The organism is Virgisporangium ochraceum (assembly GCF_016863655.1).
Classification (GTDB): Bacteria; Actinomycetota; Actinomycetes; order Mycobacteriales; family Micromonosporaceae; genus Virgisporangium; species Virgisporangium ochraceum.
Genome location: NZ_BOPH01000053.1, coordinates 1 through 114,684 on the forward strand (window position 1 = coordinate 1; position 114,684 = coordinate 114,684).

At 72.1% G+C, this 114,684-nt stretch carries 105 protein-coding genes and 6 tRNA genes (1 of these 111 only partly in view); 46 read left to right on the plus strand and 65 right to left on the minus strand.

Annotated elements, in window-relative coordinates:
* Positions 1–426: 426 nt before the first annotated feature.
* Complete coding sequence (locus tag Voc01_RS19190) at positions 427–1,977, minus strand: acetolactate synthase large subunit (RefSeq protein ID WP_239160316.1); 1,551 nt, start codon at positions 1,975–1,977, stop codon at positions 427–429.
* A 1-nt stretch (position 1,978) separates the two neighbouring features.
* Positions 1,979–2,908 (minus strand): anti-sigma factor RsbA family regulatory protein, encoded by a 930-nt coding sequence (locus Voc01_RS19195; RefSeq protein WP_239160317.1) that lies wholly within the window; start codon positions 2,906–2,908, stop codon positions 1,979–1,981.
* Positions 2,909–3,064: 156 nt separating this feature from the next.
* Here Voc01_RS19195 and Voc01_RS19200 point away from each other — a divergent pair, with 156 nt between their 5' ends.
* Positions 3,065–4,675, plus strand: a complete 1,611-nt coding sequence (locus Voc01_RS19200; protein ID WP_203928846.1) for an amidase — start codon at positions 3,065–3,067, stop codon at positions 4,673–4,675.
* Here the strand turns inward: Voc01_RS19200 and Voc01_RS19205 are convergent.
* Together Voc01_RS19205 and Voc01_RS19210 are read right to left on the minus strand one after the other, a co-directional pair.
* Positions 4,665–7,814, minus strand: coding sequence for an AfsR/SARP family transcriptional regulator (locus Voc01_RS19205; protein ID WP_203928847.1), 3,150 nt, complete (start codon positions 7,812–7,814; stop codon positions 4,665–4,667). The two genes, Voc01_RS19200 and Voc01_RS19205, sit on opposite strands and share 11 nt — an antisense overlap.
* A 66-nt stretch (positions 7,815–7,880) precedes the next feature.
* Positions 7,881–8,963 (minus strand): serine hydrolase, encoded by a 1,083-nt coding sequence (locus tag Voc01_RS19210; protein WP_203928848.1) that lies wholly within the window; start codon positions 8,961–8,963, stop codon positions 7,881–7,883.
* Positions 8,964–9,058: 95 nt separating this feature from the next.
* Here Voc01_RS19210 and Voc01_RS19215 point away from each other — a divergent pair, with 95 nt between their 5' ends.
* On the plus strand, positions 9,059–9,526 hold the full coding sequence (locus Voc01_RS19215; protein ID WP_203928849.1) for a PPOX class F420-dependent oxidoreductase: 468 nt from the start codon (positions 9,059–9,061) through the stop codon (positions 9,524–9,526).
* Here Voc01_RS19215 and Voc01_RS19220 read toward each other — a convergent pair.
* On the minus strand, positions 9,483–10,457 hold the full coding sequence (locus Voc01_RS19220; protein WP_203928850.1) for a cation diffusion facilitator family transporter: 975 nt from the start codon (positions 10,455–10,457) through the stop codon (positions 9,483–9,485). The two genes, Voc01_RS19215 and Voc01_RS19220, sit on opposite strands and share 44 nt — an antisense overlap.
* Positions 10,454–11,134 carry a substrate-binding periplasmic protein gene (locus Voc01_RS19225; RefSeq protein WP_203928851.1) on the minus strand — a complete coding sequence of 227 codons (681 nt, stop codon included), beginning with the start codon at positions 11,132–11,134 and terminating at the stop codon, positions 10,454–10,456. Before Voc01_RS19225 ends, Voc01_RS19220 begins: the two co-directional genes overlap by 4 nt.
* Positions 11,135–11,231: 97 nt before the next feature.
* Between Voc01_RS19225 and arfB the strand changes: the two genes are divergently transcribed.
* A complete protein-coding gene (gene arfB, locus Voc01_RS19230) occupies positions 11,232–11,657 on the plus strand; it encodes an alternative ribosome rescue aminoacyl-tRNA hydrolase ArfB (protein ID WP_203928852.1) in 426 nt (141 codons plus the stop codon).
* Here the strand turns inward: arfB and Voc01_RS19235 are convergent.
* The gene (locus Voc01_RS19235; RefSeq protein ID WP_203928853.1) at positions 11,623–12,336 is read right to left on the minus strand and encodes a CmcI family methyltransferase; all 714 of its coding nucleotides are present in this window, start codon (positions 12,334–12,336) and stop codon (positions 11,623–11,625) included. The two genes, arfB and Voc01_RS19235, sit on opposite strands and share 35 nt — an antisense overlap.
* A complete protein-coding gene (locus Voc01_RS19240) occupies positions 12,284–13,279 on the minus strand; it encodes a hypothetical protein (RefSeq protein ID WP_203928854.1) in 996 nt (331 codons plus the stop codon). Before Voc01_RS19240 ends, Voc01_RS19235 begins: the two co-directional genes overlap by 53 nt.
* A gap of 3 nt (positions 13,280–13,282) precedes the next feature.
* Here Voc01_RS19240 and Voc01_RS19245 point away from each other — a divergent pair, with 3 nt between their 5' ends.
* A complete protein-coding gene (locus Voc01_RS19245; protein WP_203928855.1) occupies positions 13,283–13,621 on the plus strand; it encodes a hypothetical protein in 339 nt (112 codons plus the stop codon).
* On the opposite strand, the gene Voc01_RS19250 is transcribed toward Voc01_RS19245, so the two are convergent.
* From Voc01_RS19250 to Voc01_RS19280, 7 genes are all read right to left on the minus strand, one after another.
* Positions 13,593–13,748: a hypothetical protein gene (locus Voc01_RS19250; protein ID WP_203928856.1), complete on the minus strand. Its 156-nt coding sequence runs from the start codon at positions 13,746–13,748 to the stop codon at positions 13,593–13,595. The two genes, Voc01_RS19245 and Voc01_RS19250, sit on opposite strands and share 29 nt — an antisense overlap.
* 61 nt (positions 13,749–13,809) lie before the next feature.
* Positions 13,810–14,742 carry an endonuclease domain-containing protein gene (locus Voc01_RS19255; protein ID WP_203928857.1) on the minus strand — a complete coding sequence of 311 codons (933 nt, stop codon included), beginning with the start codon at positions 14,740–14,742 and terminating at the stop codon, positions 13,810–13,812.
* A 71-nt stretch (positions 14,743–14,813) separates the two neighbouring features.
* Entirely contained in the window at positions 14,814–15,704 is an 891-nt protein-coding gene (locus Voc01_RS19260) for an endo alpha-1,4 polygalactosaminidase (RefSeq protein WP_203928858.1), read from the minus strand.
* Entirely contained in the window at positions 15,701–16,333 is a 633-nt protein-coding gene (locus Voc01_RS19265) for a spherulation-specific family 4 protein (protein WP_203928859.1), read from the minus strand. The genes Voc01_RS19260 and Voc01_RS19265 overlap by 4 nt, the downstream gene beginning before the upstream one ends.
* On the minus strand, positions 16,330–17,667 hold the full coding sequence (locus Voc01_RS19270; RefSeq protein WP_203928860.1) for a hypothetical protein: 1,338 nt from the start codon (positions 17,665–17,667) through the stop codon (positions 16,330–16,332). The genes Voc01_RS19265 and Voc01_RS19270 overlap by 4 nt, the downstream gene beginning before the upstream one ends.
* Complete coding sequence (pelF, locus tag Voc01_RS19275; protein WP_203928861.1) at positions 17,664–19,067, minus strand: GT4 family glycosyltransferase PelF; 1,404 nt, start codon at positions 19,065–19,067, stop codon at positions 17,664–17,666. The genes Voc01_RS19270 and pelF overlap by 4 nt, the downstream gene beginning before the upstream one ends.
* A complete protein-coding gene (locus Voc01_RS19280) occupies positions 19,064–21,070 on the minus strand; it encodes a hypothetical protein (protein ID WP_203929035.1) in 2,007 nt (668 codons plus the stop codon). Before Voc01_RS19280 ends, pelF begins: the two co-directional genes overlap by 4 nt.
* Positions 21,071–21,134: 64 nt before the next feature.
* Here Voc01_RS19280 and Voc01_RS19285 point away from each other — a divergent pair, with 64 nt between their 5' ends.
* Positions 21,135–21,956: a DUF1206 domain-containing protein gene (locus tag Voc01_RS19285; protein ID WP_239160318.1), complete on the plus strand. Its 822-nt coding sequence runs from the start codon at positions 21,135–21,137 to the stop codon at positions 21,954–21,956.
* Between the two features lie 52 nt (positions 21,957–22,008).
* Here Voc01_RS19285 and Voc01_RS19290 read toward each other — a convergent pair whose 3' ends face one another.
* Positions 22,009–22,440 carry an SsgA family sporulation/cell division regulator gene (locus Voc01_RS19290; RefSeq protein ID WP_203928863.1) on the minus strand — a complete coding sequence of 144 codons (432 nt, stop codon included), beginning with the start codon at positions 22,438–22,440 and terminating at the stop codon, positions 22,009–22,011.
* 564 nt (positions 22,441–23,004) lie between these two features.
* On the opposite strand from Voc01_RS19290, the gene Voc01_RS19295 reads away from it, so the two are divergent.
* The 5 genes from Voc01_RS19295 (at position 23,005) to Voc01_RS19315 (ending at position 26,173) form a co-directional block, all read left to right on the plus strand.
* Positions 23,005–23,427: a TIGR02611 family protein gene (locus tag Voc01_RS19295; RefSeq protein WP_239160319.1), complete on the plus strand. Its 423-nt coding sequence runs from the start codon at positions 23,005–23,007 to the stop codon at positions 23,425–23,427.
* Positions 23,428–23,493: 66 nt separating this feature from the next.
* A tRNA-Val gene (locus Voc01_RS19300) sits at positions 23,494–23,565 on the plus strand.
* 335 nt (positions 23,566–23,900) lie between these two features.
* Positions 23,901–24,515: a hypothetical protein gene (locus Voc01_RS19305; protein ID WP_203928864.1), complete on the plus strand. Its 615-nt coding sequence runs from the start codon at positions 23,901–23,903 to the stop codon at positions 24,513–24,515.
* A gap of 117 nt (positions 24,516–24,632) precedes the next feature.
* Positions 24,633–25,187, plus strand: a complete 555-nt coding sequence (locus Voc01_RS19310) for an RNA polymerase sigma factor (protein ID WP_203928865.1) — start codon at positions 24,633–24,635, stop codon at positions 25,185–25,187.
* Positions 25,184–26,173 carry a hypothetical protein gene (locus Voc01_RS19315; RefSeq protein WP_203928866.1) on the plus strand — a complete coding sequence of 330 codons (990 nt, stop codon included), beginning with the start codon at positions 25,184–25,186 and terminating at the stop codon, positions 26,171–26,173. Before Voc01_RS19310 ends, Voc01_RS19315 begins: the two co-directional genes overlap by 4 nt.
* A 371-nt stretch (positions 26,174–26,544) precedes the next feature.
* Here Voc01_RS19315 and Voc01_RS19320 read toward each other — a convergent pair whose 3' ends face one another.
* Positions 26,545–26,904 carry a hypothetical protein gene (locus tag Voc01_RS19320; protein ID WP_203928867.1) on the minus strand — a complete coding sequence of 120 codons (360 nt, stop codon included), beginning with the start codon at positions 26,902–26,904 and terminating at the stop codon, positions 26,545–26,547.
* A 110-nt stretch (positions 26,905–27,014) separates the two neighbouring features.
* On the minus strand, positions 27,015–27,491 hold the full coding sequence (locus Voc01_RS19325) for an SRPBCC family protein (RefSeq protein ID WP_203928868.1): 477 nt from the start codon (positions 27,489–27,491) through the stop codon (positions 27,015–27,017).
* A 24-nt stretch (positions 27,492–27,515) separates the two neighbouring features.
* Between Voc01_RS19325 and Voc01_RS19330 the strand changes: the two genes are divergently transcribed.
* Both Voc01_RS19330 and Voc01_RS19335 read left to right on the plus strand, forming a co-directional pair.
* Positions 27,516–28,079 (plus strand): TetR/AcrR family transcriptional regulator, encoded by a 564-nt coding sequence (locus tag Voc01_RS19330; protein ID WP_203928869.1) that lies wholly within the window; start codon positions 27,516–27,518, stop codon positions 28,077–28,079.
* Between the two features lie 183 nt (positions 28,080–28,262).
* Positions 28,263–29,804, plus strand: a complete 1,542-nt coding sequence (locus Voc01_RS19335; protein WP_203928870.1) for a hypothetical protein — start codon at positions 28,263–28,265, stop codon at positions 29,802–29,804.
* Between the two features lie 22 nt (positions 29,805–29,826).
* Here the strand turns inward: Voc01_RS19335 and Voc01_RS19340 are convergent, their stop codons facing one another.
* Complete coding sequence (locus Voc01_RS19340; RefSeq protein WP_203928871.1) at positions 29,827–32,187, minus strand: acylase; 2,361 nt, start codon at positions 32,185–32,187, stop codon at positions 29,827–29,829.
* 121 nt (positions 32,188–32,308) lie between these two features.
* Between Voc01_RS19340 and Voc01_RS19345 the strand changes: the two genes are divergently transcribed.
* The 6 genes from Voc01_RS19345 (at position 32,309) to Voc01_RS19370 (ending at position 36,876) form a co-directional block, all read left to right on the plus strand.
* Complete coding sequence (locus Voc01_RS19345; RefSeq protein WP_203928872.1) at positions 32,309–32,845, plus strand: M48 family metalloprotease; 537 nt, start codon at positions 32,309–32,311, stop codon at positions 32,843–32,845.
* Positions 32,842–33,831, plus strand: a complete 990-nt coding sequence (locus tag Voc01_RS19350; protein ID WP_203928873.1) for a TrmH family RNA methyltransferase — start codon at positions 32,842–32,844, stop codon at positions 33,829–33,831. The genes Voc01_RS19345 and Voc01_RS19350 overlap by 4 nt, the downstream gene beginning before the upstream one ends.
* 4 nt (positions 33,832–33,835) lie before the next feature.
* A complete protein-coding gene (locus Voc01_RS19355) occupies positions 33,836–34,792 on the plus strand; it encodes a DUF1152 domain-containing protein (protein ID WP_203928874.1) in 957 nt (318 codons plus the stop codon).
* An 80-nt stretch (positions 34,793–34,872) separates the two neighbouring features.
* Entirely contained in the window at positions 34,873–35,295 is a 423-nt protein-coding gene (locus Voc01_RS19360) for a hypothetical protein (RefSeq protein ID WP_203928875.1), read from the plus strand.
* 13 nt (positions 35,296–35,308) lie between these two features.
* Positions 35,309–35,674, plus strand: coding sequence for a YciI family protein (locus Voc01_RS19365; RefSeq protein WP_203928876.1), 366 nt, complete (start codon positions 35,309–35,311; stop codon positions 35,672–35,674).
* Positions 35,671–36,876: an RNA polymerase sigma factor gene (locus Voc01_RS19370; RefSeq protein WP_203928877.1), complete on the plus strand. Its 1,206-nt coding sequence runs from the start codon at positions 35,671–35,673 to the stop codon at positions 36,874–36,876. Before Voc01_RS19365 ends, Voc01_RS19370 begins: the two co-directional genes overlap by 4 nt.
* Here Voc01_RS19370 and Voc01_RS19375 read toward each other — a convergent pair.
* The 11 genes from Voc01_RS19375 to Voc01_RS19425 all read right to left on the minus strand — a co-directional run bounded on the left by Voc01_RS19375 (position 36,848) and on the right by Voc01_RS19425 (position 46,528).
* Positions 36,848–37,318 (minus strand): alpha/beta fold hydrolase, encoded by a 471-nt coding sequence (locus Voc01_RS19375; RefSeq protein ID WP_203928878.1) that lies wholly within the window; start codon positions 37,316–37,318, stop codon positions 36,848–36,850. The genes Voc01_RS19370 and Voc01_RS19375 overlap by 29 nt on opposite strands.
* Positions 37,302–38,378, minus strand: coding sequence for a VWA domain-containing protein (locus Voc01_RS19380; RefSeq protein ID WP_203928879.1), 1,077 nt, complete (start codon positions 38,376–38,378; stop codon positions 37,302–37,304). The genes Voc01_RS19375 and Voc01_RS19380 overlap by 17 nt, the downstream gene beginning before the upstream one ends.
* Complete coding sequence (locus Voc01_RS19385) at positions 38,378–39,331, minus strand: VWA domain-containing protein (protein ID WP_203928880.1); 954 nt, start codon at positions 39,329–39,331, stop codon at positions 38,378–38,380. Before Voc01_RS19385 ends, Voc01_RS19380 begins: the two co-directional genes overlap by 1 nt.
* Positions 39,328–40,275: a DUF58 domain-containing protein gene (locus Voc01_RS19390; protein ID WP_203928881.1), complete on the minus strand. Its 948-nt coding sequence runs from the start codon at positions 40,273–40,275 to the stop codon at positions 39,328–39,330. The genes Voc01_RS19385 and Voc01_RS19390 overlap by 4 nt, the downstream gene beginning before the upstream one ends.
* The gene (locus tag Voc01_RS19395; RefSeq protein ID WP_203928882.1) at positions 40,275–41,276 is read right to left on the minus strand and encodes an AAA family ATPase; all 1,002 of its coding nucleotides are present in this window, start codon (positions 41,274–41,276) and stop codon (positions 40,275–40,277) included. The genes Voc01_RS19390 and Voc01_RS19395 overlap by 1 nt, the downstream gene beginning before the upstream one ends.
* 39 nt (positions 41,277–41,315) lie before the next feature.
* Complete coding sequence (locus Voc01_RS19400; RefSeq protein WP_203928883.1) at positions 41,316–42,119, minus strand: S1C family serine protease; 804 nt, start codon at positions 42,117–42,119, stop codon at positions 41,316–41,318.
* Positions 42,120–42,173: 54 nt separating this feature from the next.
* Entirely contained in the window at positions 42,174–42,959 is a 786-nt protein-coding gene (locus Voc01_RS19405) for an ABC transporter permease (protein WP_203928884.1), read from the minus strand.
* A 10-nt stretch (positions 42,960–42,969) separates the two neighbouring features.
* Positions 42,970–43,782, minus strand: coding sequence for an ABC transporter permease (locus Voc01_RS19410; protein WP_203928885.1), 813 nt, complete (start codon positions 43,780–43,782; stop codon positions 42,970–42,972).
* On the minus strand, positions 43,779–44,759 hold the full coding sequence (locus tag Voc01_RS19415; protein WP_203928886.1) for an ABC transporter ATP-binding protein: 981 nt from the start codon (positions 44,757–44,759) through the stop codon (positions 43,779–43,781). The genes Voc01_RS19410 and Voc01_RS19415 overlap by 4 nt, the downstream gene beginning before the upstream one ends.
* A gap of 134 nt (positions 44,760–44,893) precedes the next feature.
* Complete coding sequence (locus tag Voc01_RS19420) at positions 44,894–45,709, minus strand: class I SAM-dependent methyltransferase (RefSeq protein ID WP_203928887.1); 816 nt, start codon at positions 45,707–45,709, stop codon at positions 44,894–44,896.
* A 57-nt stretch (positions 45,710–45,766) separates the two neighbouring features.
* Positions 45,767–46,528, minus strand: coding sequence for an ABC transporter ATP-binding protein (locus tag Voc01_RS19425; protein ID WP_203928888.1), 762 nt, complete (start codon positions 46,526–46,528; stop codon positions 45,767–45,769).
* A gap of 84 nt (positions 46,529–46,612) precedes the next feature.
* Between Voc01_RS19425 and asnB the strand changes: the two genes are divergently transcribed.
* Complete coding sequence (gene asnB, locus Voc01_RS19430) at positions 46,613–48,475, plus strand: asparagine synthase (glutamine-hydrolyzing) (RefSeq protein ID WP_203928889.1); 1,863 nt, start codon at positions 46,613–46,615, stop codon at positions 48,473–48,475.
* A gap of 78 nt (positions 48,476–48,553) precedes the next feature.
* On the opposite strand, the gene Voc01_RS19435 is transcribed toward asnB, so the two are convergent.
* The 3 genes from Voc01_RS19435 to Voc01_RS19445 all read right to left on the minus strand — a co-directional run bounded on the left by Voc01_RS19435 (position 48,554) and on the right by Voc01_RS19445 (position 51,756).
* A complete protein-coding gene (locus tag Voc01_RS19435) occupies positions 48,554–49,378 on the minus strand; it encodes an ABC transporter permease (protein ID WP_203928890.1) in 825 nt (274 codons plus the stop codon).
* A 3-nt stretch (positions 49,379–49,381) separates the two neighbouring features.
* Positions 49,382–50,428 carry an ABC transporter substrate-binding protein gene (locus tag Voc01_RS19440; RefSeq protein WP_203928891.1) on the minus strand — a complete coding sequence of 349 codons (1,047 nt, stop codon included), beginning with the start codon at positions 50,426–50,428 and terminating at the stop codon, positions 49,382–49,384.
* A 125-nt stretch (positions 50,429–50,553) separates the two neighbouring features.
* The gene (locus Voc01_RS19445) at positions 50,554–51,756 is read right to left on the minus strand and encodes an ABC transporter substrate-binding protein (protein WP_203928892.1); all 1,203 of its coding nucleotides are present in this window, start codon (positions 51,754–51,756) and stop codon (positions 50,554–50,556) included.
* 589 nt (positions 51,757–52,345) lie between these two features.
* On the opposite strand from Voc01_RS19445, the gene Voc01_RS19450 reads away from it, so the two are divergent.
* From Voc01_RS19450 to Voc01_RS19465, 4 genes are read left to right on the plus strand one after another with little or no spacing between them, the layout of a single operon-like run.
* Positions 52,346–55,573 (plus strand): sensor histidine kinase, encoded by a 3,228-nt coding sequence (locus Voc01_RS19450; protein ID WP_203928893.1) that lies wholly within the window; start codon positions 52,346–52,348, stop codon positions 55,571–55,573.
* A gap of 14 nt (positions 55,574–55,587) precedes the next feature.
* Positions 55,588–55,989 carry a roadblock/LC7 domain-containing protein gene (locus Voc01_RS19455; RefSeq protein WP_203929024.1) on the plus strand — a complete coding sequence of 134 codons (402 nt, stop codon included), beginning with the start codon at positions 55,588–55,590 and terminating at the stop codon, positions 55,987–55,989.
* A 43-nt stretch (positions 55,990–56,032) separates the two neighbouring features.
* Positions 56,033–56,398: a DUF742 domain-containing protein gene (locus tag Voc01_RS19460; protein ID WP_203928894.1), complete on the plus strand. Its 366-nt coding sequence runs from the start codon at positions 56,033–56,035 to the stop codon at positions 56,396–56,398.
* On the plus strand, positions 56,379–56,990 hold the full coding sequence (locus tag Voc01_RS19465) for a GTP-binding protein (protein WP_203928895.1): 612 nt from the start codon (positions 56,379–56,381) through the stop codon (positions 56,988–56,990). Before Voc01_RS19460 ends, Voc01_RS19465 begins: the two co-directional genes overlap by 20 nt.
* A 49-nt stretch (positions 56,991–57,039) precedes the next feature.
* On the opposite strand, the gene Voc01_RS19470 is transcribed toward Voc01_RS19465, so the two are convergent.
* A complete protein-coding gene (locus Voc01_RS19470) occupies positions 57,040–58,143 on the minus strand; it encodes an acetate/propionate family kinase (protein WP_239160320.1) in 1,104 nt (367 codons plus the stop codon).
* Positions 58,144–58,163: 20 nt separating this feature from the next.
* Between Voc01_RS19470 and Voc01_RS19475 the strand changes: the two genes are divergently transcribed.
* From Voc01_RS19475 to Voc01_RS19485, 3 genes are all read left to right on the plus strand, one after another.
* Positions 58,164–58,979, plus strand: a complete 816-nt coding sequence (locus Voc01_RS19475) for a patatin-like phospholipase family protein (RefSeq protein WP_203928897.1) — start codon at positions 58,164–58,166, stop codon at positions 58,977–58,979.
* A 116-nt stretch (positions 58,980–59,095) separates the two neighbouring features.
* Complete coding sequence (locus tag Voc01_RS19480; protein ID WP_239160321.1) at positions 59,096–60,721, plus strand: methyl-accepting chemotaxis protein; 1,626 nt, start codon at positions 59,096–59,098, stop codon at positions 60,719–60,721.
* Between the two features lie 14 nt (positions 60,722–60,735).
* Positions 60,736–62,772 carry a methyl-accepting chemotaxis protein gene (locus Voc01_RS19485; protein ID WP_203928899.1) on the plus strand — a complete coding sequence of 679 codons (2,037 nt, stop codon included), beginning with the start codon at positions 60,736–60,738 and terminating at the stop codon, positions 62,770–62,772.
* Here the strand turns inward: Voc01_RS19485 and Voc01_RS19490 are convergent.
* A complete protein-coding gene (locus Voc01_RS19490; RefSeq protein ID WP_203928900.1) occupies positions 62,747–65,638 on the minus strand; it encodes a putative bifunctional diguanylate cyclase/phosphodiesterase in 2,892 nt (963 codons plus the stop codon). The genes Voc01_RS19485 and Voc01_RS19490 overlap by 26 nt on opposite strands.
* Positions 65,639–65,701: 63 nt before the next feature.
* Here Voc01_RS19490 and Voc01_RS19495 point away from each other — a divergent pair, with 63 nt between their 5' ends.
* Positions 65,702–66,067: an Mth938-like domain-containing protein gene (locus Voc01_RS19495; protein WP_203928901.1), complete on the plus strand. Its 366-nt coding sequence runs from the start codon at positions 65,702–65,704 to the stop codon at positions 66,065–66,067.
* A gap of 16 nt (positions 66,068–66,083) precedes the next feature.
* Positions 66,084–66,617, plus strand: coding sequence for a DinB family protein (locus tag Voc01_RS19500; RefSeq protein ID WP_239160322.1), 534 nt, complete (start codon positions 66,084–66,086; stop codon positions 66,615–66,617).
* On the opposite strand, the gene Voc01_RS19505 is transcribed toward Voc01_RS19500, so the two are convergent.
* Entirely contained in the window at positions 66,611–67,921 is a 1,311-nt protein-coding gene (locus Voc01_RS19505) for an FAD-binding oxidoreductase (protein WP_203928902.1), read from the minus strand. The genes Voc01_RS19500 and Voc01_RS19505 overlap by 7 nt on opposite strands.
* 119 nt (positions 67,922–68,040) lie before the next feature.
* On the opposite strand from Voc01_RS19505, the gene Voc01_RS19510 reads away from it, so the two are divergent.
* Entirely contained in the window at positions 68,041–69,150 is a 1,110-nt protein-coding gene (locus Voc01_RS19510; RefSeq protein WP_239160336.1) for a helix-turn-helix transcriptional regulator, read from the plus strand.
* A gap of 154 nt (positions 69,151–69,304) precedes the next feature.
* Here the strand turns inward: Voc01_RS19510 and Voc01_RS19515 are convergent, their stop codons facing one another.
* From Voc01_RS19515 to Voc01_RS19565, 11 genes are all read right to left on the minus strand, one after another.
* Positions 69,305–70,888 (minus strand): TROVE domain-containing protein, encoded by a 1,584-nt coding sequence (locus Voc01_RS19515; RefSeq protein WP_203928904.1) that lies wholly within the window; start codon positions 70,886–70,888, stop codon positions 69,305–69,307.
* Positions 70,889–71,336: 448 nt separating this feature from the next.
* Positions 71,337–71,410, minus strand: a tRNA-Arg gene (locus Voc01_RS19520).
* Between the two features lie 20 nt (positions 71,411–71,430).
* Positions 71,431–71,499: transfer RNA gene (locus tag Voc01_RS19525), tRNA-OTHER, on the minus strand.
* A gap of 20 nt (positions 71,500–71,519) precedes the next feature.
* Positions 71,520–71,593, minus strand: a tRNA-Gly gene (locus tag Voc01_RS19530).
* 4 nt (positions 71,594–71,597) lie between these two features.
* Positions 71,598–71,668: transfer RNA gene (locus Voc01_RS19535), tRNA-Glu, on the minus strand.
* A 44-nt stretch (positions 71,669–71,712) separates the two neighbouring features.
* Positions 71,713–71,785 (minus strand) — tRNA-Pro (locus tag Voc01_RS19540).
* Positions 71,786–72,131: 346 nt separating this feature from the next.
* Complete coding sequence (locus Voc01_RS19545; RefSeq protein WP_203928905.1) at positions 72,132–73,430, minus strand: adenylosuccinate synthetase; 1,299 nt, start codon at positions 73,428–73,430, stop codon at positions 72,132–72,134.
* On the minus strand, positions 73,430–74,383 hold the full coding sequence (locus Voc01_RS19550; protein ID WP_203928906.1) for a hypothetical protein: 954 nt from the start codon (positions 74,381–74,383) through the stop codon (positions 73,430–73,432). The genes Voc01_RS19545 and Voc01_RS19550 overlap by 1 nt, the downstream gene beginning before the upstream one ends.
* 13 nt (positions 74,384–74,396) lie before the next feature.
* Entirely contained in the window at positions 74,397–75,371 is a 975-nt protein-coding gene (locus Voc01_RS19555) for a protein kinase family protein (RefSeq protein ID WP_203928907.1), read from the minus strand.
* Positions 75,368–76,177, minus strand: coding sequence for an NUDIX hydrolase (locus Voc01_RS19560; protein ID WP_203928908.1), 810 nt, complete (start codon positions 76,175–76,177; stop codon positions 75,368–75,370). Before Voc01_RS19560 ends, Voc01_RS19555 begins: the two co-directional genes overlap by 4 nt.
* A gap of 254 nt (positions 76,178–76,431) precedes the next feature.
* Positions 76,432–78,288 carry a type VII secretion protein EccE gene (locus Voc01_RS19565; RefSeq protein WP_203928909.1) on the minus strand — a complete coding sequence of 619 codons (1,857 nt, stop codon included), beginning with the start codon at positions 78,286–78,288 and terminating at the stop codon, positions 76,432–76,434.
* Between the two features lie 7 nt (positions 78,289–78,295).
* On the opposite strand from Voc01_RS19565, the gene Voc01_RS19570 reads away from it, so the two are divergent.
* Positions 78,296–78,664: a hypothetical protein gene (locus tag Voc01_RS19570; RefSeq protein ID WP_203928910.1), complete on the plus strand. Its 369-nt coding sequence runs from the start codon at positions 78,296–78,298 to the stop codon at positions 78,662–78,664.
* Between the two features lie 683 nt (positions 78,665–79,347).
* On the opposite strand, the gene Voc01_RS19575 is transcribed toward Voc01_RS19570, so the two are convergent.
* Positions 79,348–80,769, minus strand: coding sequence for a rhamnulokinase (locus Voc01_RS19575; RefSeq protein WP_203928911.1), 1,422 nt, complete (start codon positions 80,767–80,769; stop codon positions 79,348–79,350).
* Complete coding sequence (locus Voc01_RS19580; RefSeq protein ID WP_203928912.1) at positions 80,766–82,808, minus strand: bifunctional aldolase/short-chain dehydrogenase; 2,043 nt, start codon at positions 82,806–82,808, stop codon at positions 80,766–80,768. Before Voc01_RS19580 ends, Voc01_RS19575 begins: the two co-directional genes overlap by 4 nt.
* 56 nt (positions 82,809–82,864) lie before the next feature.
* Between Voc01_RS19580 and Voc01_RS19585 the strand changes: the two genes are divergently transcribed.
* The 4 genes from Voc01_RS19585 (at position 82,865) to Voc01_RS19595 (ending at position 87,106) form a co-directional block, all read left to right on the plus strand.
* Positions 82,865–83,875 carry a LacI family DNA-binding transcriptional regulator gene (locus Voc01_RS19585; protein ID WP_203928913.1) on the plus strand — a complete coding sequence of 337 codons (1,011 nt, stop codon included), beginning with the start codon at positions 82,865–82,867 and terminating at the stop codon, positions 83,873–83,875.
* A 165-nt stretch (positions 83,876–84,040) separates the two neighbouring features.
* Positions 84,041–85,180, plus strand: a complete 1,140-nt coding sequence (locus Voc01_RS19590) for a sensor histidine kinase (protein ID WP_203928914.1) — start codon at positions 84,041–84,043, stop codon at positions 85,178–85,180.
* Positions 85,181–85,256: 76 nt separating this feature from the next.
* The gene (locus tag Voc01_RS53150) at positions 85,257–86,531 is read left to right on the plus strand and encodes a hypothetical protein (protein ID WP_239160323.1); all 1,275 of its coding nucleotides are present in this window, start codon (positions 85,257–85,259) and stop codon (positions 86,529–86,531) included.
* Positions 86,471–87,106: a response regulator transcription factor gene (locus Voc01_RS19595; RefSeq protein WP_239160337.1), complete on the plus strand. Its 636-nt coding sequence runs from the start codon at positions 86,471–86,473 to the stop codon at positions 87,104–87,106. Before Voc01_RS53150 ends, Voc01_RS19595 begins: the two co-directional genes overlap by 61 nt.
* Here Voc01_RS19595 and Voc01_RS19600 read toward each other — a convergent pair.
* Both Voc01_RS19600 and Voc01_RS19605 read right to left on the minus strand, forming a co-directional pair.
* On the minus strand, positions 87,057–87,575 hold the full coding sequence (locus tag Voc01_RS19600) for a hypothetical protein (RefSeq protein WP_203928916.1): 519 nt from the start codon (positions 87,573–87,575) through the stop codon (positions 87,057–87,059). The genes Voc01_RS19595 and Voc01_RS19600 overlap by 50 nt on opposite strands.
* A 109-nt stretch (positions 87,576–87,684) precedes the next feature.
* Positions 87,685–88,413 carry a M15 family metallopeptidase gene (locus Voc01_RS19605; protein ID WP_203928917.1) on the minus strand — a complete coding sequence of 243 codons (729 nt, stop codon included), beginning with the start codon at positions 88,411–88,413 and terminating at the stop codon, positions 87,685–87,687.
* 51 nt (positions 88,414–88,464) lie between these two features.
* Here Voc01_RS19605 and Voc01_RS19610 point away from each other — a divergent pair, with 51 nt between their 5' ends.
* The 5 genes from Voc01_RS19610 to Voc01_RS19630 all read left to right on the plus strand — a co-directional run bounded on the left by Voc01_RS19610 (position 88,465) and on the right by Voc01_RS19630 (position 93,160).
* On the plus strand, positions 88,465–89,370 hold the full coding sequence (locus Voc01_RS19610; protein WP_203928918.1) for a L,D-transpeptidase family protein: 906 nt from the start codon (positions 88,465–88,467) through the stop codon (positions 89,368–89,370).
* Between the two features lie 63 nt (positions 89,371–89,433).
* On the plus strand, positions 89,434–90,021 hold the full coding sequence (locus Voc01_RS19615; protein ID WP_203928919.1) for a hypothetical protein: 588 nt from the start codon (positions 89,434–89,436) through the stop codon (positions 90,019–90,021).
* The gene (locus Voc01_RS19620; RefSeq protein WP_203928920.1) at positions 90,021–91,025 is read left to right on the plus strand and encodes a hypothetical protein; all 1,005 of its coding nucleotides are present in this window, start codon (positions 90,021–90,023) and stop codon (positions 91,023–91,025) included. The genes Voc01_RS19615 and Voc01_RS19620 overlap by 1 nt, the downstream gene beginning before the upstream one ends.
* Before the next feature lie 181 nt (positions 91,026–91,206).
* Positions 91,207–91,755 (plus strand): QsdR family transcriptional regulator, encoded by a 549-nt coding sequence (locus Voc01_RS19625; protein WP_239160324.1) that lies wholly within the window; start codon positions 91,207–91,209, stop codon positions 91,753–91,755.
* A 61-nt stretch (positions 91,756–91,816) separates the two neighbouring features.
* Complete coding sequence (locus Voc01_RS19630) at positions 91,817–93,160, plus strand: alpha/beta hydrolase domain-containing protein (protein WP_203928921.1); 1,344 nt, start codon at positions 91,817–91,819, stop codon at positions 93,158–93,160.
* Positions 93,161–93,395: 235 nt separating this feature from the next.
* On the opposite strand, the gene Voc01_RS19635 is transcribed toward Voc01_RS19630, so the two are convergent.
* Positions 93,396–95,735 (minus strand): putative bifunctional diguanylate cyclase/phosphodiesterase, encoded by a 2,340-nt coding sequence (locus Voc01_RS19635; RefSeq protein ID WP_203928922.1) that lies wholly within the window; start codon positions 95,733–95,735, stop codon positions 93,396–93,398.
* A 148-nt stretch (positions 95,736–95,883) separates the two neighbouring features.
* Positions 95,884–96,954: a type III PLP-dependent enzyme gene (locus Voc01_RS19640; protein WP_307781581.1), complete on the minus strand. Its 1,071-nt coding sequence runs from the start codon at positions 96,952–96,954 to the stop codon at positions 95,884–95,886.
* Between the two features lie 795 nt (positions 96,955–97,749).
* Here Voc01_RS19640 and Voc01_RS19645 point away from each other — a divergent pair.
* Complete coding sequence (locus tag Voc01_RS19645; protein ID WP_203928924.1) at positions 97,750–98,121, plus strand: VOC family protein; 372 nt, start codon at positions 97,750–97,752, stop codon at positions 98,119–98,121.
* Positions 98,122–98,176: 55 nt separating this feature from the next.
* Here Voc01_RS19645 and Voc01_RS19650 read toward each other — a convergent pair whose 3' ends face one another.
* The 4 genes from Voc01_RS19650 to Voc01_RS19665 all read right to left on the minus strand — a co-directional run bounded on the left by Voc01_RS19650 (position 98,177) and on the right by Voc01_RS19665 (position 102,232).
* On the minus strand, positions 98,177–98,806 hold the full coding sequence (locus Voc01_RS19650; RefSeq protein ID WP_203928925.1) for a hypothetical protein: 630 nt from the start codon (positions 98,804–98,806) through the stop codon (positions 98,177–98,179).
* Positions 98,807–98,848: 42 nt separating this feature from the next.
* Positions 98,849–100,084, minus strand: a complete 1,236-nt coding sequence (locus Voc01_RS19655) for an MFS transporter (RefSeq protein WP_203928926.1) — start codon at positions 100,082–100,084, stop codon at positions 98,849–98,851.
* On the minus strand, positions 100,072–100,569 hold the full coding sequence (locus Voc01_RS19660; protein WP_203928927.1) for an NUDIX domain-containing protein: 498 nt from the start codon (positions 100,567–100,569) through the stop codon (positions 100,072–100,074). The genes Voc01_RS19655 and Voc01_RS19660 overlap by 13 nt, the downstream gene beginning before the upstream one ends.
* Positions 100,570–100,648: 79 nt before the next feature.
* Positions 100,649–102,232, minus strand: a complete 1,584-nt coding sequence (locus Voc01_RS19665; protein WP_239160338.1) for a phytoene desaturase family protein — start codon at positions 102,230–102,232, stop codon at positions 100,649–100,651.
* 73 nt (positions 102,233–102,305) lie between these two features.
* Here Voc01_RS19665 and Voc01_RS19670 point away from each other — a divergent pair, with 73 nt between their 5' ends.
* The 6 genes from Voc01_RS19670 (at position 102,306) to Voc01_RS19695 (ending at position 108,017) form a co-directional block, all read left to right on the plus strand.
* On the plus strand, positions 102,306–103,010 hold the full coding sequence (locus Voc01_RS19670) for a hypothetical protein (protein WP_203929036.1): 705 nt from the start codon (positions 102,306–102,308) through the stop codon (positions 103,008–103,010).
* A 12-nt stretch (positions 103,011–103,022) separates the two neighbouring features.
* Positions 103,023–104,645: an Hsp70 family protein gene (locus Voc01_RS19675; protein ID WP_203928929.1), complete on the plus strand. Its 1,623-nt coding sequence runs from the start codon at positions 103,023–103,025 to the stop codon at positions 104,643–104,645.
* A gap of 13 nt (positions 104,646–104,658) precedes the next feature.
* The gene (locus tag Voc01_RS19680; RefSeq protein ID WP_203928930.1) at positions 104,659–105,720 is read left to right on the plus strand and encodes a sensor histidine kinase; all 1,062 of its coding nucleotides are present in this window, start codon (positions 104,659–104,661) and stop codon (positions 105,718–105,720) included.
* On the plus strand, positions 105,717–106,367 hold the full coding sequence (locus tag Voc01_RS19685; RefSeq protein ID WP_203928931.1) for a response regulator: 651 nt from the start codon (positions 105,717–105,719) through the stop codon (positions 106,365–106,367). Before Voc01_RS19680 ends, Voc01_RS19685 begins: the two co-directional genes overlap by 4 nt.
* A 76-nt stretch (positions 106,368–106,443) precedes the next feature.
* Positions 106,444–107,007, plus strand: coding sequence for a hypothetical protein (locus Voc01_RS19690; RefSeq protein WP_203928932.1), 564 nt, complete (start codon positions 106,444–106,446; stop codon positions 107,005–107,007).
* Complete coding sequence (locus tag Voc01_RS19695; protein WP_203928933.1) at positions 107,004–108,017, plus strand: molybdopterin-dependent oxidoreductase; 1,014 nt, start codon at positions 107,004–107,006, stop codon at positions 108,015–108,017. The genes Voc01_RS19690 and Voc01_RS19695 overlap by 4 nt, the downstream gene beginning before the upstream one ends.
* Here Voc01_RS19695 and Voc01_RS19700 read toward each other — a convergent pair.
* The 8 genes from Voc01_RS19700 to Voc01_RS19735 all read right to left on the minus strand — a co-directional run.
* Positions 107,947–108,354 (minus strand): hypothetical protein, encoded by a 408-nt coding sequence (locus Voc01_RS19700; RefSeq protein WP_203928934.1) that lies wholly within the window; start codon positions 108,352–108,354, stop codon positions 107,947–107,949. The genes Voc01_RS19695 and Voc01_RS19700 overlap by 71 nt on opposite strands.
* Before the next feature lie 72 nt (positions 108,355–108,426).
* Positions 108,427–110,640 carry an FtsX-like permease family protein gene (locus Voc01_RS19705; RefSeq protein WP_203928935.1) on the minus strand — a complete coding sequence of 738 codons (2,214 nt, stop codon included), beginning with the start codon at positions 110,638–110,640 and terminating at the stop codon, positions 108,427–108,429.
* Complete coding sequence (locus Voc01_RS19710; protein ID WP_203928936.1) at positions 110,637–111,305, minus strand: ABC transporter ATP-binding protein; 669 nt, start codon at positions 111,303–111,305, stop codon at positions 110,637–110,639. Before Voc01_RS19710 ends, Voc01_RS19705 begins: the two co-directional genes overlap by 4 nt.
* Positions 111,302–111,826: a PadR family transcriptional regulator gene (locus Voc01_RS19715; RefSeq protein ID WP_203928937.1), complete on the minus strand. Its 525-nt coding sequence runs from the start codon at positions 111,824–111,826 to the stop codon at positions 111,302–111,304. Before Voc01_RS19715 ends, Voc01_RS19710 begins: the two co-directional genes overlap by 4 nt.
* A 301-nt stretch (positions 111,827–112,127) precedes the next feature.
* Positions 112,128–112,418, minus strand: coding sequence for a putative quinol monooxygenase (locus Voc01_RS19720; protein WP_203928938.1), 291 nt, complete (start codon positions 112,416–112,418; stop codon positions 112,128–112,130).
* On the minus strand, positions 112,415–112,921 hold the full coding sequence (gene ybiA / locus Voc01_RS19725; protein ID WP_203928939.1) for a riboflavin biosynthesis intermediates N-glycosidase: 507 nt from the start codon (positions 112,919–112,921) through the stop codon (positions 112,415–112,417). The genes Voc01_RS19720 and ybiA overlap by 4 nt, the downstream gene beginning before the upstream one ends.
* A gap of 167 nt (positions 112,922–113,088) precedes the next feature.
* Entirely contained in the window at positions 113,089–113,955 is an 867-nt protein-coding gene (locus Voc01_RS19730) for a carbohydrate ABC transporter permease (RefSeq protein ID WP_239160325.1), read from the minus strand.
* Positions 113,952–114,684 carry the 3' portion of a carbohydrate ABC transporter permease gene (locus tag Voc01_RS19735; protein WP_239160326.1) on the minus strand. 227 nt of this gene lie beyond the right edge of the window, so the window shows 733 of its 960 coding nt (coding positions 228–960); its start codon lies beyond the right edge, outside the window; its stop codon occupies positions 113,952–113,954. Before Voc01_RS19735 ends, Voc01_RS19730 begins: the two co-directional genes overlap by 4 nt.

Consider the following 114,684-nt stretch of genomic DNA (forward strand, 5'->3'; position numbering starts at 1 on the left):
CGACGATCAAGGCGGGCCGGCACAGACCTGGTGGGCGGATTTGCGGTGACGGGCAGTGGCGGCGGGGGGTCCGTCCGACCTGGAATGTCGGCTTTGCCCATTCCATGGCTGCGCGCGAACCCGCGACTCGGGACACTAGCCCCGCCTCCCGCTCCCGCGAGGGCGCCCGCCGGGGCGCCCTGACCGCCCTCACGCCCGCCCCCGCGCCCGCCCCTGCCCTGCCTCACGCCGTGCGCGCCCACCCCACCCCGCGCCCGCCCGCCGCGACCCACTTACCCGCCGATCTTGCAGTTGTGGCCCCCGATAAATTCGGATATGCCGCCTATAGTGGCGGCCACAAGTGCAAGATCGGCGCAGCGAGCGAGCGTAGGGCTGGGCTGGGCGCCGGTCGGCGCGGCGGGCGCAAGGGCTGGGCGGGCGGCGGCGTTACAGGACGGCTTCGATCAGGTGGGGGCCGGGCTCCTGGAAGGCTCGCCTCAACAAGTTCACCAGGTCGTCGGCGGTCCGGGCCCGGCCGGCCGTCAACCCCAGGCCCCTCGCGAGGTGGACGTAGTCCGGCGTCGGGTCGGTCAGGTCGAGCATGGCCTTCGCCCGCTCGCCGCCAGCCGTGGCGCCCACCTTTGCCAGCTCGTAGTGCAGGATCGCGTACGAGCGGTTGTTCAGCAGCACCGTCGTGACGTCGAGGCCCTCCCTCGCCTGGGTCCACCAGGCCTGCATCGTGTAGAGGGCGCTGCCGTCGGCCTGCAGGTTGACCACGGGACGCGCGGCGTCGGCGATCGCCGCACCTACCGCCACCGGCGGGCCCTGGCCGATGGAGCCGCCGGTCAGGGCAAGCAGGTCGTGCCTCGGGGCGCCGGCGGTGGCGGCCGGAATCGCCAGGCCGGACGTGTTCGCCTCGTCGACGATGATCGCGTTCTCGGGCAGGGTCGCACCGATCGCGGCGGCGAAGGACGCCGCGTCGAGGGACCCGGTCGGTGCCGAGGGGCGCTCGACCGGCGGGAGATCAGGGTCCGCGGGAGCGCCGACCTCGTCGGCCAGGGCCGACAGGGCAAGAGCGGCGTCGTCGCCGGAACCGGCGAGCACGTACGGCACGCAACCGGCGGGGGCCGGGCGGCTCGGCGTGTCGGGGTAGCCGAAGAACGTCACCGGCTCGGCCGCGCCCACCAGCACCAGCGTCTCGAGGTCGGCGAGCTGCTTCATCGCCAGCTCGGGCAGGTAGGCGAGCCGTTCGAACGCGGGCAGGCCGGCACCGCGTTCGAGCCGGGCGGGGAACGTCTCGCACAGCACCCGGGCGCCGGTGGCGGCGGCCACCCGGGCCGCGGCCCGCAGCGCCGGCCCGCGGAGGGCCCGCCCGCCCAGGAGCAGGGCGGCCCGGGACGTCCGCAGGGCCTTGGCGGCTGACGCCACGACCGCCGCGTCGACGGTCGCGAAGGGGGTCACGGGGGCCGGGGAGCCGACCGAACCACCCGGCGACCAGCTCAGGTCGGCCGGCACGATCAGGGTGGCCACCCCGCCCGGCGGGGTGAGCGCGGCCTCGACCGCGGCCGACGCGTCGGCGCCCAGGCCGGCCACGCCCGCCGACGTGCGCACCCAGCCGGACACCGGGCCGGCCAGTGCGGCGATGTCGCTGTGCAGGGGCGCGTCGAGGTCACGGTGGAACGTGGCGTGCTCGCCCACCACCGTCACCAGCGGCGTCCGCGCCCGGCGGGCGTTGTGCAGGTTCGCCAGGCCGTTCGCGAGGCCCGGACCCAGGTGCAGCAGCGCCGCCGCGGGACGGCCGGCGATGCGGCCGAAGCCGTCGGCGGCACCGGTCGCCACGCCCTCGAAGAGCGTGAGAACGCCGCGCATCGCCGGTACCCGGTCGAGCGCGGCCACGAAGTGCATCTCGGAGGTACCCGGGTTCATGAAGCACACGTCGACGCCGGCATCGACGAGCGTGCGCATCAGCGCATCGGCTCCGGTCAGTTCATCGGCCACATCAGTCATCCAACCGCACGGCCAGGCACATGCGCACGGTGGTGGTCGCCGGGCCGGTGTGCACCCGCACGAGGTCGGCCAGGTGGTTGACGAGGAGCAGGCCGCGGCCGTGTTCGGCGTCGACGCGGATCGGTTCGCGGCCGGCCAGCGGGTTGTCGATGCGGCCGCCCGCGGTGACCTCGCACCACACCCGACCGCCGTCGGCCCACAGGTGCGCGGTGCCGGTGCCGGCGCCGTGGCGGACGGCGTTGGTGGCCAGCTCGTCGACCATCAGCTCCCAGTTGTCCAGCTTCGGCTCGCGCAGCCCGTGGCGCTCGGCCTCACCGACCACGAAGCGGCGCAGCGCCGCCATGCTGTCGACGTCGAACGGCAGCGACGCGGCGCCCGCCGGCCGCGGCGGGAGCGGCAGGTTGTACCGGGCCACCACCTCGTCGGGGTCGAACTCGTCGCTGTCATACTCCTTGTCGCCGGAGATCAGCACCGGGTGGGTGGCGCGGGCGTCGCGCAGCGCCGCGTCGTCGAGCGTGGTGGTGTCGTACGGGCACAGGATCTCGACGTCACGGCCGGCGAACGCGCGGTTGATCAGCGCCTCGTGCTGCGCGCAGGCCGGGTACTCCAGCGCCGTGCGAGCGGCCCACACCGGCTCGCCGATGATCCGGACCCGCTCGCCCGGGTGCGCGTCGGCGAACGCCCGCAGCACGCCGGGGATGATCCGGCCGGGGTTGCGGCCGACCCGGGTCATGTCGAGGAAGTGGACGGAGCCGGCGGCGGCACCGAGGCCCCCGGCGAGCACGGCCAGGTTCTCCGGCGGGACGGCGACCGCCACCGGCTCGCCGGCAGCGAGGCCGGCGTGCACGAACGGGACCGTGCCCGCGAGATAGTCCTCGGCGCCCGAGTAGAACAGCGCCGGATGGCGGAACCCTGGGTTCACGCTCTCCTCGTTACGGATGGTGTCTGAGTGACGCCAGACACCATAGCGCACCGCTGGGAGTTGATCACGGAAAGTCGCGAAATCCATCTCGGGTAGCGGCCCGGCCTCCATAGGTCTACACCTATATGCGTCAGCGCTGTCGATCCGGAGGTTTCGATGCCGAAGTTCCGGCGGCTCATTGCCGCCCCGGTGCTGTTGACCCTGTTCGTGACGCTGGTCGGCGCCCCCGCGCGGGCCGACTCCCCGGCCGTCCGCTTCGGCGGAATCGATCTCGACAAAGCGACGGTTCTCGATCTGCAGAAGGCCTTCCGGGACCGGAAACTCAGCTCGACCGGGCTCACCAGCTTCTACCTCGCACGGATCAAGGCGCTCAACCCGAAGCTCAACGCCGTGATCGAGACCAACCCCGACGCCCTGAAGGACGCCCAGAAGAGTGACCTGCACCGCCGCAAGCACGGCGCGCGCAGCCTCCTCGAAGGCCTCCCGGTGCTGCTCAAGGACAACATCGACACGAAGGACCGGCAGCACACCACGGCCGGCTCGTTCGCGCTGCTGAAGAGCACCCCGAAGAGCGACGCCCACCTGGCGAAGCGGCTGCGCGACGCCGGCGCCGTCCTGCTCGGCAAGGCCAACCTCTCCGAATGGGCGAACTTCCGGTCGACCAACTCCAGCAGCGGCTGGAGCGCCCGCGGCGGACAGGGCAACAACCCGCACGTCCTCGACCGCAACCCGTGCGGGTCGAGCAGCGGCTCCGCCCAGGCCGCCGCGGCCAACCTGGCCAGCGTCACCATCGGCACGGAGACCGACGGGTCGATCGTGTGCCCGGCCGGCGCCAACGGCGTGGTCGGGATCAAGCCCACGCTCGGGCTGGTCAGCCGCTCCGGCGTGGTCCCCATCTCGGCGCAGCAGGACACGGCCGGGCCGATCACGCGGACGGTGACCGACGCGGCGGCCGTGCTCTCGGTGATCCAGGGCGTCGACCGCGCCGACGCGGCGACCGGACCGGCCGCCCCGTACGTGCGGCGCGACTACACGAGGAACCTCGACGAGAACGCGCTCCGGGGCAAGCGGATCGGCGTGTGGCGGGTCAGCGGCGGCAACCCGGTCAACGACGCCGCTGTGAACGCCGTGATCGACTCCAGCGTCGCCGCGCTCCGCCGGCAGGGCGCCACGGTGGTCGACAACCTCACGTTGCCCGGCCTCGACGTCGTCGACGCGAACGAGTACCCGGCGCTGCTGGTGGAGTTCAAGCACGACATCAACGCCTACCTCGCGCAGCGACCCGGGCCGCACCCCGGCGACCTGGCCGGGCTGATCGAGTTCAACCGGCGCAACGCCGCGGTCGAGATGCCGTACTTCGGCCAGGAGATCTTCGAGCAGGCGCAGGCGACCAGCGGGAACCTGAGCGACCCCGCCTACGTCGCGCAGCGCACGGCCGCCACCACGGCCGCCCGGAACGCGATCGACGCGACGATGGCCGCCGCCGACCTCGACGCGATCATGGCGCCGACGAACGGACCGGCGTGGAAGACCGACCTCGAGAACGGCGCCGACTTCGAGGGCTTCATCGGCTCGTCGACGCCGGCCGCCGTGTCGGGCTACCCGAACGTCACCGTGCCGGCGGGCTTCGCGCGGCAGTACCTGCCGCTCGGGGTGTCGTTCTTCGGTGGACGCTGGAGCGAGCCCACCCTGGTGTCGGTGGCCTACGCGTTCGAGCGGGCCACGACGGCCCGACGGGCGCCGACGTACCGGGCAACTATCGGCTGACGAACGCGCGCAGCGCGTCGTGGTCCATCTGCCGGCCCCGCGAGAACGCGGATTCGAACGCGGGGCCGGCAGCCTCCCGCACCCGGTTGGCGAGCTCCGCCGGGGCCGGCCGGGCCAGCCCGACGCCGATGCTCAGCAGGTGCGCCGTGCCCACCAGGGTCGCGGCCGTCTCCGCGTCGCCGCGCCGCAACGACAGCTCCGCCAACGCGTACACCGCGTCGGCCGCCGTGTACGGGCTGAGCTGGCGCAAGGAGTTGTCCAGGGCGCGCCGGTACCAGGCCTCCGCCTCGTCGGGCAGGTCGCGGGCCTCGGCGACCCGCCCGAGCTCGACCAGGATCATCGTGCGGGTCGCCGACGGTCCGAACCCCTCCGTCGGACAGTTCTCCAGGGCCGCGTCGAGCAGCGACCGGGCCCGGTCGAGCTCGCCGCCCAACCGGGCCAGCACGGCGAGCCCCGCGTCGGTGGCCGCGAACAGCTCGGCCGCACCCGACCGGTGGGCCAGCCGGGACGCCTGCTCGTAGTCGGCGCGGGCGGCCTCCAGGTCGCCGGCGGCGATGCGCCGGTCGGCCCGCCGGCAGAGCAGGTCGGCCACCTCGGCCGGCGCGTCGAGCTGGGCCGCCACAGCCATCGCCTCGTCGGTGAGCGCGGCCGCCCGGGCCAGGTCGCCCCGCGCGTCGGCGAGGTCGGCCGACGCGGACAGCATCGTCGCCAGTCCCCACCGCTCGCCGATGGTCCGCAGCTCGGCGATGCCGGCCTCGAACTCCCGGCCGGCGCCGTCGGCGTCGCCGGCGTACCACTTGATGTAGCCGAGGCCGAGATGCATCAGCGCCCGCAGCCACGGGTCGGTGAGCCGCTGCCACCGGCGCGAGAGCGCGAGGATGTAGTCGGCGTCGTCGATCGGTGGGCCGCTGTTCACCGCCCACATGACGTTCAGGAACGGCCGCTGCGGCATGGCCTCGAGGCCCGCCATGAACGCGTCGACGACCTTCAGGTGCACGCGCAGGTCGCGCGACGGCGGCCCGCTGGCGGCGTGCAGCACGCACAGTGCGTACTCCTCCTCCAGGCCGGGCACGAGCTCGTCGGGCAGCATCGCCAACAGCTCCATGGCCAGCCCGGCACCGGCGCCGCGGACGCCGCGCAGCCACCAGTACGGCGTCAGCGCGGAGATCAGCCGCAGGCCGAGGTGCACCTCGCGGTCCTGCAACGCCTGGCGCAGCGCACCGTGCAGGTTGTCGTACTCGTCGTCGAGGCGGCGCAGCCAGTCGAGCTGCTCGGCCCGCATCAGATGCGGGCCGGCGGCCTCGACGACGTCGAGGAAGTAGTGGGCGTGCGCGGCCCGGAACCGCTGGGCCTCGCCGGCGAGGGCGAGCTGCTCGGCGCCGAACGCGCGCACGGTCTCGAGCATCCGGTAGCGGCGGCCGCCGTCGACCGGTTCCACCAGGGACTTGTCGGCCAGGCTGGTGAGCAGGTCGACCACGTCGTCGACCTGGCACACCTCGGCTGCCGCGGCGAGCGTGGCCCCACCGGCGAACACGGTCAGCCGGCGGGCGAGGGTGCGCTCGTCGTCGTCCAACAGGTCCCATGACCACTCGACCACCGCACGCAACGTGCGGTGCCTGGCCGCGGCGGTGCGGCTGCCGCGCGACAGCAGCCGGAACCGGTCGTCGAGCCGCGCCGCGACCTCGGCCACCGGCAACGAGCGCAGCCGCGCGGCCGCGAGCTCGATCGCCAGCGGCAGTCCGTCGAGCGCACGGCAGATCCGCACGACCGGTTCCAGGGTGTCGGCGTCGAGGCGGAACCCGGGCAGCACGGCCGCGGCCCGGTCGGCGAACAACATGATCGCGGCACTGGCGGCCGCGTCGGTGGCGGCGGCGTCCGTCGGGGGCAGGGCCAGCGGCGGGACCGGGCTGAGCGTCTCACCCGTGATGCCGAGCGCCTCGCGGCTGGTGGCGAGCACGCGGAGACCGGGGCACGCGCCGAGCAGCCGGGCCAGCAGCCGGGCGACGTCGTCGATCACGTGCTCGCAGTTGTCGACGACGAGCAGCAGGTCGCGGCCGGCGAGGGCGGTCGCGATGCGGTCGATGGCCCCGGTGCGGGCCGGCCCGGTGCGGTCGGGTGACGCCAGCAGGCCCGCCTCCCGCAGCCCGAGCGCACCGAGCACCGCCCGCGGCACGTCGGCACCGTCGACGACCGGCGCCAGCTCGACGAAGCACATTTCACCGCTGGCCCGGGAGGCCACCTCCACGGCCAGCCGGGTCTTGCCCGCCCCGCCCGGACCGATGAGCGTGACCAGCCGGGCCACCTTCACCAGGTCGGCGACGCGGCCCAGCTCGCCCTCCCGGCCGACGAAGCTGGTCAGCTGGGCGGGTGCCGGCGTGCGCAAGGGGGCAGCGTCGGTCTCGCCGCGGAGCACCGCGACGTGCACGGCCGACAGCCCGGGCGACGGGTCGGTGCCCAACCGGTCGGCGAGCAGCTCCCGGGCCTCCTCGTACGAGGCGAGCGCCTCGGCCGACCGCCCCGACCCCGCGAGGGCGCGCATCAGCAGCCCCCGCAGCCGTTCCCGCAGCGGATGCCCGGCCACCAGCGGCGCCAGCTCCGCGGCGCAGGCGGCGGCGTGCCCGAGGGCCAGTTCGGCGTCGGCCCGGTCCTCGACCGCGCCGAGCCACATGTCCTCGAGGCGGGCGGCCTGCGCCGCCGCGAACGGCGCGGGCCCGGTGTCGGCGAACGGCGTGCCGCGCCACAGCTCCAGTGCCGCGGCCAGGTCGCGGGCCGCGCTCACGTGGTCACCCCGGGAGAGCGCGCGCCGACCGGCGGACGCCAGCCGCTCGAACCGGTGCAGGTCGGTGTCGTCGGGATCGGCCGTCAACCGGTACCCGGCGGGGTGCAGCTCGATGGCGCCGGTGCCGCCGAGCGCCCGGCGCAGCCGCGACACCTGCGACTGCAGCGCGTTGGCCGCCCCCGCCGGCGGGTTCTCCCCGTACAGCCCGTCGATCAGCCGGTCGGCACCGACGACGTGGCCGGCGTCGACCACGAGCATGCCGAGAAGCGCGCGCAGGCCCGTACCGCCGAGCGGGACCGGGTCCCCCTCGGCGGTGCAGTCCGTACGGACCTGCGTCGGCCCCAGCACCCCGTACCACATGCCGGCAATTCTCCCCGGTGCGGTCGACGGGCTGCAGGGGTGCTACCACCACTCGATCTGCTGGGCTCAGTTCCCCTTGTAGGGGACGAACGGTGCCGGCGTGTGGTGGGTACGCGCGCTCGGCGCCGACGTCGTGGCGATCGAGTCGAAGAGGACCCGGCCGATCACCGAGTGGGCCTGCACCACCGGGTGGGTGGCGCCGTAGTTGTTCTGCTCCGGGTGGGCGTCGGTGAACATCGCGTAGGTCAGCGCCGGCGAGCCGTCGGTGCCGAACATGACGCCGGCCTCGTGCCGCGAGCCGCCGAGCGTGTTGAAGTCGGCGCCGTACTTGGTGGCGACCCGGCTGCGCTCGTCGGACGACATGTCCCGGCGCACGCCGTCGTGGTAGCCGTTGACCCAGCGCAGCACCCGCAGGAACCACGTCGTCGACGCCGCGCTCAGCAGCGTGCCGTTGACCAGCCGGTACAGCATGTCGTGGGTTTCGCGCGGCGTGGTGACGCCGAGGTAGAACCGGTTCGGGTTCGCCACCGGCTCCACACGGGTGTGCACGAAGCCCTTCGCCGCGAGGATCTCGTTGATCTCCAGCGCCGGCACGTGGAGGCCGCTCAACCGCACCGAGGTGTTGTCGGAGACCAGCAGCATCGCGGTGAGGAAGTTCGCCACCGTGATCGAGTCGCCGTACGCGCCCTTGTGCAGGTGGAAGATGCCGCTGCCCTCGGCGATGATGCCGGCGGTGAGCGTCACCTTCGTGTCGAGGGTCAGCGGCGCTCCGTTGACCAGGCCACCCCGGTCGATCTTGTCGAGCACGCACATGGCGACGTACAGCTTCTGCACGCTGTAGCCGTAGACCACGTAGTCGGCGTCGTCGGCGACGACCTCGTTCTTCGTGCCGTCGGCGTTGAGCAGCGCGATGTGCGAGTGCCAGTTGCCGCCGGCGCGCGTCTTCTGCCGCTCGTAGACCCGCCTGATCTTGCCCGGGCCGTTCGCTTCCACTGCGGGCTCCTGCGGCTGGGCTACGGCTCCGCCCGGCGCCGCCACGGCGGAACCGGGTGCCGCCTGTGCGGGCCCGGCCGTCACCGCGACGGCGGCACCGGCCGCCAGCGTAGCCCCGGCGCCGATCGCGGCGCGCCTGGTCAATGGGTTCGACATGGTTCCCCGTTCTGCATATCGACGGAAGTCGTCTTTCCGGTCATGAGACTAGACGGCCGCCACCACGCGTCCGGTTGCGGCGTAGGCTCGCCGGTATGAAGATCGCCACCGCTGACCGGGTCGACCGGGCCGGGCTCCTGGAGTTCGTCCGCCCACGGCACAACGTCATCCTGGTCACCACGCGGGCCGACGGACGCCCGCAGCTGTCACCGGTGACCGGCGGCGTCGACACCGACGGCCGGATCGTGATCTCCAGCTACCCGCAGCGCGCGAAGTCGCGGAACGCCAGGCAGAACCCGCGGGTGTCGGTGCTCGTGCTCTCCGACAGCTTCGGCGACGCGTGGGTGCAGGTCGACGGCACGGCCGAGGTGCTCGACCTGCCCGACGCGGTGGAGCCGCTGGTCGAGTACTTCCGCTGCATCTCCGGCGAGCACCCCGACTGGGACGAGTACCGGGCGGCGATGGTCCGCCAGGGCAAGTGCCTCATTCGCGTGACGATCGACCACTGGGGCCCGATCGCTACCGGTGGCTTCCCTCCCGAGCTGGCTTCTCGATCTTCGTGACGGGCGCGACCACCAGGTCGTGCATGCGCCAGTCCATCGAGCGCACCCACTCCCCCAGTTTCTCCAGCCTCGGCACGAGATCGGTGACGTCCGACGTGGGGACCACGAGCAGCTCGCCGGCGAACACGTGCCCCTCCTCCCGGATGCGCAGGTAGGCGTCGGCGATCCAGTCCAGGTCGCGGACGCCGGCCAGGATCTGGTCGGGCAGCGGGTGCGGTTCGGAGCCGTCGACCACGCGCGGCCGGTTGTCCATCAGGTTGGCGACGGCGGCGCGGGTGGTCTTCACGCCGTCGCGGACGATGTCGGCGCCGATCACGACGGCCGCGACCGCGTCGGCCCACCACAGCCCGAACCCGATGCCGAGGATGCCGAGGATCGCCGACCCGGCGGTGAGCCAGTCGGCGCGGTTCATCTCCGCGTCGGAGTAGAGCACCTTGTCGTGCAGCTCGCGGGCGATGCGCACCTTGACCCGGCCGAGCAGGATCGCCGGCACCATCGTCAGGGCGAGCACCGCGATCATCAGCCAGCCGAGCCAGAACCGGTGGCCGAACAGCTCGACGAGCCCGATCGGCGGCCGTTCGCGCAGCACGAGCTGCATCACCGAGTCGTAGACGACGAACCCGCCGAGGCCGAGCAGCGCCACCGATCCGGACAGGAACGCGATCGTCACCGAGCGGTGGTAGCCGTACGGGAAGGTCCCGTTCGGCGGCCGGTTGCGGTAGCGGGCCGCCACCAGGAACGCGACCGGTGGCACGAACCCGAGCATGTCCTCGATCCAGGCGGCCTTCATCGCCTGCGACTGGCCGAGGGTCAGGCCCAGCGCCAGCACCGCCGACGCGAAGAACAGGATCGTGAGCCACTCCAGCCTGACCGCGCGCCGGTGGAGCGCCTGCTTGTCGGGCGGCAGCTCGAACGCGTCGTAGACCTTCACCGGGCCAGCTCCTCGAGGATCTCGCCGCGGCGCAGCCCGAGCAGGAACTCCTCGACCGCCACCTGGAACCCGTTCTCGCCGAGCGGCACCGCCCAGACGTGCTTGTGCTCGGCGAGCGTGTGCCGGCTCGCGGTCAGCCCGGCCAGCTCCCACTCGTCGACGACCACCGGCAGGTCGGCCGCGGAGGCCAGCGGGTCGCGGCTGGCGACCGGCACCGCGTCCTCCTTCAGGAGCAGCGCGATGTCCTCGGAGCCGGCCCGCGCCGCCACGCGGGTCCCGGAGAGCTCCGCCGGCACCGCGACGCCCGGACGGGCCGCGACCAGGACGCGGGTGGTGATGTACGGCCTGGTCAGCGACGCTTCCTTGACCCACGGCGCGTCGTCGGTGAGCCCGCCGACCACGAGGTCGAGCACGCGGTGCTTCAGCGCCGCCATGAGCTCCGACTCCGACCCCGGGTACCACTCGACGGTGGTGTCTAGGTCGTCGGCGAGCCGTTCGACGAGCGTCACCTCGGCACCGCCGACGCGTCCGTCGTCGGCGACGGTGACCCACGGCTCGTTCGCCGTGACACCGACCCGCAGCACCCCGCCGCGGACGTCGTCGAGCGTGGTGCCGGCGTCCCGCGGGACGCCACACGCTCCCAGCAGCACGAGCAGCACCAGAACGACCAGTCGCATGACGCCTCCGACCGTAGTCACGACCCCGTGCCCGCTATACCCCGATTCACGGAAATGGACGCGCGGTCGCCGCGCTCGTCCTGGCATCCTGGTGACCATGGCCGATGAGATACCCCTGCGCGGTGGGGTCGCGATCCCGCGGTCCGAGCTGTCGTGGCGGTTCTCCCGGTCGAGCGGCCCGGGCGGGCAGTCGGTGAACACCGCCGACTCGCGCGTCGAGCTGCGCTGGGACCTCGCGTCGAGCGGCGCGCTGCCGCGGGTGCTGCGCGAGCGGGCGCTCGAACGGCTCGCCGGGCGCCTGGTCGACGGGGTCCTGATCGTCACGGCGCAGGAGCACCGCGAACAGTTGCGCAACCGTCGCGCCGCCGAGGCCAGGCTGGTCGCGCTGGTCACGGCCGCGATCGCGCCGGGTCCGCCGGCACGGCGCCCCACCAGGCCGTCGCGGGGCGCGGTTCAACGACGATTGGACGCGAAACGCACACGTTCTGTCACGAAGCAGCTTCGCGCCCGTCCAGAGCATTGACCCTCTCGAGGAAGCCGCCGGGAAAGCAGGTCAGGCCGTACCGTTCGAGGTCGCGGCGCACGCGGAAGTCCGGGTTCGCGGCGAGGAAGTCGTGGATGGCCGGCAGCACGCCGCGGGGCAGGTCCTTGTCCGGCCGCAGGTCGGGCACGTCGACGATGCCGTCCTCGACCACGAAGAACCCGCCGACGGGCACGAACCGAGCGAACCGGTCGAGCGCGGTCTTCGTGGTCTCGTACGCGTGCAGCGTGTCCTCCACCACGAGACAGCGCGCGCCGGGTGCGAGGAGCGCGCTCACGCGGTCCGGTAGATCTTCATCCTGAAGATCGGCTGTCAGCAGCGTGATCCCCGGTGGCGCGGCGCCGATCGCCTCGACCGCCTTGGTGTGGTCGCGGTCGATCGAGATCACGCGCGGTTCTTCGATGCGGCCGTAGGTGGTCGCCATCGTGGTGAGCCGGTCGCGGAACCACAGCGCCGACCCGCCGTGGTTGGTGCCGAGCTCGATCACGGTGTCGGCCCGCGAGATCCACAGCAGGTGCTCGTAGACCCGCAGGTCCTCCGGCATCTTCTGGATGCGCACGCCCGCGTACACGTCCTTGACGTGCTGGCCCTCTCTCTTCAGCCAGTAGTCACGCAGCGGTGCGGTCAGGTCGGCCTCGACGTACGGCGGCAGAAGCTCCATTCGCCGAGAATGCCTCGTTTGTGTTTCGCCCGCCCGTCGATCCGAGCAACAACGCCAACAGCACGGGAAACTCCAGGTACGCGTGGTAGGTGGCGAACGCCGCGTAGACCGAGCGGCCGCCCCAGTAGTCCATCGCGAACAGCACCGCGAGCAGGGCTCCCCCGCCGACGCCGAGCGCCCACACCCGCGGTCCGGTGAGCGCCGGGACCCTGCGTTCGAACGCCTCCGCCGCGTCCGGCGCGTACCGCGGCAGGAACCACACCCACACGACGTAGTGCATCGTCTGCAGGAACGCGAACACCACGAGGAAGCGCACGCCCATCACGGAGTCGAGTGTGCTGGGGGGCGCGCTCGCCGCCACCACCCGGGCCGGGTCGTCGACGAACGCGGTGGCCGTGAGATCGCCCGTCCACGGGTCGACCGCGCCGGCGAGGACCAGCGCGGGGACGACCAGAACCCAGCCGATCTGCACCGCCCGGAATGCGGTTTTCGTGGGAAGCTGCCGCGACCACTCCCAGAGAAACACCAGGGGCACCAGGTTGTGCAGGTGCGCCAGCACCACGAAGTGGTACGCCGGCCACATCGTCGACGCGACCGTGGCCACGGCGACGGCCGCCAGGACGACGTGGCGGATCGTGCCCCTGGCCACGACGGCCGCCGCGGCGAGCACCGCGTACCCGATGACGATCTCGGCGTACCGGGCCGGTGCCCCCACCACAAGCGCCGCGACCCGGCAGACCACGATGCCGCTCACCAGCGCCACCAGCAGCACCAGGAACCGCCCCGACAGCACCGAGGCGAACCGCCCCGCGACGTACCGCAGCTCCAGAACGTTGTGCAGCACGCCGAACAGGACGAGCCCGAGCACGGTGGTGGCAATGGGCGCGTTGACGGCGAGGGCCAGCGCGCCGGCCGCCGCCAGGCCGAGCGCCGCTACCTTCATGGGGTGCCCCAGGGACTCGCGCTGCTGCTGACGCTGGCGGTGGAGGTCCCGTTGTACGTGGCCGCCCTGGTGTCGCTGCGGCTCGTGCCCGTGCGCCGGGCGCTGCTCGTGGCCGTCGCCGCGAACCTGGTGACCCACCCGGCGCTGTGGTGGGCGCTGGGCGACCACCCGTCGCTGGGTGCGCTGGTGCTCGCCGAGGTGGTGGTGTGGCTCGCGGAGGCACTGCTGCTCTGGCTGGCCGTCCGCCGGGCCGTCCGGGTGCTCCTGGTGGTGGCCGCCGGCGCCAACGCCGCCTCCATCCTGGCCGGTGCCCTCATTGCCGTTCTTCGCGGCGCCGCTTGAGCACCAGCACGACCACCACGACGATCGCGGCCACGAACAGCAGGCACAACCCTCCGAGCAGCCCGAAGGTGAGGGCCAGGTCGCTGGGGTCAGGTTCGGGGGCGGCGTCAGCGAGGTGCTCGATCACGCCGCCATCGTAGGTGCCGCGTACGAGTTCACTAATGGTCGCTATGGTGCGAAAACCGAACTCATAAGGGGAGCCACCCGGCCGCAGACAGAGCTGCCCGCACCTGGGCCGCCACCTCCGCCGGCCGGTTCCGCACCGCCCAGGCCGGGAAGCGCAGCACGCGGTCACCCGGGATCCAGAGGTCGTTCTGCCGCTTCATGTCGGCCCACCACTGCCGCACTTCCATGTGGTGGCCGCCGTCGATCTCCACGTGGATCCGCCACTCCTCGAAGTACGCGTCCAGGTACCGCCGCCGCCCCGACGCGTCGACCCGGCGCACCTGGCAGGCCGGGCGCGGGAGGCCGGCGTCCCGGCACAGTCGGAGAAACTGGCCCTCCGGTAGTGAATGGGCACCACCCCGGGCATCGGCGACCGCCTCCTCGATGAGGTCTCGCCGGTGCACCCGCGGCATCGCGGCAAGCATGGTGGAAACCTGGTCGCCCTCGACCAGGCGTTGTTGGAACGAGGCCGTGACGACCGTCCGGGCACGGTCGTCGAACCGGGCCCAGCGCGCCGCGTCGATCACCGCACGCGGGGCCTTCACGCATGGCGGAATGGTCGTCCAGTGGATGTGCTCCCGCCGGAGGGTCGTGGAGCGGTGCACCACCACGAAGATCGGCGGCTTCCGGCGCTGCGCCGACGCCGGCACCATCACATGGACATCCGACTCGGCGAAGCCGCGGAGCCCCATGACCACCAACGCCGACAGGCCACCCAGGGGCATCGGACGTCCGTTGCCGGCGCTCAGCGACGCGATCCACAGTCGCTGGTCCGGATCCGGGTCGACATGCGTCCCACCATGGGCAAGGTAGACACCGCGGTGCGCGACGCGCCACCGACCGCTCTGCACCCGGCTCCGGATCGCAGACGACGTGAACCAGTGCAACGCCTGCCAACGGCTGATGACGTTGCTCTGCCGGAACAACAGGAAGGTCAGATCCTCCTCGGTGGGCACGGTGAACCAGTGTCCTGAACCGCACCCCGGTCAGTCACGTCCGACTTTGCACCTGTGGACAACCGCTGCCGTCAGCAGACCTCGCGCCAGGCGTCGAGTTCGGGCTTCTTGCGTAGCGAGGAGAAGCCGAGCCGCCGGGACTCGGGGCAGAAACCGCCGCTCTCCTGCTCGTACTCGACGTGGAAGACGGGTTTGCCGGCCTTGACGAAGACGGCCAGTTTGCCGCACTCGTCGTACTGTGCGCACTCCTCGTTCACGGCGAAGTCGAAGTACGGTTCGAGCTGGGCGGCCTGCTCCACGTCGTTCTTCAGGCCGACGGCCAGGCCCCGCCGGTGGGCCAGGGCGGCCAGGCGGCGGTTGAACGTCAGCTGGTCGGCGGCGGTCAGCGGGAAGCCGGACTCGTTCGCGTACCCGTCGACGTTGTCGGGTTCCACGGCGTCGAAGCCCTTGGCGCGGCAGGTGTCGAAGCGCGCCGCCAGGATCGGCTCCAGCTTCGCCCACTGGCGGATGTCGAGCCAGCGTTCACCGGGCCAGCCGTCGAGGTCCTTGCCCAGCACGGCCTTCGGGAACCGCTTCGCGTCGGGGCGCCAGTCCTCGAACGCGCCGGCGTTGACGTAGCAGATGACGCGGCGGCCGGCCGCCTTGAGGGCGGCGACGTCGGCGGCCGAGGAGTCCTGGCCGTCGATGTCGTAGACCTGCGCGTCGACGGAGCGGTCGAGCTTTCCGGACAGCTGCCACTGCCAGGTGAGCCCGGCCTTCGGCCGCCACCAGGTGCCCGCCGCGGCCGGCGACGCGTCCACGGACGGCGACCCGTCACCGGGCGGTGGTGGGACATCCACAGTGGACGATCCGCCGCCACGCGCGTCACCTTCGCTGGCGGAACGCAACGAAAAGAACGCGATGCCGGCGGCCAGCACCACGACGAGCGCCGCGCCGCCGACCACCCACCATCGTGCCCTCATGCCCCCACCTTGACCGGTGTCCGCAAGGGTGCGGGCAGGCCGCGGTACGGATTGGTGCCGGCGAGGTCGGTGACGAGGCCGTGCGCCACGCGGCGGTAGAGGCGGCGGGTCGCCTCGGTGAGGTCGGCCACCGGTACGTCGTAGACGATGTGCGCGGCGTTCGGCCAGTCGGGTTCGGCGGGCGTGGCCCGGTAGCGCGGCCACGGGCCCTCGAACGTGCACACGAGGTCGGCGAGCGCGGCGTAGCCGGGGTGCGGGCGCACGCCGGGGTTCAGCACGATGCGACCCCGCGCGGTGGCGACCGCGTGCGTCATCCAGCGCAGCGACGCGAGGTCCGACGGCACCTGGTCGAAGAACACGCCACCCACCGGGTAGGCGCGCCAGGCCAGGATGTCGGTGCGGACGTCGTCGATGGGACGCATGGCGTAGTTGACGTCGACGTAGCCGAGCATCGGCACCTCCGCCTCGGCGAGGGCGGCGGTCGCGTAACCGTAGGCGGGGTCGTAGTGCCGGCCCGGTCCATTGTGGACGTTGACGATCACGGTGACGTCCCAGCGCTGGGCGGCCAGGGTGGCCCACGCGCCCGGGTCGTCGGCCGGGTAGACGTACAGCGGCAGCAGCGTGGTCACCGGTAGCTCCAGCGGTCCTTCAACACCATCGCCACGACGCCGAGCGCGGGCACGCACACGGCGAAGAGCACGACGGCCACCAACGTGTCGACCAGGCTCGTCGTCGCTCCGGGCAGGGCCCGGTAGAGGACGCCGATCAGCACCGCCGGCCACCAGACGAGCAGCGCGGCCAGCCCCAGCCGGCGGTGCGCGACGAGCACGAGACACAGCCCGTTCACGGCCGCCAGCAGCACGACCGCCGCGAGCCGGCCGGCCTCGGCCGCCGTGAGCACCGCGCCGGCCGCCACCGGAACCGCCAGCACGGCCAGCGTCGCCAACGAGACGCGCGTGAGCCGGCGCGGGTACTGCCAGCGGTCGGTGAGCACGGCGCGGGTGGCCGCGACCCGGCGCTGGTGCCACACGAGCACGAGCTCGGCGAGCGGAACCCCGACGAGCAAAGGGATCGCGGCGACCGGCTCGCGGAGCAGGTCGCCACCGGCGAGCACCACCGACGCGAACAGCACCGCCTGCCCGGCACCGACCGCGCCGTTGGCGAGCGCGTTCGCCGCCTCGCGCGGACGCGGGCGGTACCACTCCCCCGGCGCGAACGCCGGCGAGTACGCGACGAGCACCAGCACCGCGATCGCGGCGCCGACGATCCACATACCCGTGCCCGCGTACACCGCCGCCGCGGCGATCCAGACCCCGGCGGCGGCGGCGAGCACCCGCTTCTCCGTGCCGGTGACCAACGCGACCGCGGTCGAGGCGAACAGGGCGACCTGCCCGGTGGCGACCGCGTACGCCAGCGGCTCGGTGACCCCGAACGCGGCCAGCAGGCCCGCCCACGCCGCGCCGGCGACCACGAACCCGATCGCGAGCACCCGGGCGGCGGCGACCGCACCGAGGGCGCCCAGCGCCCGGTAGCCCAGGAACGCCAACGCCTGCGCGGTCGCCCAGCCGTAGATCAGCGCGCCCGGACCGGCCGCCGCGGGCAGCCCGGACAGCTGGGTGGCGCCACCGACGGCGACGACGGCCGGGGTCAGGTACAGGGCCGAGCGGACGAGCGTCACCCCGACGCCCAGGCGCGGACCGTCCCGCTCGGGCGTCGCGGCGTTCGGGTCGTACCGGCCGGGTGCGTAGCCGGCGGTCGGGTAGCCGGCGAGGTCGGCGCGCAGGCGGGCCGCGAGCGAGAACACGCTCGTGACGCCGTAGTCGCGTTCCGCCACGCGGTCGTTGACGCCGCTGGCCTCCAGGTACGCGGCCACCTCACCGGTGTCGACGGCCGACCGGCAGATCGGCGCCATCCGCTGTTCCAGCGAGGAGTAGAGATCTTCGGATACGACCATCGTGCTCATACCAATGCTCCGAGCCGCCTGTAATGCTCACGGTAGGTGGAGAGGCATCTGTCCAATGTGTACTCGTTGAGCGCGCGGGCGCGGGCCTGCCGCCCGAGGTCGGCCCGCCGCGCCGGGTCGGTGAGCAGCTCCAGGCAGGCGTTGGCGAACGCGCGCGGATCGCGCGGCGGCACCACCAGGCCGGTCTCGCCGACCGCCTCCGCCACGCCGCCGACGTCGGTGCTCACGGTCGCCCGGCCGCACATCATCGCCTCGATCACCGTGTACGGCATGCCCTCCGAGACGCTCGACAGCGCCACGACGTGACCGGCGGCGAACGCGTCGCGGCTGCACGCCACCGGCCCGGCGAACGTCACCGCGTCGGCGACCTGGAGGTCGGCGGCGAGCTTGCGGCACGTGGCGGCGTACTGCTCGTTGCCCGCCGGCACCGGGCCGGCCAGGTGCAGCCTGGCCTTCGGGAGCCACGCCTTCACGTAGCCGAACGCGCGGATCAGCGTCTCCAGGTCCTTCAACGGGTCGACGCGGCCGACCCAGGAGATCGTCGGTTCGTCGGGCCCGGCGGCGAGCGCGTCGAAGCGGCCCGGGTCGACGCCGTTCGGGATCACCGCGATCCGGGCCGGGTCGGCGCCGTGCCGCTCGGCCCACCGCCGGTTGAACCCGCTCACCGGTGCGACGAGCGCGGCCTCGGCGTAGGCCAGCTTCGCCAGCGCGCGGTGGAAGCGCAGCAGCGCCGCCTTGACGCCGGGCGCGAGGCCGCTCGTGGAGAAGTACCGTTCGCGGAGGTACACGCCGTGCTCGGTGAGCGCGAACGGCAGGCCGCTGCGCCACTTCGCGGCGAGGGCGATGAGCGCCGCGAGCCCGTTGGCGTTGGCGTGGCACAGGTCCACCGGCGGGAGGACGGCCGCCAGCGGGCGCACGGCGTGTTCCAGGAGCACGGCCGCGTCGTCGGCGTCGCGCATCGTCAGCCGGGGCAGGGCCGGGCTGCCCGCCCACGCGTCCAGGAGGATCTCCGCGAGCGGGGCGCCGGCGAGCGGGTGCCGGCCGGCCGACGACCGGAACCACCGGCGCGGCGCCACCGCACCGAACGCGAGTTCCCGCAGGCCCTCGGAGAACACCGCCAGGTCGGCGGGGGCGTTGCCGAGCATGCCCCGGCACATCCGGGCGGCGGCGCGCTCCGCCTTGTAGCGCCCCGGCCGTTCGACGCCCCACAGCGGCACCGGCTGCACGGCGTCGACGGTGGGCGGCAGCGGCATCGCGAGCGGCGGCGGCGTGTCGCCCGCCGTGATCGACACGAGGTGCCAGCGCACCTCGGGCAGCCCGCGCACCAGGTGCTCGCACCAGGTGCTCACCCCGCCGGTCGCGTAGGGATAGGTGCCCTCGTTGATCAGCGCGACCCTCATGCGGGCAGCTTCACCGTGGCCGACTTGCCCTTGGCGAGGGCGCGCCACGCCGACCGCTGGCCGCCGTACGCCTCGCCGTAGGCCTCGCCCGGCACCAGGACCCCGAGCAGGTTCAGCGCGGCCTCGCGGGTGCCGGTCGGCGCGGTCAGCGGCACGTCGACGGTGGCGCCGGTGTTGACGACCGTCACCGTGTCGCCCTTGCGGTAGCCGGTGACCGTGCGGCTCGCGACCGCCTGCCGCCACGCCTCCTGGCGCGCGAAGTGCTGGCTCACGGCGAGCATCCGCGGGTTCACGAGGCCGGTGTTCGTCGCGTAGATCTGCCTGTACCTCGCGATGAGCGCGTCGAGCACCGGGTAGAGCACGCGGTCCTCGGTGATGTTCGACTGGTGCGCGTAGTGCGGACGCGGGTCGGCCGACACGACGTGGTCGAACGCGATCCGCACCTCGGTGGGCACGATGTGGCCCGTGAACCCGGTCGACCCGAGCGGGGTGATGCACGTCGACGCCGGGTTCGACTCGCAGATCCCGCTGCCGCCGTCGGCCCGCGACGTGTAGATCCAGTTGTACTCGTCGACCGCCTCGGCGACCTTGCCGGTGTTGTAGTAGATGTTCATCGGGTGCCGGGGCACCGTGCGCGCCGGTCCGACCGCGCGCGGCGCCGGCTCCCGCGACGCGTCCGACGCGATCGCCGTGACACCGGCGGCCTGCAACGAAGGCGCGAGGTTCGGGTTGTCGGCGGGCATCTCCGGCAGCGACCGCAGCCCGGAGTGCTGCCCGGTGACCAGTTCCCGCTTCTCCACCGTGACGCCGTTCACGCGCGCCCAGTCGAGGTTCTTCGTGATCTCGGTGGTGATGTCCGCCGCCGGGACGTACTCGGCGGTGCAGCGCCACGGGGTGACCGTCTCGTCCTTCACACAACCCAGGTACGGGTGGCTCCAGGTGTGGTTCAGCCAGCGCAGGTCGCCCTTGCGCGCCAGCAGCCGGGCGGTCAGCGGGTCGCCCGCGCCCGCTTCGGTGCTGCCGAACGCGTTGTAGGCCATGTCGAGCTTGAGTCCGGTCTTCTGCTGCCAGGCCACGAGCGCGTCGACGTCCGCCGGCACCATGCGGATCGTCGGTGCGGTCAGCTCGGACGGGCAGTCGGCGCCGACCGTGCAGTTGCCGCCGGTGTGCCAGCGGTCGTCGGGCAGCAGCACGTCGTCGACGTGCAGGCTGAAGAAGTTGCGCCAGTAGCCGAGGTTGACACCCTTGGTGAGCCAGGTGACCAGGCCGTGGCCGAGCACCAGTCCGTGCGTCAGGTAGCGGTTGAGCGCGGTCGTGACGACGAGCTGCTCACGTCCGTCCACCGTGTACACCCCCGCGACCGACCCCGCGCCCCCGCCCGGAGCCTGACCCTCGACCAGCGGGGTGAACCCGGCACCGGCGGTGCCCAGCGACGCGAACGCCTCCGGCACCCCGGAGTCGCGGTCGTCGACCGGGACCGCGCCGGTGAGGTAGCCGAAGCCGGCGGCCTTCCCGGCCGCGGTGACCGTGAGCGAACCGCCGTCGAGCGTTCCGCTCCACGCCGTGGTGAGCCCCGCGTGCGGACCGGCCCACGTGTAGGCGACCAGGCGGCGCACGCCGAAGCCGCGCTCGTAGTCGGCCAGGGCGGTCGCCTCGGCGGCCGGCAGCGGGTTCTCGTTCGGGACCACGACGCCCTGGTACCGGCCGTGGTCGGTCGCCGCGGTGAGCAGCGCCGTGGTGACCGTGGGGCGGCCGGCGGCCCGCGTGTCGACCGAGTCGTAGGGGACGCCCTCACGGTCGAGCTGCGCGGTGACCGCGTCGACGCCGGGGCTACCGTCGGTGACGACCAGAACGCGAAGGTCGATGCGCTTGCCGGTGTCGGCCGCGCCGGCCGGCCCGGCCACGATGAGTGCCGCGACAGCCGCGACGGCGATACCAGTGGAGATGACGCCACGAAGGTTCACGAACGGGGAAACGACGGGCCGTCGGTCGCGAAACCTCACCCGTCACATCTCCAACCGAACGGCCAAAGGTTTGACGAAGGCCGTAACCGGTCACTACTTCCTCGTGACCACCGTGAATGAGGCCGGTGCGGCCGCTCGCCGCCTGGGCAACAACAAGTGGCTGGAGCGGCTGACCCGCATCGGCCTCGTCGGATACGGCGTGACCCACCTGCTCGTGGGGTGGATCGCCCTGCAGCTGGCGTTCGGCAAGGCGTCCAAGGAGGGCGACCAGGCCGGCGCGTTCAAGACCCTCGCCGAGCAGCCGTTCGGCAAGTTCCTGCTCATCGTCGTGGCGATCGGGCTCGCGGCGATGACCGTCTGGCAGGTGTTCGAGGCCGCCGTCGGCCACACCGAGGACCGCGGACGCGAACGCGTCTTCGAGCGCGTCGCGTCGGTGTTCAAGGCCGGCTTCTATGCCTACCTGGGCTACAAGGCCGTGTCGGTGCTGCAGGGCGCCGGCAAGTCCTCGGGCGACCAGCAGCAGCAGGCGACCAGCTCGATGATGGACAACGGGGGCGGACGCGCGCTCGTGGGCCTCATCGGCCTGGCGATCGCCGCCATCGGCGTCGGCCTGATCTGGTACGGCTGGCAGAAGAAGTTCAACAAGCACCTGAAGACCGGCCAGATGTCCGCGCACGAGCGTCGCCTCTCGGACAAGCTCGGCATCGGCGGCTACGCCGCCAAGGGGACGGTCTACGGCACGCTGGGTGTGCTGGTGCTCGTCGCCGCGATGCAGCACGACCCGAACGAGTCGCGCGGCCTCGACCAGGCGCTCAAGACGCTGGCCGAGCAGCCGTTCGGCACCGTCATCCTGGTGGGTGTCGCGATCGGGCTGGCCGCGTACGGCGCCTTCTGCTTCTTCCAGGCGAAGTACCGCAAGGTCTGACGTTCTCGCAGTAAGGGGACGGCGCTGGGCGCCGTCCCCTTTCTGTGCGTCTCTAGCGACCCGCGAGAAGACGCGTGACCGCCGCGTCGACGTCGAGGTGGTCGCCCTCGCGGCCCCGCGGGACCGCGATGTACGTGCGCCGCAGGAACCGCACCAGGACGCTGCGCGGCACCTCGAAGAGCGCGTTGCCGTCGGGCGAGGACAGCGCCAGCGCCACGAAGTCACCGCGCGGGCTGGCCCACGGCCACACCCGGACATCTCCGATACCGGCCGGCTCGTCGAGCCCGGTCACCAGCAGTTCGCGGGCGAACGACCAGCTGACCGGCTCGCCGCCGGCGGTCTCGGCGTGAAAGAGGACGTGCACCGCATACGGGTCCTCCGGGTCATACCGGAGACTTGCGCGCACCGGAAGGGCCGTCGCATCCGGCGCCACAAGCCGAAGCGACGTCTCCACCTCCACCGCTGTGGGTCGGATTGCACTCATGTCGAAACTCCCCCCGGCACCGCGCGAGGCATACACGCCTCGCCCCTCCCAATACTCAGCGCTCATGAAGTGTTACGCTCCGCCATCCGTTGATCTCACCCGGTAGTGGGACCACGAACCCGATCCGCCGCGGGAAAAGCTGGCCAAAGGTATGATCGGCCAACTCTTGACTAGGCCCGGTATGTTTACCGTTGGCCCTTAGTCTCGGTTCTGTCCTCATATGTTCTTGCTGTGAGTTTCTCGGTTAACGCCGGCGGATGTAGTGTTTTGTTCGGTTTGCGCTTCTGCCTTGTGAGGCTGGCTATCCGACGGCGCTCGCAACTCGATGTCAATGCGGTAACGCCCAGCCTGTGCGCGCGGTGACGGGCAAGCCGATCTCTCGGGGTTCCGTCCGGGTTTCGTCCGGTCCCGGATGGGGGTTGAGTTGACGTAGCTTTGGGCAGCGTGGAACGCGTGTCAGGTACCGTCGGTGAGCCGTCCGCTGCGCCTTCTTCCTCGGCCTCTCCCCCAGCTTCTTCTCCGCCTTCTCCTTCGGGTTCGGGTTCGGCGGAGCCTTCGCCTTCGGTGGAGGGTGCGAAGCGGCGGCGCTGGCGGCGGACGCGGGCCCGGGCCCGACTGGCGAGGAACCGGGTCTACGCGCTTCCTGGTGGCCGAACCATCTTCAAGGTCGCCATCGCCATCCTGGGTGGCCTGATCGTGGCGCTGGGCCTGGTCCTGGTGCCGCTGCCCGGCCCGGGCTGGGCCATCGTGTTCGGTGGTCTGGCGATCTGGGCGATCGAGTTCGCGTGGGCCGCCCGTCTCCTCGACTGGGTGCGCCGCCAGGTCCGCGCCTTCACCCGGATGATGAAGAAGCTGCACTGGTCGCTGCGTGCCGCGTTCAGCCTGGCCGTGGTGGCGGTGCTGCTGTCGATCGCGTGGCTGTGGCTCAAACACCGGTACGGCTTCGACACGCTGGCCCAGTTCTGGGAGTACATCACCACCCACTGACGGGGTAGGGACACGGATACCGGTGTGCATCCGTGGGGCGGGATCGGGTACAGTCCCTGACGTCCCGGGCGATTAGCTCAGCGGGAGAGCGCTTCGTTCACACCGAAGAGGTCACTGGTTCGATCCCAGTATCGCCCACATCATTTCCGCAGGTCAGAGGCCAGGTCCCGGGCTCGGGAACCTGGCCTCAAGATCATTTGACCGTCATTTGACCGTGGATCCGGACCCACCGGCCGGCAGAATTTGGCACGTTCGGAGCCCTCACGGATGGCTGGCCCAGGGTCGGCGTGCGGCGACGGATGGCTTGATGGGCGCGAGTAGACCATGCTCGATGCATGGTTCCTCGCGAGCTGGTGCCGCGGTGGCGTGACCTTCCCGCGTTGGGCTGGTTGGCAACCTGCCGACTCGGCAACCCGCCCGTTCGGGGTACGGCACTCGGACTCGTCGCCAATGCCGTGATGTGGCCGATCACCATGACCACCCTCGTCGGCTACCGCGCCGACCACACCCTGGCCGCCCACCATCGGGTGGCACTGATCGCCGTCCGCCCCTGCGAGCCGGCTCCGCTGCCCTGCCGGCGCATGCTGGCCTCCACCGCCGTCCTACCGGTCGCGGCCGCGACGGTCTGCAGTCCCCTTCTGGTGATGCTCGCCGCAGCGACCGTTGCCGAGGCGGCTGGCTGGTACGCGCTCGGTGTAGTGCTGGCCGCAACTGGCCTGCTCGTGTCGGTGGCCATAATCATTCTGATCCTGGCCTCCGCGGCGCCGGTGGTCCGGTCGATCGCACCGTTCCAACGGCGCGCGGCACGCGCCGAGGCCCGTCGACGGCGTACGACGCTGGTAGAGGCCCACTCGCTGGCCGCCTCCGACACCGACCGGCAGGCCGCCACGGCCCTGGTCCGGCAGCTCCTCAGGCACGTCGACGCCGCAGGGACCGCGGTCATTGCCAACCCGCGCAACGCCGACGTCGCCACCATGTACCGGCGCCTTGGGTTCAACCATGCCCAACCGGGTCACGACGGCTTGCTTGTCCGCTGGGGACCGTCCCCTCGGGGCTCCCATCACGTACGGCCACGAGCCGTCCGGTAGCCCGATCACCGTCAGGACGTCGAAATACCCGAAGACGATCACGCACGCTCCAGGATCCCCCGGACACCTCTATACGTGAGCCACGGCGACGACGTCCCGGACCCCATAGGAGCAGGCATGGACGACGGTGACGACATCGAGGACCGGCAGTCGTCCACTCCGACCAACCCCGCAGACAACCAGACGGCTCGCGACCTCGAGTTCGAGATGTTCTACAAGAGCGAGATGCCGAAGGTGGTGGCCTTCCTCATGGTCCAGGGCGGCCGCGCGCCCACCGCCACCGAGATCGCCCAGGAGGCGATGCTCGAGGCATACCGCCAGTGGGACGTGATCGACCAGCCCAGGGCGTGGGTGCGCAGGGTCGCCAGCCGGATGTGGTGGCGCGCACGCGAGACCGAGCGGGCTGAGCGGCCGCAGGACGCACTCCCCGAGTCCGGTCCCCTCCTGACCGACGACGCCGCGGCCGAGATCGAGGCCCGGCACACCTTCCTCGCCATGACGCGGCAACTGCCCGCGGCCCAGCGGGAGGTGATGGCCTGGACCTACGACGGCTACCGGCCCACCGAGATCGCCGCCCTCATCAGCAAGCCTCCGGCGACCGTCCGGTCGGTGCTGCGCCAGGCGCGTGAGGCGCTGAGATCCCAGAACCCGTCGGTCGAGGAGGCACCATGAGCAGCCCCGCGACGGAACCGTCCGCAACGGTCCCCTCCACGCCGGAACATGCCGACCTGGTGCGGCACCTCGGTCTCATGCTGGACACACGCTCCGGGCTGGCCCGCATTCTCGACGCTGCCGGCTCCGGTCACCTCGACCGGGCCACCGAACGGGCCGACCGTGCCGGACCGGCGGTGCCGTACGACGACGCCCACGCCGCTCTCGGCGCGGACCTTGCCGCGACCATCCGCCTGGCCGACGGCGCGGCGCACATCCTCGCCGACGCCGGCCCCCACAACGCCCTTCTCGACGACCTGGCAACGAGGGTCGACACCCGTCGCGGACTCGCAGCGATCCGCAGCGCCGCCGCCGGCCGGATCCCGGTTTCGCCCGACGACCTGCTGAGGACGGAACGCTCCACAACCGACCCTGCCGACGGCGGCGCCACGAACCGCAGGCTCGCCGGCAGGCCACGTCACCGCACGCCGGGCCCGTTCGCCCGCCGGAAGGTCCGTCTGGCAGCTGCCGCCGGTTGCGCGTTGGTGGTCGTGGTGGCGGCGGCGGTCGCCGCCGCAATGGTGGGGTCCGCGGGTTCGCAACCGGACGACGCACGGCCGGCAACGACCGTCGGGGCCGAGCGGGGCGGACCCGGCGTGCCGGACGGCAGCGAGAACGCATCGCTGCGACCTCCAACGCACCCGCCTGCGGTCGAAGCTCCCGGGACCGGCAACCTGGTCTCGGACACTCCTGCCGGCGGCCCCACGGGTCCCACGCCGGTCTCCGTGAGCCAGCAGATCCACGGCAACTCGGTGACGATGCAGTGCCGCGGCGCCATCGCCCAACTCGTGGCAGCCAACACCGCCGACGGATGGGCGCTCACCCGCATCAATCCCGGGCCGGCAGAACTGGTCGGAGTCAGGTTCGAGTCGACGTCCCAGCCCCCGTACCAGGTGACCGTCCGGGGCCGGTGCGAAGGAGGCTCGCCCCGTCTCGAAGTCTCCTGAGGGTCCGCTGTAGGAGGCCGCATCATCCGGTGACCACCGCCACCATCGGTAGCACCGGCGCGAGCCGTCGGAGTCAAGTCAGAAGAGCGACCACAGCGACGACCGCGACCACCACCACGGCCAGGAGAAGAAGAGCCCACCTCGGGACCGCCCTCCGGGGCCGCGGTGGGCCCAGGTAGAACTGCCCCGAGGTGTCCGGGGTGGGTGGCAACGGGTGGTACCCGTGGCGGGGAGGCTCCGGAGGACTGGTCACCCGCCGAGTGTGACGTCGGGCGACCGGCCGGTCACTCGGATGATCGGACCATGAGGCAGGCTATCCACCGGTGGGCCGGGCGGATACGACCCGGCCCGCCCGGCTCGACCACACCGACTCAGAAGTACGAGCAGTACACGACCTTGTCCTTCAGGCGCGAACTGCGGAACGCCGCCCAGAACGTGCCCGGGCAGGTGTAGGTGACGGTGCCGATGCCGGACTTCCACGGCGTCCAGAAGCAGCTGCCGTCCCACTCGTTGCACACGTTGATCTCCAGCGTGAGCGTCAGGCCCTGCGGCACCTCGTAGTTCACGCAGTCCTTGTAGGCGGTGGCGATGATGGTCTGTGCCGGCTTCACGGTGTCGACCTCGGTCCAGCAGTTCACCGCCGCCGGACCCGCCGACGCAGGTGCGGAGACCGGGATGGCGAAGGCCGCGGCCGCGGCGATGAGCACGGCGAGTCGGGTCAGGAGTTTCATGTGCGCTCTCCTCATGGTGGTTGACAACGCCAGCCAGGAGAGCAGAGCCGACGCCCACCGCTCCATACGGAGTTCTGCGTAGCCCCACGCGCGCCAGCCGGCCGCGTGGGCTACGCGCGGCGCCCGGCGAGGAAGCGGAGCAGCCGCACCCACACCGACCACTGTGGACGGTCTCCGGCCACGCCGAGGTTGCGGGCCGCGGTGGCCAGGCTGTCCTCGATGAGCGCGTCGTGCAGCGGCCGGTAGATCAGCGGCCACGTCAGCCGCGCGCGGCCGCGTGGTTCGAGGACCAGCGAGTGCCGGAGCAGGCAGCCGCCGTCCGGCGCGGCGAGCGCCTCGTACTCGTGGTACCCGTGGAAGCCGGCCGGTCCCCGGAACCCGAACCGCACGCGCCGGCCGGGTTCGTAGTCCCGCACGTCGTAGCGCACCGGGCCGTGCCCACCGACCGCGCCGACGCCCAGCGGCCGGTCGAAGCGTTGCGCCGGCCACCGGTCGTGCGGCCAGAGCCGGTCGTCGGAGCCGCTCAGCGTGTCGATCAGCGCGCCGGCCGCCGACGGGAGGGTCCGTTCGTGCACGTTGAGAATCACGAACTAGAGAGTACTCTCTAGTTCGTGCCGCAGCCTACCAAGCACTCCGCGGATGTGATGCTCGACGCTGTGCGGGCCCTGGTGCTCGAGGGCGGCCCGGCCGCGGCGTCGGCCCGCGCGGTCTGCCTGTCCACCGGCGCGTCCAGCGGCTCGGTGTACCACCGCTTCCCGCGCCGCGACGACCTCGTGGCCGCGGCCTGGCTGCGCGCGCAGGACCGGTTTCTCGACGCGTACCTCATCGCGCTCGACCCGCCGTCGGCCACGACCGGCGTCGCGGCCGCGGTCACCGTGCTCACCTGGTGCCGCGACTCCCCCGACGATGCCCGCCTCCTCCTGCGGTACGCGCTGCACGACCTGCTCCGCGGCGACGTCTCGCCGGCGCTCGCCGAGCGCGCCGGGGCCAACCAGCGCGCCGTCGGCGCCGCCCTCCGGTCGCTGGCGACCGCAACGGGTCTCCGGCCGCGCGACGTGGCGCTCGCGGTGGTCGACCTTCCGTACGCGGTGGCGCGCCGTGCCCTGCAGGGCACGGGCGTTCCGACCGCCGGCGACGTCCGCGCCCTGCGCCGCGCGGTCACGCGCCTGATCTGACACGGCGGTGACGTGGGACGTGGCCGTTGCCGACGCTGTCGACCCGCATCGTCGAGATAGGTGGCCGAACGCGTACCACCCGTTCCTCGAGTACGGCGAGAACCCGTGCTACCGCCCGGTTTCCTGACTTCTTCCGGTTGCCGGCGGGCTGTATCGTTCCTCCGGGGTACACGGGGGTGACCGATGGAGACGTCGACAGACGTGGTGGTGCTGGGCGTTCCGGCCCGGTTCCGGATCATCGGGTGGGTCATGATCGCGGTGACCCTCGTCGGGGTCGCGGGGACCGCCTGGCTCATCTTCAACGGCGGCGCGGTGATGGCCTTCCTGGCATTCCCGCTCCTCGTTCTCGTCTTCCCACTGTGGACGGTGCTGCCGAACGTCTTCGGCAACCGCGCGTCGCGGATCGACGCCGACGGAATCCTGACGAGGATCCGCCCGTGGGACCGGCGACGCACCCGCATCCCGTGGACCGACGTGTCCGGGGTGTGGGTGGCGCCCATCGGCCAGCTTCGCTATCTGCACGTCGGGCTCCGCGACCCGGCCCGGTACATCACCGGCGGACGGCTTCGGCGCACGACCCTGGAGACCCTGCTCGACGCGCACGGCACGCCGGTACCGGTCTACCTCCACGGCGACGAGGAACCCGCGCTCGCCGCGGTCGAGTGGTTCTCCCGCGAGACGGTTCCGGTTCTCGACGGGTGCCCCGTGCCCGACGGCCGGCCGGAGACCGAACCCGCTCCGGTGCCGCGCCGGGAGTACCGGGCCGCACCGCGCGCCCTGGTGCTACCCGCGGCGCTGCTGTCGACCGCCGTCGCCCTCGGCTGGCTGGGCTGGACCAGCATGCTGTTCTCGCTGGTCGGGTTCGCGGCCTGTCCCCTCCTGTTCGCCCTCCTCATGGTGCTGCGCCTGCCCGGCCGCACCGTTCTCGACGGATCCGGGTTCACCGTGGGCGACCGGCACCTGCCGTGGTCCGACATCGCCCTCGTCCGGTTCGTCGCGGCCGGTCCGGTGGGGTGGGTGCAGATCGTGCGGCACCAGGGCGAGACGCTGCTCGCGCGCGGCCTGGTCGACCAGCCGCCGCGGGACCCGCGCTACACCGCCCGGCTCGCCGAGGTGGAGGCCGCCTGTGCGGGCCGGGTCGGGGTCGCCCGGCGGCGGCAGGGCCAGCTGGGCGCCCTGATCCTCATCGCCCTCCTGCCCGTGGCCCTGGCCGTGCTCCAACTGGTGACCGTCGACCGGCCGTGGCGCGACCGGCCGTGGTGGCCGGGCGTCGAGGTCGCCACCGTCACACCCGACCCCTGCGCGGCACTGTCCACTGTGGAGGCCCGACGGCTGGTGCCCGACGGTGCGCCGCGGGCCGCGTCCGACGACGCCGGCTCACCGTCCCGGCTGTGCCGGCTGGGCAGCGGCGTACCGCAGCTCGAGGTCGGGATCGACCGGGCGAGCTACGGCGACCTGATCGCCGAGGGCAGGGACGACTTCGACCGGGCGCGCCGGCTCGGACCCGGGGTCGAGCCTGTTCCGGGTCTCGGCGAGGAGGCCTTCGCGGGCACGTACGGCGCGTCGATCGTCCGGGTCGTCGCGCGGCGGGGCAACGTCGTGGTCGAGGTCCTGTTCACCCCGGGCGAAGCGGGATCCGACCGGGGGACGCCCGCGTACGCCGCCAACGAAGCGGCGGCGATCGAGGTCGCCCGGGCGGCCGTCGACGCGGTCGACCTGCGCTGACGGACCTACCGCGCCGGCCCGGCTATCCCCGCTGGGACACGTGGTACGTGCGCACGTTCGGGTCGGCGGCGAGCTGCGCCCGCGTGTACTTGACCGTGTCCCAGCCCTTGCCCGAGAACAGCCGCGTCTGGTCGGCGTAGTAGGGCGAGTTCGGGTTCGACGACTGCGAGTACGTGAGGATCTGCCGGCCCGACGGGCCGCCGCGGCCGAACGACACCGCCATCACGTACGACGTGCCGTGCACCACCTTCGGGTAGCCGACACCCCTCACGAGCGGCGCGGTGATCACGTTGAACGTTCCGGTCTGCCCGAGGTCGCCGTGGATCGGGATGCGTTCCGTTCCCCGGGGTTCGGTCTGCACGGCGCCCAGCGGCGCGTCGAGCGGCACGCCGGCGAGGCGCTGCACCGCGCCGGCGAGCGCGGTGCGCACCCGCGGGTCGTCGACGGCGAGCCGGCGCGGCGTGTACACCGGGTCGCTGACCTGGAAGGGATCGCCGAACCGCAGCCCGCCCGCGAGGGTGAACTCGCGGAACACCGGCACGCCCCGGCTGTTCAGGTCGGCGCGCAGGTCCCACTGCCGCAGCACGGCGCACGCGGCCGTCAGGTCGACGCTCGCGCCGTCGGAGGCCGTCGCGGCCGGGTTGTCGGTGCAGAGCCGGACGAGGTCGTCGCGGACCAGCTCGGCGCCGTAGACGCGGTTGTCGAGGGTGACCTCCCACAGCGACTGCGGGGTGAACCCGCGGCCCGGCCGGCCGTCGGTGCCGGCGATGCGCTTCTGCACCTGCTCCAGGCCGACACGCGTGCGCAGGCTGCGCGGCGTGCCCTCGTTGCCGATGACGCGCGGGTAGCCGGTCAGCGGCTGCGCCGGGTTGGCCAGCCAGTAGCTGTCGTTGGAGTTGGTGACGTAGTCGGCGCGGACGAGCACCGGCAGCCGCCCCGGGCCGAGGATGCCGGGAGCCGCCGCGTCCCGGTCGGCGCCCAGGGCACACGCGGTACGCGAGCCGTCCAGCACGGCCTGCCCGCTGGTGGCGTACAGGTCGCGGTACGGCGCGTCGATGCAGGCCGCGGCGAGCTCGTCGGTGACCCGCGGCACCACCGAGTGGTCACCGTAGAGCGCCGTGCCCGTCGAGTCCGCGGCGATCACGTTGACCCACGGCAGGAACTGGTGCCGGTCGAGCACCTCCCGGAGGTCGCGGACGGACCGCGCCTGCCCCATCCGCAGCCACCCGTCGAGCGAGCGGTTGTTGGTGGTGTTGCTGTCGGTGATCGCGTACGCGGTGGTGGCGGTCCACGGGAACGCCCCGGGCACGACGACCACGGGGCCGTACCGGGTGTCGTGGAACGTCCGGCTGACCGGGGTACCGGCCGCCGTCCGCACCGTCACGGTGCGCGTCCTCATCCGCTCCGGGCGGCCGTCGACGAGGTAGGACGTCGGATCGCCCGGCACGAGCGTCAGGCGGTGCCACACGAACCGCCGCGCGGTGGAGACGGTGTGGCTCCAGCCGACTGTGGCGTTGTGCCCGATCTCGACGACCGGGTCGCCGATCAGCGCGGCGCCCTCGACGTCGTAGACGCCCGGGATGCGCAGGTGCATGCGGTAGAAGCGCTCCGCGCCGTCCCACGGGAAGTGCGGGTTCGCCAGCACCATGCCGCCGCCGCCGACCGTCGCGCCGCGGCCGAGCCCGTAGGCGTTGCTGCCCGCGGTCGCCACAGCGGGGTCGGTGGCGGCGAGCACGGCGGCCGGGTCCGGCACCGGCGCCGGCTGGGCACCGGCCGACTGGGCACCGGCCGCCGGGGGCTCCGCCGCGACGATCCCGTCGAGCAGCGCGGCGGAGCTGGCGCGCACGATGCTCGCCCAGTTCGCCCGCCACATGTCGAGCTCGGTGAGGGGACGCACCCACGGCTTGCCCCGGCACGCCGGATCGCTGATCCCGTTCACCCCGACCCGCCGCAGATGACCGTTGTACCCGGCCACGAACCCGCGCACGAGGTCGCGGGCCTGCCGGGAGGGCGCGTCGACACCGTCGGGCCGGCCGTCGAGCCAGCGCTCGGCGACACGGTCGTCCTTCGCCTTGCCGTAGAAGAGGTCGCTGCGCACGTTCGCGTCGGCCGGACCGGTGCCGCCCAGGTACCGCGACCGCTGCGCGTCGACGGTGAGGACGCGGTCGGCGATGACGCAGATGTTGTCCTCGGCCTGGACGTGGCCGACCCCGAAGCCGAGGCTCGCGAAGCTGCTCGCGGTGATGTGGGGAACACCGTACGAGGCGCGCTCGATCGTGGCCCGCAGCTGCGGTCCCCGGTCGGACGCGACCGCCGGGGCCGGCCCGGCCAGCACCAGCGCCGCCGCGCCGGTAGCCACGATCCGCACGCACAATCCGGCCATCCAAACCTCCTCGCCCCCGTGACGGTTCGCCTAGTGAGTTACCACGAGACAGGTCCATGTGTCGATGACGGCCGTCGAAACCGGTGGAGAAGTCCGGGTCCTCCCTGGTACGAAGCTCCCGATGAGTCGCACTCTGCGTACCGATCCGTACCCGCTGCGAGCCGCGCGCCGGAGCGCCGGCCACCGCGTCGAGATCCGGGTGTGCCGGCCGCGCCCCGGGTTCCACCATCCGGCCAGCGCGGCCGACGTCGCGCGGCTGCTGGAGTTCTTCGGTCCGACGGCGCGCTACGGGCTGCGCCGGGTCGAACTGCGCCAGCAGGCGGCCACCACCGGGATCGCGCTCGGCGGGTACGTGCCGCCCGGGGTCGTCGTCCTGCTCGAACAACCCGACCCGCCGTGGTTCGTCGCCGGGCGGCTGTCCGACGGGGCCGCCGAGCGGCTGCGGCGCGCCGGTGCGCGGGTCACCGCCACGTGGTCCACGACCCGGGTCGACTGGGACGGCCCGGCGCTGCGCGACTTCGTCCTCTTCGACGGGCTCATGCACGAGATCGGCCATCACCTCCTCGACCACACCGACCGCCGGATGCGCACCGCCGACCACGAACGCCGCGCCGACGCCCACGCCGTGCGCTGCCGGCAGCGGTGGGCCGCGCGGTGAGGGCCCGCCTCGTCGGCGACGGCGTCGAGAACCCCGCCAACGCGCGCGCCCTGCTCGACACGGCCGCGATGTTCGAGGTGCCGTGCCTGTTCCGCGACACCCGTGGGCTCGCGGACAGATGGTCGGTCGAGCGGGGCGGCCGGCCGTTGCCCACGGTCGGCCGGGGCGAGGTTCCCGCGCCCGTCGTCGCGGTCGAGAACACGCCGGGCGCGGGGTCGGTGTTCACCGCACGGCCGCCCGCCGGACGTCCGTCCATTGTGGTCGGTAACGAGCGGCGTGGCATCCGCGCCGACCTGTTGTCCGCGGCGGCCCTCAGCGTTCAGATTCCGTCCCCCGGTCGCGGGGTCGACACACTCAACGTCGCGTCCGCGGCGGCGGTCGCGCTGTACTACCTGCTGGGCGCGACCGGGCGGCGCACGCCGCGGTCGTCGCGGTCGGAGGCGCACCGGCCGGCGGTGCTGCTGGTCGGTCCGCGCGACCACGTCGAGGCCGGCAGCGCGCTGCGGTCGGCGGCCGCGTTCGGGTGGCAGACCGTCGGGCTCGACGACCGTGACAAGGTGTGGTTCGGTACGCCGCGCACGATGCGGGCCGAGGGACGGGCCGCGGCGCGCAGCCACCGCAACCCGCTGCGGGTCGTCCCGGCGTCCGGGGATGTCCACAGTGGATACGAACGCGTCGTCGTCGCGGGCGCGCACGTACCCGGTCCGCCGCTGCACCGTGTCGACCTCACCGGCGGCCCCCGCACCGCGCTGGTCATCCCCGACGGCACGGTGCCCGAGGGGGTCGGCGTCGAATACGCCCGCGTCGATGTTCCGGGAAGCGACGACCGGTACCGGCTCGTCGCCAGCATCGTCCTCGCGGAGGCCGCCCGGCAGCTGGGCATCCGGCCCACCACGCGGCCGCGGCGCTTCGCGTACGAGAGCACGCTCACGCTCGTCCCGCCGGATTCGGACCTGGTTCATCCCCACGAACTGCTGGCCTACTAGAACGGTGGAAACGCTCGCCACTCCCCCACTGTTCGCCGCGCTCGCCGACGCGCGCCGCGTGCTGCTCGCCGGCGCCGGCGGCGGGTTCGACGTGTACGCCGCGCTGCCGCTCGCGATCTCCCTCTGGGACAGGGGAGTCGAGGTCCACCTCGCGAACCTGTCGTTCACGCCGCTGGAACTGCTGCCATTGGACGCGTGGGCGGCCGAGCACGTCGCCGAGGTGACCCCCGGCACCGACGGGCCCGACGGCTACTTCCCGGAGCGCACGCTCGCCCGGTGGCTCGACCAGTGCGGCCTACCGTCCACTGTGTACGCGTTCCCGAAGGTCGGCGTCCAGCCGCTGCGCGCCGCCTACCGGTACCTGGTCTCGCGGTTCGACCTCGACGCGCTGGTGCTCGTCGACGGTGGCACCGACATCCTGATGCGCGGCGACGAAGCGGGCCTCGGCACCCCGGTGGAGGACATCACGAGCCTGGCCGCCGCGGCCGGGGTCGACCTGCCGGTGAAGCTGGTGACCTGTCTCGGCTTCGGGATCGACGCCTACCACGGGGTCAACCACGTGCAGGTGCTGGAGAACCTCGCCGCGCTGGCCCGCGACGGCGACTACCTCGGCGCGCTGTCGATCCCGCCGACCAGCCGTGAGGCCGCGATGTACCGCCACGCCGTCGCCGACGCGGCGGCAGCCACCCGGATGCGGCCCAGCATCGTCAACGGCCAGATCGCCGCCGCCAGCCGCGGCGCCTTCGGCGACGTGCAGTTCACCAGCCGCACCTCGGGAAGCACGCTGTTCGTCAACCCGCTGATGGCGATCTACTTCACGGTGCGGCTCGACGCGCTGGCCGCCCGTTGCCTGTACCTCGACCGGATCGAGGAGACCATCGGCATGCTCCAGGTCTCCACACGCATCGCCCACTTCCGCAACGAAGTGGACCCGAGAATCCCGCGGGCCTACCCGCACTGAGAAGAATCCTGTCACCGTGTCGAGAAACGAGGCGCGGCTCCGAGGTAGCGGCGAGGGTCAACCACGGAGGAGAACATCCCATGACAGACCAGACGTATCCGCCCACCGAGGGGCTTCGGCGGCTCGACCGGCTCGTCGGGACCTGGAAGGTCAGCGGCAGGGCCGCCGGCACGGTCACCTACGAGTGGCTCAACGACTACTTCCTGCTGCAGCGCGTCGACCTGGAACACGACGGCCACCTCATCAAGGGCATCGAGATCATCGGGCACAGCCGGCCGTTCGGGGAGGGACCGAGCGCCGACATCCACTCCCGCTACTACGGCGGCGACGGCAGCACGCTCGACTACGTCTACGAGATCGAGGGCGACACGCTCACGATCTGGGGCGGCGAGCGCGGCTCACCCGCCTACTACCGGGGAACGTTCGACGGCGACAGCGTCACCGGTGCCTGGGTGTATCCCGGCGGTGGCGGCTACGAATCGACCATGACCCGCGCCAGCTAAACAGGAGACGACGATGAAGTACATCCTGCTCGCCTACACCAGCAGGGAAGGCTGGGAGTCGGTCGACTACTCCAGCCCCGAGTTCCTGGCGATGTGCCGCTTCTACGAGGACCTCGGCAAGGAGCTCGCCGCGACCGGCGAGCTGGTCGGCACCGAGGGACTCGGTGAGCCGGCGTTCACCCGTACGGTGCGCCGCCAGGACGGGGTGCCGGTGGCCGTCGACGGCCCGTACGCGGAGGCCAAGGAGGTTCTGGCCAGCTACTCGATCGTCGACGTAGCCAGCCACGACCGGGCGATGGAGATCGCCGCCCGGGTGTGCGCGGCGATCGGGGACACCATCGAGGTCCGACCGCTCCCGGAAGCGCCGCCGGGCGCGTGACGACCACGGTCGAGGACCTGCTGCGTGAGCTCGCGCCGCAGGTCCTCGGCGCGCTCGTCCGGCGCTACGGCCACTTCGACGTCGCCGAGGACGCGGTGCAGGAGGCGTCGCTCGCCGCCGCGGTGCAGTGGCCGGTCGACGGCGTGCCGCAGGAGCCGCGCCCGTGGCTGGTCCGGATCGCGTCCCGCAAGATGATCGACTCGCTGCGCAGCGAGCGGGCCAGGCGCAACCGTGAGGTCGTGGTGGCCGGGCAGGTACCGGTCGGGCCGGTGGCGGCCGAGGACGACTCGCTCGTGCTGCTGTACATGTGCTGCCACCCCGCGCTGACCCCCACGGCCCAGGTTTCGTTGACCCTGCGGGCGGTCGGTGGCCTCACCACCGCCGAGATCGCGCGGGCGTTCCTCGTCCCGGAGGCGACGATGGCGCAGCGGATCAGCCGCGCCAAGCAGCGGATCCGCGCGTCCGGGGTCCCCTTCACGCTGCCCGCCACCGACGACCGCGACCGCCGCCGCGACGCCGTGACGCAGACCCTCTACCTGATCTTCAACGAGGGGTACACCAGCAGCTCCGGGCCGAGCCTGCACCGGGTGGAGCTGTCGGCCGAGGCGATCCGGCTGGCCCGGCTCGCGCGGCGGCTGGAGCCCGACAACCCGGAGCTCGAGGGCCTCCTCGCGTTGATGCTGCTCACCGACGCCCGCCGGCCGGCCCGCATCGACGCCGACGGGGCCCTGGTGCCGATGGCCGAGCAGGACCGCACCCGCTGGAACCGCACCGCGACCGACGAGGGCACCGCGCTCGTCACCCGCGCCATGTCACGCGGACGGGTCGGCCCGTATCAGCTCCAGGCGGCGATCGCCGCCGTTCACGCGGAGGCCGCGACCGTCGACGACACCGACTGGCCGCAGATCCTGGCCCTGTACACACTGCTGGAACGGATGGGCGACAACCCCGTGGTGACGCTGAACCGCGCCGTCGCCGCGGCGATGGTGCACGGTCCGCGGACCGGTCTCGCGCTCCTCAGGGCGGTGAACGCCGACCCGCGGCTGGCCCACGACCACAGACTCGACGCCGTGCGCGGCCACCTGTTCGAGCTGGCCGGCGAGCGGGCGCTGGCACGGGAGCACTACCGCGCCGCGGCCCGGCGCACCACGAGCGTTCCCGAGCAGCGCTACCTCACCGCGAAGGCGGCGACGCTCGCCTGACGCCCGGTGCCAGATGCGACAGGATCCGCTTCCACATCGGCACCAGCAGGTCGGCCCCGCCCCGCGGGTTCATCTCCAGCCGGGCGTCGGGCAGCCGCTGCTGCCACCACCGGCCGTGCCCCGACCCGGTCGCCGGGTCCCTGGCGCCGTACAGGAGCAGCGTCTTCGCGGTCACCGCCGGAAGCTCCCCGGAGACCGGGATCGGCGCGCCGACCACGACCAGCCGGTCGACGCGGTCCGGGAAAGCGGCGGCGAAGCCCAGCGCCGCCAGCCCCGCGGCACCCTGCCCGGCGACGCCGAGCGGCCCGGGGTGGTCGAGGTCGTCGTCCGAGCCGGCGTAGAGGGTGACGCCGCGCGCCCAGGTGAGCTCCGGCCCGGGGTCAGCGTCGACCCCGAACACCACCACCGCCCGGTCGGCCGTTCCCTCACGCAGCAGGCGCACGGGGCCGGCTCCACCACATCGACAGGGCCAGCGCGAGGAACACCAGCAGTGCCCCGCCGAGGGTGAACCAGACCGTGACCTCCACGTCCTGCTTCTGGAGCGTGATCTTGCTGGGGAGGTTGGTGAGCACGTCGACGAGTTTCTCGGCGCTCTCGGCGCGGTAGTACGTGCCACCGGTCACGTCGGCGACCTTGGTGAGCGACTCCTCGTCGAGCTGCTGGTAGCGGCGTCCGCCACCGCCGCCGCCCCAGTTGCCACCACCGAAGCCGCGACCGTCGCCCCGGAAGGCGTCGCCGCCGGCGGCGAGCTGGTCGGGGCTGCACACCATCTGCGCCGGGTTCGTGGTGCCGAAGCCGATCGTGTACACGCGGATCCTCCGGGCCGCGGCCTGCTCGGCGGCGGTCACCGGGTCGACACCCTGGGTGTTGGCGCCGTCGGTGAGCACGACGATCGTGTCGGCCTCGAAGTCGCCGCCCGCGGCGCCGGCCGGCATCTCGACGCCCGTGGGCGGCACGTCGGGGTTGCTCTCGGCGATCGCGTCGAGCGCGGTGAGGATGCCCAGGCCGATCGCGGTGCCGCGGGCGGTCTTCAGCCCGTCGATCGCGGCGAGCAGGGCGTCGCGGTCCTTGGTCGGCTTCACGAGGAGACCCGCGATGCCGGAGAACGCCACCAGCCCGATCTTCGTGCCGTCGTCCTGTGAGCGGATGAAGGTCCGGGCGGCGTCGCTCGCCACGGTGAGCCGGTTCGGGTCGACGTCGGTGGAGCACATCGAGTGCGACACGTCCATCGTCAGCAGGATCGACGTCGCCGACGACGGCACCGCCGCCGACACCTGCGGCCGCGCGACCCCGGTGCCCAGGACCAGCAGGCCGGCGATGAACAGGATGATCGGGATCTTCCGCCGCCACAGCGTGCGCCCGGGCAGCGCGGCCCGGATCAGCGCGACGCTCGACAGGCGCACCGTCACCCGCCGGCGGCGCCGGTTCAGCCACCACCGCACGAGCAGGATCAGCGGCACCGCCAGCAGGGCGGTCAGGGCCCACGGCCAGGTCAGCGACATCAGACGACCCTTCCGTACCAGCGGATCATCAGCAGCGCACCGATCGTGAGCAGCACGATCGCGGCGATGGTGAACACGGCGGTGAGCTCGACCAGCTTGTCCTGCATGGTGATCCGCAGGTCGATCGACCGGGTCGCCGTGCGCAGCGACTCGGCGTCGCCGGCGGCGTGGTAGGAGCCGCCGGTGGCCTTGGCGATCATCGTCAGCACGTCGGCGTTCAGCGCGGTCGCCAGTTCGTACCCATCGACCTCGATCGTGGTGCCGCGCTCGGTGCCGATGCCGACGGTCTCGATCCGCACCCCGGCGTCGGACGCGACCAGCGCGGCCTGCTCCGCATCCGGTCCACCCGTATTTTCCCCATCGCTGAGCAGCACGATCGTCGCCGAACGCCAGTACCCGAGGTTGGCCGGCGGATCGCCGTCGGCGGGCAGGGTCACCGGCTCGCCGACGATCGCCGACAGCGCCGCCAGGATGGCCTGCCCCAGCGACGTGCCGCCGCCGGGCTTGAGCCGGTTGATCGCCGCGATCGCCTCGTCGTGGTCGTCGGTGGGCACCTGGGTGTTCAGCGCGGTCTGCCCGAACACCACCACGCCGATGTCGACCGAGTCGGGCTGGGCCTTCACGAACTCGGTCGCCGCCCGCTGCGCGGCGCCGAGCCGGCTCGGGTCGAGGTCGGTGGCGGTCATGCTGTTGGACGCGTCGACGACCAGCATCACGGTGCCCGACGCGCGCGGCACCTTGACGATGGCCTCCGGCCGCGCGGCGCCGACCAGCAGCACCGGCAGCGCGAGGAGGAAGAACACGTACGGTAGGTGCCGCGTCGTCCGGCCGGTGAGAAGCCCGGTCGACGCGAGGGCCGCCGCGCGTCGGCGGTGCAGCGCGACGTACCCGGCCACGGCCGCGATGCTGACGACGACGGCCACCACCAGCATGAAGGGGTAGGAGAACGTCACCGGCGGGCCCCCGATCGCCGCACCATGTCGATGAGCGCGAGGGCGAGGTCCTGGTCGGTGGTGACGCGGTGCGCGGTGACCCCGGCCCGCCGCATCGCCTCGTCGAGCGCGGTCTCACGCGCGTCGACGTGGGTGCCGAGCCGCTCCCGCAGCAACGGGTCGCTCGTGTCGACGAGCACCTGCTCACCGGTCTCCGCGTCCTCGACCACGACGAGCCCGAGGTCGGGCAGGTCGAGCTCGACCGGGTCGACCACCCGGACCACCACCACCTCGTGCCGGTGCGCGAGCATCGTCAGGGCGCGCTCCCAGCCGTGGTCTCCGATGAAATCGGAGATCACGAAGACCAGGCTCCGCCTCCGCGCGGTGGTCGCGGCCGTCCTCAGCATTGCCGCGAGATCCGTCGTGACCCCCGGAGCGGGCGACTTCCTACGCCAGCGCCACTTGCGGTCGACGGCGGGTGGCCGGGCCGGCACCGGCCTGGTGATGTCGTGGGCGAGCCGCTGCAGGTGCACCTTGCCGCCCTTGGGCGCGATCACCTGCTGGGCCTCGTTGTCGTAGAGGATCGCGCCGACCCGGTTGCCGGTGCGGGTCAGCAGCCGCGCCAGGCACACGGCCAGCTCGTTGAGCACCGAGTCCTTGCCGAACTCCTGCTCGCTGAAGCGCATCGAGGCCGACCGGTCGAGCACCAGCCACGCGTTGAGCTCGCGGTCCTCGGTGTACTTGCGCACGTACGGCTCGTCCATCCGCGCGGTGACGTTCCAGTCGATGTGCCGCACGTCGTCTTCGGGCGTGTACTGCCGCAGGTCGGCGAAGTCGATGCCCGACCCGTGCCACACCGTGCGGTACGCGCCCTGCAGCCGCCCGTCGAGGCGGCGGACAACCTGCCATTCCAGGCGTCCGAGCAGCCGGTCGATGGCTGCCGGAGAAGGGCGCGGGGTGGTCATTACCGGCCCTGGCTCACGAGGTCGGGCGCGGGTACGGCGGCGAGGACCCGGGTGAGGACGTGGTCGGCGGAGACGTCGTCGCTGAGCGCCTCGTAGGAGAGCACGAGGCGGTGCCGCATGATGTCGAGCGCCAGCTCGGTGACGTCGTGGGCGAGCACGTAGTCGCGGCCGCGGATCAGGGCGAGGGCCCGCGCGGCGAGCACCAGGTTGATCGAGGCACGGGGCGAACATCCGTAGGTGACGTACTTCGCCAGGTCGCCCAGCCCGACGCTCGCCGGCTCCCGGGTGGCACTGGCGAGCTTCACCGAGAACTCGATGATCGACGGGTCGACGTAGACGCGGTCGGTCTGGCGCTGGAGGTCGATCAGCCGCTCGGGGTCGATGATCCGCTGGATCGGCACCGTCGGCGCGATCGCCCGCTCGACGATCACGAACTCCTCGGTCGGGCTGGGGTACCCGACGACGACCTTCATCATGAACCGGTCGACCTGCGCCTCCGGCAGCGGATAGGTGCCGTCGGACTCGATCGGGTTCTGCGTGGCCATCACCAGGAAGGGCTTCGGGACCTGGTGGGTCTCGCGGCCGATCGTCACCTGCTGCTCCTGCATGACCTCCAGCAGCGCGCTCTGCACCTTGGCCGGCGCCCGGTTGATCTCGTCGGCGAGCAGCAGGTTGGTGAACACCGGGCCGAGCGAGACCTGGAACTCGCCGGTCGGCTGGTGGAAGATCCGGGTGCCGACCAGGTCGGCGGGCACGAGGTCGGGCGTGAACTGGATCCGCTGGAACTGCCCGCCGATCGCCTCGGCCAGCGACTTGACCGCGAGCGTCTTGGCCAGGCCCGGCACGCCCTCGACCAGGATGTGCCCCCGGGCGAGCAGCGCGACGAGCATCCGTTCGAGCAGCTCCTCCTGCCCGACGATCGCCTTCTTGACCTCGTAGCGCACCTGCTCGACAGGGTTGCCCTTGGTTCCGTTCGGCGACGGCCCGTCCGGTGTGTTCATCTGCACGTCCTCGGTGGTCGGTGGGTCAGCGCTGTGCTGTCAACGTTGGGGAATGTCGCCCTCGCCGGCGCCCAGCGCGGCGCCGATCGGCACGGCGAACCCGATGCCGATGAACGTGCCGGCACCGGTCGGGTTGGCCAGGGCGACGACGATGCCGACCGCCTCCCCGCGCATGTTGAGCAGCGGCCCGCCCGAGTTGCCCGGGTTCACCGCGGCGTCGAACTGGATCAGGCCCTTGAGCTCGCGGCCGCCGGGGACCGGCACGGCGCGGTCGAGGGCCGACACGACACCGGCCGTGGTGGTGTCGACGAGCCCGAACGGGTGGCCGATGGCGACGACGTCGTCACCGACGACCACGCCGCCGCCGAGGGTCGCCGGCACGACGACGGCGGGCAGCGTCGCCGGCGCGAGAACCGCGATGTCGATCGACGGGTCGGCGCCCGCGAGGGTGGCCGGCGACCTCGTGCCGTCGGCGAAGACCACCTCGATCGTGGTGGCGTTCTCGACCACGTGGTACGCGGTGAGGACGGTGCCGTCGACGTTGGCGACCAGCCCCGTCCCGATGCCCGCGCCACCGGGACCGACGGCGCTGATCGCGACCACCGAGGGGAACGCCACCTGGTGCACCTCGGCGACGGTCAACGGACCGGACGCGCTCGGCGACGGCGACGGCCGGGCCGGCGGGCGCGCGTCGTCGGCGCCGCTCGACGCACCCCACCGGAACGCCACAAACCCCGTGACCGCGAGCGCCAGCAGGACGCACAGCGCGACGACCCCGCCGCGCCGGAACCGGACGGCGGCAGCCGATCTGTCGCCGAGGGAGGCGACCGGAAGGCTCCCCATCAGCCGAGACTAGGCCGCTTACCTCAAAACCCGGTAATAGTCTGCGCAACTATCTCAGGATGACGCGCCGTCGTAGTGCCGGATCCCGATCCGCCAGACCACCCGGCTGATCACTGTGAGTATCACGGCGAGCACCGCCGCACCGGCCAGGGTCGGCCATCCGAGCTGCCCGGTGAGCCCCTGCGCGGGGACGGTGACCGCGAACCCGACCGGCACCACCAGCGTCAGCCCGACCCGCAGCCACCCGGGGTAGAGGCCGACCGGCCAGCGACCGGCCTGGTAGATGCCGTCGAACGACTCGATGAAGCTGTCGACCCGCACGAACCAGAACGCCGTGGTCGCGAGCAGCAGCAGGAACGAGTAGAGGATCACCACGGCCAGCACCAGGCCGACCACGAACCCGAGCACCGCCAGCGCGCCGGGGGGCTCCGGCAGCCCGGCGACCCCGACGCCGATCACCACCGCACCGACCACCACGTCGACCACCGGCCAGAAGCGGACCGCACGGATGCTCATCAGCAGCTGCGAGTCGACCGGCCTGGCCAGCACGAAGTCGAACTTACCGTCGGCGATCTCCTCCATGAACTGCATCAGGTTCGGCTTGATCACCGACTGGATCACGCCACCGAGCACGGTGAACACGCCGAGCACCACCAGCAGCTCCGACCGGGCCCACCCGTTCAGCTCGTCGACCTGCCCGTACACCAGGGAGATCACGATGAGGCCGGTGGCGGTGGCCAGCAGCGACTGGAACAGCTGCAGGAAGAAGTTCACCCGGTACTGCATCTCGTACATCGCGACGACCCGCAGGTGCAGGGCCATCAGCCGGAGAGAGCGCATCAGGTCCCCTCTAGTTCCCGACCGCCGAGTAGCGCTTCACCGCGGCCCGCCAGGCGACGGCCAGCAGCCCCGAGCCGATCGCGATCCACAGCACCTGGGTGGCGAGCCCCAGCAGCAGGGCCCGGGTGCCGAGGTCACCGACCAGCGCCTCGATCGGGAAGCTGAACGTCCACTTGAACGGCAGCCAGGCCGCGATGTCCTGTACCCACGACGGCATCAGCGACATCGGCACCAGCCGGCCCGACAGCATCAGCTCGGCCACCATGTAGATCTCGAACAGCGCCGCCACCCGGGTCGTGTAGAACGTGACCATCCCGATCAGCCACTGGAACAGCTGCCGGATCACGTACGCGCCCCAGATCGCCACCGCGAACACCGCGATCTCGATCGCCTCCGGGTGCAGCGTCGGCCGGAACACGAACACCAGCCCGGCCGCGATCGGAAGCCACATCGTGAGCCAGATGAGCTTCCACCCGGCGAAGAACGCCATGTCGTAGTGGATCGGGTGGGTCGGCCGCAGTAGCGCGCCCGACATCTCGCCGCTGCGGATGCGCCACTCGAACCCGTACGGCGTGAAGACCACGTTCATGTTCCGGACCAGCGTCCAGACGATGAAGTAGGCGGCCAGGGTGCCCGGCGTGTAGCCGCCGACCGACCCGCCCCGCTCGTTGGCCACCGCGGTCCACACCGCCAGGTAGACCACCGGCTCGGTGAGGAAGCCGACCAGCGTCATCACGTTGCGCATGCGGTACTGGGACTGCACCGCCACCGCGATCCGGGCCACCACCCGGTACTGGTCGAACAGCGCCCGCGGATAGCTCACCGGTCGTCGCCGCGCTTGAAGAGCAGCTCGATGACGTCGTCGATGGGCGGGTCCTCGACGGTGAGGTCGAGCACGGTGTGTTCGGCCAGCAGCCGCGCGGTGACCAGCGGCGCCTGCGACTTCGGCACCCGCAGCGTCACCCGGTCGCCTTCGCGGGCGATCACCTCGCCGAGGTCGCCCAGGTCGGCGTCGCCCTCGATGGTGACGCCCAGCTCCTTGTACGCGGCGACATCGGTGGCGAGCGTGGCGAGGTCGCCGTCGAACCGGATGCGGCCCCGGTCGATGACGATCACCCGTTTGCACAGCGCCTCGACGTCGGCCATGTAGTGGCTGGTGAGCAGCACGCTCGCGGAGTAGCGCCGGTTGTAGTCGGCGACGAACGCGCGGATGCGCCGCTGCATCGTGATGTCGAGCCCGAGCGTCGGCTCGTCGAGGAACAGCACCCGCGGACCGTGCAGCAGCGCGGCGGCGAGCTCGACCTTCATCCGCTCGCCGAGCGACAGGTTGCGCACCGGCTTGGTGACCAGGTCGCCGAGCTCGAGCAGCTCGACCAGCTCGGCGCGGTTGCGGCGGAAGTCGGGCCACGGGATCTGGTAGATGGCCCGGTTCAGCTCGAACGAGTCGGCGGCCGGCAGGTCCCAGTGCAGCTGGTTGCGGTTGCCCATCACGAGCGACATGCGGCGCAGGTAACCGGGACGGCGCCGCGACGGCACCTCGCCGAGCACGCGCGCCTCGCCACCGGTCGGGTGCAGCAGCCCGGCGAGCATCTTCAACGTCGTGGTCTTGCCCGCGCCGTTCGGACCGAGGAACCCGACGATCTCACCGGGCGCGATGTCGAACGAGATGCCGTCGACCGCGCGGACCTCGCGGTGCCGGCGGCGGAACAGGCTGCCGACCGCGGCCCGCAGGCCCGCCTCGCGCTCCGGCACCGTGAAGGTCCGTCGCAGGTCGACGACACGAACGGCGGGCTCTTCCACCGATGGACCTCCCCCGGGCGTACGACCGCCGCCCAGTCTGGTCCGCGACCCGGCGTGCCGCCAGCCGTTTCTCCAACTACCCGGCCACCTGATGCGCGGGCCCGCTGTCGCACGGGCCCGCTGTCACCCGACGGTCAGACTCGAGGCCGGCGGCCGATCGTGGAGTAGATGAAATGACCCCGGAGCACCAGCCGCGGATCGGACACCAGCACTCGCAGCCGCTCCATGTCGTCGGCGCCGAATCCGGCGTCGATGAACTCCTGTCGCAGCTGCATGACGTTCGCCACGGCGAGCATCGCGCCCGCAGTACCACCCGGCCACGACCGGGCCTGGATCGCGGTGTCGACGTCGGACAGCCCGACCCGGAGCATCGTCGAGTGCATCCGGGCCGCCCACGTCGGGTCGCTGCCCCGTTTGGCCATGACGCTCTGGAGCGTGCCCTGGTACGCGTCGAACAGCTCCGCGTCGTCGGCCGATGGCGTGTTCAGCAGCAGCCCCTGGGTGAACTCGGCCGCCCACTCCTCCACGACCAGCGCCCCGCCCGGGGCCAGCGCGGCGGCGAGCCGGGCGAGGATCTCCTCCCGCTCGGGAATGTGGATCAGGACCAGCCGGGCGTGGATGAGGTCCCACGGCCCGTCCGGGACCGGCTCGGTCACCAGGTTGTGTTGCAGGGTGGTGTATCCGCTGCCGGCCGGAATGTGCCGCAGGTTCAGGTCGGTCGCCAGGACGTGCCCGGTCGGGCCGACCTGATCGGCCAGCCAGCGGGCCACGCTTCCGCCGCCGGCTCCGACCTCCAGGCACCGCCGACCGGCCAGATCGCCCACAGTGGACAGTCGAGCGAAGGTGAACGGGTCGAGGATCGTCGCGAGGTAGCGGTGCCGGTCGACGGCCTCCGGATCGTCGTTGTCGAACGAGTACTCAGCGACACCGGCGCGCGTGGAATCGGTCATTCAGGCTCCCTAATGCCCAGGTGGAAACAGCGACTGGCAACTGGCCGGACTCCCGGCTCACTGGTGGTGCGAGCTCAGCAGCAGCTCGTGCATCTCGGCCACGACGTGGGAGACCTCGGCGAGATGCGAGTTCACCCCGAGCGAGCGGGGCTGCGGGATGTCGATGTCGAGGATGCGTCGAACCCGGCCGGGGTGAGGGCTGAGCACCACCACCCGGTCGGCGAGCAGTACCGCCTCCTGGATCGAGTGCGTGACGAACACGGTCGTCGAGGCGAACTCCTTGTGCAGACGCTGAAGCTCGAGGGACAGCTCTTCCCGGCTGAGTGCGTCCAGCGCGGAGAACGGTTCGTCCATCAACATGACACGGGGCTGCTGGATGAGCGCCCGGCACAGCGACACGCGCTGTTGCATACCGCCGGACAGCTCATGCGGCAGCCGGCGCACGAACTTGGACAGACCCACCATGTCGAGCAACTGACGGGCGCGCTCTTCGTGGTCGCGGCGCTTCCAGCCGAAGACCTCCACCGGCAGCAGCACGTTGTCGAGCACCGATCGCCACGGCAGCAGCGCCGGACGCTGAAACATCATGGCGACGTCGCGGCGTGGGGTGGTGACGGGGCTGCCGTCGACCAGCACCCGGCCGGACGTCGGTGCGAGCAGTCCCGCGATCAGCCGCAGCAGTGTGGATTTCCCACAACCGGAGCGGCCGATTATCGCGACGAACTGACCCTGTGCTACTTCCAGGTTGATGTCACGCAGCGCCTCGACGACATGCTTTCGGGATCGAAAGGTCTGGGACACGTCGTGCATCGTGATCATGGTGCCTCCCACTTCGCGGTGTGGTTGTCCGGACTCTACGCTGAGACGGGCACCGATGTCCCGTGAGGAAGGCAAGGGGTTGCCATGTGCGGAATTGTAGGTTGGGCGGACTTCGACCGGAATCTGGCCGCGGACCACGCGACGATCCGGGCGATGACCGCCACGATGGCGCTCCGTGGGCCCGACGACGAAGGCATCTGGCTCGATGAGCACGTCGCACTCGGGCACCGGCGGCTGGCCGTCATCGACATCCGCGGCGGCGTCCAGCCCATGAAGGCGGAGCGCGACGGCACCGTGGCCGCCGTGCTCACCTACAGCGGCGAGGTCTACAACTTCCGTGAGCTGCGCACCGAACTGCGGGGGTACGGCCACACCTTCCGTACCGACAGCGACACCGAGGTGGTCCTGCGCGCCTATCTGCAATGGGGCGACGCGTTCGTCGAACGGCTCCGCGGCATCTTCGCCTTCGGCTTGTGGGACTGCGCGCGCGAGCGGCTCGTTCTGGTCCGCGACCGGGTCGGCGTCAAGCCGCTGTACTACCGCCCGACCGCGCACGGGGTGGTGTTCGCCTCCGAGGCGAAGGGGATCCTGGCCCATCCGGGCATCACCGCCGAGGTCGACTCGGACGGGCTCCGGGAGGTGCTCACACACTTCAGGTCGCCGGGCCGGACCCTGTACAGGGACGTATCCGAGGTGCGACCGGGTCACCTGGTGATCGTAGACCGGGCCGGAGTGCGGCAGCACCGGTACTGGTCGCTGCAGACCCGGGAGCACACCGACGACCTGGAGACCACCGTCCGCACCGTACGGGAACTGCTCGAGGACACCGTCACCGAGCAGATGGTCGCCGACGTACCGCTGTGCACGTTGCTGTCCGGCGGCCTGGACTCGTCGACCATCACCGCCTTCGCGGCCGGAGCGGACGCGGCCGGTGCGGGGGTGCGCACCTATGCCGTCGACTTCCTCGGGCAGACCGAGAACTTCCGGCCCGACGCCGTGCGGGACCTGCCCGACACGCCGTTCGTGCACGACGTGGTGGCGCACATCGGCGCCGACCGGGTCGACCACCGCGACATCGTCCTCGACGCCGCCATGATGATGGATCCGCTCCACCGCACGTCGGTGCTGCTCGCCAACGACCTGCCCACGCCGATGGGCGACATGTTCCAGTCGTTGTATCTGCTCTTCCGGGCGGTGAGCGAGCACTCCACGGTGGCGCTGTCCGGTGAGGTCGCCGACGAGGTGTTCGGCGGGTACTGGTGGTTCCACGACGAGAACGCGGTCGCGGCCGACACGTTCCCGTGGCTCTCCCCCCGCAATCCCGCGGCCGGTGGCGGGAACCCGATCGTCGATCTGCTCGACCCCGATCTGGCCGCCCTGCTGGACCTGCCCGGATACCAGGCTGACCGCTACCGTGAGGCGTTGGGCGAGGTCGAGCACCTGCCCGGCGCAGACCCGCGGGAGCGGCGGATGCGCGAGCTGTGCTATCTCGCGCAGACCTGGTGGGTGCCGTTCCTCCTCGACCGCAAGGACCGGATGAGCATGGCGCACGGTCTGGAGGTCAGGGTGCCGTTCGCCGACCACCGGCTGCTGGAGTACGTGTACAACGTTCCGTGGTCGATGAAGTCCTTCGACGGACGGGAGAAGGGCCTGCTGCGCGCGGCCGTCGCGGATCTGCTGCCGGATTCGGTGCTCCAGCGCCGGAAGAGCCCCTATCCGTCCACTCAGGACACCCGGTACGAGCAGATGCTGCGCGCCCGGGCGGGTGGGATCCTCACCGACCCGACGTCGCCCGGTGCCAGGATGCTCAACGTGAAGGTGCTGTCGGACCTCTTCGAGGTGCCGCTGGAGAGCAGCGGATTCGGCCCCGGGCGGCGCTCCGCCGAACTGGTGGTCAGCCTCGACGACTGGCTGCGTCGCTATCCGGTGCAGTTGCGACTGAACTGACCGGAACGGCCTCGGGGCGCCCCCTCGCACGGGGTGCGCCCCGAGGCCGTCGACGACCGTTCGGGCGGCGGATCGACGTCACATCCGTTGGGCGGTGATTGCCCGTGCCCACGGCAGCGTCAACCGTTCCACCACGACCACCAGATAGAACAGACCGGAACTCAGCACGCTCAGCAGCACCAGGCACACGAAAGCGAGCGCGGTCTCGAACTGCGCGGACGCCTTGACGATCGCACTGCCGAGACCGGAGTTCGGGTTGTTGGTTTCGGCGACGACCGCACCGATGACCGCGAGCGGCACGGAGAGCTTGAGTCCGACGAAGATCTGCGGCAGCGCCCACGGCACCCGCACCTTGATGTACGTCTGCCAACGCGAGGCGGACAACGAGGCGGTGAGCTCCCCCAGTTCCGACGGCGTCGAGGCGAGACCCGACATGGTCGCCACCACCATCGGGAAGAAGCAGATCAGGACCACCAGCACGACCTTCGGCTCGATGTCGAACCCGAGCCAGACGACCAGGAGCGGGGCGAGACCCACCTTGGGGACGGCGTTGAGTGCCACGAGCACGGGCATGGTCGCCCGTTCGACGCTGCTGAACGTGGCCAGCAGCGCGGCGATGACGAACCCGCCGAGCATGGCGATGGTGAAGCCGATCAGCGTGACCTGAACGGTCTCCCACGTGCGGTCCACCAGGTACTGGCCCCGGCCCGGCCCGCGCGTCGCCTCGACGAGGTCGAGTGGCCCGGGCACGAACAGCGGATCGAGGTCGAACAGCGCGGTGGCCAGCCACCACAGGCCGAGTGCCGCGGAGATCCCGAGCACCGGCAGCGCGAACGCCGCCGGTGAACGTCGCCTGGGACTCCCGACGGACTCAGCCTGTGGAACAGCCGTCTTGACGGTCACGTATTACTCGACACTCGACGGGAGGAAGCTCGTGTCGGCGATGTCCTTGGGGGTGAGTCCGCCCGGAATGAGGTTGAGCCCCTGCAGCAGTGCGATGTTCCGCGCCATCTTGGCGTCGTCGAAGGTGCCCACCGGAGCACCGCCGGCGGGCAGGCAGTTCGGCTTGAGGATCGCGAGTTCCCCGGCCGCCTGGGCCTCGTCGACGGTGTTGTCGTTCGCCTTCAGGAACTTCGCGGTCTCCTCGGGGTTGTTGACCGAGTACTTGACCCCCCGCATGATCGCCTGGTTGAAGCGCTTGACCAGGTCGGGGTTCTTCGCGATGACGTCCTTGTGGGTCATGATGGTGACGCCGTACAGGTCGGAGATGAAGTCGCTGTACGGGAACATGACGATCTTGCGACCCTTGCCCGCCTTCTCCAGGCTGGGCTTGGTGACCAGCTGAGTGGCCAGCGCCTCCACCTGGTTGGTCGCCAGCAGGGCCACGTTGTTCTGGGGGGTGGCGTCGGTCCACACGATGGACTTCTCGTCGATGCCGGCCAGCTTGGCGTACGCCGGGAACAGCGCCCGCGGGGCCGCGCCGGTGATCGCGCCCACCTTCTTGCCCTGCAGGTCCCGCGGGGACTTGATGTTCTGCTTGTCATCGAAGACGGCCACGGAGTTGAGGGTGAGTTGGTGCACCACCCCGATGATCCGCAGGTTCCGGTCCTCCGGCTTCGCCTGCTTGCCCGCCCGGATGATCGCGCCCGCGATGTCGACCGAGGCGAACTGGGCCTGCCCGCCGAGCAACTGGTTGTGGTTGAAGTCGCCGGCCTGGCCGAACTGGACGTTGACCTCGATGCCGACGTCCTTGAAGAAACCCTTGCTCACCGCGGCGTGGATGTACGCGTCCCGGCCGAGGTTGCCGAGAACCGTCAGGTAGGTGACCTTGTCCACCTTGCCGTTGGACGAGCCGCCTGACTTCTTGTCGTCACTGGAACAGGCGCCAAGTGTCGCGCCCATGGCGGTGAGACCCGTTGCGGCCATGAACTTCCGACGCGAGATCGTCGTCATTGAACCTTCCATCCGTGTGGGGTGATTCCCGCGACGCGAACAAGCGGTCCGCATCGGGTAACGGGGCTTCCGAGCCGGTCGGGCCTGCTCCCGACCTGCTCGCCCCGGGGTCTGTCATTGTCGGTTCAGCCGAGCAGCCTCCACCGGCCGCCCTTGGCGACGAGGGTCTCCAGGGCCTGGGGCATCAGCGCGGAGTGGTTCAGCGGTGTCATCCGCAGCGGGCCACTCAGGCCGTCGTTCTCCATGGACTCCAGTACGTCGCACAGCTGAACCCGGTTCGTCGTTTCGCCCCGGTCGAACGCGGTCGCCACCGCGGAGAGCGCGTCGGCGGCGAACGACGCCTGACCGTGATAGGCGCCGTACCGGGAGGTGAAGTCCTCGAACCACTGCTTGCGGTTGGCCTTGGCCGGCGTGCTCGCGATGACGTCGTCCATCGCGAGCGTCTGCGAGAACACGATCGTCGCGCCTTCGACGGCCGGCTCCGACAGGAACAGGCCGCCGGCGGCGGCGCTGTCGTAGTAGACCTGGTCACCCTGGAACCCGGCCGCCTTGAGCGCCTGTGCGGCCGGACCCGTCTGCGGGGGAAGCGCGAACACGAGCACCGCTTCGGGTCGCTGCGACGTCGACTTGCCGGCGACCAGGCTGGCGGCCTGATCCTTGAGGTTCGACCCGTCGGCCCTGTACTTCGCGTCGCCGGCCATGACGGCGCCGGAGTTGGCGATCGCGGTGGTGAGCGCGGCGTACCCGTCGGTGCCATAGTCGTCGTCGGGGTAGAGCACGGCCAGCCTGCGCGGCGGAGCGTTCGCCGGCGCGGCGTCCGGAACGATCTCGTCGAGGAGGGCGCGGACGCTGTCGGTGCCGTTGGCGCCGATCTTGAAGACGAAGTTGCGCTCGGGCGTGTCCGCGCCCCGGGCCGCGACCCTCGTCGACGGGGCGAGCGAGATGAGCGGCACCTGCTTCTCGTTGGCAACCTTGGTCCCGTTGAGAGCGCATCTGCTGCACGCACCGGAGATGATTGCGGAGACAGAGGAGTCGCCGGCGAAGTCGCTGATCTGGTTCACCGCGAGCTCGGGGTTCGACTGGTTGTCGCGGATCACGACCCGCAGCCGGCGCTCGCCCAGGACGCCGCTGGCGTTGATCTGCTCCTCCTGGAGCCGCAGCGCGCGCTGGTGCGCGTTTCCGACGTCGGCAAGGGAGCCGGTGAGCTCCAGCGTCGCGGCGACCACGAGTTCGGGAACGTCGGCGGAGTCGTCCGTCAGGGAACAGCTTGCTCCCGACAACAGGAGAACCAGGACCCCCAGGACACGCATGGCGCTCTTGCGCACCACGTCGCCACCCTCCTAAGTGGACATCCACACCCGATCGCGCGAACCACCGGCGGCGTTGGTAAATACCGCAAACCGGTGGGAGATGAACCCTTGGAGGGCATGCCGCGATGCGGCGGGTTCGCGGGCCGCCGCAATGTCCGATGAGGACATACCTTGCCAACGCATGGCGACCCGGTCAAGTTCCAGATTCACCTTTATCGTTGCTCAATCAACGTAAATGTTGACCACAGCCACTGTGACCTCGAACGATGCCTATGAAATGCTGTGGCGACGCAGCACGTTCCGGGCCCGATGTCACAAGCGGTCGGCCCTTACCGATGGGTTACCCGAGGGCCGGGCTTCCCTTTGGTGGTCAGTCGTGGTGAAATGCCGCGGACGATCAGTCGGATTCGCGATGAGCGTCGCCCCTGGAGTGTGCGCTGTGGGCAGAACACCGATCCACCCAGCAGATGGCCAGCGCCGTGATGCAACCGAGGAGACGCGCAGATCCATGCCTGGACCGCGCCGGTCAGACCGGTCCCCCAACGGTAACCGGGGTCGACGGCTCATGCCGAGCCTGGCCGATGTCCGGATCAGGACAAAGCTCGGATTGATCCTCATCATTCCGGTGCTCGCGATCCTGACCCTGACCGTGCTGCGCCTGAACGACTCGAACAACCAGGCGCAGGATGCGGCTCAGATCGGTGACCTCACCAACGTGTCGAACCGGGCGACCGCGCTCGCGCACGAGCTGCACAGGGAGCGGATGGCGGCCGCGGCGGTCATCGTCGCGAGGGGCGCCGAGGCGAAGACCAAGGACCCGATCACCCAGGCGTTCAACGGCCAGATCGCCCGCACCGGCACGGCCACCAACAACTACAACACCGCGGCACGGCGGCTCGACTCGGTGCCCGACGCCATTCAGGACCGCCTCGACAGCATCGACGGACTGTTCAACAATCTTGGCGGCCTCCGGAACTCCGTCACGGGCAACGGCGTGGCGCCGGCCAGCCTGCCCGAGTCGATGCAGCGCTACGGCCTCATCATCGGTGAGCTGGTCTCCTACCTGCAGGACGTCAGTCAGGCCACGGCCGACCCGCGCCTGTCCGACTCGCTGATCGCGGCGGCGGCGTTCTCCCGCGCGAAGCTTCTCGTCGGTTCGCAGCAGGCTGTCGCCTACGAGGCGCTCCGCTCGCAGAACGGCGCGCAGCAGTACTCACAGTTCATCGCCAGCCTCACCGGCCAGGAAGAAGCGCTGGACCAGTTCCTGGCGGCCGCGACGAACAACCAGCTGGCCGTGGTCGACCGGGTGATCGCGGGTGACGCGATGCAGCTGGCCGACAACACCACCGCCGACCTGTCCCGGATCCTCGCCAGCGGCACCCCGGAGTTCGAGCCGACCTTCCCCGCCCTCGCCGACAGCGCGCTCGGTTCCGTCAGCGACCTGATGCGCACCGCCGAGGTGCAGATCGACGCCGACCTGTTGACGCTGACCCGCGACGTCACCACCGACGTGCAGCGGCAGGTGCTCATCGAAGCGGCCATCATCATCGCCGTCCTGCTCATCCTGATCGCGCTGGCGTTCTTCACCGCCCGGTCGATGGCGCGCACGCTGCGCCGCCTGCGCGACGGCGCGCTGCGCGTCGCCGAGCGTGAGCTGGCCGAGGCGGTCGGTAGCCTGCAGGACTCCAAGGCCATCGGCCAACGCACGCCGGACGAGATCGCGGCGTCGGTGCCCGACGCCATCGGCATCAAGACCCGCGACGAGATCGGCGAGGTGGCACAGGCCTTCCAGGTCGTTCTCCGGGAAGCCGTCCGGATCGCGGCCGAACAGGCCGTCCTGCGCGCGAGCGTCTCGGCCATGTTCCTCAACCTGGCCCGCCGCTCGCAGACCCTGGTCGACCGGATGATCGGTCAGCTCGACCGGATCGAGCGTGGCGAGGAGGACCCGCAGCGGTTGGCCCAGCTGTTCCAGCTCGACCACCTCGCCACCCGGATGCGTCGTAACGACGAGAACGTTCTCGTGCTCGCCGGCGCCGACACCAGCCCGCCCCGGTCGGAGGACGCGCCGCTGGCCGACGTGCTGCGTGCCGCGCAGTCCGAGGTCGAGCAGTACGAGCGCATCGAGTTCGGCGCGGTCGACGACGACGTGTCGATCGCCGCGCACGCGGTCAACGACGTCGTGCGGCTGCTCGCCGAACTGTTCGACAACGCGGCCCGGTTCTCGCCGCCCGACACCTCCGTCATCGTCGAGGGTCGGCGGATCGGCGACACCGGTTACATCCGCATCGAGGACCGCGGCCTGGGAATGACCCAGGAGGAGGCGGCGGCGCACAACGCGCGGTTCGCCGCTCCGCCCACCATCGATGTCACCACGTTCCGGATGATGGGTCTGGCGGTCGTCAGCCGCCTCGCCTACCGGCACGGCATCCAGGTGTTCGTGCAGGGCAACCCGGCCGGTGGAACGGTTGTCGAGCTGAAGATGCCCGGCGGCGTGCTGGTGCTGCCGGTCACCCGCCAGATCAGCAACCTCGGTTCCGCCGGCGCGCCGGCGGTCGAGGACCGGTGGCGCCAGTCGCCGCCGCTGCCGCAGCGCTCGGCGCGGGCCGAGGAGCAGCCGCAGCTCGGTGGCGCACACCAGCCCTCGCCGTTCGGCCAGCAGCCGGCCCCCGCCTACGGCTCGTTCGGTTCACAGCCCCTTGGTTCACAGCCCCTTGGTTCACAGCCCCTTGGTTCACAGCCCCTCGGCGCGCAGCCGGGCCAGTTCCAGCCGCAGCTTCCGCAGCGCGAGGCCCAGCAGACCCAGCCCGTGCAGCCCGTCCAGGCGGCGCAGCCCGCGCAGTTCGCGGCGCCGCAGGCGCAGTTCGGCACGCCGTTGTCGGCCTACGCCACTCAGTCACATCAGATCGGGTCACATCAGATCGGGTCACCTCAGATCGGGGCACCGCAGTTCGGGGCGCAGCAGGCGCAGGCTCCGCAGATCGCGCCGCCGCCGGCGCACATGCCGCTGCCGCCGGTGCAGAACGGTGGCAGCCGCCAGCTCGGTGCCTCCGCTCCCCCGGCGTGGCCGGTGTTCCCGCCGACAGAGGCGGCCGACACCACGCAGCAGCTGCCGGTCCACCGCGGCACCGGTGACGACCGCTGGGCGGGTCTGGTCGCTCCGGCGCCCGCGCCAGCCCCCGAGCCGGAACCCGAGCCGGAGCCGCAGCGGACGGTCAACGTCGACGACACGACCGAGATGCCCATCTTCCGCGAGATCGAGGCCAGCTGGTTCCGCACCCACGGCCACAGCGCCACGCGGAGCTGGCAGGAGCCGGAACCGGGCAGCACCGGCGAAAGCCAGGAGACGCAACCGGTCTACGCCGGTCAGTCCGCGTCGCGCACCAGTGCCCTGCAGGGCAGCACCGTTCAGACCACGACCGTTCCGGGTGCCGCCACCCCGGTCGGCGCGACCAACGGTGGTTCGGCCGCCGCGAACGGCCAGAACACCAACGGTCAAGCCAATGGGGGCGCGAACCCGTCGGCCGGTTCCGGTGAAGCCACCGAATCCGGCGACATCTGGCGCACCCGGGCCGACGCGGGATGGCGGGCCGCCGCGGCGGCCGCCTCCCCGCCGGTCAACGACCGCACCAGATCCGGGCTTCCGAAGCGCCAGCCGCGTGCACAGCTCGTCCCCGGCGGGGTGAGCGAGCGGCCGGTGCAGCGAAGCGCCAGGGACCCCGAGGAGATCCGCGGCAGGCTCGGTGCCTACCACCGCGGCGTCCGTCGGGGACGGGCACTCGCCACCGATGGCGGCGGGGCCAACGGAACAGGAACGAACGAGGGGAACGATCGATGAGCGGTACAGGCCACATGCACCGCATGAACTGGCTGCTCAACACCTTCGCACAGGAGGTGGCAGGTGTCGCTCACGTGGTTGTCGTGTCGGTCGACGGGCTGCTGCTCGCCGGCACCGACGGCCTGCCCGACGACCGCGCCGAGCAACTCGCCGCGATCACGGCGGGTCTGGTGAGCCTGACGTACGGTGTGTCCCGGCACTTCGAAGGCGGTACGGTGCACCAGACCATCGTGGACATGGATCAGGGATCCCTGATCACGATGGCCATCGGTGACGGGTCGTCGATCGCGGTGCTCGCGGCACGACAGACCGACGTCGGTCAGATCGGCTACGAGATGGCGCTGTTGGTGGAGCGCGTCGGCAAGGCGCTCGCGCCTGGTCGACGGGACGCCGTCACCACCGGCGCTGAGTGGTAAAGAACGCTAACGCACCACTGAGGGGGTTGGGAGGACCATCCCGATGGGCCGGGCCGATGACGATCCACGGGGGCGCCTGGTGCGCCCGTACGCGGTCACCCGTGGTCGTACCGAGGCGACCCGCACGATAGCCATCGAGGCGTTGCTGGAGACGACCACCCGTGGGACGCAGGAATCCCACTACGGTGACCGTGACCGCCGACGCATCATGCAGTTGTGTGGTGAACGACCTCAGTCACTGGCGGAAGTCGCCGCCCATCTACGCCTGCCCCTGGGCGTGGCCCGGGTGGTCGTCGACGACATGGTCAGTGCGGGACTGCTGCTCCTGCACGAAATCGGCGACCCGGGTGACTTCTCCGAGCGCATCGACGTTCTCGAAAGGGTACTCATTGGACTCCATCGGCTCTGACCGATCGGGCCGCTCCGGCAGGGTCCGTTCCGCGAAGATCGTGGTGGCCGGCGGTTTCGGTGTCGGAAAGACCACGCTCGTCGGCGCGATCTCCGAGATCACGCCCATGACGACCGAGGCGCTGATGACGTCGGCCGGCCTGTCGGTCGACGACGTGTCGAAGGTTCCCGACAAGACGACCACCACCGTGGCGATGGACTTCGGCCGTATCACCTTCAGCGACGACCTGATCCTGTACCTGTTCGGTACGCCCGGCCAGTCCCGCTTCTGGTTCATGTGGGACGAGCTGATCCGGGGCGCCCTGGGCGCCCTGGTTCTGGTCGACACGCGCCGGGTCGAGGACAGCTTCGCCGCGATCGACTTCTTCGAGAACCGGGAACTGCCGTACGTGGCGGCGGTCAACACGTTCGAGGACGCGCCGCGCTACGACACCGACGAGGTCCGCGAGGCGCTCGCGATCCCCGAGAGCGTGCCGCTGGTCTTCTGCGACGCGCGCCTGCGCGAGTCGGTGCGGCACGTGCTGGTCGTCGTGGTGCAGCAGGCGATCCAGACGCTGCGTGCCCAGCAGCGGCACGTCAACGCCCTGGGCTGAAACCCCGGAACGGGCCGGCGCGTCGACGCGCCGGCCCGTTTTCCGTGTCTCAGGCCAGAAAACCCGTCACCGCCTCGGCGATGGCGTGCTCCTCGTCGGTCGGTACGACGCAGACGGCGACCCGGGCGTCGTCCCGCGAGATGACCCGCGCCCCCCGGCCGTCGTTGCGGTCCGGGTCGACCGCGATGCCCCACCCCTCGAGGCCGGCGAGGCTCGCGGTCCGCACCGCGGACGAGTTCTCCCCGATGCCGGCGGTGAACACGACGGCGTCGAGCCGGCCCAGCGTCGCGTGGTAGGCACCGACGTACCGGCGGATCCGGTGGCAGTACACGTCGAAGGCCAGCGTCGCCGCCTCGTCGCCCTCGGCCCGCCGCCGCTCGACGGTGCGCATGTCGTTGTCGCCGCAGAGGCCGGCCAGCCCGCTGCGGTGCTGCAGCAGGGTGTCCACTTCGGACGGTGACAGCCCGGCCCGTTCGAGGAAGCCGGGCAGCGCCGGATCCAGGTCGCCGCAACGGGTTCCCATGACCAGCCCTTCCAACGGCGTGAAGCCCATCGACGTCTCCACGCTCCGTCCACCGTGGACGGCCGTCACGCTCGCGCCGTTGCCGAGGTGCAGCACCACCAGGTTGAGGTCGGCGAGCGGCCGGTCGAGCAGCGCCGCGGTACGGCCGGCGACGTACTCCACCGAGATGCCGTGGAACCCGTACCGGCGGATGCCGTGCCGGGCGGCCACCTCGCGGTCGATCGCGTACGTCGCGGCCACCGGCGGCAGGTCGGAGTGGAAGGCGGTGTCGAAGACCGCGACGTGCGGCACGTCGCCGAACGTCGCGCGGGCCGCCTCGATCCCGGCCACGGCACCGGGGTTGTGCAGCGGCGCCAGCGGGGTCAGGTCGCGGATCGCCGCGACGGTGTCGTCGTCGAGCAGCGTCGGACGCACGAACCGGTCACCGCCGTGCACCACCCGGTGGCCGACCCCGTCGGGGGTGCCGCCGCTCAGGTCCTCGAACACCGCGCGCAGCGCCTCGGTGTGGTCGGCGGGCCCGTCGGCCTCCCCGATCCGTTCGACGACGCCCTTCCCGCCGGCCCCGGGGTCGGCCGGGTCGACCAGCCGGTACTTGATGCTCGACGAGCCGCTGTTTAATACCAGGATCACGCAGAGGAGGCTATCCGCAGATGGCCACGATAGGGCTCGCACTGGGTGGCGGCGCCGTCCGGGGCGCGGCACACATCGGTGTGCTCGCCGCGTTGGAGGAGGCCGGCCTCGCGCCGGCGGTCATCGCCGGCACCAGCGCCGGTGCGGTCGTCGGCTCGCTGTACGCCGCCGGAATGAGACCGGCGGAGATCGCCGACATGGCGCGCAAGCTCCGGTGGACACGGCTGGTCCTACCGGCGATGAACCGGCGGGCGCTGCTCGACACCGCACGGCTGGGCCGGTTTCTCGACCAGACCCTGGGCAGCCGCGCGTTCGCCGACCTCGAGGTGCCCTTCGCCGCGGTGGCGGCGGAGCTGACCACCGGCGCCCGGATCGTCATGTCCGAGGGACCGGTCGCCGACGCGGTGCTCGCCAGCGCCGCGATCCCCGGGGTGTTCCCGCCGGTGACCCGCGACGACCGGCTGCTCGTCGACGGCGGCCTGGTCGACCTCGTGCCGGCGGGGGTCGCCCGCACCCTGGGCGCCGACGTCGTGGTGGCGGTCGACGTGTCGGGTCCGCTCCCCCGGCGGGCGCCGACCTCGATGCTGCAGATCCTCGTCGCGGCGACCCACCTCCAGACCGGGGTCGCGGAACAGCTGGCCGTCGAGGCCGACCTGGTGCTCGCGCCGGAGGTCGACGAGTTCGCGTTCTGGGAGCTCTCGCGCATCCCGGAGTTCGAGCGGGCCGGCCGGGAGGCCACGGAGCGGGCGCTGCCGGTGCTGCGCGCGCTGCTCGACGTGGTCGAGGCCCGTCGTGAGTGGCTCGGCCCCAAGGAGATCGGCCCGGAAAAGACCTGATCGGCGGTTTTTCTCAGACCCACGGCCGAACGTCCGATTGGACCCTGGGCGAAATAGCGGGCCAGTCGTCACATCCGGGGGGCGTGAGACGCATGGTGGCGGGATCAACCGTTGCGGTGACCATCAAACGAAATCGACTCGTGGGGTGGCTGGCCGACCGTTCGGTCGGCGTGAAGAACCTCGTGACGGTCGCCGTGGTGGCCGCGGTCGCCATCGGCATCGGCGTCCTCTCGATGGCCCGGATGTCGGAGCTCAACGCCAACGTCGACAAGCTGGAGACCTCGAACCTCGAGAGCATGGCCCAGCTGGTCCAGATGCGGCAGGGCGTCGGCGAGATGTACCGCGGCCTGAGCCTCTACGGCTTCAGCGTCAGCGACCCGCAACTGGGCCCGCTGGGGCGGCAGACGGTGCGCGACGCCGACGCCATGATCCAGAACGCACTCACGACGTACCGCGACCGGACCGCGGGCTCGGCGGCCCGGCAGACGCAGGTCGAGGCGTTCTCGTCCACGTTCACCCGGTACACCTACCTGCGGAACAGCCTCGTGTTCCAGGAGAAGCCGCCCGCCGGCGTCTCCCTGCCCACCGACTACGCGGCGCAGTCCAAGCTGTGGGAGGACTCCGAGAACGCGATGAACGCGGCGCTGGCCACGCTGCAGAAGCTGGAGACCGACGAGGCCAAGGCCCGCACCGACGAGGGCAACGCGCTGTACAACCGGGCCCGCCTGTGGGTCATCGGCCTGCTCGTCGTCGGCCTGGTGGTGGCGCTGCTCTTCGGTCTGTGGGTGAACCGGCTGATGACCGCCCAGCTGCGGTCGGTGGCCACCTCGCTGAGCGGCATGGCCAGCGGCGACCTGACCCGCCGGGCCGAGGTGCGCGCCCGCGACGAGCTGGGGTCGATGGCGGACTCGGTCAACCGGGCCGCCGACGGCATCCGCAGCACGTTGGAGACGCTCACCAGCGGCGCGCACACGCTCGGTCAGAGCGCCGAGCAGCTCGCCCAGGTCACCGTCCGCATCGGGCAGAGCGCACAGGAAGCCGCCGACCAGGCGAACATCGTGGCAGGCGAGGCCGGCACGGTGTCCCAGAACGTCCAGACGGTGGCCGCGGGTGCCGAGCAGATGAACGCCTCGATCCGGGAGATCTCCCAGAACGCCAACGACGCCGCGCGGGTGGCCTCCGACGCCGTCGGCGTCGCCGAGACCACCAACCACACCGTGGCCAAGCTCGGTGAGTCGTCGACCGAGATCGGCAACGTGGTCAAGACGATCACGGCGATCGCCGAGCAGACCAACCTGCTCGCGCTCAACGCGACGATCGAGGCGGCCCGGGCCGGCGACGCCGGCAAGGGCTTCGCCGTGGTCGCGAGCGAGGTCAAGGACCTGGCGCAGGAGACCGCGCGGGCCACCGAGGACATCTCCCGTCGGGTGGAGACGATCCAGTCCGACACCTCCAACGCGGTCGAGGCCATCGCCGAGATCAGCCGGATCATCGCGAAGATCAACGACTACCAGCTGACCATCGCCTCCGCGGTCGAGGAGCAGACGGCCACGACCAACGAGATAGGCCGCAGCATCGGCGACGCGGCCAACGGCGCCGGGAACATCGCGCACACGATCTCCGGCGTGGCCGACGCCGCGCAGGCGACGACCAGCAGCCTCTCCGAGGCCGACCGCACCGTGAACGAGCTGGGCCGGTTGGCCCGCGACCTCCAGAGCTCGGTCGCCCGCTTCCGCGTCTGAGCGGAAAGGGCGACGTGAAGCGGACCCGTTGGAGCACGTGGCCGGTCACCGCGGTGCTCGTCGCCGTGCTGCTCGCCGCCGGCTTCCTGTCCCTGCGGCAGATCGCCGGCTCGGCGTTCGACCACCTGGAGAGCGTCGCGGCCGCCGAGGACGCGCAGCGGCTGCGGATCGCGCTGGACTACGAGCTGCAGCTGATCTCGAACTTCGGCGCCACGAACTCGATCTGGGACAGCAGCTTCGCCGACGTGCGGGACGCCGACGCCGAGACGTTCGCCGCCGACTTCCCGCCCGCCGACATGCGCGAGGACTACGGGCTCGACGGGGTCGTGGGCGTCGGGCCGGACCTGTCGATCCGGGTCGGCGGGCTGATCGACGGCGGGAACCGGCTCGTGCCGCTGCCGGCCGAGCTCGCCTCGCCGGCCGTGCTCGGCACGCTCGTCGACCCCGCCGCGGCGGCCGGCGAGGAGCGCTGCGGCGTCACCTCCGTGACCGCCGTCCCGTACGTGTACTGCGGCTTCGCCAGCTACCCGACCGACAGCTCCGGACCCGCGTCCGGTGGCCTGATCTTCCTCAAGGCCCTGTCCCCCGAGCGCCTCGCCGAGCTGGGTGCCGGCATCGGCCTACCCGTCACGCTGACCACGCGGTCGCCGTCGGGCGAGGTCCTCACGCTCGGGAGCCGCCTCGGTGACCTGCGGGTCGACACCCGGATCCTCGACGGCGACCGCATCGCGTTCGACGTCGCCATCCCGACGACGGGCGGTCCGACGGTCGTGGTGGAGGCGGTGCGCGAGCGTCCGATCCACCGCACCGCCAACGCCACCCTGCTGCGCATGTTCCTGCTGACCCTCGCCGCGGGCGCCGTCCTGGCGGTCGTCGTCACGGTGCTGATCCGGCGGGCCATCCGCCAGAAGGTCGCCCCGCTGCGGCGCGTCGCCGAGGGCGTGACCGTCGCCGGCGACCGCGGGCTGCGGGTCGGCGGCGACGAGCCGGGTGAGATCGGGGCGCTCGGCCGCGCCATCGACACCATGCTCGACACGATCGCCGCCCGGGAGATCGACCTCGACCGGGCCAACGCCGACCGCGAGGAGCACATCCGGGCCGCCTACGCCGAGCGGCGGCAGTCCGAGCAGCGCGAACGCAAGCGGGCGCAGACCCTCATCGACGACACGATCGCCACCGTGGTGGCCGAGCTGCGCGAGGTCGTCGACCAGACGGCGTCGGTGCGCGAGGCGGCCGACACCATCGACGCCCGGGTCGGCGAGGCGAACACGATCACCCGCGAGGTGGTCGGCAGCGCCGGGCAGGCCGACCAGGTCGCCGCCGAGATGTCGGAGAGCCTGCGGCGGGTCGGCGGCATCGCCAAGATGATCGCCGACGTCGCCCGGCAGACCAACCTGCTGGCGCTCAACGCCTCGATCGAGGCGGCCCGGGCCGGTGCGGCGGGCAAGGGGTTCAGTGTCGTGGCCGGCGAGGTGAAGAACCTGGCCGACACGACCGCGCGGTCCACCGGCGAGATCGCGGTGACCATCCGGGCCGTCGAGGAGAACGCCGCCGCGATGGCGGCCACGATGACCGCGATGACCGCCGGCATCGGCGACATCGAGTCGGCGACCGCGCAGGTCGGTTCGGTCACCAGCGAGCAGAACTCCAGCGTCGACCTCCTCGCCACCAGCGTGACCGCGGCGATCGGCCGGATCGAGACGATGGTCGACCTCACCGAGCAGCTGGAGCGGCGCGGGTTGCCGCGGGCGGCGATGACCGGCCCGATCCGGCTGACCTTCGGAGGGCGCGACTACACCGGTCAGCTCGTCGACCTCAGCGAGAGCGGGCTGCGGTGCTCGGTGCCGGCCGACGCCCCGATGCGCGAGGGCGACGCGATCGACGCGCACGTGCCGCTCGGCGGCGACCGCACGGTCACGGTGCGGGCGGAGGTCATGCACTACCGGGCCGACGGGCTGTCCGTCGACGTCGGCCTGCGCTTCGTCGACCTGTCGCCGGCGCTGCTCGACGAGATCGCGCTGACCGTCACGTCCGCGCTGGGACTGCGCTGACCCACGTGAGCGCGTCCTCGGCCGACATCGGGCGGGCGAACAGGTAGCCCTGCCCGTACTCGCACTGGGCGGCGACCAGCAGCTCCCGGTCCGCCGCGGTCTCGATGCCCTCCGCGACCACCGCGAGCCGCAACGCGTGCGCGAGCCCGATGATGCCCTTGACCAGCTCGTACTGCGACACCGACGTGGTGATCGTGTCGACGAACGACTTGTCGAGCTTGATGAGGTCCACCGGCACCCGGTGCAGGTAGCTCAGCGACGAGTAGCCGGTGCCGAAGTCGTCGATCGCGATCCGTACGCCAGCACCGCGCAACGCCTCCAGCTCCGCCTCGATCCGCTCCTGGTCGCGACCGGCGAGCACGAGGCTCTCGGTGATCTCCAGGACCAGGCGGTCGGCGGGCAGGCCGTGTTCGGCCAGCGCGCGCTGCACCAGGTCGACGAAGCCGGGCGCGCGGAACTGCCGGGGCGACACGTTGACCGACACGTAGGCGGCGCCGCCCCAGGTGACCGCCGTGGCGACCGCCGTGCGCAGCACCCACTCGCCGAGCTGCACGATGAGGCCGCTCTCCTCGGCGATCCCGATGAAGTCCAGCGGCGGCACCATCCCGCGCGACGGGTGGTGCCAGCGTACGAGGGCCTCGAAGCCGCGGAGCTGCCCCGGTCCGAGCGCCACGATCGGCTGGTAGACCAACCGGAACTCGCCGTTGGTGATGGCCCGGTCGAGCGCGGCCTGCAGTTGCAGCCGCTCCAGGATGCGGGTGTGCAGCGTGGTCTCGTAGCGGCAGACGCGACCCTTGCCGCCGTTCTTGGCCATCGCCAGCGCGATGTCGGCCCGGCCCAGCAGCTGCACGCCGTCCTCGGCGTCGGCCGTTCCGGTGGTCACCGTGCCGACGCTGGCGTTGCAGGTGACGACGCCGGCGCCGGGCAGCCGGAACCCCTCGGCGAACGCGGCGAGCACCGCCGCGGCGGGTGTCTCCACGTCGTCGGACTCCACCAGCACCGCGAACTCGTCGCCACCGATCCGGGCCAGGGCGTACCGCGGCGAGAGCACCCCGACCAGCCGTCGGGCGACGGCCGCGAGCAGCTCGTCGCCGGTGTGGTGACCCATGGCGTCGTTGATGACCTTGAAGTCGTCGAGGCCGACCAGCAGCACCCCCACCGGCCCGCCGCCCGCGACGGTCTTCTCCAGGCGCTGGGTGAACAGGGCCCGGTTCGGCAGCCCGGTCAGGTCGTCGTAGTAGGCCCGGTGCAGGAGCTCGCGCTCCAGCCGCCGGTGCTCGGTCACGTCGCGCAGGGTCACCACGACGCCGGCCACCGTCGGCTCGTGCCGCAGGTCGCGGCAGGCCACCTCGAGCTGCCTGCCGGGCAGCGTCCAGTCGGCGAGCCCGGGTGCCCCGGTGCCGGCGCGTACCGCGCGCAGGAGGTTCCGCACCGGGGACTCGACGAGGTCGGGCAGCGCCGAGCCGACCGGGTCGCGGCCGAACATCGCCGCCGCCGACGGGCTGGCGTACCGGACGCGGTCGGCGTCGTCGAGGATCAGGATGACGTCGGAGGCGTTGAGCACGAGCGTCCGGAAGTAGGCCTCGCTCTCCCGTTGGACGATTTCCGCGCCGGCGGCCAGGCCGTCGAGGGCCAGCGCCGCCTGCCCGGCCAGGACCTGGGCCGCCTCCTGCAGCGTCACCAGCGCGGCGTCGTCGGCGTGGATGTCGAGCGACCCGGTGACGCGGCGGCCGAGCAGCGGGCAGCGCAGCATCCGGTCGCCGGACGCGGTGCGCAGGATCTCCATCTCGCGCCGCGGAGCCGGTTCGCCGGTCGTCACCACCACCCGGTGACCGGTGTGCGGCGGCAGCAGGTCCGCCACGGCCGCGCCGACGGCGGTGAGCACCTCCTCGACGGTGGCCGCGGCGAGCAGCGCGGCACCGGCCCGGCGCAGCCCCAGCTCGCGGGCCACCGACTGCCGGTGCCCCGCCACCACCCCGGACAGCCGGGCCACGACGAGGCCGAACAGCACCGCCGACGACACGCCGATCATGAGCGCGTCGCGGACCTCGCCGGTCAGCGCCTCGGTGACGAGCACACCGGGCGGGATCAGCGCGGCCAGCCCGAGCAGGGCCACCCGTTGCCGGCCCGCCTGGGTGGCGCGCAGCAGCCTCGGCTCGGTCAGCTCCGCCATCGACGGGTGCAGCGCGGCCAGTCCGATCGCCGGGTAGATGAGGACGTAGAGCGCGTCCACCACGCTGCCGACCTCGCCGTTGCCGGTCATCTGGAGCACCGCGTACGCGATGTCGGCGAACAGCAGCATGCCGAGGCCGACGACCAGCAGGGTCACCGCAGTGCTGGGACGCATGCTCGTCGCCATCCGGATCAGGACGGTCACCAGCAGCACGTCGCACAGCGGGTAGGCGACGGAGGTCGCCCGGGCGGGCAGCGGCACGTCGGGCGCGGCGATCAGCGGGTCGATCAGGAAGATCCACGTCAGCAGGCCCAGGCCGCAGGTGAACGTCAGGGCGTCGAGGAGGCTGGCGGTGTCACGTACCCCGGCGCCCGACCGCACCAGGCCGATCAGTCCCAGTCCCAACAGCGGGTACATGGACAGGTAGAGCGCGTCGGCGACCGTCGGGAACGCGGGGGTGGTCTGGTAGGTGGTGATCACGTCGCCGGTCGACAGCGTCGCCACCCCGGCCGCGATCAGCAGCCAGGGCAGCCGTCGGCGCGGGCGGTTGCGTGCCGTACCGGCGCCGACCGCGGCGAGCGTGGCGAGGCCGATTGCCGCCGCGAAGACCCAGCTGACGCCGGGAGCCGCGAAGTAGAGCGCGACGGCCACGGTGATGACGCCGCCGTACCCGATCATGAGCCTCCGGGTCACCCAGACCCATCGGCACCGCGGCCGCCGACTGTAGGTTTCGACCGGATCGCGTAGGTTCAACCCATGGCCGACTCACCGAGGATCGAGTCCGTTTCGTGGGGACGCATGGAGGTGGCCGGTCTCGGCACCGGCAAGGACTTCAAGCTCTACCCCGGCGGCGGCCGGGAGTGGGACTGGAACGAGACCGGCACGCGGCACAGCCCGGGCATCCAGCCGGGCGACGTCGAGGAGCTCATCGACAACGGCGCCACGGTGGTCGTGCTGTCGCGGGGAATGGAGCTGCGGCTCGAGGTCGACCCGGCTACGCTCCAGGCCCTCGACGCCCGCGGCGTCGCGGTGCACGTCGCCGAGACCACGGAGGCGGTGCGCGTCTACAACGAGCTGGCCGCCACCCGGGCGGTCGGCGGACTGTTCCACTCGACCTGCTAGCCGGGAGGTGCGGGCCGTGCCCCGCTACGCCGACATGTTCGTAGACCTGACCGAGGACCCCCGCGCCGACCCGCCCGGCAGCGGCGACGAGCGGGCCACGCTGCTCGGCTTCCTGGCCTGGCAGCGCGGCACGCTCGAGCTCAAGTGCGCCGGGCTCACGCCCGAGCGGCTCGCCCGGCGGTCGCTGGAGCCGTCGATGATGTCACTGCTCGGGCTGGTGCGGCACCTGGCCGACGTCGAGCGCGGCTGGATCCGGCGCGGCCTGGCGAAGCACGACGCGCCGAGGCTCTTCCCGGGTGCCGACGAGGACTTCACCGGTGCCGTGGCCGATCCGGCGGTCGTCGACCACGCCTGGGAGGTGTGGCGGGCCGAGGCCGCGTTCACCGACAGCTTCGCCCGCGAGGCGCCGATGGACGTGTCGCTCCCCGACGCCGACCGCGGCCCGCTCTCGCTGCGCTGGGTGCTGGTGCACCTCGTCGAGGAGTACGCCCGCCACAACGGCCACGCCGACATCCTGCGCGAACGTATAGACGGCCGGGTCGGTCAGTAGAGGGGCCTGTTACCGCGGATCCGGCCGGCCGGGTCGACCTGCCGCTTCACCGCCCTCAGGCGGTCGAGGTCCGCCGTGGTGTAGGCCGCGTCGATCCCCCGGCCGCCGAGGAAGTTCACCGGGACCCGCGGAGCGCACTCCGGTCCCATCGCCTGCCGCACGGCGGCGAACGACGCCGCGATCGCCTCCGGCGCACCCGGGAACGCCGCGACGCCGAGCAGGAACAGCAGGTGCGAGGCGTCGTGCGGGCCGGCCACCCCGTCGCGGCCGGGCTCGGCGTAGGCGCCGCCGAGGTGGCGCACGGCGGCCACCGTGAGCGCGGTCCCGCTGCCCTTGCCGACGACGGCCAGCAGCCGCTCGATGACGTCGCCGTCGAACCGGTGCAGCAGCATGCTGCTGTCGAGGGCCGGCATCGGGTCGACCGGCTCGGCCGCGATCTCGCCCAGCCGGCTGACCGGCACCGCGCCGACCGTGTCGTGCACGGCGGTACCCGCCTGCCGGATCGTGTAGAGCAGCGGGGTCAGCGCCGCCTCGCTGCCCAGGTACGTCACGTCGACGACCGCGAAGGTGTTGCCGCGCAGCGGCTCCGGCACGTCGGGGATCGGCGGGAAGTGCGTGATGCCGGCCCACAGCGTCAGCTCGCGCGGCGCGACGGCCGACAGCTCGCCCACGGCGCCGAGCACGGCGGCGGCCTGCTCGCCGGGGAACATCAGCTTGCCGCCGGTGAGCAGCGGCTCCTCGTACAGGTCGAACTCGACGGCGGTGACGATGCCGAACTCGCCGCCACCGCCGCGCAGCGCCCAGAAGAGCTCCCCGTCGGTCACCCGGTGGAGCTCGCCGTTCGCGTCGACGAGCTCGATCGCGGTGACCGACCGCGAGGCGGGCCCGTACTTGCGGGTGAACCAGGACAGGCCGCCGCCGAGGAGGTACCCGACCACCGTGACGTCGGGGCTGGAGCCGGCCAGCGCGATCAGCCCGGTGCCGTCGAGGTGCGCGAGCAGCGTCCCCCATTTCACGCCCGCGCCGACGCGGGCGGACCGCGCGGCGACGTCGACGGAGATCTCGTCGAGGGGGGACGTGCGCAGCAGCATCGTGCCGTCGAGGGCGCTCGTGGCGCCGTGGCCGTTGGGTTGGGCCGTCACGGCCAGTCCCTCCGCCGCGGCGTGCTTCACGGCCGCGACGACGTCGTCGACGTCACGGACGGTCACCACCATGGCGGGCTGCTGGTCGACGGCGACGTTCCAGGGCATGCGGGCGAGGTCCCAGGTCGGGTCGCCCGGTCGGATGATCTCCAGGTTCTGCATGCGATCAGCCTGCGCACCGCGCGCCGTGGTTCCCATCCCACCAGTCTGGGCAGGTCGTCCCCCAGATTTGTGGGATACCCGGATCTTGGCCCGGGTGACATGATCGCGGCGTGGCGAGCATGCGCGTGGAACAGGTACAGGCCCGATTATCGGCTCTGGCGGCGGCCGGGCTCGACGTCAGGCAGTTCGAGGCGGCGACCCTGCAGCTGCTGCGGGGCGCGATCCCGTACGACGGGGCCTGCGTGGGGACCTCCGATCCTGACACTGAGTTACTCACCGGGCATTTCAAGCTGAACCTCCCCGACCACCTCGACGAGGAGTTCGCCCGCTTCGAGTACGAGACCGACGACGTCAACAAGTTCACCGACGTCGCCCGGCGCGCCACTCCCGTCGGCCTGCTCAGCCACGACACCGACGGCGACCCGGCACGCAGCACCCGGTTCCGCGAGCTCATCCGGCCGCACTTCTCCTACGGTCACGAGCTGCGGGTCGCGTGCCGCTACGACAACGCCACCTGGGGCGTCGGCTCGCTGTACCGGGAGGTCGGCGCGGCCGGCTTCAGCACCGCCGAGGCCGACGTGCTGGCCCGGCTCGCGCCGCTGATCGCGCTCGGCCTGCGGGCCGCGCTGGTGGTCGACGCCGTGGAGACCGCCACCGCGGTGAACGGCCCGGCCGTGATCGTGGTCGACTCCGCCAACGAGGTGACGCAGGCCTCCCCCGCCGCGGCGGAGCGGGTCGCCGAGCTCGGCGGCGACCTGTGGGGCGTGCTGCCGTTCGCGGTCATCGCGACGGTCGCCACGGCCCGCGCGCACGCCGCCGGTCGGCAGGTCGGGCTGGCCCGGGGCCGCTACCGCACGCCGGCCGGCCGGTGGCTGGTGGTGCACGCGGCGCCGCTCGCCTCGCGCGACGGGTCGGCCCGCAGCGTCGTGGTGACCATCGAGGAGGCCGGCCCGCCCGACGTGGTCCCCCTGGTGATCGCCGCGTTCGGCCTGACCGGCCGCGAACGCGACGTGGTGACCCACGTCCTCCAGGGCGCCGGAACGTCGGACATCGCGAAGGCCCTGCACCTGTCGCCACACACGGTGCAGGACCACTTGAAGTCCATCTTCGACAAGGCCGGCGTCCGCAGCCGCAAGGCGCTGCTGGCGAGGGTCTACTTCGACCACTACCACCCCGGCCGCGAAACCCCCCACACCCTGACCCCCTCAGGCCGCCTGGCGGCGGCCTGACCCGCCCCGCGCGCCCCGCCGCCCCGCCCCGCGCCGCCCCTTCCGGCGCCGATCTTGCAGTTGTGGCCGCACCAATGTGGCGATATTCCCATTCTGTCGGGGGCCACAACTGCAAGATCGGCGGGAAGAGACACCCGCACGGTGCGGGGCGGCCTCAGAACGGCCAGTCGGCCGACTGGCCGCGTTCGATGAGGGGGATCATGCGGAACGTGGCGTCGGTCAGGCCGCCGAACTCGAAGCGGTTGCGGGTGCCGGCGTCGAACGCGGTGCGCTTGTAGCCGCCGAGGTTGAAGCCGTACAGCGGGACGTCGCGCGGCACGACCTCGGTGACGTCGCCCGCTCCGTACTGCGGGGCGAACGTCTGCATGTCGGAGAACACGAACACGCGGACGTGGTCCTTGCGCAGCGTCTTCCGGACCGAGTCGGCGATCCGGGTGGCGTGCCCGACCTCACCGACCCGCTTGACGAACGCGTCGACCTCGCGGATCACCGAGGCGCCCGGCGCCACCCGGTGCTCGAAGACCCCGTCGGCGAAGCCGTGCAGGTCGACCTCGCCGGTCCTGGCGGCCAGCGCCACCCCGAAGACGGCCGCCGCCTTGACCGGGCTCATCGTCGAGTGCTTCGAGAACCCGCGCGACGTCATCGACGACGACGTGTCGACGAGGATCAGCGACCGGCCCGGCAGAGCCGGCAGGTTCGCCAGCGACCGCTGCAGCGCCAGGTCGAGGGCGTGTCCCCACCGCAGCGACTTCACCTGCTCGTACGCGGCGAGGAACCGGTACGGGAACTGCCGCGACCGGGCCACCTCGGCCGGGTCGGACAGCTTCGCCGCCACCGTCTGCGCGACGTCGTCGGACACGCCCGCCTCGTCGAAGCCGCGGAGGTTGCGCAGCAGCGCCATGTAGCCCATCGACGGGATGACGGACTCCCACAGCCGCGCCTTCTCCACCGCCGAGCCACCCGACGACAGCACGTCCTCCCACGTCATGCCGGCCCGGGCGAGCGTGCCGGCGTCGGTGAGGGTCGCGGCGTCGGCCCGTGCCGCCGTGCGCAGCGCCGCGTTCGCGGCGACGATCCGCAGTGACGCGGGTGCGGGCCGGTCGCGGCCGTGGCGCCGGTCGATCGCGTGCCGGAACAGGTCGCCCTGCCACGGCTTGTCGGGTGCCGGGCTGGGGTGCACGAGGTCGACGACGTCGCCGAACCGGAACCCGCGCGTCGCGGTGTCGTACTTGAGGAGGCTGCGCTCGGTGTAGAGCCGCACGACCGCGTCGGCGACGCCGCGCTTGACGGGCTTCGGCACCGCGCGGCCGTAGGCGGCCATCCAGTACGCCAGCGCCTCGCCGGGCTCGTCGGCCCGCTGCAGCACCGAGGCCACGAGCTGACGCCCGCCGGGCTTGCCGGCGCCGAGCAGCGCGTGTGCCGCTTCGAGCGCGCCGACGAGCGACGCCGACCGCATGTTCGCGCCGGTGCGAAGCCACGCCAGGAACCGCGTCATCCACGCGGGATCGGCGACGGCGACCGCGTGGACGAGCCCGGCGAACCGCGCGTCGCGGTCGGATGCCTTCTCGTAGAAGGTGTTCTCGCCGACGAAGTTGGCGACCGCGAGCAGGAAGAGCTCGCTCTTCGCGTCGTGCGCGTAGCCGGCGCCGCCCTCGTGCGTGACGCCGGACGGGGTCGCCTCGGCGACGATCGGGCCGCGGCCCGTGAGGCGGGCCTTCAGCTTGTTGAACTTACCCATGCGACAACTCCTCTCGACGCCGGAAGAAGGGCCCGTACCGAGGTCCGCTGGACGTCGGCACGGGCCCTGAGGGTGCCCGAGATCAGGGTCGGCCACGGTACATGTCGCTCTGCCAATTGAGCTACAGCCGCGGGAATAGCGGCTGGCGGGACTCGAACCCGCAACCTCCCCATTATGAGTGGAAGTAACCGTATGCCTTCGCACCGGGCACCGGTGCTTCTTGTGGTGGTGGTGCTTCTATGGACCTCCCGAGATCGAGGCGGTGTGCGGAGTGCCCACGCCATGTGGTGAGCCATGCCCCGTTGGTCGGGGCACAAGGATTCGAACCTCGAAGTATCCGTACACCTGCGCACCGGGAGGTCACAGTCACAGGCCCCGGTGTCGAACCGGGCCGTCCGCCCGTATGAAAGGCGGCTGGGCAGCCAACGCCCGCCTGCGTACCCTTGCGTACCCCCGGCCGGAATCGAACCAGCGACCTCGACACTCGGAACGTCGCGCTCTACTCCCCTGAGCTACGAGGGCATGTGTATTCAGTTGTGTCGTGGACCGATGGGGAGTCGAACCCCACACGTCAGGCTTGCAAGGCGAGACTGTGCACCAGCACCCAGCCCATCTGTTTCCGTTGCGCCAGAGCGGACCGCGGGGATCGAACCCGCGTCTTCGGTGTGGAAGACCGACGTGAGCAACCAGCCTCACCAGATCCGCACAGCAGCCGATGCGGGACTCGAACCCGCTCTGTCTGATCGAGAGTCAGACGGCCTACCCATAGCCCAATCGGCCAAGCAGTGTCGTATTGCTCGTGTTGTATTCGTGATACGACACAGTCCGGGACCCGAGAATCGAACTCGGTGTGTCCTGCTCCCAAAGCAGGCGGGTCAACCAGCTCCCTCGCCCCGGAGGTGAAAGTCACGTGAAAAGAAGAGCCGCCCTGCCGGTGGAATCCGGGGGCGGCGTCGACGCGGAACGCTGGATGCGTTACCCGCTACGCCTGCCCGGCCCTGGCTCTGTCGCTGAAGACCGAGTCGCTGAAGACCGAGTCGCCGACAACCGATCCGCCGAAGAACGAGTCGCCAACGGCTGAACCGCCGACGCGAACTCCACGGCTGCGGCCATCATGGGTTCTGCCGTTATGACCGCGGCGGTGGGCATGTTCGCGCCACCGGTGGGCATCGCCCGCCGGATCTGCCGCTCGATTCCCTCGAAGCGGTTCGCGTTCATGATGCCCTCCCTTCGGCGATTGTCTTCAACAGGCCGTCACGCTTACAGAAAGAGTACGGCCCCCACGCAACCCCCGCAACGCTTTTCTCTGTCGTTTGTCAGCGGCGGTGGGTCCGTGCGAAGTCACCGCGACCGGCGCGCCGAGCTCCTCCTCCACCGCGGCGGCCCAGTCCTCCGGCTCCGGGTCGTAGCGGGGAACCGTGTTCTCGAGCCGCCGGGTGAGCGCCTCCTGCCGGTCGAGGTCGCCGGCCGGTCCGGGCACGAGCCGGTCGGTCCAGTCGTAGCGGCGGCACATCCGCACGCCGCGTCCGGCGACGTCGAGGTGGGTCAGCGCCAGCGCGTCGACGCCGCCGCACACGTCGAGGGCGTACCGGTGGGCGACCGCGTCGAAGTGCCCGACGCGGAACGGTCCCTGCCACGGGTTCGTCGGATTGTGCGGATCGGTCAGGTCCAGGGCGGGATCCTCGGTGACCAGCGGACCCGGCCCGTGCCGGGTGGTGAACGTGCGCAGCACCCCGAGCCGCAGCGCGTCGCGGCCGGCCAGCAGTTCCTCCGCGTTGGCGAACGTGGTGGTGCTCCACGTCGTGTACGGGTGGAACCCGTGCCATTCGTCCAGCAGCACGCCCTGTGCGCCTTCGAAGACGACGGTTCCCGTGTCGAGAAGCCGCTCCAGGAAAGCACCGTCCACGATGGACACCGCCGACGCGAACGCGGTGAAAGCGTCGACGCACGCGTCGACCGGCGGCGCGTCCAGCGGTCCCAGCTCGTCCTCGAGCCGACCGCGCAGCCGCGACAGCTTGTGCCGCAACAGCTCCGGGTCGCGGCAGTCACCGACGTGCGGCGCGGCGTCGGGGTGGGCGAGCAGGTAGGCCATCGTCTCGCCGACGCCCATCCCGCACGACCCGTGCCGGTCCGCGCCCCGGGCCAGCTCCCGCGCCCGGTTCGCGGCCCGGTGGTACGGGGTGGCGAGCGGCGCGCCGGCGTCGACGGTGAGACGGCTCAGTGCGTCTCCGACTCCCAGCGCCACGAGATGGTCGGCCTCGACCACCAGCGCCAGCGGGTCGACCACCATGAACCGGCTGAGGTGCGTACGCACCCCGGGCCGCAGCGTTCCCGACCCGAACTGGGCGAACGTGTGGCGCCGGCCGTCGGGCAGGACCACCGTGTGCGCGGCCTGCCCGCCCCCGTTGAACCGGACCACCGAGATCGCCGGCTCGTCGCCGGCGGAGGCGACCGTCCGGACCGGCCGGCTCGCGCACAGCCAGTCCACGACGGTCCCCTTGCCGGCGTCGCCGAACCCCAGATCGACGACGACGATGTGCATTACAACCGCGCGACCCGGTCGGTGCCGTCGGTCGGCGGCAGCGTCGACGTCGTGACCCCGCGCCGCGCGGGGATCCGGGCCAGCGCCTTCGACACCGTGCCGACGACCTCCGGGTCCTGCAGGTCGGACAGCCCCTGGTCGAGGTCGATCGCGCCCTCGCCGAGGCCGACGGTGAGCCCGATCGTCTCGCAGGCCGCGTCGAGGTCGTCGAGCTCCAGCGCATTCTGGCCGAGGAGCTTGCGCCAGAACCCGAGGACCTTGTCGTTGCCCGCGTACGCGGTGCCCGCCGGAAGCAGGAAGTACGTGTCGTACATCCGGGTCACCTCGCGCACGACCGTCGACAGTGGAACGTCCTCTGTGGACGTCTCGCCGAGGATGTCGCGCCGGTGCTTGCCGAACACCTTCGGGTAGGCCATCTCGTCGCCGATGATGAACAGGTACCCGCGGCGGCCGCGCTTCTCGAAGCAGTCGATCGACGTGTGCCGCGCCATGAAGTGCATCGCCAGCTCGTACGACTCGGTCATCTGCCCACCGCCGCCGCCCTCGAGCACGATCCGGCCGAGGTCCTCGTCGAGCCGGTTGTCCGACTCGAACTGCCCGACCTGCAACGGCACCCGGTCGCAGGTGGCGTCGCCGATCGCGCCGAACATGATCTGCGGGTCCTTCGCGTACCCGTTGCGCAGCAGGAGCCCGAACAGCTGCGGCAGCTTCTGCTGCAGCGTGCGCGGCACCGTACCCATCGAGCCGGTGACGTCGAACAGCACCGAGATCGCCACCGACTGCGGGTGCTCGTCGGAGTCACGGCTCTCCCGCATCGTGACGCCGTGCGGGTTCAGCGAGTCGTGGACGCGCCGCGCCCCGCTGTCGCTGTAGGCGAAGGCACTCGTGCCGGTGGCCCGACGGTACCGCTTCGCCGCGTCGTAGACGTCGGTCGACCAGCTTCCACTTCCCATCGTCGCTCCCCTTTCAGGAGACAGGATCGAGCCGGAACGGCCGGAACCGTCGCGGCCCGTACAACGAGACGAGCACCCCGTCGAGCTCGTCCAGCAGGCGCCACGCGTCGTCCGGTCGCGCGGCCAGTGACGACAGTGCGCAGCCGGCGGCGAACGACCGCAGCGGATCCGGGATCTTCGGACCCAGGAGCCAGGTCATGCAGCGCGTGGCCATCGCGATGTCGGTGCCCGGCCCCGGCGTCTGTCGCTTGTGGACCTCCGCCGGGTACCAGTCGGCGAACTCCGGTACCAGGGCCGGGATCCGCTCGTCGGGGAGCGCCGAGTAGCACCAGTCGACGAGCACCAGCCCGTGGTCCCCCGGTTCGATCAGCACGTGCGTCGGCAGCACCGCGCCGTGCACCAGCCCGGCCCGGTGGGCGAACCCGACGGCGACGAGCAGCCGCCGCCACATCCACGCCGCGTCGCGCGGGTCCAGCCCGTCCGGGTACGCGTCACGCACCTCGACGAGGCTGTGCAGACCGTGCGCCGATCCGAGAACGTTGACCTGCCGGTCGGCGCCGGTGACCTCGTCGCGGTGGCGGAACGTCTCCACCAGGCGGGGCACGTACGGCAGGAACCGCGGGTCGCCGACCTCCTCCAGGGTGCGCAACGCCGTCGCTTCGCGCTCCATGAGGTCGTTGTTCGCCGGGCTACGCGGCAGCTTCAGGATCCTCGCCCCGCCGACGTCGTACAGGTCGGCGAGGTCGCCCTCGTAGCGCAGGTCGGTGAGGCGGTACTCGCCGAGCTTCGTGCGGATGGCCGTGCCGTGCCGGTCTCCCCACAGGCGCGCGAGCCGCACGAACGCCGCCGCCGCGTCCGGACCGGACGCGACATCCGGGTGCAGAGCCCGCGCCAGTTCGCGGTAGCGCCGCGCCGGGTGGTCGGTGCCGAAGAGGTCCACTGTGGACGACGCGGTGAGCACGGCCCGGATCGCGTCGGTGGTGTTCACCGGACCGACTCCTCGTGTGCGGGCCGCAGGAGCGGCGGGTGCAGCACCCGCGCGTCGCCGGGCCGGTAGAGGCGGGCCCGGGGACCGCCGCGCGGCCCGCCCCGCTCGGTCGACGTGCCCGTGCTCTCCACGAAACCGGGCACCGACAGCACCTTGCGGTGGAAGTTACCGGCGTGCAGGGTGCCGCCCCACACCGTCTCGTAGACCGCGCGCAGCTCGGCGATCGTGAACTCCTCGCCGACGAAGCTGGTCGCCAGCGGCGAGTATTCGAGCTTGGCGCGGGCACGCTCCAGACCGTCGAACAGGATCTGCGTGTGGTCGAAGGCGAGCCGGCGCGTGGTGCCCGGACGCTGCCGCGCCGGCCGCGTGCGGTCGGGCTCCTCGTGGGTCGCCTCGGGCAGCCCGAGCAGCGCGATCGGCACCCAGGCCGCGGCGCGGGCGTCGGTGCCGCTGGCCGGGTCGGGCAGGTCGGGCGCCAGGGCCATGTAGGCCACCGAGATGACGCGCATGCGCGGGTCCCGGTCGGGTGCGCCGTAGCTGGCCAGCTGCTCCAGGTGCACCCGGCGCAGCGTGGTGAGCCCGGTCTCCTCGGCCAGCTCCCGCGCCGCGGCGCCGTACAGGTCCTCGGCGGGACGCACGAAGCCGCCCGGCAGCGCCCACGCCCCCTCGTAGGGCGGGCTGCCCCGCTGGACGAGGAGCACGTTGAGCGCCGCGTCGCGGATGGTGAGGGCAACCACGTCGACGGTGACCGCGACGGGCGGAAACGCCCGCGGATCGTACGAGGCGAGAAACTCTTCTTCGGTCATTGTGGTTGCCCTCGCTCCGAGACCTTCTCAGTCCAAGTATTTCTAAGAACGAGAACAACCTAGCATCGACTCACCCTGAGAACAACCCCCTCGGGTTGGCCCGGTGCGCGGCGCCCTCCGCCCCTCTCCAGGCGCCGATCTTGCACTCGTGGCCCCCGATGAAGGCGGCAAATCCGGACATAGAGGCGGCCACAACTGCAAGATCGGCGAGCACGGCGAGCACGGCGAGCACGGGGCGGCAGGGCGGCAGGGCGTCAGGAGCGGCGGGGGTCGCCCAGGGTGCGGAGTTCCAGGGTGGTCGCCTCCAACGTCGCCCAGCGGACGACGCCGCAGTTCACCACCGCCACCATCGACGCGCTGATGCGGGACAGCCAGCCCTCCGACTCCGCCGCGCCGACCGCCGGTGCGGCCACCGCCGCCTCCGGTTCGGTCAACGGCTGCAGCACCGCCACGTCGGCGCCGACGAGGAGGTCGCGGTCACCCGCGGTCAGTTCGTGCCGCACGATCAGCACGACCCGGCCGTTGCCGCCGCGGTCGACCTGCTGCCAGCTCACCGGGCCGACGTCGACCACCACCGCCTCCGGCCGGCCGGCCCGACCGGGCGGGCCCAGCGGGTCGCCGGGTGCGAGGAACACGACCTGGCCCGGTCCGACGCCGGTGTGCTGGACGAACCGGCTCCACTCCCCCGGACGCCCGGTCCGCACCATCACCTGCGCACCCAGCGCGACCATCCGGAGCACCAGCATCTGCGCCGCCGGCAGGCCGCCGACGAACGCCATCCGGGTCGGCTCCGCGCGGAAGACGCGCACCACCACCGGTGCCCGGTGCCGGTCCCGGCCGACCATCAGCCCGCCGCCACCCGCGGTGGCGACCAGCGCCGCCGGTGCCACGGTCTGCCGCGTCGACCGGCGGGCCGGCCGGTCGTCGCCGGTCTGCGGCACCCAGCCCAGCGGCAGGGTGGCGGCCAGCCCGGCGCGCTGACGCCCGTCCAGTTGCTCGACCACGCCTCCGGCGGCCGTGACCTGCGCGACCAGCCTGGCTCCGGCCTCGCGCGGGGCCGCGGGCGCGGTGACCCGCACGACGGCGACCACCCCGACCTCGCCCGGCCGCACCCGCGCCGGATCGCGCACCACCGCGAGGCTCGCGGTCACGGCGGTGCCGGGCAGGCCGAGCACCGCGTCGTCGATCGTCCACGGCGCGGTCGGCCACCGCGTCACCCGGTACGACGTGTGCGCCAGACCGCCGCTGTACCAACCGTCCCAGCCTTCGCGGCCGAGTTCCGGTCCGAGTTCCGGCCCGCGCGCCTGGCTGCCGTACACCCCACCGTCGCCCGACGGCAGCGCCGGCAGCCGGGCCACCAACGCGGCGACGGCGAGCACGCCGGCGGATCCGAGTATCTCGGCGGTGAGGTCCTCCTTGCGCAGCCGGCGCCGCACCCGGCGAACGGCGTTCAGCAGCGCCGGTTCCAGCGCCGCGTCGTCGAAGAACTCGGGCGTCCGCGGCACCTGCACGGCGAGCCAGCACCGTCGCATCGCGGGCACGCGCCCGTCGGTGAGCGCCCGGTAGGACTCGGCGGCCACACCGGTTCCGGCCGCGGCCGGCTCGGCGTGCACGAGCACCTGCAGCGTCGTGGGCAAGGGGTCGTCGTCGCCGGCGGGTAGCAGCGACAGCAGGGCGGGCAGCGTCGTGTGCCGGGCCGCGTAGAGCGTGCGGTCGTCGGCTTGTATTTCGATGACGGACGTGAGCCCGGCCGGATGGGCCAGCACACCGACGGTCCCATCGCCCTCGATCTCCGCGTCGGACAGGACGGTGCCGGGCGCGGCGAAGTCCAGCAGCGCGCGCCGGGGGTCGCCGGCGGGGCGGCCCGCTTCGGGCACCGGTGCGGTGAAGCTCCGTCGGCGACACAGGTGCGCGGTGCGCAGCGCCCACCACTGGTACAGCCACCGCCCCCGGGACGGGAATCCCGTGACGACCACGGTCACCACGGCGACCGCCACCCCGACGCCCAGGAACACCGTGCCGAGGCTGGCTCCGAGCACGACCCCCACGGCGGCGAGCTGCCACGAGACCACCTGCGCCAGCCGCAGCCGCCGCGCACCCGGCCCAAGCACGACCGGCGTGGCCGTGCAGTGCGCCGGCGTGGCCGGCGGAGCCCCACCCGGCGGCGGAATCGAAGCGCGCGCCCGCACCGGCCCGACCGGCACCCCGACCGGCACCCCGGACGGCACCCCCGACGACGGCGGCCCGGCCGGCACTCCTGGCGGCGACCCCGACGGCACTCCTGGCGGCGGCCCGCCCGGCATTCCCGACGGCGGCCCGGCCGGCACTCCCGGCGGCATTCCCGACGGCGGCCCCGGCGGCCCCGACGGCCCCGACGGCGGCACTCCCGGCGGCGGCCAGGCCGGCGGCGGCCAGGCCGGCGGCGGCCAGGCCGGCGGCGGCCAGGCCGGCGGTCCTGACGGCATCCCCGGATGCGCGCCTGGATGAGTGCCCGGATGCGTGCCCGGCCCGGCGGGCATCCCCACCGGTGCGCCTGGATGGGCACCCGCTCCGGCCGGCGCCCCCGGATGAGCACCGGATCCCGGCGCCGCCCCTGGCGGCACCCCTGGCGGAACTCCCGGCGCTCCAGGCGGCCCTGGCGGCACTCCAGGCGGCCCTGGCGGCACTCCGAGCGGCGGCCCCGGCGGCATTCCGGGCGCTCCCGGATGGGCGCCCCATCCAGCAGGCATTCCCGGCTGCGTTCCCGGCGGCCCTGGCTGCGTTCCCGGCGGCCCCGGCTGCGGCCCCGGATGGGCTCCAGGCCCGGCCGGCGGACCTACCGGTGGCCCCGCACCGGGCCCGTTCGCGGGTGGCGGACCCTGGTTCGGCACGATCATCGACCGCTGCGGACCGGTCATGCCCGGCACCCTAGCGCAGACGCGCCCCCGCGACGGTCCGCCCGCACCACTCCCAGCCCCAACCGGACATAAACCGCGCTCTATCCGGTGCAGGCCGCGTGCCAGAAACCTGCGCCGGATAGAGCGTCGTCAAATCAAGGACCCGGCGCAGACGCGCCCCCGCGACGGCCGGGCCGCACCTCTCCCACCCGACCCGGACATAAACCACGCTCTATCCGGTGCGGGCCGCGCGCCAGTAACCGCACTGGATAGAGCGTCGTCAGTTCGAAGGGTTCAGCGCAGGCGCGCCTCCGCAAGAGCCCACTCCCGTGCGTTGCCAGCCGGCTCGTATCGGACCACCTCGTGGGTTGCCCGCAGCAGGGCGCGCATGGCTGCCAGGTCACCGCCGACCGCGCCCGCGCTGCGGGCCTGCACCAGCACGTTGCCCAGCGCCGTCGCCTCGACCGGGCCGGCCAGCACCGGCAGCCCGCACGCGTCGGCGGTCAGCTGGCACAGCAGCGCGTTGCGGGCTCCGCCGCCCACGATGTGCACCACGTCGACGTGGGTGCCGCTCAGCTCCTGCGCCTCGCGCACCGCCCGCCGGTGCGCGACCGCCAGACTGTCCATGATGGACCGCGTGAACGCCGCCGGCGTCGTGGGCACCGGCTGGCCGGCCCGCGCGCACGCGGCGGCGATCCGGGCGGGCGTGTCACCGGGTGGGAGGAAGACCGGGTCGTCGGGGTCGAAGACCGCGGCCAGCGCGGGCTCCCGGGCGGCGGCGGCCACGAGGGCGGACACGTCGTGTTCGTCCCAGACGCGCATCGACTCCTGCAGGAGCCACAGGCCCATCACGTTGCGCAGGTACCGGACCGTGCCGTCGACGCCGCCCTCGTTGGTGAAGTTGGCCAGCCGGCTCGCCTCGGTGAGCACGGGGTTGGACAGCTCGACCCCGACCAGCGACCACGTGCCGCACGACACGTACGCGAAGTTCGGCGTCGACGTGGGCACCCCCACGACCGCCGACGCGGTGTCGTGCGAACCGACCGACACCACGGCGTCCACTGTGGACAGACTGGCCTCCGGCAGCGGTGGGCCCACCACCGCTCCCGGCTCCCGCAGCGGCGGGAACAGCGCCGGGTCGAGCCCGACCTCCCGCATGACGTCGGCCGCCCACGCCCGCCGGTTCAGGTCGAACAGCTGCGTCGTCGACGCGTTCGTCACCTCGGCGCCGGTTACGCCGGTGAGCCAGTAGGTGATCAGATCCGGGACCAGCAGCAGCGTCCGCGCGAGCGCGAACTGCGGGGTACCGCGGGCCGAGGCGAGCTGGAACAGCGTGTTGAACGGCTGCCGCTGCAGCCCCGTGGTCGCGTAGAGGCGGTCGGCGCCGACGAGCGCCTCGACCCGGTCGGGCACGCCGTCGGTGCGGGAGTCGCGGTAGTGCACCGGGTTGCCCAGCAACGCGCCCGACGCGTCGAGCAGCCCGTAGTCGACGGCCCACGAGTCGACGCCGGCGCTGGTCACCTCGCCGGCCGCGCGCAGACCGGTGAGGATCTCGCGGTACAGCGCGAGCACGTCCCAGTGCAGGGTGCCGCCCACGCGCACCGGCTCGTTCGGGAACCGGTGCACCTCCGTCAGCTCGAAGCGGTCGGCGTCGACCAGGGACCGCATCACGCGCCCGCTCGACGCGCCCAGATCGACCGCCGCGAACCGCTTCATCGCAGGAAGGCGGCCGCGACGCCGGCGTCGACCGGGATGTGCAGCCCCGTGGTGTGCGACAGGTCGCCGGCGGTCAGCGCGAACACCGCGTTGGCGACGTGCTCCGGCAGCACCTCCCGCTTGAGGATCGTGCGCTGCGCGTAGTACGCGCCGAGCTCGGACTCCGGCACCCCGTACACCGCGGCCCGCTGCGCGCCCCAGCCACCCGAGAAGATCCCGGACCCGCGCACCACGCCGTCGGGGTTGATGCCGTTGACCCGGATGCCGTGACCGCCCAGCTCCACGGCGAGCAGCCGCACCTGGTGCGCCTGGTCGGCCTTCGCCGCGCCGTAGGCCACGTTGTTCGGACCCGCGAACACCGCGTTCTTGCTGGCGATGTAGACGATGTCGCCGCCCATGCCCTGCGCGACGAGCACCCGCGCCGCCTCCCGCGACACGAGGAACGAGCCGCGGGCCATCACGCCGTGCTGGCGGTCCCAGTCGCCGGAGCTGGTCTCCAGCAACGGTTTCGACACCGACAGCCCGGCGTTGTTGACCACGAGGTCGACCCCGCCGAAGGCGAGCACCGCCGCCTTCACCGCCGCCGTGACGGCCGCCTCGTCGGTGACGTCGACGGTGACCGCCACCGCCACGTCCGTCCCGCCGAGCTCCTTCGCCACCGTCGCGGCGGCCGAGGCGTCGCGGTCGGCGACCACCACGCACGCGCCCTCGGCGGCCAGCCGGTGCGCGATCGCGCGACCGATCCCCGACCCGCCACCGGTGACGAACGCGACCCGCGTCGCCAACGGCTTCGGCCGGGGCATCCGTTGCAGCTTCGCCTCTTCCAGCGCCCAGTACTCGATGCGGAACTTCTCCGACTCGTCGATCGGCGCGTACCGCGAGAGCGCCTCGGCGCCGCGCATCACGTTGATCGCGTTGACGTAGAACTCACCGGCGACGCGCGCGGTCTGCTTGTTGGCGCCGAAGCTGAACATGCCGACGCCGGGAACGAGCACGATCGCCGGGTCGGCGCCCCGGATCGCGGGGCTGTCGGCGCCGGCGTGCCGCTCGTAGTAGGCCCGGTAGTCCGCGCGGTACTCCTCGTGGAGCTCGCGGAGGCGGGCGATCACGTCGTCGAGCGGCGCCGACGGCGGCAGGTCGAGCACGAGCGGACGCACCTTGGTGCGCAGGAAGTGGTCGGGGCAGCTGGTGCCCAGCGCGGCCAGCTCCGCGAGCCGCTCGCGGGAGACGAAGTCGAGCACCACGTCGGAGTCGGTGTAGTGGCCGACCTGCGGTCGGTCGGTGGACGCGAGGCCGCGCACCACCGGGAACAGCGCGGCGGCGCGGTCACGCCGCTCCTCAACCGGCAAGAGCGGGTGGACGACCGGACCGAACGGCTCGGCGCGCCCGTGCTCGTCGATGTACCGGGCGGCGGTCTCGATGATGAACCGCGAGTTCGCCTCGCACTCCCCGCTCGTGGCGCCCCACGCGGTGATGCCGTGCCCGCCGAGGATCACACCGATCGCGTCGGGGTGCCCGCGTCGCACGGCCGCGATGTCGAGGCCGAGCTGGAAGCCGGGCCGGCGCCACGGGACCCACACCACGCGGTCCCCGAAGATCTTCCGCGTCAACGACGGACCGTCGGCGGCGGTCGCCACCGCGATGCCCGAGTCGGGGTGCAGGTGGTCGACGTGCGGCGCGTCGACGAGGCCGTGCATGGCGGTGTCGATCGACGGCGCGGCGCCGCCCTTGCCGAAGAGGCAGTGGTCGAAGGCGGCGACCATCTCGTCCTCGCGGTCCTCGCCCGGGTAGACGTTCACCAGGCTCCGCAGACGGTCGAGGCGGAGCACGGCGAGCCCGGCCGGCGTGAGGGTGCCGAGGTCGCCGCCGGACCCCTTGACCCACAGCAGCCCGGTGGGCTCCCCGGTGACGGGGTCGGTCCGCTCACCCTTGGCCGACGTGTTGCCGCCGGCGTAGTTGGTGTTGCGCGGATCGGCGCCGAGGCGGTTGCTCCGAACGATCAGGGCGTCTACGGTGTCATGAAACGTTTCACCAGGCACAGGCGGAACGTTATCCGCCCACCTATGAACGGTCAACCCCTGATACGTTTCAGCACGTGGCGGCAAGCATCAAAGAGGTGGCCCGGCGGGCGGGGGTCTCGCTGGGCACGGTGAGCAACGTGCTCAACCGCCCCGAGACGGTCACCGAGTCGACCCGCCGCCGGGTGCTCGACGCGATCGCCGAACTCGGGTACGTGCGCAACGACTCGGCGCGCCAGCTACGCGCCGGGCGCAGCCGCACGGTCGCGATCGTCGTGCTCGACGTCTCCAACCCGTTCTTCACCGACGTGGTGCGCGGGGCCGAGGGCGTGGTCGAGTCCGCCGGCGGCATGCTCATCGTCTGCAACAGCGGTGAGGACCCGGTGCGCGAGCAGCGCCACCTCGACATGCTCGAGGAGCAGCGGGTGCAGGGGCTGCTCATCACCCCGGTCGCCGACGGCGCGCATCCCCGCCTCGACCGGTTCGTCGAGCGCGGCATCCCGGTGGTGCTGGTCGACCGCGGCGCCGGCCAGACCAGCCGCTGCTCGGTGGCCGTCGACGACGTGCTCGGCGGCCGGCTCGCCGCCGCCCACCTGCTGGAGCGGGGTCACCGCCGCATCGCGTTCGTCGGCGGTCCGATGGCGATCCGGCAGGTCGCCGAGCGGCACCGCGGCACCGGGGAGGCCCTGGAGGGGTCGGGCGCCGCGCTGACGCTGCTGCCCACCGGCAGCCTGTCGATCAACGGTGGACGCAAGGCCGCCGCCGAGCTGGCCGCGATGCCGGCCGGCACCCGGCCCACCGCGGTGTTCTGCGCCAACGACCTGCTCGCCCTGGGCGTGCTGCAGGAGGTGATCGCCCAGGGCCTGCGGGTGCCCGACGACGTGGCGATCGTCGGCTACGACGACATCGAGTTCGCCGCGGCCGCGGCCGTGCCCCTGTCGTCGGTGCGCCAGCCCCGCGAACTGCTCGGCCGCACGGCGGCCCAGCTCCTGGAGGAGGAGGTGGCGGTGCCGGACAGGCACGAACACCGCCACGCGGTCTTCCAACCCGAACTGGTCGTCCGCCGCTCCAGCGCCGTCACCCGCTGACCCCGCGCGCCCCGCGCGCGCGCCGATCTTGCAGTTCTGGCCGCACCTATTTCCGGCTATGTCGCCCATTTCGGGGGCCACGAGTGCAAGATCGGCGCGGGCGCAGAGCGGCCCGACCCGGACAGGCGTTTTGTTGATCGTCGACACCACGTACGGTGATTCACCGTGCGCGGTGCGAGTCAGGTGGGCGATCCGCTCGTCGCGCTGTTGACCAGGGTCGCGCTCGCGTTACGGGTCAGCTCGGCGGTGTTCGTCACCGCGGCCGCGCTGTTGAGCGTCACGGCCGGGCACCTCGTCCCCACGGTCGTCACGCTGCTCGCCTACGACGGCATCGCCGCGCTCTACCTGCGGCGGGCGCGGGCGCTGCCGATGCCGCTGGTGCTCGCCGACCTGCTCCTCGTCACCGCGATCGCGCTGGGGATGCGGTGGCTGGTGCCGGCCGAAGCGGCCACGAGCGCGGCCGGGTGGGTGTTCAACGCGGTCAGCCTCGTGGTGATCATCGCCCAGTTCGTGGGGCAGTTCCGGTGGACCGTGCCGGTCGGCATCGTCGCGATCGGCGCGTTCGTGGCGGGCGCCCAGTTCGCCGACGCCCCCGACCGCGGGATCACCTCGACGTTCACGCTCGTGCTCCAGCTCACGATCTCGGCCGGCCTGGTCGCGATCCTGCGGGCCGCGGGGCGGCAGGCGCAGGACGCGGCGCGCCGGCACCACGACGCGGCCCGCGAGCAGGAGTCGGCCCGCCTGCGCCGCGACGCCGAACGCACCGAGCTGACGCTGCTGCACAACGGCCCGCTCACCACGCTGACCCTCGTGGCGCAGGGCGGCCTCAGCCCGCAGACGGTCACCGCCGTCCGCGCGCAGGCCGGCGTCGACCTGGCCGTGCTCGCGGCCGACCGGTCGAACGTGAAGAGCCCCGACACCATCGAGTCGGTGCAGCTCGCCGACCTGCTCGACCGCACCACCGCGATCCTGCGGCACCGGGTCGAGGTCGACCTCACGACCACACCGTGCCTGGTGCCCGCCGCCGTCGCGCAGGCGTTCGCGGGAGCGGCCGCCGAGGCGCTGGAGAACGTCGCCCGGCACGCCGGCACCGGCGCCGCGCGCCTCCGTCTCGACGCCGACGACCACAGGGTGACCGTCACGATCACCGACACCGGCCGGGGGTTCGACCCGGCCGCGGTGCCCGCCAACCGGTTCGGGCTCCGCGAGTCGATCACCGGCGAGCTCAGACGGGTGAACGGCCGGGCAGGTATCGACAGCCGCCCCGGCGCGGGAACCACGATCACGCTGGAGTGGCCGGCATGACCGGGCACTTGTGCGAGGGCATCATCGGGCACAGCCCGCCCGGTCATCACCGGTCGCCGCGAAGCAAGGACCCGGCATGACCGCGCCGCTGTCCGACGCCGAACGGATCTTCACCGACCGGTACACGGCCGGGATCGCGCGCACGTTCGTGTTCATCGCGGTCGGCTGGCACGTCGGCAACGACCTGCCGGCGACGATCGCCAGCGGTCCGCACCCGGTCGCGGTCGTCACCTGGCTCGCCTACGCGGCGGTCGCGGCGGTCGGTGTGCCGCTCGTGCTGCGTGGCCGGTCCGCGGGTCCGGTGCTCACCGGCGTGGGCTGCGTGGTGCTGCTGGCCGGGTCGGCCGCGATGCACGCGATCCAGCCCGACTCGCTGTTCGTGTTCACCAACTGGGCCTGGCAGGCGGCCGGCTGGTTGGCGCTGCCCCTCTTCTGGAACCGCGCGGTGCAGGGCTTCCTGGTGTTCGTCGTGGCCAACGCGGCGCTGAGCATCTCGGCACTGCTGACCCGCGGCGACGGCGACCGGCAGAACCTCGCGATGATGCTGATGGTCCTGTACGGGGTCGCCGCCCTGCAGCTGGCGCTCGACGTCGGCAAGCGCGGCCTGGAGACGATCGCCCTGCGCACCGCCCGCGACCGGGCCGCCGCGGAGGCGCTGCTCACCACGCGGCTGGCCGCCGAGCAGGCGCACGAGGCCCGCCAGGACCGGTACGCCAGTGCCCGCGCGGCCGCCGGCGAGGTGCTGGCCGGCCTGGCCGATGGGCACCTCGACCCGGCCGACCCGGAGGTGCGCCAGCGCGCGGCGGGTGCCGCGGCCCGGCTGCGCCGGCTGGTCACCGAGACCGACGACGTGCCCGACCCGCTCGTGCACGCGCTGCGCGCGGCCGCCGACATCGCCGAGCGGCGCGGGGTGGCGGTGACCGTCGACCAGGTCGGCTCGGTGCCGGACGTGCCGCTGCAGGTGCGCCGGGCCCTCACCGACGCGCCCGCCTGGGCGGTCGCGGCGGCCGCTACCCGTGCCCGCATCACTGTGGTATCGAATGTCCATACCGTGACGATCGCGGTGGTTGGTGACGGTAGCATCGACCAGCCCCGATGGGATCAGTCGACGGCCAACCTCCATGACGGGGTCGAGGTCAGTGTCGACCGGGAAGGAGAGCAGATATGGGTGGAGACCCGATGGAGCAGCACACCGTCGGGGTCCCGGATGGAGGCGCAGTTGGAGGCGCAGTTGGAGGCGCAGATGGACGTGCGGTCGGAGTCGCCGTCATCGACGACCACCAGGTCGTCATCGACGGAGTCCGGGCCTGGGCCGCTGCCGACCCCGCGCGACGGGTCGAGGTGGTCCTGAGCGCGAGCACCACCGCTCCCCTCCTGCCCCGCCCGCACGGGGTCGACGTGGTGCTGCTCGACCTGGAGCTGAACGGCGAGCTGGTGCTCGGCGAGGTCGCCGCGCTCAGCGACGCCGGTCACCGGGTGGTGGTGTTCTCGGCGCACGGCGGCCCGGCGGTGGTGTCGCAGGCGCTGGAGAACGGCGCGTGCGCCTACCTCACCAAGGACGAGGCCCGCGAGCACTGCATCGACACGCTGGTGGCGGTCGCCACCGACCGGCCGTACGTCACGCGGTCGCTGGCCGGCGGCATGCTCGCCGACCCGCGCCTCAGCGGACGCGAACGGGAGGCGCTACTGCTGTGGTTCCAGGGCATGGACATGGCGGCGGTGGCCCGGCGGATGACCAAGACCGACGGCAGCGGCGAGGCGATCACCAAGGACACGGTGAAGCAGTACATCGACCGGGCCCGCGTGAAGTACGCCCGGGCCGGACGTCAGGTCGCGTCGCGGTTCGCATTGCTGGCGCGGGCGATCGAAGACGGGCTCATCCGGCCGGAGGACGTCGGCGGCTACCGATCGAGCGCGTCGCAGTGAGGTGCGGTTCGCAGAACCGGTCGCCGTTGTAGACGCGGGCGTTGCGCGGCCGCGGCACCGACGCGTGCCCGGTCGGCTTCGGGGGGAACAGCGGCTCGTCGTCCAGGTCGAGATGGAGGCCCAGATCCTGGTCGGACCGCCCGTAGTAGTCGTCGAGCGTGTTGAGCGTGAGCGGCAGCGGCTCGATGGGACGGATCGGCTTCGGCTCCACCGGGAGCACGAGGTGCGCTGGCGTGCGCCCAGGTTCGGGCTGCGTCAGTTGGCGGTTCCGGCCGGCCACGACCGTCACCACGAGGCCGGCGATCACGAACGCGGCACCGGCGACGATCGCGACCACGTCGCCGTCGCCGGCCGCGGTGCCGGACCGGCCGGCGGCCACCGTGGCCACCAGGCTCGTGACGAACACCGGCGCACCGAACGCGATGAGGACGTTGCCGAGGATGAATCCCCACCGGCCGAAGCCCCGCATCCGCACTCCCGTTGATCTGCTCAGCGTGATCATTGCGTTCCCGACTGCGAGCCTGCCCCTTTTGATGGCAGTCCGCATGACCCCCTTGGAGGTGTCAATGCGCAGTCAACTACTTGCCGCTCGTGCTGAAGTGCTGGTAATCGGGGTGTGAGCGCCCCTCACCACCCCACGACCAGCCCGCCTTCGCGAACGCGGTGACCAGGATCCCGCCCGGAACGGCCATGCCCGGCCGCCGGTTCGCCCGGTCGACGTAGTCCGAACCGGCGGGTGGGAGCACCCGCCGATCGAACAGGTACGGGTTCTCGACCGGGTTCACGTCGATCGCCCGGCCGTAGGCGTGCTCCGACCACGTCGGCGCTCCCGCGGCCACCGCCCGCCGGCAGTTGAACGCCGACGTGTTGTCGGCCGCCATCGAGGCGTCGTCGCTGCCGTCGAACGCGTCGACGGGGTCGAGCCGCCGGATCGGGAACCGTTCGCGGTACAGCGTCTCGAACACGGTGACCAGCCCGGCGGCCACGTCGCGGTGCGCGATCAGCGTGCCGACGCGCGGCCGGCCGTCGAAGTCCCAGTAACTCAGCCGCAGGACCGCGAGCCGGTCGGGTCCCACCGGGCAGCCGGCCCGCCAGCTCTTCGGCACGTCGGCGGCGGTCGCGGCGGTGACGGTCCCGGTGAACGGGGGCCCGCTCGGCCCCGTGCCCGCGCTCGGCGACGCGGTCGGCGGCGCGCTCACCGCCGCGCTCGGCACCGGGCCCGCGGTGGGCGCCGCCGTGGGCGTCGCCGCGCGGCCGGAACAGGCCGTATTCAGGATCATCAGGGACCCGGTGAGCACGACGATCACGCGTTGGTAAGGTACGCGACGCCACATGCCTACACACGGTACGGAGGCGATGTGACCGCACGGGGACGGCACACGCTGGGGGTCGCCCTGCTGTCGGGCGTCCTCGTGATGGTTCTGGGCGCGGCGGTCTGGGCGAGCACGCGCGGTACGGGTCCCGGATCATCCGCCGACGCGGCCGCGACGGGCGCCGCGGGCCCGACCGCGACGGGGCCCGGAGGCGACGCGGGCACGCCGGGCGCGAGCGGCGGGTCCGCCCCGGGCACGTCGGCCTCGAGTTCCGGGTCGGCCTCGGCCGGGCTCCGCACGCACGCGGCCACGCAGCCGGCGACCAGCACACCGGCCGACGACGCCAACCGGCTGCGCACGCTGCCCTCGGGAACGCGGCAGCTGGTGCTGGTGACGACCGACAGCTTCTCGAGCAACACGGCCCGCCTGGCGACCTTCACCAGGTCGGGTGACCGGTGGGTGCCGGCGTTCCCGGCCATGCAGGCGCGCATCGGGTCGGCCGGGTTCGCCGACCGCAAGGTGGAGGGCGACCTGAAGACGCCCACCGGCGTGTACTCGATCGGCGGCACGATGTACGGCATCCAGCCCAACCCGGGCGTGCGGTACGGCTACCACCGCGTGGTCGAGGACGACTGGTGGAACGAGAACCCGGCCACGTCCGGCTACAACACGTTCGAGCACGGGCCGAACCCGGGCGGCGCCAGCGAGGCGCTGTGGACGTTCACCCCGCAGTACCGGTACTTCGCGGTCGTCAACTACAACATTCCGGTCGTATCGGCCAGCCCGCCCCGCGGAAGCGGCATCTTCCTGCACGTCGTGAACCCGGGTAAGGCGACCGCCGGCTGCGTGTCGCTGGCCGAACAGGATCTCCTGACCGTTCTCCGGTGGCTCGATCCGGCGTCCGCCCCGAGAATGGTGCTGGCTCCACGGACGGTGCTGAACCGGTACTGACTTCGAGCGGGCGGATGATCACATGCGCTTTTGGGAATACCCCTGGCGAAGGAGGTATCCCTCATGTCTTCCACGCTGATCATCGTCTTAGTGCTCCTTCTCGTCGTCGGCGCGGTCCTCGTCGCGGTCGGTCTCGTCGCCAGCCGGCGGCGGGCGCTGCGGCAGCGGTTCGGGCCGGAGTACGACCGGGTCGTCGAGTCGACCGAAGACCGTCGGGCCGCCGAACGTGAGCTCCGCGAGCGGGAGCGCCGGCATGCCGAGCTCGAGCTGCGCCCGCTCGACCCGGCGTCGCGCGAGCGGTACTCGGCGTCCTGGGAGGAGATCCAGGTCCGCTTCGTCGACGCGCCCGACCGGGCCGTCGGTGAGGCCGACGAGCTCGTGACCCGGCTCATCGCCGAGCGGGGCTACCCGACCGGCGACTACGACGACCAACTCGCCCACCTGTCCGTCGAGCACGCCAACACGCTCGACCACTACCGCAAGGCGCACGAGATCAACGAACGCACCTCGCGCGGTGAAGCCACCACCGAGCAGCTGCGCCAGGCCCTGGTGCACTACCGTGCGCTCTTCGCCGACCTGCTCGGCACCGAGCCCCTCGCCAACTCGACCCACCACCCCTCGGACGGCCCCGACCGAGAAAGGCAGCCGTAATGCGCCCGACCAGCGAATCGGACCGCGACGCCCGCACCGACCCCTCCGACCCCTCTGACGACACCGTCCGCAACGACCCGTGGGCGACCGGCCCGGGTCACCTGACCCACGACGACCAGACCGAGCGGTTCGTCCCCGAGCAGCGTGACCCCCAGGACCACGACGGCCACCTGTACGCCAGCGACACCTACGCCGAGCCGGAGACCACGGTGCTCCCCGCCGACGGCGCCCACAACGCCGACGGCACCCACGGTGACCAGGCCGCGGTAGGCGTCGCTCACGTCGACACCGACTCCCACACCGGCACGGACACCGACAAGGCCGACGATGCCGCCGCCAAGGCCGACCACGCCAAGCAGGAGGCGGAGGAGGCCAAGGCCGAGGCCGAGGAGGCCAGGCACGACGGCACCCACACCGCCGACGGCGACACCCACGCCTTCGACAGCGGCACGCACGACAGCGCCTTTGACGACGGTGGGCACACCGAGGGGCGGCACGAGGTCTCTGCGGACGAGCTGGAGTCGACCCGGGAGGAGCCGGCGGTCGTCGTCGAGCCCGTGCCCGAGCCGGTTCCGGTCGCGGTCGTCGAGCCGGTCGACGACGGGCGTCACGACGAACCCGGTCACTTCGCCGCGGTCCCGGTGACCGCGACCGACACGACGCCGGTCCACACGACGGACGCCGACGCGACGACGGCCGACGACTCCACCGGTGAGCTCAAGCCGGGCGACGTGCCGGTGGCGCCGGTCGCCGGGTTCTTCGCCGCCGACGCCGCGCAGGGCCTGCGCGACCGCTGGCGCGAGGCGCAGCTCGGCTTCGTCGACGACCCCCGCAAGGCGGTCGACGACGTCAAGTCGCTCGTGGGCGAGGCCGTCGACCAGTTCACGGCGGCGGTGTCGGCGCAGCGCGACGAGCTCGACGCGGCGGCCGGCGAGGACACCGAGCAGTACCGCGTCGCGGTGCAGCGCTACCGGGCCTTCTTCGACCGGCTCCTCGGTCTCTGACGGGTGCGGATGCGGGGAGGATCGTCCGATCTTCCCCGCTTCCGCGTATTCAGCATCGGCAACTTTCGACCGGCAACTTCCACAGTGCGATTCCAGCACCTAGAGTGCAAAAATATGTGGTGACCGACAGGCATGGTCACCGAGGAGGCCCGTCATCGTCACCAGAACCCAGCCCCGCCGGGTGATCAGCGAACGTGACGTCGTGCGCGGCGCCTGCCGGTTCTTCCTGCTCAACAGCACCGTCGAGATGGACGCGCTGGCCGTGAGCCTCGCGATCAGCCGCGCCACGCTCTACCGCGTGGTGCACAGCCGCGACCGGCTGCTCGGCGACGTCCTCTGGGAGCTGGGCGAGCAGGTGCTCAACCGCGCCCGCCAGAGCACCACGACCACCGGCATCGACGGCGTCCTCGAGATCACCCACCGGTTCTGCACCATGCTGCTGCGCTCGGAGCCGTTCCGGCTGTTCCTCAAGACCGAGCCGAAGACCGCCACCCGGGTGCTGTTCACCCCCGCCGGCGGCGTGCACGTGCGGGCCGTCGCCGCACAGCAGGAGATCCTGCTGAACGCCGGTCTCACCCTTCCCGGCGACCCGGCCCACCTGGCGTACCTGTACGTGCGCATCATCGAGTCGAGCCTGTACGCGGAGCTGCTGACCGGGCAGCAGCCCGACCTCCCCCTGGCCGAGCGCACCATCCGTTCGCTGCTCACGCCGCACGGCCCGTTGAGATAGGCGTCGCAGGCCTGGCCCGGAAGGTGGCCTTCGGGATAGCCGGATATCTATGGTCCGGCCCATGCGATCCGTCACCGCCGTCCTGATCCTCAGCCTGGTGGTCGCCGCCGCACCGGCGCCCGCCCTCGCCGCGTCCCATCGACACGAACCGACCACAGCGACCGTCACGGGGCCGATCCCCGGCGCCGTGCCGGGTGACCGCCTCGCGGACCGGGTCGAGGACACCTACCCGTTCTTCTCCACCCCCGTCGACCTCGCGGCGGCTGGCTACGTCGAGGAGGAGTTCTCCCTGTCCGGCACCGCCGACGGGTGGAGCACCACCGGCGAGCGGGTCGCCACCGCCGTCCCGTACACCACCCGCGTGATCGTGCGGCGGCCGGCTTCGCCGCTGCGCTTCAACGGGACGGTGCTGGTCGAGTGGCAGAACGTCACCGCCGGGTACGACCTCGACGCGCTGTGGAACCCGGACACGCTGCTCCGCGCCGGATACGCGTGGGTCGGCGTCTCTGCCCAGCGGGTGGGCGTCGACCAGCTCCGCGGCTGGAGCCCGGCGCGGTACGGGTCCCTCGACGTCACCGGTGGCGGCGCGTACACCACCGACCAGCTGTCGTACGACATCTTCGCCCAGGCCGGCGCCGCGGTGCGGGCGGGCGACCTGCTCGGCCGGCTGCGTCCCCGCACCGTGCTGGCGATCGGCGCCTCGCAGTCGGCCGGCCGCATGACCGTCTACTACGACCGGGTGCTGCCGCAGGTCGCGCCGGTGTTCCACGGGTACGCGTTCATCGTGGGCACGGCGCCGACGCGCGTGGGGACCGAGCCGGTGTTCCAGGTCCTCTCGGAGACCGACGTCCGCACGCCCGACCGCCCGGCCGACACCGACCGGTTCCGTCGCTGGGAGGTGGCCGGCGGCGCCCACTCCGGGTACGCCGGGCAGGTCTACCGTCGCCCGATCCAGGACCGCGACCTGGGCGGCGCACCGGAGTACTCCTGTGACCGTCCGCCGTTCAGCCGCGTGCCGATGCACCACGTGACCGCCGCCGCCTACCGCCACCTGGAGCACTGGGTGCGCCGTGGCACCCCTCCCCCGACCGCGGAACCGTTGCGCTTCAACGCCGACGGCACCAAGGCCCGCGACGCCCTCGGCCTGGCACTGGGCGGCATCCGCCTGTCACAGGTGAGTGTGCCGACGGCCCTGAACGACGGCGACAACACCGGCGAGACGTTCTGCCGCTTGTTCGGCTCGTACCAGCCCTTCGACCGGCCCACCCTCGACCGCCTCTACCCGACCCGCCTCGGCTACGTGGCGAGGGTGGCGGTGGCCGACGTGCGCAACATCGCGTCCGGCTACCTCCTCCCAGCCGACGCCCTGTCCAACGCACGGGAAGCCGCCACCCCCACACCCTGACCCTCCACGCCCGACCCACCGGCCCCGACCCCTCACGCCCTCGACCCCACCAGGCCCTGACCCCGCCCGCCGCCCCGTGATTGCCCGCCGATCTTGCAGTTGTGGCCGCCTATTTGCGGCGTAATGAGTTGCTTTGCCAGGGGCCACAACTGCAAGATCGGCGCGGGGAAGCGGGGCGGCAGCGGGCGGCGTGGGAGAGCGGGCGGCGTGGGAGAGCGGAGCGCGCCGGTCGGGGTCAGTGGCGGGAGACGGGTTGGGGGGTGTTGGTGGTCCAGGTGCGGCCGGACGCCGGGCGCGGGGAGAGCTGGCCCAGCCAGTTGCGCAGGGCGTCGACGGTCATTGCCGGGGCCAGGGCGGCGCCCTGGACACCGGCGCAGCCCAGCTCGATCACGGCCTTGAAGACGTCGTTGGTGTCGATGCCGTCGGCGACGGTGACGATGTTCAGCGACTTGGACAGCTCGATCGTCGACCGGACGACCGCCGCGTCCTGCGGGCTGTCGAGCACCGGCGCGACGAAGGAGGGGTCGAGCTTCAGCTCGTCGACCGGGGTGTTGCGCAACCGCGTCAGCGACGGGGCCGACCGGCCGTAGTGGTCGAGCGCGAGCCGCACTCCGAAGTGGCGGAACTGCCCGAGTGCGGTGGCCGTGCGCCGCGCGTCGATCAGCAGGACCTCCTCGGAGATCTCCAGCGTCACGGCCGGCGGCGGAAGGCCGAGCTTGTTGATCAGGCGGGCCAGGTCGTAGGGCAGCTGCGCGTCGAGCACGTCGGCCGCGGTGACGTCGATGGCCACGCCCAGCTCGATGCCCTGCCGGCGCCAGGCCGCGCAGGCGTTCAGCGCCGCCTCCAGCAGCACCCGCGTGAGCTGACGGGTCAGACCCACGCGGGACGCGAACGGGCGCACCTTCTCGGCGTCGAGCACACCCAGCGACGGGTGGTGCCAGCGCAGCACCGCCTCCAGGGCCGCCGGGCGGCCCGTCCCCACATCGATCTTCGGTTGGTAGTAGGTGACGAACTCACCCCGGTCGAGGGCCCGCACGAGGTCGGCGAGCACGTTCGGACCGAACTCGGTGCCGATGTCGCCGGCCGGGTCGTAGACCTCGACCTCGGTGTGGTTCTCCCGCGCCGTCCGCAGCGCGTCGACCGCGCAGCGGATGAGGTCGCCGGGGCGGTTGGCGTGCAGGGGCGCCATCGCGATGCCGGCGCTCAACTCGATGTGCACCGACGCCTCACCGGACTGCACCGGGCTGGCGAGCGCGCGCATCAGCGAACGGGTGTCGCGGTCGACGTTGTTGAGCCCACCGGAGTTGACCACCCGCAGCACGGCCATCTCGGTGCCGCCGAGCCGGGCGGCGATCGTCTCCGCCGGCAGGTTCTCCCGCAGCCGCGCGCCGATGGTGTTGAGGATCGTGTCACCGGCGCCGTAACCGAGGATCGAGTTGATGTCGGGCATGTGGTCGACGCTGATGATCGCGAGCACGAGGTAGCTGCCGGAGGGCAGGTTCTCCACCATCGCCGGCAGCTCGGCGTCGAGCACCCGTCGGTTGCCCAGCCCGCTCAGCACGTCGGTGTTCGCCGCCTGCTGGGTGCGGGCCAGCTCCCGGGTCTGTTCGAAGGTGAGCGCCGTGCGGACACCGGCCGCGACCAGACAGCCGCTGGCGAGCACGATCGACACCGGGTGCAGGTCGACGAACGTGCCGACGATGAGCACCAGCAGGGCGGCGAGCGAGAACAGGATCGGCACGAGCAGCGCGGCGAACCCCCGCATCTCCTCGACCGGCCCGCGGCGCGGAGCCGACCCGGCCAGCGCCATGAAGACCAGGCCGACCATCCACATGCCGTCGACCCAGTTGCCGTCGGTGTAGCTGCCGTTGGCCAGCGTGAACAGGTACGCGGTGTCGGCGACGGCGAAGAACGCGGCACCGAGGCCGAGCAGCCACCAGGCGGGATCCGGCCGCCAGCGCACCATCGCCAGCGCGGCGACGCTGACCACGAGCAGCACGAGGTCGCCGATCGGGTACGACAGGTTCGTCAGCGTCGACGCCGCCTCGTCGGTGTCGGCCTGCGCGAGCACGTCGCCCAGCGTGGCGGCGGTGAACACCGCGCCGGCGGCGAGCGAGCTGATGATGCCGTCGAACCACACCGAGGCGGGCAGCCGCCGGGTACCGGCGCGGGCCAGCATGATCAGGCCGATGTACGCGAGCGGGTACAGGCCGACGAAGAACACGTCGGCCGGCGAGGGAACCGGGATCTCCTCGGCGTCGGAGAACGCGATCGACCAGTAGATGTCGCCGATCGACCACGAGGTGACCGCGAGCCCCACGAACAACCAGGCCGGCCGGTTCCTCTTGACGAGCACCGGACGGGCCAGCGCGAGCAGGCAGACCGCGACGAGCACCAGTGTGTAGAAACCGGTGTCGAGAATGGCCGGACGCTCGGAGAACGGGATCAGGGTGCTCAGCGCATAGCTGATGCCGAGGCCCGCGATGACCCCTTTGGCGAGCCGGTACGTGGGCGACGCGAGGATGAGATCGTCGCGGTCGGTCTGCGTGGACGCGGTGGTAGGCGTCGGCGTCACGGAATTCGCCCCTCTAATTTGACATTAAGCCAAAATTGACGTCAATAAATTCGTGCGCTGGAGTGCCCGCTCATTACGCAGGGTGATCGATCTGCAACAGCGATTGATCCTAGCTGACGTCATGCGCTTTGCACCCTCCACGGGGCCCTCAAGTTGTAGTGACACTCCCGACAACCCGGACACCCGGAATCCTGAAGCCATTGAACGTCGACGCATACACGGTGGTGTATGCACCGGCACTCTCGATAAATACCTGGTCACCGGTGGTGAGCCCCGGCGAGAGCGGGACATCGAAGAGAATCGTGTCCTGGCTGTCACACGTCGGCCCGGTGAGGTGGCACGGCTCCGGATCCGGCGCGCCGAGCGAGTCGCGTACCGGGAAGCGCAGCCGGTTGCCCGTCTCGAGGCTCTCCATCAGCCCGTTGAACGCGCCCACGTCGAGGTGCACCCACTTGCGGCCGCCCCGGACCGCGGTTCCGATCACCGTGGCGACGAGCCTGCCGGCACCGGCGACGAGCGCCCGGCCCGGCTCGGCCACCGCCCGCACGGGATACGGCAGCCGGTCGAGACCGGCCTGGATCACCGCCCCGTACTCCGACATCGGCGGCGGCGGCGAGTCGTACGAGGCCGGGAAGCCGCCGCCGACGTCGACCATCTCCAGCCGGACGTCCGCGTCGGCGAGCGCGTCCATCATCACCGCGACCTCGTCGAGCGGCGCCTTCCACGCCGTCGGCCGCATCATCTGCGACCCGACGTGGAACGCCACCCCGTACGGCCGCAGCCCCCGGTCGCGGGCCGACAGCAGCAGGTCGACCGCGACGTCGGGCTCGACCCCGAACTTGCCCTCGCTCGGCACGTCGCTGTCGATGTCGGGGGCCGCGAGCCGCACCACGACGTTCGACCCGGGTGCCAGCGTCGCCAGCTTGTCGATCTCGGTGGTGGAGTCGAACGCGAACTGCCGCACCCCGGCCGCGAACGTGTGCGCGATCTGGGCCGGAGCCTTGACGGGGTTGCTGAACAGCACCTCAGCGGCGTCTACCCCGATTTCGAGCAGGTCGTCCAGCTCGTTTGACGACGCGATCTCGAACCCGCACCCCAGGCTTCTCAGGCGCTCCAGCACGGGCCGGAACCCGTTGCACTTCATGGCGTAGTGCAGAGCGACCCCGGGCATTGCCCCGCTCATGCGGCGGTACGCCGCGGCCACCGCGTCGAGATCCATCTCCAGAACCGGCGAGAGCAAGCCGTCCTCCGTTCATAGCCTTCACGGCCGGTGCCCCCGCACCGACCGGCCCGCGCCCTCCGGTCGCCCGACGGTGGACGAGTTCGAAGCTGGCGATCGCGACGGCGTAGAACACGGCATCGGCCATGATCTTTCCAAGCAGTGATCCGCTGGTGATGCCACCGGTGACCAACGGACCCAGGTACATGGCGCCCGGCCGGACCACCAGCGAGTCGATCAGCTCCGCCGGCCCGAACTCGGCCGACAGGACCCGGATCGTGCGCTGCGCGCGGGCCTGCAGCCCCATCGGACCGGCAGTGCCCTGGCGACGCCACTCGACGACCGCCATGACGCTGTAGAAACCGACGTTCTCGCCGATGGTGCCGAAGATGGCCGCGAGCGCGCGGTCACCGGTCGCGAGATATGCGACGTAGGCGCTCGTGACAGCGCTGACGGTGCCGATCACTTCGGCAGGCAGGTACCGCGCGCACCATCGCCTGATGAGGCGACGCCATCGCGGTACGCGCGTGACGGTCTTCGCCAACCAGCTTCTTCTTTCGCTCGCCGGGGAAGGGAGCAGTTAACTGCGACGAGACGCAAGACATTTGCGCCGGTGGTACGGGTCAAGGCGCAGGAAAGCTATCACGCGGGTATGGGGGCGACAACCTTTCACGATGGAATCCACCCCGCCTTAAACGATCGAACAGAACCCGTCAACCCTCGAAACAAATCGCGCCAAAATGTATGTCGAGAAGTCGACGATCTCGTTCGTCAACTGTTAAGGAGGTGGTTTCCATGTTTCAGGAGATGTTTCCGATCTTGTCCACTCCCGATCTTCCGCGTGCCCTGGCGTTCTACCGGGACCTGCTCGGAGCGACCGTGTCGTATCGGTTCCCACCCACCGGTGAACCCGCGTACGTCGGGCTTGACCTGGGACGATCGCAACTCGGCATTGGCGCGGAGAGCGACCCGCCCGGCACCGCCGACGCATCGCATCACCGTTTCTCTCTATGGATCTACTGCGATGACTGTGACGCGGCCGTGTCGAAACTCCGGGCGGCGGGAGTACCGGTGGTCGAGGAGCCGGCCGACCAACCGTGGGGCGAACGGATGGCCACGGTGACCGACCCGGACGGCACCAAGGTGATCATTGCCACACGGCAATGATCGCCACCGATAGTGGGCGACTCAAATACCGAAATCGCCCACTATCACGGCCAAATCAGGCAACCCGCCGGGACCGGCGTCCGGCGCCCCGGCGAGCGGACGCCGGACCGGCGACACGCTCCGGCGCACCGCCACGGCGGCCGCGCGCCGGCCCCACGCCGCGGTGCCCCCGGGCCGGCGCGGAGAGCCGGAGCGCCGCGGGCCAGACCCGCACGAGCTCGTCGCCCGGCTCCAGCGCCGCCCACTCGGCGGCCGCCGCCCGCAGTCGGCCGACGGCGACGTCGAGCGCTCCGGGCGCAACGGCCCAGCCGTGCCGGCCGCGCAGGTACCCGCTCAGCTCGCGCGTCGACTCACCGGCCTCGGTGCGCTCGACCAGGTTCGCGATCAGCTCGGCCTTGTTGAGGTTGTCGCCGTTCGCGCGCATGAGCCCGGCCGACCGCTGTGCGGCGTGCGGCGGCCGCCGGCCCGACACGTGGGTCATGCTCGAGAACACCACGCCACCGGCGATCGCCGCCCAGATGCCGTCGCCGATGCCCAGCGCGTGCTCCACCGTGAAATGGGTCAGGTCGTGCGGAATGCGCCCGGTCACCGGACCGTCGTTCAGGCGGTACCGGACGCCGTCGGCGCGAGTGACGAGGGCGTACCCACGCTGGTGGTCGGGAACCCGGACGAAGATGACGCGCATGCCCTCCAGGGTCGCGCCCGCCCCCGGACGGACGCGACCGGTTTACTCCGCTTTCGTCAGCGTCGCCAGGTCGGGCGGGTGGCGCAGCGACGGGCTGAGCGTCGACGACACCGCCAGGACGAGCCCGACCGTGGCGAGGAACCCGATCGTGACCCGGTCGGGCGCGGTGTCGAGCAGGATCCCGGCGACCAGCGGACCGAGCGGCGCGATCAGCAACGCGATGCTGCTGTGCACCGACTCCACCCGGCCCATCAGCCGGTCGGGGGTCAACGCGTACCGCGACCCGTGCACCACCGAGTCGGTCGACGGGATCACCAGCGCCGCCGGCAGCATCGACGCGGCCAGCACGAAGACGTTGGGCCAGATCAGGTACACGGCGCACACCGGGTACATCCAGAACTCGAGCAGGATCACCGCCCGCGGCGGCAGCGACCGGCGCACGAAGCCGGAGACCATCGAGCCGACCAGCACCCCGGCCCCGAACAGCGACACCAGCACGCCGACGACGCCGCTCGACAGGCCCTGCCGGGCACCGAGCACCACCAGCGCGAACACCATCGCCGGTCCGCAGAAGTTGCCGAGCCCGAACATGATCGCGCAGGTCCGCAGGAACTTGTGACCCCAGAGGAACCGGAAGCCCTCGGCGAGCCGCGTGCGCAGCGGCGCCCGGTCGACCTCGCGGTCGGCGTTCTGGAACGGTGTGCGGATCAGCCGCAGCGACACCACCGACGCCACGTACGACACGGCGTCGAAGACGAACGGAAACGCGCGCCCGAGCCCGAACAGGGCACCACCCAGCGGCGGACCGGCCAGGCTCACCGCCGCCTTCCGCCCGCTCTGCACCGCCGCGGCCGCCGGCAGCAGCGGACCGGGGACCACCGACCGCAACGCACCCGCGAGGGCGGCGTGGAACAGCGCGAACCCGGCCCCCTCGACGAACGCCACGACCGGGATCACCCAGAACACCGTCCGGTGCAGCACGATCGCCACCGCGAGGCCGGCCACCGCGGCGGCGCTCACGGCGTCCGCCATGATCATTAACGTTCTGCGGTTCCACCGGTCGGCCGCGAGGCCGGCCGGCAACGCGAAGACCGTGACCGCCAGCGACCGCGCGAACCCGACCACCCCGGCGAGGGCCGGCGACCCGGTGACCGCGAGCACCAGCAGCGGGTACGCGATCACCGTCGACTGGCTGCCGGCCGTGGACATCAGCTGGCCGACCTGCAGCAGCACGAAGTCGCGGTTGCGCCGCAGCGGCACCTCGGTCAGTGATGCCACGGCAGCTCCACCGGCTCGGCCGGGACCCGCCCGGCCAGCAGGCCGGTGAGCAGGCCGGCGAGGCCGAACGGAAGGACCCGGTCGGTGGTGGTCTCCAGCTCGTCGACGGTCCACCACCGTTCGCCGAGGTGGTTGCCGGCTTCGAACTCCTCCATCGCGGTGGTGTCGACCTCGTGCGCGTCGACCCGCACGAGGAAGAAGTCGTCGCGGAAGATGCCGCTGGCCCAGGTGAGCACGACGTGACCGTGGACGTACGCCACCGGTCCCGTGAGATCCTCCTCGGTGACGATCAGGCCGATCTCCTCGCGGGCCTCGCGCACGGCGGCCGCCGCCAGGGACTCGCCGGCGTCGACGCCGCCGCCCGGCGTGATCCACGCCTGCCCGAGCTCGGGATGGGACGGATCGGGGCGCGACCGCAGGAGGAGGACCCGGTCCTTTCCGTCGACGAGCAGGATGCGGGCGGACCGTCGGCGGTACTCGGGCACCCGGACACGCTAGCGGCCGGCGCCCCCGGCCTCACCCGGATATCGCACGAGACCGCGACCTCCGCGTGCGGCCGCGGCCTCACCCGTAGATCGCGCGGTTCAGCGAGCGGACCAGGGAACCGTAGGCGCCGCCGAGCACCGGGCGGTGCCGGGCCAGCGCGGCGCGGGCGGCGTTGGCACCGGGTGCGCCGTGCACCCCGCCGCCGGGATGGGCGCTGGCGCTGGCCAGGTACAACCGGTCGACGGGCGTGTCGGCCCGCCCGAGGCCCGGCACCGGCCGGAGGAACAGCTGCTGGTGCACGCCGGCCGTGCCGCCGTTGATCGCACCGTCGACGAGGCTGAGGTTCTTCTCCTCCAGCTGCGGCGGCCCGGCCACGTACCGGCCCACGACCAGGCTCCGGAACCCGGGCGCGTGCCGCTCGAGCACGTCCTCGATCCGCTCGGCGTGCGCGGCGATCTCCGCCGGGTCCCATCGATCCCTGTGCGGAAGGTGGGTGTACGCCCACAGCGACTCCGTGCCGGCCGGCGAGCGGCCCGGGTCGCTCGTGTTCATCTGCCCGACCAGCAGGAACGGGTCGTGCGGCGTCCGGCCCAGCGTGATGTCGGTCGAGTAGCGCGTGAGGCCGTCGACGTCGGCGCCGAGATGGACGGTTCCGGCCGTCGCCACGTCGGGGTTGATCCATGGGACCGGCGCGGAGAGCGCCCAGTCGACCTTGAGCGTGGCGTCGTCCCACTGGAAGAGGTCGAGGTCGTCGAGCAGCCGTTCGGGCAGGTGACCGGCGCCGACGAGCGTGCGGTACAGGGTCGGCGCCGGCACGTCGGCGAGCACCGCCCTGCGGGCACGGATCGCCCGCCCGTCGGCCAGGCGCACGCCCAACGCGGTCCCGTTGCCGACGACCACCGAGGTCACCAGCGCGTTCGTCTCGATGGCGCCGCCGTTCGCGAGCAGCCGCGACGCCAGCGCGTCGGTAATCTTCTGGGCGCCGCCCACCGGCACCGGGAACCCGACCTGCTGGCCGAGCATCCCGAGCAGCCAGCCGTACCCGGCGCTGGCCGACCCGTCGGGCGACAGGTCGGTGTGCAGCGCCAGGCCGGCGATCAGCACCCGGGCGCCGTCGCCGCCGAAGGTGCGGTCGCCGAACAACCGCGTCGGCAGCACGAACCGGCGGGCCAGCCGCACCGTGTCGGCGACGCTGTTGCGGGTCAGCAACCGGGCGGCCGCCCGCACCGGTGGGAACGGCGTGAGCATCGCCGGGATGAGGTCGTCGACGACGGTGAGCCACTCCCGGTAGAGGGAGCGCCAGCGGTCGCCGTCACCCTTCGCGAACGAGTCGAGCGAGGCGGCGGTGGCGTCGAGGTCGCGGCTGAGCACCGCCGCGCGGCCGTCTTCCAGCAGGTGCGCCAGGACCGCCGGCGCGTGCGTCCACTCCAGGCCGTGGTCACCCAGGGCGAGGTGACGGATCGCCGGCGACAAAGGGGTGAGCGGGTAGAACGCGCTGCAGAGGTCGCTGAGGTATCCGGGTGCGGTGACCTCCGCGGACCGCACCGCGCCACCGATGTGCGGCGTGCCCTCCAGCACGACGACGTCCCAGCCGGCGTCGACGAGCAGGTTCGCCGCCACCAACCCGTTGTGCCCCGCACCCACCACCACCGCGTCGACCATGGACTCCACTCCCCATCCTCCGATCCGGCGGCCGATGGACGGCCGCGGACCGGTCCGCTCTACAGTGCTACCCATGGCGATCGGCCTGACACCCGACCGGTTCGGTCGTGACCCCAACCCGGTTTTCATGAAGATTCTTCAGGACGCGGGTGAGCCCCTGACCGCGAAGAAGGTCATCGACGCGGTGGCCGCGGAAGGAGTCGCGAGAACGGTCGTGAGCTCCAAGTGGGCCACGTTCCAGAAGACCGTGGTCAAGTTCCACCCGAACATCCACCTCCCGGGTCGGGGGCTCTACGAGTGGCGCGCCGACCCCGTCGCGCCGGAGGCCGCCCTCACCCGCCTGGTCGACCTGTTCGCCACGGCGAACAAGGTCAAGGTGCCGCTGCGCGACGCGCTGGTGGCCGTCGTCCGGGCCGGGTTCGGCGGCCGCGCCGCCCCTCAGGGGGACGACGCGAAGGTCCGGGTCGCGCAGGAGCGGCAGTTCAAACTCGACGCGCTGCAGGCGGTCGCCGAACTCGCCGGCGAGGTGGAGGAGCTCGCCTACGACAGCGGCGACCCCGAACTGATCGTCGAACGGCTCCGGGTGCGGGTGCGCACGGCGCCGCTCGAGCAGCTCGGCGCGCCCGGCGACGAGGCGAAGTTCGACCCCGCCCACCACGAGGCGACAGGACCGCGGCCGGCCGACGGCGCCGCGGTCACGATCGTGCGCCCCGGGTACGCGTGGCAGGAGAACGGCGCACCGGTCGTGCTGCGCAGGGCCCTGGTGGTCGCGGACTAGGAGGGCACCGGCATGGCCAGACACCGTCCCCCGGCGGTCGGGCTCGACTTCGGGACGACCACCTCGCTCGTGGCCCGCCGCAAAGGGTCCGAGCCGCTCGACCTGCTGCCGATCGGCATGACCCGACGGTGGCTGCCGTCGCTGGCCGGCCGGCAGGACGGGCACCTGGTGGTCGGCGAGGACGCCGACACCCTGTCGACCACGAACGTGATCCGGTCGATCAAACGCGCGATCACGTTCGACCAGTCGACGGTCACGCTGGGCTCGGGCGAGAAGCTGTCGCGCGACGAGGTCGTCGTGGCGCTGCTCCGCACGATCGCCGAGCGGTCCGCGGAGCGGGGGCTGCCGCTGGGCCGCCAACGCGACCTGCGGATCGGGTGCCCGGCAATGTGGCGCCGGGAGCAGCGGCACCTGCTGCTCGACCTGGTGCGCGAGGCCGGCATCGACGTCGACGCCGCGAACCTGGTCGAGGAGCCGGTGGCCGCGGGCCTGGCGTGGCTGGGCAGCGGCGCGATCGACGCCACGCGGGTCGGCGGCCGGCTGCTCGTCTTCGACATGGGCGGCGGCACGCTCGACATCGCCGTGCTCGACATCGAACCGGGCGATCCGCCGTCGGTGCGGGTGCTCACCTCGGCCGGCATGCCGGCGGCCGGCGACGCGCTCGACGAGGCGATCGCCGAGGACCTCACCGCCGAGCTCGGCAAGCAGGGCGTCGACATCCTGGCGCTGAAGCGGCCGGACGCCGCGCGCGACAACATCCTGGAGCAGGCGCGCGAGGCGAAGGTGCTGCTGTCGACCGAGGAGCGGGCGCGGGTGGTGTTCCGCCGGGTCGTCTTCGGCGCCCAGATCCCGCCGGTGAGCTACGACCGCGAGCGGCTCGACGAGGTGTTCCGGCCGCAGCTCGAACACGCGGAACAGAAGCTGTGGGACGCGCTGCGCCTGGCCCGGCTCACCCACGTGCGCAACAGTTCGGTGAGCACGATCCTCAAGACGCCGCTCGACGACCTCGCCGCCGATGTCGACCACGTGCTGCTCGCCGGCGGCATGAGCCGGATCCCGGCGGTGCGGCGCCGGCTGGCGGAGCTTCTGCCGAACGCCACCATCCACGACTCGGTGGGGGTCGCCGCCGACGAGACGGTGGTGGCCGGCCTCGCCGACACCGGTGAGGCCGACCCGATCAACCTGTACCGCCCGTGCTTCGACTTCACGCTCTTCTGGGACGGCGACGGCCGGTTCCCCCTGTACGAGGCGTACACGCCGCTGTTCGAGACGTACCAGCTGGCCAGCATGAACGAGCCCAGCTACGTGATCCGGGCCGGACACCGGCAGGGCGTGCCGCAGCAGCGGCAGGGCGAGCTGCGGGTGTTCAGCTCGACCGGCGTGCCGGTCAACATCGAGCGGTTCGGCAGGGACGGCACGGTGCAGGACGTCCTGGAGAAGCTGCCGGTGAAGTTCGGCCACCGCGACGTGACGTTCCGTCTCTACACCGACGGCCGGGTGATCGTGATGGACGGCGCCGGGCACAGCCACACCCTGCGGGTGGAGCCGTGGCCGGTGATCGAGGGCGCCGGCAGCCGCCCCGCGGACCAACCGGTACCCGAGCCGACGGTCCCCTACCCGTTCAACAAGCCGTAGCTACCCTGGGCACGTGTACGTGCCCTGGGTGCCGCCGGTCCTGTACGCCGCGGTGTTCGCGGCCGGCCTGTACGCGGACGCCGCGGGGCTGGGTGACACCCGGCCGGTGCCGTTCGTCGGCGGGCTGATCCTTCTCCTCGCGGTCGACCTGGTCGAGCGCCGGCGGCCGCCCCACCCGTCGCGTGCCCTGGCGGCGCTGCTGCTCGCGGCGCGGGTCGCGCTGTACCTGGTGGTGGTGGCCGCCGACGGGTCCGGGGTGTCGAAGGCGCTGTTCGTGCTCGTGCCGCTCACGGCCTACTTCGCGTTCGGGCGGGTCGCCAGCGTCGTGAGCGCCGTCGCCTGTCTCGGGGCGCTCGTGGTGGCGTTCGCCGTCACGGTGCCGCGGTGGTGGACCGACCTCGAGCGGGTGTCGGACCTGCTCATGTTCGGGCTCGGCCTGGTGCTCGCGATCACGATGGCGGCGGTGGCCGTCGAGGAGCGGCGGCAGGCCGCCGAGGTCGCCGCGCTGTCGGGCGCCGCGGAGCGCAACCGGCTCGCCCGCGACATCCACGACGGGCTCGGCCACCGGCTCACCGAGTCGGCGATCCTCATCGAACAGGCACAGGCCTTCCGGGGCCACGACCCGGCCGCCGCCGACCGCGCGCTGGTCGAGGCGCACCGGGCCGTGCGTCAGGCATTGGACGAGGTACGCCAGTCGGTGCGGGCCCTCCATGAGGCGGACTTCAACCTGTCGTCGGCGGTGGCGGGGCTGAGCGGCGGGAGCGTGTCGGTCGACGTCTCGGGTCTGGAGCACGGGCACCCGCTGCCCGTGCTGACCGCCGTCTACCGGGCGGCGCAGGAGGGCATCACCAACGCCCGCCGGCACGCCGGCGCCGACAGCATCACCGTGCGGCTCGCGTTCGCGCCCGACGCGGTGACGCTCGTCGTCGCCGACGACGGCTGCGGCTTCGTCCCCGACGCGCCCGGCTTCGGGCTGACCGGCATGCGCGAGCGCATCCGCGAGGTCGGCGGCGACGTCGCCGTCGACAGCAGCCCCGGCGCGGGAACCCGCGTGACCGTGAGCGTGCCGGCATGACCGACCCGGAGGTGCGGGTGCTCGTCGTCGACGACCAGCGGCTCATTCGCGACGGCATCGCCTCGCTGCTCGGTCTGCAACCGGGCATCACCGTGGTCGGCACCGCCGCCAACGGCCGCGAGGCGGTCGAACAGGCCGTGACGCTGCGACCGGACGTGGTGCTGATGGACGTCCGGATGCCCGAGGTCGACGGCATCGCCGCGCTGGAGACGATCCGGCGCCGGGCACCCGACTGCCGCGTGGTGATGCTGACGACGTTCGACGACGAGGAGTACGTGGTGCCGGCGATGCGCGCCGGTGCCACCGGCTACCTGTTGAAGGACCTGCCCGCCCGGGAGCTCGCGGGCGCGGTGCGCATGGCCCACGCGGGAGTGTCCCAACTGGACCCGGCGGCGGCCGCACGGATGACGGCCGCGCTCACGCGGTCCACTGTGGACAGTGCGGCGACGGCCGGGCAGCCGCTGACGGCGCGCGAGCTCGACGTGCTGCGGCTCATCGCCCGCGGCGCGACCAACCGCGAGATCGCGACGCGGCTGCACGTCAGCGAGGGCACCGTGAAGAACCACATCTCGCGGATCCTCACCCGGTTCGGGCTGCGCGACCGCACCCAGGCCGCGCTGTATGCGCGCGAGCACGATCTGCTGTAGCGGCACATGACCTCCGGCCACCGGGTTGGCCGATCGGCACTGCCGCGTCGGACCTTGCGGCTCCTACCGTCGCGCCATGATGCTGCAACGTTTCGGTGCTGGGTGCGGGGTCGTGCTGGGGCTGTCGATCGGGGTGCCCGGCGCGGTGGAGGCGTTCACCGGTGAGACCACCGCGACCAGCCTGGTGATCGGGCTCGGCGCGGCGTTCGGTCCGCCCGCGCTCACCGCGTTCTTTCTGGTGCCGGGCAACGGATCCGGCCGCTTCCGGTCGGTGGCGTACGGGCTCAACGCGATCGGGCTCGGCCTCTTCAGCGGGGTGGCGTTCGCGCTGAACCTGGTGCTGTTCTTCCTCTCCGAGGCCGTGGTCGAGGACGTGCTCGCCGGCCCGACCGGCGCGGTGGTGCGGCTGTCGGCGCTCGTGTTCGTCGTCGGCACGGTCCTGTTCGGGGCGACGATGATCCGCGACCGCGCGTTCCCGTCGGTGCCGGCGTGGGGCTACACCGTGTCGCTGCCCCTGCTCGCCCTGCTGGCGCCGCTCGACGACTCGCCGCTGACCAGTGCCGTGCACGTGGTGGCCGCGGCCTCGCTGATCTGGCTCTCGGCGACGGCGGCTTCGCGGCGTACCTTGGTGCCTGCATGAAACTCCTCCTGCCGGCCCGGGCGACCAACCTCGCGCTGCTCGCCGCGCTGGCGGTCGTGTTCGCCACCGGTGCGGGCGCGGTCGCCAGCGGTACCGCCGCGGGCCGGTGGGTGGTGATCGGGCACGGCGCCGCCGGTCTCCTCGTGGTGCTGCTCGTTCCGGCGAAGCTGCGGGTGGTCCGGGCCGGGCTGCGGGCCGCCCGGCGCACGCGGTGGCTGTCGCTGGCGTTGGCGGCGTTCGTCGTGGCGGTGCTGCTGCTCGGGTTCGGCTACAGCACCGGGTTTCTGCGCACGGTCGGCGGGCTCGACGCGCTGTGGCTGCACATCGCGCTCGCGCTGGCGCTCGTACCGGTGCTGCTGTGGCACCTGGTCGCGCGCTTCGTGCGTCCCCGGAGAGCGGACCTGTCCCGGCGGACCGCGCTCCGCACGGGCCTCCTGGTCGGCGGCGCCGCCGGCCTCTACGCGGCGACCGCCGGCGCTGTCGAGGCGACCGGCGCGCCAGGCGCCCGACGCCGCTTCACCGGCTCGTACGAGCGCGGGTCGTTCCGACCCGCCGAGATGCCGAACACGATCTGGCTCAACGACACGGCACCGCCCGTCGACCCCGGCACCTGGCGCCTCACCGTCACCGTCACCGGCGTGGCATATCCGCTGACCGACCTCAGTGGACGGTCGGTGACCCGGCGCGCCCTCCTCGACTGCACCTCCGGCTGGTACGCCGAGCAGGACTGGCAAGGCGTGCCGCTGCGGGACCTCATGGGTCGGGTCGGTGACGCCCGGAGCGTGGTGGTCCGGTCGCGGACCGGATACGCCGTGCGGTTCCCGGTCGACGACCTCGACACGTTGTTCGTGGCGGTCGGGGTGGGCGGGCGGCCGCTGTCGCGCGGGCACGGGTTCCCGGCCCGGCTGGTCGCGCCGGGCCGGCGCGGGTTCTGGTGGGTCAAATGGGTCGAGACGGTGGAGCTGTCGGAGGCTCCGTGGTGGTGGCAGTCCCCGTTCCCGCTGACGTGAACGCCGGCGCTGGCGGCGCGACCGGCGGGAGCGGCGTCGGCGCTGGCGGCGCCGACGCCTCCTCCTCCGGAGGGCCGAACACCGGTGGTGCGAGCTCCCGCTCCGCCTCCGGCGTCCCCCGTCGCAGCTTCCTCCGCACGGCGACCCAGCCGGCCCCCGCCGCGAACGCCGCCACCGCGACCACCTTCAGCACCTTGCCGGTGAAGAGCAGCTTCGCGACGAACCCACCGACCGGCGAGAACACGAACGACCAGATCGGGTCCCACTGCCACCAGACGAGCAGGCCCACTCCCGCGATGGCCGCCACCACGGCGACCGCCGTCACCCACTTCTTCATGCGAACCACGCTAGGGCGGAAGGCATCCACGGTCGTCGTGCTCGGGCACGTTTCCGACACCCACCCACGGGTCTACCCGTTGCGCGCCGTCTCGGGTCCGGTGACGCGGCGCAGCAGCGGAAGCGTCGACGCGATGATCGCCAGGGACGCCAGGAGGCCGGCGGCCACGATCACGTAGTAGGCGGGCTCCGGTGCCACCAGGGAGTACTCGAACTGCGACGTCAGGAACAGGTGTGCCGCCAGGAACCCGCCACCCGTGGCGAGCGCCGCCACCACCAGCAGCGGCACCGCGCTCTCCAGCACGACGACCCGCCGCAGCACCGCCATCTGCACCCCGGCCAGCCGCAGCAGGCTGAACGGCCGCTTCCGCTCGCCGATCCCGCCCGCGACGCTCACCGCGAGGCTGCACCCGGCGATCGCCAGGCTCGCGACGATCACGACGTCGGCCAGCCGCTGCCACTGCACCAGCGTGCTGGTGAAGTCGCTCTCCCACTCCCGCGCCGTGTTCGCGGGCCTGACCAGCGGAAACTCGGTGGCAAGCCGGGTACGGGCCTGCTCCAGCGCGGTCACCGAGCCGTTCGTCTCGACCACGACGGACAGCACCGGAAGGCGCGCCACGTCGTCGGGTGACAACTCGGCGGCCGGCCACGTACCCGCGGCGCGGCCGGCGCGCGCGTCGCGGAAGTCGACCAGGCCGTCGAAGACCGACGCCACCCGCGCGCCGGGCTCGCACCGGCCGAGCGTGGGCCGGTCGGCCAGGTCGGCGCACGGCACGAGGCCCGGCAGGTCGGCGCCGTTCGGACCGAAGTCCGGGTTCTCGTGGACCACCACCACGCCGCGCACGCCCGGGATGGCGCGCAGGTCGGCGGAGAGTCCGGCGCGCGGGAACCGGTCCACGGGAACCGGCTCGTCCCAGAACGACTGTGCCAGCACGGTGGCCTGCGCAGGGCCGCCCGCGCCCGGGCCGCGCTCGGCGACGATCGTCGTGATGACCCCGGTGGCCACGCTCGTGACGAACAGCGCCAGCATCAGCCCGCTGACCGCCCGGAACCCGGCCCGCGGATCGTCGGCGAGGCGACGCGCGGCGATCAGCGTCGCCGGCCGTCCCGACCGCAGGGCGAGCAGCCGCGAACCGACCATCGTCAGCCACGGACCGGCCATCACCAGGCCGACCATCATCAGCAGCATCCCGGAGATGTAGGCGAGGATCTGCCCGTCGGAGGTCGCCGGGCGGCGGCCGATGAAGTACGCCAGTTCGGCGACGCCCAGCAGAAGCGGAATGAGGCGCCAGGCCCGCGGTGGTCGCGGCGTCACGCGCCTCACCACGCCGAGTGGTGAGATGTGGACCCGTCTGAGCGCGACCCGGGCCGCGAGCGCGGCGAGCAGCGGGACGCCGAGCGCGACCACGACCACGTCGAGCGGTTCGAGCACCACGTCGGCCGGGTGGAACCGCTCGAACGTGAACGAGATCTCCGACAGCGCCGGCCGGACCGCGAGGTACAGCCCGAAGCCGAGGATCGTGCCGAGAACGGCCGAGGTGGTCGACTCCACCGCCGAGATCGCCGAGATCTGCCGCGGCGTGGCGCCGACCAGCCGCATCGCGGCGAACCGCTGCTCGCGCCGGGCCGCCGACAGGCGTGTGGCGCCGGCGGTGAGCATGAGCAGCGGGAACAGGATCGCCGCGGCGACGATCGCGAGGAGCATCATGACCGCGTCGGGTCCGTTGCCGGCAAAGCAGTCGGCGCAGTCGGCCGGGTCGGTGGCCATGATCGAGCGGACCCGCACCGCCTCCGGCCGGCCCGCCAGCTCGTCGGGCGCGTGCCCCACCACGACGACGAGCGACCCGGGGCTGGGCAGCGCCTCGTCGCCGATCGTGCCGACCTGCCGGCCGGCGTAGCGGTCGGCGAGCTGGTCGGCCGGCTCCGACGCGAGGAGGGCGGCGAGCGCCGGCGACGCGTAGTACTCCCCCGGTCCGGGCAGCCGCGGCAACCCGCGTGGCACCGGCGCACCGGCACCGACCGCGGCGACGTCGACCTGCACGATCCCGCGCCCGTCGTAGCGGTCGTACCGCAGCAGCCACCACAGCGGGCCGTTCTCGTCGGCGGTCGACCCCGCGCCGGTGTTCAGCCAGGCGTACCGGGCGTTCTGCGCCCCGGTCGCGTGGACCGCGGCGACCACCGCCAGCAGCATGCCGACCCCGACCGCCACCGCGGCGGCGATGACGGCCAGCCGCGCGGCCGCCTCCCGCCCGCTGGCCACGGCGAGCCGCAGCCCGAAGCGGATCACGGGAGCACCGCCAGCGACGTGACCCGGCCGTCGCGCACCATCACGTGCCGGTCGGCGTACGCCGCGACCCGCGCCTCGTGCGTCACCAGTACGACCGTGGTCCCCTGCTCCCGGGCCGACGCGACCAGCAGGTCCATCACCTGCTCGCCGGTGAGGGAGTCGAGCGCGCCGGTGGGCTCGTCGGCGAACAGCACCGTCGGCCCGGCCACCAGGCCGCGGGCGAGCGCCACCCGCTGCGCCTGGCCGCCGGACAGCTCGCCCGACCGGCGGCGCTCCAGTCCGTCCAATCCGAGCCGACCGAACCAGGGTGACGCCGCCGCGAGCGCCTTCGCCCGACGGACGCCGGCGAGGAGTAGCGGCAGCGCGACATTCTCCGCGGCGGTGAGCTCCGGCACGAGCTGGCCGAACTGGAACACGAACCCGAAGCGGTCACGCCGCAGCGCGCTGCGCTCGTTCTCGCCGAGCGTGTCGACGCGCCGCCCGTCGACGTGGATCTCGCCTCCGTCGGGGACGAGGATGCCGGCCAGGCAGTGCAGCAGGGTCGACTTGCCCGACCCGCTGGGCCCCATCACCGCGACGATCTCTCCCCGCTCCACCGCGAGGTCGGCGCCGCGCAGGGCCGGGGTCTCGCCGAAGGACAGCGTGACGTTCCTGGCTTCGATCATTTCTTGACCGCCGTTCGGAGGGCATCCAGCCGCGCGACGGTGAGGTCGATCCAGCGGAGGTCCGCCTCCAGGTGGAACAGGCCGTGGTCGGCGAGCAGGGCGTCGACGAGCTCGCCCGTGCGCTTGAGCTCGGTGAGGTCGCGCATGCGCAGCAGGTGCGCGTTGCGCTGCGCGTCGAGGTACTCCTCCGCCGGACGGCCGAGCATCAGGGCCAGCACGACCTTGGAGAACAGCACGGTCTGCAGGTGCGGCTCCGGCTCGACCGGCTCGGCCAGCCACGTACCGACCTCGGTGGCGCCGACGTCGGTGATCACGTAGCGCTTGCGTTCGGGTCCCTCGCCGGGCTCGACCTCGCCGATGACGACCTTGCCGTCACGGGCGAGCCGCCCGAGCGTGGCGTAGACCTGGCCGAAGGGCAGCGGCTTCCCCCGCCCGAAGTAGGCGTCGTAGTCGCGCTTGAGGTCGTACCCGTGGCTGGGCTCCCGCTCGAGCAGGCCGAGAAGGGTGAGAGGAACACTCATGCCTGGCACCATACTCTGAGGGTATACGCCGCGTATATATCCCCAGCGAACAATCCTGCGGCCCTGTGCGCCCGCCGTGTACGCGGCCCCCCGCACACGCCGCCCCACACACACCGCCCCACACACGCCCCCACACACACGCCGATCTTGCAGTTGTGGCCGCCCCTATGTCGCGCTATCTACGGCTTTGTCGGGGGCCACAACTGCAAGATCGGCGCGCGAGCAAGGCGCGGGGGCGCGAGGAGGGCGCGGCGCGCGGCACTCGGGGCGCGGGCGCCCAGCGCGCGAAGACCGCGCTGGGTCAGGGGGACTCGACGGCGGCTATGCGGTACTTCTGGACGGTGGCGCTGCGGATCTCCGGGGCGTCGTCCGGCGGTGGCGGGCCGCCGCTCGTGCGGAAGGCGTGGAGGTTGTCGTCCGAGTCCCAGCGTTCGTATACGTTGATGCGGGCCGGGTCGACCGGGTCGGGTGCCTGGACGAAGTCGAGGCAGCCGGGGGCCTTGCGGGCCATCGGCACGACGTCGGCGAAGATCTCCAGGTATTGGTCGCGGTCGGCGGGGTCCACGGTGAGCGAACCGGCGATGATGATCATTCGGCGTCCTTTCGGAGGATCTCGCGGGCGTCCATGAGGGCCTTGCCCAGCAGGTTCAGGCCCAGCCACCGGGCGGGGTCCGCGGCGCGCTCGTCGTCGGCCGCGAGGCCGATGCCCCACACCCGGTCGAGCGGGCTCGCCTCGACCAGCACGCGGTCACCCGTACCCAGGAGGAACCTCCGGAGATCGTCGTTCTGGCCGAACTTCGCCACGCTGCCGGCGACCACGATGTCGTAGCGGGCGGCCACCCACCGGTCCTCGTCGAAGCTCCGCACCAGGCGGCCCAGCGTCTTGGCCTCGTTGGGGTGCCGCACCCCCAGGATGCGGTCGGCCGTTTCGGTGTCGCCGAACAGCCGCGCCTTGTGCCACATCATGTAGTGCTCAGCGGTCGCGAACGTGACGCCGTCGACGGTGAACGGCGACGGCCACCACTGGCTGAGGCAGCTGGCGGTGATGCTGCCGTCGCGCGCGGGCTGGTGGCCCCAGAAGAACAGGTATTTCACCGCCCCAGGTTAGGCCTCGTCCTGCCGATGATCGGCGGCCCGCGCCGGCACAGACGACCGGCGGGCGCTGCCGAGGCCTGCGTCGATCTTGCGGTTGTGGCCGCCCTCAAAACATGACATTCCGCAAATAGGGGCGGCCACCACTGCAAGATCGGCGGAGAGGGGGGTCACGCGCCGCCCATGCCCGACGTGGTGACGCCCTGCACCAGCATCCGCTGGAACACGAGGAAGAACAGCCCGATCGGCAGCAGCGTGAGCACCGACATCGCGAACATCGCGCCGTACGACGTCTCGCTGGTCTGGTCGATGTAGAGCCGCAGCGCCAGCGGCAACGTGTACTTCGCCGGGGTGCTCAGGTAGATCAGCTGCGACAGGAAGTCGTTCCAGGTCCAGATGAACGTGAAGATCCCGGTGGTGACGAGCGCGGGCCGCGTCAGCGGTAGCACCACGTACCCGAACGTGCGGATCGGGCCGCAGCCGTCGATGCGGGCGGCGTCGGCCAGTTCGTCGGGCAGGCCGCGCATGAACTGCACGATGAGGAAGATGAAGAACGCGTCGGTGGCGAGGAACTTGGGCAGTGCCAACGGCCAGAACGTGTCGATCATGTCGAGCTCGTTGAAGATGGTGTACTGCGGGATCAGCACCACGTGCGCCGGCAGCATGATGGTCGCGAGCATCACGGCGAACAGCACCTTGCGCAGCCGGAACCGCAGGCGCGCGAACGCGTACGCGGCGAGCGTGCACGAGACCAGGTTGCCCGCCACCGCGAGCACCGACACGATCACCGAGTTGGCGAAGAACCGCCACGCCGACACGCCACCCGAGCCGGCGAGCGCGTCGCTGTAGTTCCCGAAGACCACGCGGCGGGGCAGCAGCGACAGGCTCTGCAGGATCTCGTCGACCGGTTTGAACGACATCGACACGAGCCACACGACCGGGTACAGCAGCACGGCGAGCAGCGCCAGACACGCGACGTGCCAGAGGATCCGGCGTGGACGCGCGATCCGTCGACGCCTGTGTAGAACGGCCGTCACCTGTCGCCCCCCGCGTAGAAGACCCACGACCGCGACGTGCGGAACAGCAGCGCCGTCACCAGAGCGATCACGAGCAGCAGCACCCAGGCCATCGCCGACGCGTAGCCCATCCGGAAGTCGGTGAAGCCGCGCTGGTACAGGTACAGCGTGTAGAACAGCGTCGAGTCGCTCGGCCCGCCGCGCCCGCCGCTCACGATGAACGCGGGCGTGAACGCCTGGAACGCGTGGATGGTCTCCAGCACCAGGTTGAACAGGATCACCGGCGACAGCATCGGGATGGTGATCGACCGGAACGAGTGCCACCACCCGGCGCCGTCGATCGCGGCCGCGTCGTACAGTTCCGGCGGGATCTGCTTGAGACCGGCCAGGAAAATCACCATCGGCGCGCCGAACTGCCACACCGCCAGCAGCACGATGGAGTACAACGCATAGGTCGGGTTCGACGTCCAGCCGCCGGTGGTGAGGCCGAACGTGTTGAGCGTGCGGTCCACCGGTCCGCCGTTGTCGAACACGACCCGCCACACCAGCGCCACCGCGACGCTCGCGCCGAGCAGCGACGGCGCGTAGAACGCCGAGCGGTAGAAGCCCTGCAGGCGTCCGCCGTGGTTCAGCAGCAACGCGACCGCGAGCGCCGCGGCCAGTTTCAACGGGACCGAGATGAGCACGTACTTCGCGGTGACCCACACCGACGCCAGGAACCGCGGGTCCTCGGTGAACATCCGCCGGTAG

Excerpts from the sequence above, each read along its gene's own strand:
- Voc01_RS19200 (WP_203928846.1), top strand. The coding sequence starts at position 3,065 with ATGCCGAAGTTCCGGCGGCTCATTGCCGCCCCGGTGCTGTTGACCCTG.
- Voc01_RS19205 (WP_203928847.1), bottom strand. The coding sequence starts at position 7,814 with ATGTGGTACGGGGTGCTGGGGCCGACGCAGGTCCGTACGGACTGCACC.
- Voc01_RS19210 (WP_203928848.1), bottom strand. The coding sequence starts at position 8,963 with ATGTCGAACCCATTGACCAGGCGCGCCGCGATCGGCGCCGGGGCTACG.
- Voc01_RS19215 (WP_203928849.1), top strand. The coding sequence starts at position 9,059 with ATGAAGATCGCCACCGCTGACCGGGTCGACCGGGCCGGGCTCCTGGAG.
- Voc01_RS19225 (WP_203928851.1), bottom strand. The coding sequence starts at position 11,134 with ATGCGACTGGTCGTTCTGGTGCTGCTCGTGCTGCTGGGAGCGTGTGGC.
- arfB (WP_203928852.1), top strand. The coding sequence starts at position 11,232 with ATGGCCGATGAGATACCCCTGCGCGGTGGGGTCGCGATCCCGCGGTCC.
- Voc01_RS19235 (WP_203928853.1), bottom strand. The coding sequence starts at position 12,336 with ATGGAGCTTCTGCCGCCGTACGTCGAGGCCGACCTGACCGCACCGCTG.
- Voc01_RS19240 (WP_203928854.1), bottom strand. The coding sequence starts at position 13,279 with ATGAAGGTAGCGGCGCTCGGCCTGGCGGCGGCCGGCGCGCTGGCCCTC.
- Voc01_RS19260 (WP_203928858.1), bottom strand. The coding sequence starts at position 15,704 with ATGAGGGCACGATGGTGGGTGGTCGGCGGCGCGGCGCTCGTCGTGGTG.
- Voc01_RS19270 (WP_203928860.1), bottom strand. The coding sequence starts at position 17,667 with ATGAGCACGATGGTCGTATCCGAAGATCTCTACTCCTCGCTGGAACAG.
- pelF (WP_203928861.1), bottom strand. The coding sequence starts at position 19,067 with ATGAGGGTCGCGCTGATCAACGAGGGCACCTATCCCTACGCGACCGGC.
- Voc01_RS19290 (WP_203928863.1), bottom strand. The coding sequence starts at position 22,440 with ATGAGTGCAATCCGACCCACAGCGGTGGAGGTGGAGACGTCGCTTCGG.
- Voc01_RS19305 (WP_203928864.1), top strand. The coding sequence starts at position 23,901 with ATGACCACCCTCGTCGGCTACCGCGCCGACCACACCCTGGCCGCCCAC.
- Voc01_RS19310 (WP_203928865.1), top strand. The coding sequence starts at position 24,633 with ATGGACGACGGTGACGACATCGAGGACCGGCAGTCGTCCACTCCGACC.
- Voc01_RS19315 (WP_203928866.1), top strand. The coding sequence starts at position 25,184 with ATGAGCAGCCCCGCGACGGAACCGTCCGCAACGGTCCCCTCCACGCCG.
- Voc01_RS19320 (WP_203928867.1), bottom strand. The coding sequence starts at position 26,904 with ATGAAACTCCTGACCCGACTCGCCGTGCTCATCGCCGCGGCCGCGGCC.
- Voc01_RS19335 (WP_203928870.1), top strand. The coding sequence starts at position 28,263 with ATGGAGACGTCGACAGACGTGGTGGTGCTGGGCGTTCCGGCCCGGTTC.
- Voc01_RS19340 (WP_203928871.1), bottom strand. The coding sequence starts at position 32,187 with ATGGCCGGATTGTGCGTGCGGATCGTGGCTACCGGCGCGGCGGCGCTG.
- Voc01_RS19345 (WP_203928872.1), top strand. The coding sequence starts at position 32,309 with ATGAGTCGCACTCTGCGTACCGATCCGTACCCGCTGCGAGCCGCGCGC.
- Voc01_RS19360 (WP_203928875.1), top strand. The coding sequence starts at position 34,873 with ATGACAGACCAGACGTATCCGCCCACCGAGGGGCTTCGGCGGCTCGAC.
- Voc01_RS19365 (WP_203928876.1), top strand. The coding sequence starts at position 35,309 with ATGAAGTACATCCTGCTCGCCTACACCAGCAGGGAAGGCTGGGAGTCG.
- Voc01_RS19380 (WP_203928879.1), bottom strand. The coding sequence starts at position 38,378 with ATGTCGCTGACCTGGCCGTGGGCCCTGACCGCCCTGCTGGCGGTGCCG.
- Voc01_RS19390 (WP_203928881.1), bottom strand. The coding sequence starts at position 40,275 with ATGACCACCCCGCGCCCTTCTCCGGCAGCCATCGACCGGCTGCTCGGA.
- Voc01_RS19395 (WP_203928882.1), bottom strand. The coding sequence starts at position 41,276 with ATGAACACACCGGACGGGCCGTCGCCGAACGGAACCAAGGGCAACCCT.
- Voc01_RS19400 (WP_203928883.1), bottom strand. The coding sequence starts at position 42,119 with ATGGGGAGCCTTCCGGTCGCCTCCCTCGGCGACAGATCGGCTGCCGCC.
- Voc01_RS19405 (WP_203928884.1), bottom strand. The coding sequence starts at position 42,959 with ATGCGCTCTCTCCGGCTGATGGCCCTGCACCTGCGGGTCGTCGCGATG.
- Voc01_RS19420 (WP_203928887.1), bottom strand. The coding sequence starts at position 45,709 with ATGACCGATTCCACGCGCGCCGGTGTCGCTGAGTACTCGTTCGACAAC.
- Voc01_RS19425 (WP_203928888.1), bottom strand. The coding sequence starts at position 46,528 with ATGATCACGATGCACGACGTGTCCCAGACCTTTCGATCCCGAAAGCAT.
- asnB (WP_203928889.1), top strand. The coding sequence starts at position 46,613 with ATGTGCGGAATTGTAGGTTGGGCGGACTTCGACCGGAATCTGGCCGCG.
- Voc01_RS19440 (WP_203928891.1), bottom strand. The coding sequence starts at position 50,428 with ATGACGACGATCTCGCGTCGGAAGTTCATGGCCGCAACGGGTCTCACC.
- Voc01_RS19455 (WP_203929024.1), top strand. The coding sequence starts at position 55,588 with ATGCACCGCATGAACTGGCTGCTCAACACCTTCGCACAGGAGGTGGCA.
- Voc01_RS19460 (WP_203928894.1), top strand. The coding sequence starts at position 56,033 with ATGGGCCGGGCCGATGACGATCCACGGGGGCGCCTGGTGCGCCCGTAC.
- Voc01_RS19475 (WP_203928897.1), top strand. The coding sequence starts at position 58,164 with ATGGCCACGATAGGGCTCGCACTGGGTGGCGGCGCCGTCCGGGGCGCG.
- Voc01_RS19495 (WP_203928901.1), top strand. The coding sequence starts at position 65,702 with ATGGCCGACTCACCGAGGATCGAGTCCGTTTCGTGGGGACGCATGGAG.
- Voc01_RS19505 (WP_203928902.1), bottom strand. The coding sequence starts at position 67,921 with ATGCAGAACCTGGAGATCATCCGACCGGGCGACCCGACCTGGGACCTC.
- Voc01_RS19510 (WP_239160336.1), top strand. The coding sequence starts at position 68,041 with ATGCGCGTGGAACAGGTACAGGCCCGATTATCGGCTCTGGCGGCGGCC.
- Voc01_RS19515 (WP_203928904.1), bottom strand. The coding sequence starts at position 70,888 with ATGGGTAAGTTCAACAAGCTGAAGGCCCGCCTCACGGGCCGCGGCCCG.
- Voc01_RS19545 (WP_203928905.1), bottom strand. The coding sequence starts at position 73,430 with ATGCACATCGTCGTCGTCGATCTGGGGTTCGGCGACGCCGGCAAGGGG.
- Voc01_RS19550 (WP_203928906.1), bottom strand. The coding sequence starts at position 74,383 with ATGGGAAGTGGAAGCTGGTCGACCGACGTCTACGACGCGGCGAAGCGG.
- Voc01_RS19560 (WP_203928908.1), bottom strand. The coding sequence starts at position 76,177 with ATGACCGAAGAAGAGTTTCTCGCCTCGTACGATCCGCGGGCGTTTCCG.
- Voc01_RS19575 (WP_203928911.1), bottom strand. The coding sequence starts at position 80,769 with ATGAAGCGGTTCGCGGCGGTCGATCTGGGCGCGTCGAGCGGGCGCGTG.
- Voc01_RS53150 (WP_239160323.1), top strand. The coding sequence starts at position 85,257 with ATGACCGCGCCGCTGTCCGACGCCGAACGGATCTTCACCGACCGGTAC.
- Voc01_RS19600 (WP_203928916.1), bottom strand. The coding sequence starts at position 87,575 with ATGCGGGGCTTCGGCCGGTGGGGATTCATCCTCGGCAACGTCCTCATC.
- Voc01_RS19615 (WP_203928919.1), top strand. The coding sequence starts at position 89,434 with ATGTCTTCCACGCTGATCATCGTCTTAGTGCTCCTTCTCGTCGTCGGC.
- Voc01_RS19620 (WP_203928920.1), top strand. The coding sequence starts at position 90,021 with ATGCGCCCGACCAGCGAATCGGACCGCGACGCCCGCACCGACCCCTCC.
- Voc01_RS19630 (WP_203928921.1), top strand. The coding sequence starts at position 91,817 with ATGCGATCCGTCACCGCCGTCCTGATCCTCAGCCTGGTGGTCGCCGCC.
- Voc01_RS19640 (WP_307781581.1), bottom strand. The coding sequence starts at position 96,954 with ATGGATCTCGACGCGGTGGCCGCGGCGTACCGCCGCATGAGCGGGGCA.
- Voc01_RS19645 (WP_203928924.1), top strand. The coding sequence starts at position 97,750 with ATGTTTCAGGAGATGTTTCCGATCTTGTCCACTCCCGATCTTCCGCGT.
- Voc01_RS19650 (WP_203928925.1), bottom strand. The coding sequence starts at position 98,806 with ATGCGCGTCATCTTCGTCCGGGTTCCCGACCACCAGCGTGGGTACGCC.
- Voc01_RS19665 (WP_239160338.1), bottom strand. The coding sequence starts at position 102,232 with ATGGTCGACGCGGTGGTGGTGGGTGCGGGGCACAACGGGTTGGTGGCG.
- Voc01_RS19670 (WP_203929036.1), top strand. The coding sequence starts at position 102,306 with ATGGCGATCGGCCTGACACCCGACCGGTTCGGTCGTGACCCCAACCCG.
- Voc01_RS19675 (WP_203928929.1), top strand. The coding sequence starts at position 103,023 with ATGGCCAGACACCGTCCCCCGGCGGTCGGGCTCGACTTCGGGACGACC.
- Voc01_RS19685 (WP_203928931.1), top strand. The coding sequence starts at position 105,717 with ATGACCGACCCGGAGGTGCGGGTGCTCGTCGTCGACGACCAGCGGCTC.
- Voc01_RS19690 (WP_203928932.1), top strand. The coding sequence starts at position 106,444 with ATGATGCTGCAACGTTTCGGTGCTGGGTGCGGGGTCGTGCTGGGGCTG.
- Voc01_RS19695 (WP_203928933.1), top strand. The coding sequence starts at position 107,004 with ATGAAACTCCTCCTGCCGGCCCGGGCGACCAACCTCGCGCTGCTCGCC.
- Voc01_RS19700 (WP_203928934.1), bottom strand. The coding sequence starts at position 108,354 with ATGAAGAAGTGGGTGACGGCGGTCGCCGTGGTGGCGGCCATCGCGGGA.
- Voc01_RS19710 (WP_203928936.1), bottom strand. The coding sequence starts at position 111,305 with ATGATCGAAGCCAGGAACGTCACGCTGTCCTTCGGCGAGACCCCGGCC.
- Voc01_RS19715 (WP_203928937.1), bottom strand. The coding sequence starts at position 111,826 with ATGAGTGTTCCTCTCACCCTTCTCGGCCTGCTCGAGCGGGAGCCCAGC.
- Voc01_RS19720 (WP_203928938.1), bottom strand. The coding sequence starts at position 112,418 with ATGATCATCATCGCCGGTTCGCTCACCGTGGACCCCGCCGACCGCGAC.